General features: G+C 68.7%; 99 protein-coding genes, 1 tRNA gene and 1 pseudogene (2 of these 101 running past the window's edge). 39 read left to right on the top strand and 62 right to left on the bottom strand.

All coding sequences use genetic code 11. The features are described 5' to 3' along the window. The 3 genes from JSQ98_RS01830 to glpK form a co-directional block, all read left to right on the top strand. Positions 1-467, top strand: the end of a protein-coding gene (locus tag JSQ98_RS01830; protein WP_211648112.1) for a glycerol-3-phosphate dehydrogenase/oxidase. 1,255 nt of this gene lie to the left of the window's left edge; the window shows 467 of its 1,722 coding nt (coding positions 1,256-1,722); the start codon falls outside the window, past its left edge; its stop codon occupies positions 465-467. A 98-nt stretch (positions 468-565) separates the two neighbouring features. After that, positions 566-1,330: an MIP/aquaporin family protein gene (locus JSQ98_RS01825; RefSeq protein WP_090148294.1), complete on the top strand. Its 765-nt coding sequence runs from the start codon at positions 566-568 to the stop codon at positions 1,328-1,330. Positions 1,331-1,375: 45 nt separating this feature from the next. Then, positions 1,376-2,890: a glycerol kinase GlpK gene (gene glpK / locus JSQ98_RS01820; protein WP_211648111.1), complete on the top strand. Its 1,515-nt coding sequence runs from the start codon at positions 1,376-1,378 to the stop codon at positions 2,888-2,890. Between the two features lie 68 nt (positions 2,891-2,958). Here the strand turns inward: glpK and gatB are convergent, their stop codons facing one another. The 9 genes from gatB to JSQ98_RS01775 form a co-directional block, all read right to left on the bottom strand. After that, positions 2,959-4,479, bottom strand: a complete 1,521-nt coding sequence (gatB, locus tag JSQ98_RS01815) for an Asp-tRNA(Asn)/Glu-tRNA(Gln) amidotransferase subunit GatB (RefSeq protein ID WP_211648110.1) — start codon at positions 4,477-4,479, stop codon at positions 2,959-2,961. Continuing rightward, positions 4,479-6,029: an Asp-tRNA(Asn)/Glu-tRNA(Gln) amidotransferase subunit GatA gene (gatA, locus tag JSQ98_RS01810; protein ID WP_211648109.1), complete on the bottom strand. Its 1,551-nt coding sequence runs from the start codon at positions 6,027-6,029 to the stop codon at positions 4,479-4,481. The genes gatB and gatA overlap by 1 nt, the downstream gene beginning before the upstream one ends. An 8-nt stretch (positions 6,030-6,037) precedes the next feature. After that, entirely contained in the window at positions 6,038-6,358 is a 321-nt protein-coding gene (gatC, locus tag JSQ98_RS01805; protein ID WP_211648108.1) for an Asp-tRNA(Asn)/Glu-tRNA(Gln) amidotransferase subunit GatC, read from the bottom strand. Between the two features lie 76 nt (positions 6,359-6,434). Then, the gene (locus tag JSQ98_RS01800) at positions 6,435-7,091 is read right to left on the bottom strand and encodes a DNA-3-methyladenine glycosylase I (protein WP_211648106.1); all 657 of its coding nucleotides are present in this window, start codon (positions 7,089-7,091) and stop codon (positions 6,435-6,437) included. 121 nt (positions 7,092-7,212) lie between these two features. Then, positions 7,213-9,582: an NAD-dependent DNA ligase LigA gene (gene ligA, locus JSQ98_RS01795; protein ID WP_211648104.1), complete on the bottom strand. Its 2,370-nt coding sequence runs from the start codon at positions 9,580-9,582 to the stop codon at positions 7,213-7,215. 29 nt (positions 9,583-9,611) lie between these two features. Beyond that, complete coding sequence (mnmA, locus tag JSQ98_RS01790) at positions 9,612-10,778, bottom strand: tRNA 2-thiouridine(34) synthase MnmA (RefSeq protein ID WP_346728701.1); 1,167 nt, start codon at positions 10,776-10,778, stop codon at positions 9,612-9,614. 85 nt (positions 10,779-10,863) lie between these two features. Further along, entirely contained in the window at positions 10,864-12,057 is a 1,194-nt protein-coding gene (locus tag JSQ98_RS01785; RefSeq protein ID WP_211648102.1) for a cysteine desulfurase family protein, read from the bottom strand. Positions 12,058-12,067: 10 nt separating this feature from the next. Further along, positions 12,068-13,033 carry a tetratricopeptide repeat protein gene (locus JSQ98_RS01780; protein WP_200329279.1) on the bottom strand — a complete coding sequence of 322 codons (966 nt, stop codon included), beginning with the start codon at positions 13,031-13,033 and terminating at the stop codon, positions 12,068-12,070. A 77-nt stretch (positions 13,034-13,110) separates the two neighbouring features. Beyond that, complete coding sequence (locus JSQ98_RS01775; protein WP_211648100.1) at positions 13,111-15,132, bottom strand: DUF8094 domain-containing protein; 2,022 nt, start codon at positions 15,130-15,132, stop codon at positions 13,111-13,113. Positions 15,133-15,391: 259 nt separating this feature from the next. Here JSQ98_RS01775 and JSQ98_RS01770 point away from each other — a divergent pair, with 259 nt between their 5' ends. Continuing rightward, on the top strand, positions 15,392-18,541 hold the full coding sequence (locus JSQ98_RS01770) for a coiled-coil domain-containing protein (RefSeq protein WP_211648098.1): 3,150 nt from the start codon (positions 15,392-15,394) through the stop codon (positions 18,539-18,541). A gap of 4 nt (positions 18,542-18,545) precedes the next feature. Here the strand turns inward: JSQ98_RS01770 and JSQ98_RS01765 are convergent, their stop codons facing one another. After that, positions 18,546-19,274 (bottom strand): alpha/beta hydrolase, encoded by a 729-nt coding sequence (locus JSQ98_RS01765; protein WP_211648096.1) that lies wholly within the window; start codon positions 19,272-19,274, stop codon positions 18,546-18,548. A 76-nt stretch (positions 19,275-19,350) separates the two neighbouring features. On the opposite strand from JSQ98_RS01765, the gene JSQ98_RS01760 reads away from it, so the two are divergent. Continuing rightward, on the top strand, positions 19,351-19,878 hold the full coding sequence (locus tag JSQ98_RS01760) for a ribonuclease H family protein (RefSeq protein WP_211648094.1): 528 nt from the start codon (positions 19,351-19,353) through the stop codon (positions 19,876-19,878). A gap of 42 nt (positions 19,879-19,920) precedes the next feature. On the opposite strand, the gene JSQ98_RS15555 is transcribed toward JSQ98_RS01760, so the two are convergent. From JSQ98_RS15555 to rpsB, 8 genes are all read right to left on the bottom strand, one after another. Beyond that, positions 19,921-20,217: an ATP/GTP-binding protein gene (locus tag JSQ98_RS15555; RefSeq protein WP_488153836.1), complete on the bottom strand. Its 297-nt coding sequence runs from the start codon at positions 20,215-20,217 to the stop codon at positions 19,921-19,923. Positions 20,218-20,226: 9 nt separating this feature from the next. Further along, entirely contained in the window at positions 20,227-20,895 is a 669-nt protein-coding gene (locus JSQ98_RS01755; protein ID WP_090148261.1) for an aggregation-promoting factor C-terminal-like domain-containing protein, read from the bottom strand. A gap of 78 nt (positions 20,896-20,973) precedes the next feature. Further along, positions 20,974-21,525 (bottom strand): DivIVA domain-containing protein, encoded by a 552-nt coding sequence (locus tag JSQ98_RS01750; protein ID WP_346728700.1) that lies wholly within the window; start codon positions 21,523-21,525, stop codon positions 20,974-20,976. Positions 21,526-21,575: 50 nt separating this feature from the next. Beyond that, positions 21,576-22,493, bottom strand: coding sequence for a phosphatidate cytidylyltransferase (locus tag JSQ98_RS01745; protein ID WP_211648090.1), 918 nt, complete (start codon positions 22,491-22,493; stop codon positions 21,576-21,578). Between the two features lie 5 nt (positions 22,494-22,498). After that, positions 22,499-23,053: a ribosome recycling factor gene (frr, locus tag JSQ98_RS01740; protein ID WP_090148253.1), complete on the bottom strand. Its 555-nt coding sequence runs from the start codon at positions 23,051-23,053 to the stop codon at positions 22,499-22,501. 63 nt (positions 23,054-23,116) lie between these two features. Then, the gene (gene pyrH, locus JSQ98_RS01735; protein WP_090148250.1) at positions 23,117-23,836 is read right to left on the bottom strand and encodes a UMP kinase; all 720 of its coding nucleotides are present in this window, start codon (positions 23,834-23,836) and stop codon (positions 23,117-23,119) included. 129 nt (positions 23,837-23,965) lie between these two features. After that, positions 23,966-24,796 carry a translation elongation factor Ts gene (tsf, locus tag JSQ98_RS01730; RefSeq protein WP_090148248.1) on the bottom strand — a complete coding sequence of 277 codons (831 nt, stop codon included), beginning with the start codon at positions 24,794-24,796 and terminating at the stop codon, positions 23,966-23,968. Positions 24,797-24,836: 40 nt separating this feature from the next. Continuing rightward, a complete protein-coding gene (gene rpsB, locus JSQ98_RS01725; protein ID WP_200329293.1) occupies positions 24,837-25,742 on the bottom strand; it encodes a 30S ribosomal protein S2 in 906 nt (301 codons plus the stop codon). 304 nt (positions 25,743-26,046) lie between these two features. Here rpsB and JSQ98_RS01720 point away from each other — a divergent pair, with 304 nt between their 5' ends. Further along, the gene (locus JSQ98_RS01720) at positions 26,047-26,556 is read left to right on the top strand and encodes a murein hydrolase activator EnvC family protein (RefSeq protein WP_200329295.1); all 510 of its coding nucleotides are present in this window, start codon (positions 26,047-26,049) and stop codon (positions 26,554-26,556) included. Positions 26,557-26,574: 18 nt separating this feature from the next. Here JSQ98_RS01720 and JSQ98_RS01715 read toward each other — a convergent pair whose 3' ends face one another. Further along, on the bottom strand, positions 26,575-27,513 hold the full coding sequence (locus JSQ98_RS01715) for a tyrosine recombinase XerC (RefSeq protein ID WP_211648087.1): 939 nt from the start codon (positions 27,511-27,513) through the stop codon (positions 26,575-26,577). Between the two features lie 68 nt (positions 27,514-27,581). Beyond that, positions 27,582-29,354 carry a putative bifunctional diguanylate cyclase/phosphodiesterase gene (locus JSQ98_RS01710; RefSeq protein WP_249290888.1) on the bottom strand — a complete coding sequence of 591 codons (1,773 nt, stop codon included), beginning with the start codon at positions 29,352-29,354 and terminating at the stop codon, positions 27,582-27,584. A 201-nt stretch (positions 29,355-29,555) separates the two neighbouring features. Here JSQ98_RS01710 and JSQ98_RS01705 point away from each other — a divergent pair, with 201 nt between their 5' ends. Beyond that, entirely contained in the window at positions 29,556-29,888 is a 333-nt protein-coding gene (locus JSQ98_RS01705) for a DUF7882 family protein (protein WP_090148237.1), read from the top strand. 67 nt (positions 29,889-29,955) lie between these two features. On the opposite strand, the gene dprA is transcribed toward JSQ98_RS01705, so the two are convergent. From dprA to JSQ98_RS01685, 4 genes are all read right to left on the bottom strand, one after another. Further along, positions 29,956-31,233 carry a DNA-processing protein DprA gene (gene dprA / locus JSQ98_RS01700; RefSeq protein WP_211648084.1) on the bottom strand — a complete coding sequence of 426 codons (1,278 nt, stop codon included), beginning with the start codon at positions 31,231-31,233 and terminating at the stop codon, positions 29,956-29,958. Next, complete coding sequence (locus JSQ98_RS01695; RefSeq protein WP_211648083.1) at positions 31,230-32,786, bottom strand: YifB family Mg chelatase-like AAA ATPase; 1,557 nt, start codon at positions 32,784-32,786, stop codon at positions 31,230-31,232. The genes dprA and JSQ98_RS01695 overlap by 4 nt, the downstream gene beginning before the upstream one ends. Beyond that, positions 32,783-33,199: a YraN family protein gene (locus tag JSQ98_RS01690; RefSeq protein ID WP_200329305.1), complete on the bottom strand. Its 417-nt coding sequence runs from the start codon at positions 33,197-33,199 to the stop codon at positions 32,783-32,785. Before JSQ98_RS01690 ends, JSQ98_RS01695 begins: the two co-directional genes overlap by 4 nt. Before the next feature lie 130 nt (positions 33,200-33,329). Next, positions 33,330-33,653, bottom strand: coding sequence for a DUF2469 domain-containing protein (locus JSQ98_RS01685; RefSeq protein WP_090148195.1), 324 nt, complete (start codon positions 33,651-33,653; stop codon positions 33,330-33,332). 109 nt (positions 33,654-33,762) lie between these two features. Between JSQ98_RS01685 and JSQ98_RS01680 the strand changes: the two genes are divergently transcribed. From JSQ98_RS01680 to JSQ98_RS01665, 4 genes are read left to right on the top strand one after another with little or no spacing between them, the layout of a single operon-like run. Next, positions 33,763-34,413 carry a hypothetical protein gene (locus tag JSQ98_RS01680; protein WP_090149651.1) on the top strand — a complete coding sequence of 217 codons (651 nt, stop codon included), beginning with the start codon at positions 33,763-33,765 and terminating at the stop codon, positions 34,411-34,413. Next, entirely contained in the window at positions 34,410-36,002 is a 1,593-nt protein-coding gene (locus JSQ98_RS01675; protein WP_200329307.1) for a DNA polymerase Y family protein, read from the top strand. The genes JSQ98_RS01680 and JSQ98_RS01675 overlap by 4 nt, the downstream gene beginning before the upstream one ends. Positions 36,003-36,061: 59 nt before the next feature. Then, positions 36,062-39,526, top strand: coding sequence for an error-prone DNA polymerase (locus JSQ98_RS01670; RefSeq protein WP_211648082.1), 3,465 nt, complete (start codon positions 36,062-36,064; stop codon positions 39,524-39,526). A 47-nt stretch (positions 39,527-39,573) separates the two neighbouring features. Further along, positions 39,574-40,890: a nicotinate phosphoribosyltransferase gene (locus tag JSQ98_RS01665; protein ID WP_211648081.1), complete on the top strand. Its 1,317-nt coding sequence runs from the start codon at positions 39,574-39,576 to the stop codon at positions 40,888-40,890. 11 nt (positions 40,891-40,901) lie between these two features. Here the strand turns inward: JSQ98_RS01665 and JSQ98_RS01660 are convergent, their stop codons facing one another. The 3 genes from JSQ98_RS01660 to JSQ98_RS01650 are packed head-to-tail and all read right to left on the bottom strand — an operon-like array spanning position 40,902 to position 43,809. Then, positions 40,902-41,174, bottom strand: coding sequence for a DUF3039 domain-containing protein (locus JSQ98_RS01660; protein ID WP_090148186.1), 273 nt, complete (start codon positions 41,172-41,174; stop codon positions 40,902-40,904). A 29-nt stretch (positions 41,175-41,203) separates the two neighbouring features. Continuing rightward, positions 41,204-42,775: a hypothetical protein gene (locus tag JSQ98_RS01655; RefSeq protein WP_211648080.1), complete on the bottom strand. Its 1,572-nt coding sequence runs from the start codon at positions 42,773-42,775 to the stop codon at positions 41,204-41,206. After that, positions 42,745-43,809 carry an ABC transporter ATP-binding protein gene (locus tag JSQ98_RS01650; protein ID WP_090148180.1) on the bottom strand — a complete coding sequence of 355 codons (1,065 nt, stop codon included), beginning with the start codon at positions 43,807-43,809 and terminating at the stop codon, positions 42,745-42,747. Before JSQ98_RS01650 ends, JSQ98_RS01655 begins: the two co-directional genes overlap by 31 nt. A 129-nt stretch (positions 43,810-43,938) precedes the next feature. Here JSQ98_RS01650 and JSQ98_RS01645 point away from each other — a divergent pair, with 129 nt between their 5' ends. Both JSQ98_RS01645 and JSQ98_RS01640 read left to right on the top strand, forming a co-directional pair. After that, positions 43,939-44,727, top strand: coding sequence for an ABC transporter permease (locus tag JSQ98_RS01645; protein ID WP_090148177.1), 789 nt, complete (start codon positions 43,939-43,941; stop codon positions 44,725-44,727). Position 44,728: 1 nt separating this feature from the next. Next, complete coding sequence (locus JSQ98_RS01640; protein WP_336661567.1) at positions 44,729-45,505, top strand: ABC transporter ATP-binding protein; 777 nt, start codon at positions 44,729-44,731, stop codon at positions 45,503-45,505. 61 nt (positions 45,506-45,566) lie between these two features. Here JSQ98_RS01640 and JSQ98_RS01635 read toward each other — a convergent pair whose 3' ends face one another. Next, on the bottom strand, positions 45,567-46,799 hold the full coding sequence (locus JSQ98_RS01635; protein ID WP_211648078.1) for a CDP-glycerol glycerophosphotransferase family protein: 1,233 nt from the start codon (positions 46,797-46,799) through the stop codon (positions 45,567-45,569). 77 nt (positions 46,800-46,876) lie between these two features. Between JSQ98_RS01635 and JSQ98_RS01630 the strand changes: the two genes are divergently transcribed. Next, positions 46,877-47,935, top strand: a complete 1,059-nt coding sequence (locus tag JSQ98_RS01630; RefSeq protein WP_090148171.1) for a glycosyltransferase — start codon at positions 46,877-46,879, stop codon at positions 47,933-47,935. On the opposite strand, the gene JSQ98_RS01625 is transcribed toward JSQ98_RS01630, so the two are convergent. The 3 genes from JSQ98_RS01625 to JSQ98_RS01615 all read right to left on the bottom strand — a co-directional run bounded on the left by JSQ98_RS01625 (position 47,932) and on the right by JSQ98_RS01615 (position 55,649). Next, entirely contained in the window at positions 47,932-50,295 is a 2,364-nt protein-coding gene (locus JSQ98_RS01625; RefSeq protein WP_211648076.1) for a CDP-glycerol glycerophosphotransferase family protein, read from the bottom strand. The genes JSQ98_RS01630 and JSQ98_RS01625 overlap by 4 nt on opposite strands. A 135-nt stretch (positions 50,296-50,430) precedes the next feature. Beyond that, a complete protein-coding gene (locus JSQ98_RS01620; RefSeq protein ID WP_211648074.1) occupies positions 50,431-52,032 on the bottom strand; it encodes a S1C family serine protease in 1,602 nt (533 codons plus the stop codon). A 197-nt stretch (positions 52,033-52,229) separates the two neighbouring features. Beyond that, positions 52,230-55,649 (bottom strand): hypothetical protein, encoded by a 3,420-nt coding sequence (locus JSQ98_RS01615; protein WP_211648072.1) that lies wholly within the window; start codon positions 55,647-55,649, stop codon positions 52,230-52,232. 166 nt (positions 55,650-55,815) lie between these two features. Between JSQ98_RS01615 and JSQ98_RS01610 the strand changes: the two genes are divergently transcribed. Then, positions 55,816-55,889, top strand: a tRNA-Met gene (locus JSQ98_RS01610). Between the two features lie 286 nt (positions 55,890-56,175). Here the strand turns inward: JSQ98_RS01610 and JSQ98_RS01605 are convergent. Both JSQ98_RS01605 and JSQ98_RS01600 read right to left on the bottom strand, forming a co-directional pair. Continuing rightward, positions 56,176-59,199: a UPF0182 family membrane protein gene (locus JSQ98_RS01605; protein WP_346728699.1), complete on the bottom strand. Its 3,024-nt coding sequence runs from the start codon at positions 59,197-59,199 to the stop codon at positions 56,176-56,178. A 94-nt stretch (positions 59,200-59,293) separates the two neighbouring features. Beyond that, complete coding sequence (locus tag JSQ98_RS01600; RefSeq protein WP_249290678.1) at positions 59,294-60,436, bottom strand: YlbL family protein; 1,143 nt, start codon at positions 60,434-60,436, stop codon at positions 59,294-59,296. Positions 60,437-60,567: 131 nt separating this feature from the next. On the opposite strand from JSQ98_RS01600, the pseudogene JSQ98_RS15325 reads away from it, so the two are divergent. After that, positions 60,568-61,146 (top strand): annotated as a pseudogene (locus JSQ98_RS15325) (zinc-dependent metalloprotease); the annotation flags it as partial. Next, on the top strand, positions 61,109-61,966 hold the full coding sequence (locus JSQ98_RS15200) for a zinc-dependent metalloprotease (protein ID WP_346728698.1): 858 nt from the start codon (positions 61,109-61,111) through the stop codon (positions 61,964-61,966). The pseudogene JSQ98_RS15325 and the gene JSQ98_RS15200, both read left to right, overlap by 38 nt. Positions 61,967-62,765: 799 nt before the next feature. Here the strand turns inward: JSQ98_RS15200 and JSQ98_RS01585 are convergent. Both JSQ98_RS01585 and nudC read right to left on the bottom strand, forming a co-directional pair. Beyond that, entirely contained in the window at positions 62,766-64,619 is a 1,854-nt protein-coding gene (locus tag JSQ98_RS01585) for an ATP-dependent helicase (RefSeq protein WP_346728697.1), read from the bottom strand. Then, complete coding sequence (nudC, locus tag JSQ98_RS01580; RefSeq protein WP_211648068.1) at positions 64,616-65,677, bottom strand: NAD(+) diphosphatase; 1,062 nt, start codon at positions 65,675-65,677, stop codon at positions 64,616-64,618. The genes JSQ98_RS01585 and nudC overlap by 4 nt, the downstream gene beginning before the upstream one ends. Before the next feature lie 126 nt (positions 65,678-65,803). Here nudC and JSQ98_RS01575 point away from each other — a divergent pair, with 126 nt between their 5' ends. Beyond that, complete coding sequence (locus JSQ98_RS01575) at positions 65,804-67,096, top strand: phosphotransferase (RefSeq protein ID WP_249290677.1); 1,293 nt, start codon at positions 65,804-65,806, stop codon at positions 67,094-67,096. On the opposite strand, the gene JSQ98_RS01570 is transcribed toward JSQ98_RS01575, so the two are convergent. After that, a complete protein-coding gene (locus tag JSQ98_RS01570) occupies positions 67,047-70,568 on the bottom strand; it encodes an ATP-dependent helicase (RefSeq protein ID WP_211648067.1) in 3,522 nt (1,173 codons plus the stop codon). The genes JSQ98_RS01575 and JSQ98_RS01570 overlap by 50 nt on opposite strands. Beyond that, entirely contained in the window at positions 70,565-73,846 is a 3,282-nt protein-coding gene (locus JSQ98_RS01565; RefSeq protein ID WP_211648066.1) for a PD-(D/E)XK nuclease family protein, read from the bottom strand. The genes JSQ98_RS01570 and JSQ98_RS01565 overlap by 4 nt, the downstream gene beginning before the upstream one ends. Before the next feature lie 171 nt (positions 73,847-74,017). On the opposite strand from JSQ98_RS01565, the gene JSQ98_RS01560 reads away from it, so the two are divergent. Beyond that, on the top strand, positions 74,018-74,242 hold the full coding sequence (locus JSQ98_RS01560) for a DUF3107 family protein (protein ID WP_090148145.1): 225 nt from the start codon (positions 74,018-74,020) through the stop codon (positions 74,240-74,242). A gap of 84 nt (positions 74,243-74,326) precedes the next feature. On the opposite strand, the gene JSQ98_RS01555 is transcribed toward JSQ98_RS01560, so the two are convergent. Genes JSQ98_RS01555 through JSQ98_RS01545 form a run of 3 tightly spaced genes read right to left on the bottom strand, consistent with a single transcriptional unit; the run spans position 74,327 to position 77,645 of the window. Further along, positions 74,327-75,703, bottom strand: coding sequence for a bifunctional phosphopantothenoylcysteine decarboxylase/phosphopantothenate synthase (locus tag JSQ98_RS01555; protein WP_211648065.1), 1,377 nt, complete (start codon positions 75,701-75,703; stop codon positions 74,327-74,329). A gap of 53 nt (positions 75,704-75,756) precedes the next feature. Continuing rightward, positions 75,757-76,917, bottom strand: coding sequence for a methyltransferase domain-containing protein (locus JSQ98_RS01550; RefSeq protein WP_211648064.1), 1,161 nt, complete (start codon positions 76,915-76,917; stop codon positions 75,757-75,759). Positions 76,918-76,925: 8 nt separating this feature from the next. Further along, positions 76,926-77,645: a ferritin-like fold-containing protein gene (locus tag JSQ98_RS01545; protein WP_090148137.1), complete on the bottom strand. Its 720-nt coding sequence runs from the start codon at positions 77,643-77,645 to the stop codon at positions 76,926-76,928. Between the two features lie 143 nt (positions 77,646-77,788). Between JSQ98_RS01545 and JSQ98_RS01540 the strand changes: the two genes are divergently transcribed. Next, positions 77,789-79,411 (top strand): DEAD/DEAH box helicase, encoded by a 1,623-nt coding sequence (locus tag JSQ98_RS01540; RefSeq protein WP_211648063.1) that lies wholly within the window; start codon positions 77,789-77,791, stop codon positions 79,409-79,411. A 107-nt stretch (positions 79,412-79,518) separates the two neighbouring features. On the opposite strand, the gene JSQ98_RS01535 is transcribed toward JSQ98_RS01540, so the two are convergent. Next, positions 79,519-80,373 carry a PHP domain-containing protein gene (locus tag JSQ98_RS01535; RefSeq protein WP_211648062.1) on the bottom strand — a complete coding sequence of 285 codons (855 nt, stop codon included), beginning with the start codon at positions 80,371-80,373 and terminating at the stop codon, positions 79,519-79,521. Positions 80,374-80,416: 43 nt separating this feature from the next. On the opposite strand from JSQ98_RS01535, the gene JSQ98_RS01530 reads away from it, so the two are divergent. Further along, entirely contained in the window at positions 80,417-81,805 is a 1,389-nt protein-coding gene (locus JSQ98_RS01530) for an aminopeptidase P family protein (RefSeq protein WP_211648061.1), read from the top strand. 11 nt (positions 81,806-81,816) lie between these two features. Next, entirely contained in the window at positions 81,817-82,386 is a 570-nt protein-coding gene (locus tag JSQ98_RS01525) for a hypothetical protein (RefSeq protein WP_211648059.1), read from the top strand. Between the two features lie 46 nt (positions 82,387-82,432). Here JSQ98_RS01525 and JSQ98_RS01520 read toward each other — a convergent pair whose 3' ends face one another. Together JSQ98_RS01520 and JSQ98_RS01515 are read right to left on the bottom strand one after the other, a co-directional pair. Next, complete coding sequence (locus JSQ98_RS01520) at positions 82,433-82,819, bottom strand: YchJ family protein (protein WP_211648057.1); 387 nt, start codon at positions 82,817-82,819, stop codon at positions 82,433-82,435. Continuing rightward, positions 82,816-84,504, bottom strand: a complete 1,689-nt coding sequence (locus tag JSQ98_RS01515; RefSeq protein ID WP_211648055.1) for a DUF885 domain-containing protein — start codon at positions 84,502-84,504, stop codon at positions 82,816-82,818. The genes JSQ98_RS01520 and JSQ98_RS01515 overlap by 4 nt, the downstream gene beginning before the upstream one ends. Positions 84,505-84,636: 132 nt before the next feature. Between JSQ98_RS01515 and JSQ98_RS01510 the strand changes: the two genes are divergently transcribed. Further along, on the top strand, positions 84,637-84,861 hold the full coding sequence (locus JSQ98_RS01510) for a hypothetical protein (protein ID WP_090148117.1): 225 nt from the start codon (positions 84,637-84,639) through the stop codon (positions 84,859-84,861). An 88-nt stretch (positions 84,862-84,949) separates the two neighbouring features. On the opposite strand, the gene JSQ98_RS01505 is transcribed toward JSQ98_RS01510, so the two are convergent. After that, a complete protein-coding gene (locus JSQ98_RS01505) occupies positions 84,950-86,557 on the bottom strand; it encodes an aminotransferase class I/II-fold pyridoxal phosphate-dependent enzyme (protein ID WP_211648053.1) in 1,608 nt (535 codons plus the stop codon). A gap of 123 nt (positions 86,558-86,680) precedes the next feature. Here JSQ98_RS01505 and JSQ98_RS01500 point away from each other — a divergent pair, with 123 nt between their 5' ends. Beyond that, positions 86,681-87,595 (top strand): LysR substrate-binding domain-containing protein, encoded by a 915-nt coding sequence (locus JSQ98_RS01500; RefSeq protein WP_090148111.1) that lies wholly within the window; start codon positions 86,681-86,683, stop codon positions 87,593-87,595. Between the two features lie 83 nt (positions 87,596-87,678). On the opposite strand, the gene JSQ98_RS01495 is transcribed toward JSQ98_RS01500, so the two are convergent. The 8 genes from JSQ98_RS01495 to JSQ98_RS01465 all read right to left on the bottom strand — a co-directional run bounded on the left by JSQ98_RS01495 (position 87,679) and on the right by JSQ98_RS01465 (position 95,499). Beyond that, positions 87,679-89,148: an MDR family MFS transporter gene (locus JSQ98_RS01495; protein ID WP_211648051.1), complete on the bottom strand. Its 1,470-nt coding sequence runs from the start codon at positions 89,146-89,148 to the stop codon at positions 87,679-87,681. Between the two features lie 172 nt (positions 89,149-89,320). Next, complete coding sequence (locus JSQ98_RS01490; protein ID WP_211648049.1) at positions 89,321-90,088, bottom strand: amino acid ABC transporter ATP-binding protein; 768 nt, start codon at positions 90,086-90,088, stop codon at positions 89,321-89,323. After that, entirely contained in the window at positions 90,085-90,972 is an 888-nt protein-coding gene (locus JSQ98_RS01485) for an amino acid ABC transporter permease (protein WP_211648047.1), read from the bottom strand. Before JSQ98_RS01485 ends, JSQ98_RS01490 begins: the two co-directional genes overlap by 4 nt. Before the next feature lie 7 nt (positions 90,973-90,979). Then, positions 90,980-91,816 (bottom strand): ABC transporter substrate-binding protein, encoded by an 837-nt coding sequence (locus JSQ98_RS01480; RefSeq protein ID WP_211648045.1) that lies wholly within the window; start codon positions 91,814-91,816, stop codon positions 90,980-90,982. 135 nt (positions 91,817-91,951) lie between these two features. Next, positions 91,952-93,262 carry an amidohydrolase family protein gene (locus JSQ98_RS01475; protein ID WP_090148101.1) on the bottom strand — a complete coding sequence of 437 codons (1,311 nt, stop codon included), beginning with the start codon at positions 93,260-93,262 and terminating at the stop codon, positions 91,952-91,954. 10 nt (positions 93,263-93,272) lie between these two features. Continuing rightward, a complete protein-coding gene (locus tag JSQ98_RS14900) occupies positions 93,273-93,530 on the bottom strand; it encodes a hypothetical protein (RefSeq protein ID WP_249290675.1) in 258 nt (85 codons plus the stop codon). Continuing rightward, positions 93,530-94,933 carry an adenosylhomocysteinase gene (locus tag JSQ98_RS01470; RefSeq protein WP_249290673.1) on the bottom strand — a complete coding sequence of 468 codons (1,404 nt, stop codon included), beginning with the start codon at positions 94,931-94,933 and terminating at the stop codon, positions 93,530-93,532. The genes JSQ98_RS14900 and JSQ98_RS01470 overlap by 1 nt, the downstream gene beginning before the upstream one ends. Further along, positions 94,930-95,499 carry a hypothetical protein gene (locus JSQ98_RS01465; RefSeq protein ID WP_211648044.1) on the bottom strand — a complete coding sequence of 190 codons (570 nt, stop codon included), beginning with the start codon at positions 95,497-95,499 and terminating at the stop codon, positions 94,930-94,932. Before JSQ98_RS01465 ends, JSQ98_RS01470 begins: the two co-directional genes overlap by 4 nt. Positions 95,500-95,557: 58 nt before the next feature. Between JSQ98_RS01465 and JSQ98_RS01460 the strand changes: the two genes are divergently transcribed. After that, positions 95,558-95,902, top strand: a complete 345-nt coding sequence (locus tag JSQ98_RS01460; protein WP_211648043.1) for a GNAT family N-acetyltransferase — start codon at positions 95,558-95,560, stop codon at positions 95,900-95,902. 48 nt (positions 95,903-95,950) lie between these two features. Here the strand turns inward: JSQ98_RS01460 and JSQ98_RS01455 are convergent, their stop codons facing one another. Beyond that, a complete protein-coding gene (locus JSQ98_RS01455) occupies positions 95,951-96,616 on the bottom strand; it encodes an asparagine synthase (protein ID WP_200329365.1) in 666 nt (221 codons plus the stop codon). Positions 96,617-96,854: 238 nt separating this feature from the next. Between JSQ98_RS01455 and JSQ98_RS01450 the strand changes: the two genes are divergently transcribed. Together JSQ98_RS01450 and JSQ98_RS01445 are read left to right on the top strand one after the other, a co-directional pair. Continuing rightward, a complete protein-coding gene (locus tag JSQ98_RS01450; RefSeq protein WP_090148089.1) occupies positions 96,855-97,175 on the top strand; it encodes a DMT family transporter in 321 nt (106 codons plus the stop codon). Position 97,176: 1 nt separating this feature from the next. Then, on the top strand, positions 97,177-97,569 hold the full coding sequence (locus JSQ98_RS01445) for a DMT family transporter (RefSeq protein ID WP_090148087.1): 393 nt from the start codon (positions 97,177-97,179) through the stop codon (positions 97,567-97,569). Here JSQ98_RS01445 and JSQ98_RS01440 read toward each other — a convergent pair. The 3 genes from JSQ98_RS01440 to JSQ98_RS01430 are packed head-to-tail and all read right to left on the bottom strand — an operon-like array spanning position 97,544 to position 100,661. Next, positions 97,544-98,254, bottom strand: coding sequence for a metal-dependent transcriptional regulator (locus JSQ98_RS01440; RefSeq protein WP_211648042.1), 711 nt, complete (start codon positions 98,252-98,254; stop codon positions 97,544-97,546). The genes JSQ98_RS01445 and JSQ98_RS01440 overlap by 26 nt on opposite strands. Positions 98,255-98,292: 38 nt before the next feature. Continuing rightward, the gene (gene pdxR, locus JSQ98_RS01435; RefSeq protein ID WP_346728696.1) at positions 98,293-99,834 is read right to left on the bottom strand and encodes a MocR-like pyridoxine biosynthesis transcription factor PdxR; all 1,542 of its coding nucleotides are present in this window, start codon (positions 99,832-99,834) and stop codon (positions 98,293-98,295) included. After that, positions 99,831-100,661, bottom strand: coding sequence for a DNA-methyltransferase (locus JSQ98_RS01430; RefSeq protein ID WP_211650353.1), 831 nt, complete (start codon positions 100,659-100,661; stop codon positions 99,831-99,833). Before JSQ98_RS01430 ends, pdxR begins: the two co-directional genes overlap by 4 nt. 111 nt (positions 100,662-100,772) lie before the next feature. Between JSQ98_RS01430 and JSQ98_RS01425 the strand changes: the two genes are divergently transcribed. Next, positions 100,773-101,129 (top strand): VOC family protein, encoded by a 357-nt coding sequence (locus JSQ98_RS01425; RefSeq protein WP_090148082.1) that lies wholly within the window; start codon positions 100,773-100,775, stop codon positions 101,127-101,129. A 29-nt stretch (positions 101,130-101,158) separates the two neighbouring features. Here the strand turns inward: JSQ98_RS01425 and JSQ98_RS01420 are convergent, their stop codons facing one another. After that, positions 101,159-101,857, bottom strand: coding sequence for a WYL domain-containing protein (locus JSQ98_RS01420; protein WP_090148080.1), 699 nt, complete (start codon positions 101,855-101,857; stop codon positions 101,159-101,161). A gap of 73 nt (positions 101,858-101,930) precedes the next feature. Here JSQ98_RS01420 and JSQ98_RS01415 point away from each other — a divergent pair, with 73 nt between their 5' ends. Further along, on the top strand, positions 101,931-102,671 hold the full coding sequence (locus tag JSQ98_RS01415; RefSeq protein WP_200329377.1) for an alpha/beta fold hydrolase: 741 nt from the start codon (positions 101,931-101,933) through the stop codon (positions 102,669-102,671). On the opposite strand, the gene JSQ98_RS01410 is transcribed toward JSQ98_RS01415, so the two are convergent. After that, positions 102,648-103,793, bottom strand: a complete 1,146-nt coding sequence (locus tag JSQ98_RS01410) for an enoyl-CoA hydratase/isomerase family protein (RefSeq protein ID WP_211648041.1) — start codon at positions 103,791-103,793, stop codon at positions 102,648-102,650. The two genes, JSQ98_RS01415 and JSQ98_RS01410, sit on opposite strands and share 24 nt — an antisense overlap. A 38-nt stretch (positions 103,794-103,831) precedes the next feature. Then, positions 103,832-105,154: an MFS transporter gene (locus JSQ98_RS01405; RefSeq protein WP_211648040.1), complete on the bottom strand. Its 1,323-nt coding sequence runs from the start codon at positions 105,152-105,154 to the stop codon at positions 103,832-103,834. Between the two features lie 260 nt (positions 105,155-105,414). On the opposite strand from JSQ98_RS01405, the gene JSQ98_RS01400 reads away from it, so the two are divergent. The 6 genes from JSQ98_RS01400 to JSQ98_RS01375 all read left to right on the top strand — a co-directional run bounded on the left by JSQ98_RS01400 (position 105,415) and on the right by JSQ98_RS01375 (position 110,512). After that, the gene (locus JSQ98_RS01400; protein ID WP_211648039.1) at positions 105,415-106,281 is read left to right on the top strand and encodes an LPXTG cell wall anchor domain-containing protein; all 867 of its coding nucleotides are present in this window, start codon (positions 105,415-105,417) and stop codon (positions 106,279-106,281) included. Between the two features lie 111 nt (positions 106,282-106,392). Beyond that, complete coding sequence (locus tag JSQ98_RS01395) at positions 106,393-107,277, top strand: LCP family protein (protein WP_211648037.1); 885 nt, start codon at positions 106,393-106,395, stop codon at positions 107,275-107,277. 79 nt (positions 107,278-107,356) lie between these two features. Continuing rightward, a complete protein-coding gene (locus JSQ98_RS01390) occupies positions 107,357-108,193 on the top strand; it encodes a DUF3097 family protein (RefSeq protein WP_211648035.1) in 837 nt (278 codons plus the stop codon). A 115-nt stretch (positions 108,194-108,308) separates the two neighbouring features. Continuing rightward, positions 108,309-109,190: an arginase family protein gene (locus JSQ98_RS01385; RefSeq protein ID WP_346728695.1), complete on the top strand. Its 882-nt coding sequence runs from the start codon at positions 108,309-108,311 to the stop codon at positions 109,188-109,190. Continuing rightward, positions 109,190-109,552, top strand: a complete 363-nt coding sequence (locus JSQ98_RS01380) for a Fe-S oxidoreductase (protein WP_211648033.1) — start codon at positions 109,190-109,192, stop codon at positions 109,550-109,552. The genes JSQ98_RS01385 and JSQ98_RS01380 overlap by 1 nt, the downstream gene beginning before the upstream one ends. Positions 109,553-109,561: 9 nt before the next feature. Beyond that, positions 109,562-110,512 carry an alpha/beta fold hydrolase gene (locus JSQ98_RS01375; RefSeq protein WP_211648031.1) on the top strand — a complete coding sequence of 317 codons (951 nt, stop codon included), beginning with the start codon at positions 109,562-109,564 and terminating at the stop codon, positions 110,510-110,512. Positions 110,513-110,515: 3 nt separating this feature from the next. Here JSQ98_RS01375 and JSQ98_RS01370 read toward each other — a convergent pair whose 3' ends face one another. Together JSQ98_RS01370 and JSQ98_RS01365 are read right to left on the bottom strand one after the other, a co-directional pair. Continuing rightward, positions 110,516-110,773, bottom strand: a complete 258-nt coding sequence (locus JSQ98_RS01370; protein ID WP_090148037.1) for a zf-HC2 domain-containing protein — start codon at positions 110,771-110,773, stop codon at positions 110,516-110,518. Next, positions 110,770-111,384: a sigma-70 family RNA polymerase sigma factor gene (locus JSQ98_RS01365; RefSeq protein WP_090148034.1), complete on the bottom strand. Its 615-nt coding sequence runs from the start codon at positions 111,382-111,384 to the stop codon at positions 110,770-110,772. Before JSQ98_RS01365 ends, JSQ98_RS01370 begins: the two co-directional genes overlap by 4 nt. A gap of 44 nt (positions 111,385-111,428) precedes the next feature. On the opposite strand from JSQ98_RS01365, the gene aroA reads away from it, so the two are divergent. The 3 genes from aroA (at position 111,429) to bcp (ending at position 114,542) form a co-directional block, all read left to right on the top strand. After that, on the top strand, positions 111,429-112,943 hold the full coding sequence (gene aroA / locus JSQ98_RS01360) for a 3-phosphoshikimate 1-carboxyvinyltransferase (protein ID WP_211648029.1): 1,515 nt from the start codon (positions 111,429-111,431) through the stop codon (positions 112,941-112,943). A gap of 4 nt (positions 112,944-112,947) precedes the next feature. Further along, complete coding sequence (gene rsgA, locus JSQ98_RS01355) at positions 112,948-114,006, top strand: ribosome small subunit-dependent GTPase A (RefSeq protein ID WP_090148029.1); 1,059 nt, start codon at positions 112,948-112,950, stop codon at positions 114,004-114,006. 62 nt (positions 114,007-114,068) lie between these two features. Further along, the gene (gene bcp, locus JSQ98_RS01350) at positions 114,069-114,542 is read left to right on the top strand and encodes a thioredoxin-dependent thiol peroxidase (RefSeq protein ID WP_211648027.1); all 474 of its coding nucleotides are present in this window, start codon (positions 114,069-114,071) and stop codon (positions 114,540-114,542) included. A 17-nt stretch (positions 114,543-114,559) separates the two neighbouring features. On the opposite strand, the gene JSQ98_RS01345 is transcribed toward bcp, so the two are convergent. Beyond that, a complete protein-coding gene (locus JSQ98_RS01345) occupies positions 114,560-114,982 on the bottom strand; it encodes a hypothetical protein (protein ID WP_249290671.1) in 423 nt (140 codons plus the stop codon). Between the two features lie 190 nt (positions 114,983-115,172). Here JSQ98_RS01345 and JSQ98_RS01340 point away from each other — a divergent pair, with 190 nt between their 5' ends. Next, positions 115,173-115,343: the 5' portion of a WhiB family transcriptional regulator gene (locus JSQ98_RS01340; protein ID WP_010156721.1), read on the top strand. Its footprint extends 78 nt past the window's final position; 171 of the gene's 249 nt are visible here — the first part of the coding sequence; it begins with the start codon at positions 115,173-115,175; its stop codon lies beyond the right edge, outside the window.

Here is a 115,343-nt window from a genome sequence, read left to right as displayed (position 1 = left end):
CCCGCAGCGTCGGCACGGAGACACTCGCGATCGGCGGCGGGAAAGACTTCCCGAAAGGCCGCGCCGCGCGCACGCGCTGGGTGGCGGAGCGCGCGGACGGCAACGACCGAGGTCGCGTCGAGGTGCTGCTCGACCGGTACGGCACCCGAGCCGACGAAGTACTGGCCGCGACGCCCGAGCACGACGAGACGATCGCTCTGCTCCCGGGATACACGGCAGCCGAGCTCGCGCATCTCGCAGCCTCCGAGCAGGTCGTCCACCTCGACGACCTCCTGCTCCGCCGCACCTCCATCGCATTCTTGGGGGGACTGACCCTTGAGCGCGTGCGCGCAGCCGCGGAGGCGATCGCGCCCGTCCTGAACTGGGACGGTGCTCGCGTCGATGACGAGATCCGCCGCATGGCGCAACTGCTTCGCACCGCTCACCGTATCGATGTCGAACGCGGAGGCGCGGTCGTCGATATCTGAGCGGGGCGACCCGTCGGGTGCGGCGACAATCCTTCGCGCCCGAACTCACCACCCATCGCGAGGCTCAGCCCTCGCTTGTTTGAAAGGTCAATGACGACATGCCAGATGTCAATCTCGGGTACTACTTCCTCTCCGAGTTCGTCGGTACCGCTCTCCTCGTACTCCTGGGCTGCGGCGTCGTCGCCAACGTCGCCCTGGCGAAGACGAAGGGGAACGCCGGCGGGTTCCTGCTGGTCAACTGGGGATGGGGCCTCGCCGTCTTCGTCGGCGTGCTCGGTTCCGCCTACTCCGGCGCCATCCTGAACCCCGCTGTCGGCATCGGGCTCGCGATCGCCGGCAAGATCAGCGTGGTGCAGTTCCTCGTCGCCGCAGCCGCCGAGCTCCTCGGAGCCATCGTCGGTGCTGTGCTCTGCTGGGTTGCGTACCGTTCGCACTTCGATGCAGAACCCGATCCCGCCGCGAAGCTCGGCGTCTTCTCGACCGGCCCGGCGATCCGCACCCCGTTCGGCAACTTCCTCACCGAGGTCATCGGCACCTTCGTACTCGTCTTCGCAGTGTTCGCCTTCGCGGATTACGGCGACATCCAGGTCGGCGTGCCCGGGGGCCTCGGGCCGCTGACCGCGCTTCCCGTCGCGCTCGTCGTCGTCGGCATCGGCGCCTCCCTCGGCGGACCGACCGGCTACGCGATCAACCCCGCCCGAGACCTGGGCCCGCGCATCGCGCATGCGATCCTGCCGATCAAAGGCAAGGGCGGCAGCGACTGGGGCTACGCCTGGGTGCCCGTCGCCGGACCGCTCGTCGGCGGAGCGATCGCCGCACTCGTCTCCCCGCTGGTCCTGGGCCTCGCCGCGGCCGCGGCCTGACCCGCGTACCCGCACGAGCAACGAAGCTGATACGAAAGGAACACCATGTCTGAATACATCATCGCGATCGACCAGGGAACCACCTCCAGTCGGGCGATCATCTTCGACAAGAGCGGCACCATCATCTCGGTCGGTCAGAAGGAGCATGAGCAGATCATGCCGCAGGCCGGCTGGGTCGAGCACGACGCGCTCGAGATCTGGCGCAACGTACAGGAGGTCATCGGGATCGCGCTGGGACGAGCCGATCTCACTCGGCACGACATCTCGGCGATCGGCATCACCAATCAGCGCGAGACCGCGGTCGTCTGGAACCGGAAGACGGGCAGGCCCGTCTACAACGCGATCGTCTGGCAGGATACGCGGACGCAGGACATCGTCGACCGGCTCGCGGCGGACGGCGGGATCGAACGTTTCAAGGACATCGTCGGCCTCCCCCTTGCGACCTACTTCTCCGGGACGAAGGTCGCCTGGATCCTCGAGAATGTCGAGGGGGCGCGCGAAGCCGCCGATGCGGGCGATCTGCTGTTCGGCACCACCGACAGCTGGGTGATCTGGAACCTCACCGGCGGCTCGGAGCACGGCGTGCACGTCACCGACGTGACCAACGCATCGCGCACGCTGTTCATGGATCTGAAGACTCTCGAATGGCGAGACGACATCCTCGAAGCGTTCGGCGTCCCCAGGTCGATGCTTCCCGAGATCAAGTCATCCTCCGAGGTGTACGGAACCGCCGAGGATTCCTCGTTGCTGCGCGAGACGCCGATCGCCGGCATCCTGGGCGACCAGCAGGCAGCCACCTTCGGCCAGGCGGCGTTCACCGCCGGTGAGTCGAAGAACACGTACGGAACGGGCTGCTTCCTGATCTTCAACACGGGCGAGGAGATCATCCACTCGAAGAACGGCCTCCTCACCACCGTCGGCTACAAGCTCGGCGACGGACCCACGCACTACGCACTCGAAGGCTCCATCGCCGTCACCGGATCGCTCATCCAGTGGCTGCGGGACCAGCTCGGCATCATCTCGGACGCGCCGGAGGTCGAGCAGCTCGCCGACAGCGTGCCGGACAACGGCGGCGTGTACATCGTGCCCGCCTTCTCCGGCCTGTACGCGCCCTACTGGCGCCCCGATGCGCGCGGCGCCATCCTCGGGCTCACGCGCTACGCCAACAAGGGACACCTGTCTCGGGCTGCGCTCGAGGCCGTCGCGTACCAGACGCGGGACGTGCTCGATGCGGTGAACGCAGATGCCGGCGTCGATCTCACCGAGCTGAAAGTCGACGGCGGCATGGTCGCCAACGACATGCTCATGCAGTTCCAGGCCGACATCCTCGGCGTACCGGTCGTGCGGCCCGTCGTCTCGGAGACGACCGCGCTCGGTGCGGCGTATGCGGCGGGGCTCGCGGTCGGTTTCTGGTCGGGGCTCGATGATCTGTCCGCCAACTGGCAGGAGGATCGCCGATGGGAGCCGGAGCTCGACTCCGCCGAGCAGGAGCGGCTGCTGCGTCAGTGGCGCAAGGCTGTGACGAAGTCCATGGACTGGGTCGACGAAGACGTGCGCTGACACAGCGCGCGTGCGCACAGAGGCCGGCAGCTCATCGAGCTGCCGGCCTCTGTGCGTCTCCCCCGAAGCTATTCGGCGGCTGATGCCCGTTCGAGCACGAGTTCTCGCACGCGCGCCGCGTCGGCCGAACCTCGCATCGCCTTCATGACGGCTCCGATGATCGCGCCGGCTGCCTGCACCTTTCCGTCGCGAATCTTCGCGAGGACGTCGGGCTGCTGGGCGAGCGCCGCATCCACGGCCTCGATGAGCGCGCCGTCGTCCGAGACGATCGCCAGACCTCTGGACTCGACGATCTCGGCGGCGGTCCCCTCGCCGTCGATGATTCCGGCGATCACCTGGCGCGCAAGCTTATCGTTGAGCGTTCCCGCATCGATGAGCTCGACGACCGAGGCGACCTGGGCGGGCGTGATGAGGTCTGCCGAGGGCGTCGACCGCTCATTCGCGATGCGCGCGATCTCGCCGGTCCACCACTTACGAGCCGTCTGCGGGGGCACCCCGATGGCGACCGTCTGCTCGATGGTGGTGAGCAGGCCCGCGTTGACGAGGTCCTGGAACTCGAGCGCCGAGAACTGCCATTCCCCGCGGAGGCGTCGACGACGCAACGTCGGATGCTCGGGGAGCTGCGCGCGCAGTTCCTCGATGAGTTCGCGCTCGGGAGTGAGCGGGGCGAGATCCGGTTCGGGGAAGTAGCGGTAGTCGTCTGCATCGCTCTTGGGGCGGCCGGGCGAGGTCTCCCCCGTATCCTCGTGCCAGTGCCGTGTCTCCTGCGTGATCGTCCCGCCACCATCGAGAATCTGCGCCTGGCGCTGAATCTCGAACCGCACGGCGCGCTCGATGGAGCGCAGGGAGTTGACGTTCTTCGTCTCGGTCCGCGTGCCGAGCACCGACATTCCGGCGCCCTCATTGCCTCGCGGTCGCAGCGACACGTTCGCGTCGCATCGGATGTTCCCGCGCTCCATGCGCGCGTCTGAGATGCCGAGCGACACGACCAGGTCCCGAATGGTCGAGACGTACGCCGCCGCGATCTCCGGGGTATCCGCCTCTCCGCCGAAGATCGGACGGGTGACGATCTCGACGAGCGGCACGCCCGCCCGGTTGTAGTCGACCAGGGAGTACTCGGCGCCCTGAATGCGGCCCGTCGATCCCCCGACGTGGTTCAGCTTGCCCGCGTCCTCTTCCATGTGAGCACGCTCGATCGGCACATGGATGATGCGGCCGGACGCGAGTTCGATCTCGACCGACCCGTCGTGAGCGATCGGATCGTCGTACTGCGAGATCTGGTAGTTCTTGCCCATGTCCGGGTAGAAGTAGTTCTTGCGCGCGAAGCCGGAAACCTCGGCGATCTCGCATCCGAGCGCCAGACCCAGGCTGATGGAGTAGCGCACCGCCTCATGGTTGAGCACGGGGAGTGAGCCGGGCAACCCGAGGCACACCGGCGCGAGATTCGTGTTCGGCTCCGAGCCGAAGATGTTCGGCGCGGTCGAGAACATCTTGGTCTTCGTGTTGAGCTCGACGTGCACCTCGAGGCCGATCACCGGTTCGAAGAGCTCGAGGGCGCGGTCGAAATCCATCAGCTTCGTCTTGGCCATCAGTTCGTCGCCTTTCCGGTCTGGGCCGTCGCAAGGAAGGCTGCATCGAGCTCCGGTGCCTGCGTCCAGAACGGCGCGTCGTCGCGGTCGGCGACGAGCTGTTCGATGGCGCTTCCGGCGCGGTAGAGCCGCGCGTCTTCGAAGGCGGGGGCCATGAGCTGCAGACCGACCGGGAGGCCGTCTTCGCTCGCCGTGCCGATGGGCAGGCTGATGCCGGGGATTCCCGCGAGGTTCGCGGGAATCGTCGTCGCGTCATTGAGGTAATCGCGCATGGGGTCTCCGGAGTGAGCGCCGAGCGCCCAAGCGGTGGTGGGCGCGGTCGGCGAGGCGATCACGTCGACCTGGTCGAAAGCGGCGGCAAAATCACGCTGAATCAGCGTGCGCACCTGCTGGGCGCTGCCGTAGTAGGCGTCGTAGTAGCCCGCTGACAGCGCGTAGGTGCCGAGGATGATGCGTCGTTTCACCTCGGCACCGAATCCTGCCGCACGAGTCTCGCTCATCACGCCCTCCACGGTCGCCCCGCCCTGCGGCGTCACGCGGAGACCGAATCGCACGGAGTCGTACTTCGCGAGATTGCTCGAGGCCTCTGCGGGAAGGATGAGGTAGTAGGCCGCCACCGCGTACTCGAAATGCGGCGCATCGATCTCGACGATCTCCGCACCCTGAGCGGTGAGCAGATCAAGCGCCTGCTCGAACCGGGCCTGCACCCCTGATTGCACGCCGTCGATCATCAGCTGCTTCACGACGCCGACGCGCAGGCCGGCGAGGGTGGCGGGGTCTGCACCGCTTCGCGCAGCTCCAGCCATCGACGGCCACGCGAAGTCGAGCGATGTCGAGTCGTGCCGATCGTGCCCGGAGATGGCGTCGTGCAGCAGCGCCGTGTCGAGCACCGTGCGCGCGCACGGCCCGATCTGATCGAGCGACGAGGCGAGCGCGATCGCGCCATAGCGGCTCACGCCGCCGTAGGTCGGCTTCATGCCGACGGTGCCGGTCAGGGCGGCGGGCTGTCGGATCGATCCGCCGGTATCAGAGCCGAGTGCGAGCGGGGCTTCGAAAGCGCTCACCGCCACGGCGGAGCCGCCTCCTGAACCACCGGGAACACGGTCGAGCTTCCACGGATTCAGCGTGGGTCCGTAGGCCGAGTTCTCGGTCGAAGAACCCATCGCGAATTCATCCATGTTCGTCTTGCCGATGGGAATCAGACCGGCTGCACGCGCCCGCGCGACGGCCGTCGCGTCGAAGGGCGAACGGTATCCTTCGAGGATCTTCGATCCCGAGGTCGCCGGCATGTCAGTCGTGACGAGCACGTCCTTGATGGCGAGGGGCACTCCGGCGAGCTCTCCAAGCGACTCTCCGGATGCGCGACGGGCGTCGATGTCGCGCGCCGCTGCGAGTGAGATCTCGGCGTCGGTCGCGAGAAACGCGTTGAGTGTTCCGTCGACGGCGGCGATGCGATCGAGATGAGCCTGCGTCGCTTCTGCGGAGGACACCTCACCCGCGGTGAGCCGGGCGGCGAGATCGGCCGCAGTCAGCTGGATCACGTCGTTCATCGCGGCGCTCACTGCTCTTCACCGAGGATCGAGGACACGCGGAACATGCCGTCGGTGGTCTCCGGTGCGTTCGCGAGCGCTTCCTCCTGCGTCAGCACGTCGGAGACGACGTCTGGCCGCGTGACGTTGCTCAGTGGAATGGGGTGACTGGTCGCGGGGACATCAGGGGTCGTCACCTCGCCGACCTTCGCGATGTGGGTCAGGATCGAGTCGAGGTCGCTGGTGAGCGCCCCGATCTCGTCGTTGGTGAGGGCGATTCGTGCGAGGCCCGCGAGATGTGCGACGGTGTCCGCCGTGATCTCGGTGCTCGCCGCGCTGGCTTCAGGCATGCTGCTCCATCGGGAGGGGTCATCTGGGAACGCCCACCATCCTATCGGCGGCTCGAGCGCGAGATCTCAGCGGCGCTCAGCCGGGGATTCGCGGGGCCGTCACCGGAGCCTGAAACGGCAGATCGGCTCCCGCCCAGGTCCCATCGGGCGACCAGAGCTCCGAGCATCCGCGTCGATGACTCGTCACCACATGCGCGTCGACGATCCCGATCGCCGTCATCAGGGCGTAGACGGTCGTCGGACCGACGAACGCGAACCCTCGGCGTTTGAGCGCACGCGCCAACGCTGTGGATTCCGAGGAGAGCGTCGGTACGTCGGCGTCGCGCGCGGGCACGGGCGATCGCTCCGGGCGGAACGACCAGACGAACTCTGCGAGGCCTATCCCATCCTCCTCGCGGAGCCGAAGGGCCGCCCGCGCGTTCGCGATCGTGGCGATGATCTTCCGCTCGTTGCGAATGATGCGCGCATCGGCGAGCAACCGCGTGACGTCGCCATCGCTGTAACGCGACACCTGCTCGATCGAGAAACCGTCGAACGCCTCGCGGAATGCGACGCGCTTGCGCAGCACCGTCAGCCACGACAGTCCTGATTGGAACGCCTCGAGGGAGAGACGTTCGAAGACGCCGTCGTCGTCGAACACCGGCATCCCCCACTCCGCGTCGTAGTAGGCCGTCAGCAGCGGATCCTGCAGTGCCCATGCTGCGCGAACCGGTGTGTCGGTGTTCTCTGTCATCGGCGCTCCTTCACGAAGATCGGCGCGGCCTGCAGCCGCTATCGGTCATCTCACCGTATCTTCCGCGAGATGCGCAGACATGTTCGAGCGGACGGGTGTGCATAAGTCGACAAATTTCGTCTCACTCAGCGTCTGTGGGCGGAGAATCAGGCTGTCCGATCGCATCCGGCCCCTCCGTCACGAGCAGCGCGAATTGAGCTGCGTCGAGCACCGGGATGCCCAGTTCTTCGGCTTTCGCGAGCTTCGAGCCCGCCCCTGGCCCGGCAGCGACGAAATCGGTCTTCTTCGAGACACTCGAAGCGGCCTTCCCGCCGGCGGCGATGATCGCTTCGGTCGCGCCCTCACGGGTGAATCCGTCGAGCGATCCCGTTGCCACGATCGTGAGCCCTGACAGCACCCCGTCCGCACCAGCGGCACCCGGCCCGGCATGCCCGGGAGTGGCCCATTGCACGCCAGCGGCGCTCCACCGTTCCACGATCTCTCGGTGCCAATCGACGTCGAACCAGGCGATCAACGATTCCGCGATGATGCCGCCGACCCCGTCGACCTCGGCGAGCGCCTCCTGCGACGCGCTGCGGATGGCGTCGAGCGAACCGAACCAGTCGGCGAGCGCCCGAGCCGCTACGGGCCCGACGTGCCGGATATTGAGCGCGACCAGCAGACGCCAGAGCGGTTTGGTCTTTGCTCTCTCGAGCTCGGAGAGGAACGTCTCGGCGTCGCGAGAAGGCCGGACGACGCGATGGTCTTTGCGAAGCCCCGCTCGACGCCGCTCGGCTGCGCTCAACCCTTCGGCGGCAGGTGGGTATTCGTAAGTCACGCGCTGGAACGGCGCGCGCCGCACGAACTCACCCGTTGCCTCGTCGACGCGCTGCTCGCCCGTCTCGGCGTCCCGGACGATCACCTCGATCGGCACGATCTGCTCCAACGTCAGCTCGAAGAGCCCCGCCTCGGTTTCGAGGGGCGGCGCTGCAGGCACCTCGGGCTGCGTGAGCGCCGCCGCGGTGATCTCCCCGAGTACCTCGATGTCGAGCGCTCCGCGCGAGCCGATGTGCTCCACTCGGCCGCGCACCTGTGCGGGGCATGCTCGGGCGTTCGGGCAGCGGAGGTCGATGTCGCCCTCCTTCATCGGCCGGAGCGGCGTACCGCACTCGGGGCAGACATCGGGCATCTGCCATTCTCGCTCCGTGCCATCCCGCAGCTCGAGCACGGCACCGAGCACCTCCGGGATCACGTCGCCCGCCTTGCGCAGCACGACGGTGTCGCCGATCCGCACGCCCTTGGCCTGGACGACCTGCTGATTGTGCAGCGTCGCCTGGCGCACCGTCGAACCGGCGACCTTCACCGGCTCCATGACGGCGTACGGCGTCGCGCGCCCAGTGCGTCCGACGCCGACGCGGATGTCGATGAGGCGCGTGTGCACTTCCTCGGGCGGGTACTTGTACGCGATCGCCCAACGCGGGGCCCGGCTCGTCTCTCCGAGTTCTCCGTGCAGCGAGAGCTCGTCGACCTTCACAACGATGCCGTCGATGTCGTGCTCGACATCATGGCGGTGCTCCCCCCGATCCTCGATGAACGCGGCGACCTCGTCGACCGAGTCGAACACTCGCGAGTGCGGCGAAACGGGCAGACCCCACTCCGCCAGAAGCTCGTACACGTCCGACTGATTCTCAATGGCCGGATCCGGCCATGCGCCGATGCCGTGCACGTACAGCGAGAGCCTCGCGAGGCGCTCTCGCATGAGGGTGAGCTCGGTCTCGGTCTTCTTCTCCGCTCGCTGGCGCAGGCTCCCGGCCGCGGTGTTGCGGGCGTTCGCGAATTCGGCATACCGCACGGGAATCTGCTCGATGTCGCGCCCCTTGGCCGACTGCTCGTCGATGTAGGCCTGCTGCAGTTCGTGCTGGCGCTCATTCAGGGCGGCGAAGTCCTCGGAGGTCAAGAACACCTCGCCGCGAGCTTCGAAGAACGATGGGAACCCGCTTCCGTGCAATCTGCGCGGAATCACCGGGATGAGAGCCACATTCTCGGTGATGTCTTCTCCGACGCGCCCATCGCCGCGAGTGGTCGCCGTCTCCAGTACGCCGTCTCGGTACGCGAGGCTGATCGCCAATCCGTCGATCTTGAGCTCGGAGAGCCAGCGCACGGGGCGACCGGCTGCGGTGCGGACCTTCGCCGCCCACTCGCGGAACTCCTCGATGGAGAAGACGTTGTCCAGACTGAGCATGCGCTCAGCGTGCTGGTGCTCGGGAAACCCTGCCGACACCACAGCAGCCCCGACTTCGCGAGTCGGGCTGTCCTGGCTCGCCAACTCGGGGAATGCCCGCTCGATGGCTTCGAGCCGACGGAACATCTCGTCGTACTCCGCGTCCGATACGAGGCTCGATGCTTCGGAGTAGTAGGCGACGCGCAGTCGCTCGACCTCGTCGGAGAGACGCTTCGCCTCCTCGCGGGCTGCGTCGAAGTCTTCGGGGATCTGCTGCGCGTTCGTGCTCACGCCTCCAGTGTAGAAGCGAGGTGGGACATTCAGGAGCGGGTTGCGGCCGTCTCCAGCGGCACCGCACGATCGATCGTGAACTGCCCGAGTACACGCGTTCCCACGTAGAGCACGGCTGTCTGCCCCGGCGCCACGCCGACGAGCGGCTCCGCGTGCTCGAGGTCGATATCGACGACGACCTCGTGGGTCGCGTCCGCGCGATGCAGCTCCGTTCGCTCCTCCGGCAGGATCGGCTCGAGCCTGGCGAAGGCGGGCACGGGATCGGCGTGCGCCCGGATCTGCACATCGCAGTCGAAGCGCTCCGAGAGCTCGAACCCGGGCTCCCCGGCCCAGCTGAAACGTCCCCCTGCGATCCTGGAGATCTCGAGCTGCTCTTTCGGGCCGACGACGACCTGATTCGAAACGGGGCGGATGGAGAGCACGTATCTCGGCTTCCCGTCCGGAGCCGGGCGCCCGAGCTGCAGCCCGCGGCGCTGGCCCACCGTGTATCCGTGCGCTCCGTCGTGACTGCCGACGACGTCGCCCGACTCATCGAGAATGTCTCCGGGCGTGCGGTCGACGTGATCCGAGAGCCATCCTCGCGTGTCGCCGTCGGGGATGAAGCAGATGTCGTGGCTGTCCGGCTTCTGAGCGACCTGCAATCCGCGCTCTGCGGCCTCAGCCCGGATGAGCTGCTTCGACGGGGTATCGCCGAGCGGGAAATAGCAATGAGCGAGCTGGCGCTCCGTCAGCACGCCGAGCACGTACGACTGATCCTTCGCCCAAGCGCTCGCACGATGCAGCTCCGGGCCGTGAGCGCCCTCCGCGAGTGTCGCGTAGTGTCCCGTCGCGACCGCGTCGAAACCGAGGGCCATCGCCTTGTCGAGCAGGGCGGCGAACTTGATCTTCTCATTGCAGCGCATGCACGGGTTCGGTGTGCGGCCCGCGGCGTACTCAGCGATGAAGTCGTCGACCACGTCTTCTTTGAACCGCTCGCTCAGGTCCCAGACGTAGAACGGGATGCCGAGCAGATTCGCGGCGCGGCGCGCGTCCATCGCATCCTCGATGGTGCAGCATCCCCGCGAGCCGGTGCGGATAGTGCCGGGCATCCGGCTGAGTGCCAGATGCACGCCGACCACTTCGTGGCCGGCCTCTACAGCGCGGGCGGCGGCTACGGCAGAGTCCACGCCCCCGCTCATCGCTGCCAAAATCTTCACCAGAGCATTCTAGTCGCCCGAAACCCGGGAGTCGACTCCGCGAAATCGTCGGCTGCCCGTCGCGGAGCGAACCGCGAGGCTCGAGTCAGCTGAGCCCTGCCGCACGGGCCGAACGCAGCGCTGCAGGGAGCGCCGCGAGGAGCGCCTCCACCTCCGACTCCGTGCTCTCCTGGCCCAGCGTGAAACGCAGCGCTCCTGCCGCGTCTTCGGGTGCGACACCCATGGCGAGCAGCACATGCGAGAGCTCGGCCACCCCGGCCTGGCACGCGGAGCCGACGGAGACCGAGACGCCGGCACCGTCGAGGAGGAAGACGAGCGAATCCCCTTGACAGCCGGGGAAGGTGAAGTGGGCATTGCCCGGCAGTCGTCCCGCACCGGCTGGGGCTCCGCGGAGCACCGCGGTCGGATCCGCCTCGCGCACGCCGGAGATGAGTCGGTCGCGCAGGCGCTCCAGGTGGGCGAGGCCATTGCGTCGGGGACGCCCCTCCTCATCGAGGAGCATCTCGAGCGCCGCAGCGAAGGCTACGGCACCGGCGACGTCCTGCGTACCGGAACGGGATCGCTGCTGGCTCCCGCCGTGCAGCAGCGGCTCGACGGTGATCCGGCGGCCGAGAATCACGGCGCCGACGCCGACCGGTCCACCCACCTTATGCGCCGAAAGGCTGAGCGCCGAGGCTCCCGATGCTGCGAAATCGATCGGAACCTGCCCGAGCGCCGAGACGGCGTCGACGTGGGCCGGCACCCCGTGGGCCGCGGCTATCGCGCACAGTTCCCGCACGGGTTGCAGCGTGCCGACCTCGTTGTTCGCCCAGAGAAACGAGATGACCGCGACTCGATCGGCGCCCGCTGCGGTGATCGCGGCTTCGAGCGCCCCCGGCGTCAGCAGGCCGTTCTCATCGATCGGCACGCCGACCAGCTCCGCGCCCTGAACATCACGCAGCCACTCCGCGGTCTCCATGGTCGCGTGATGCTCGCCCTCGGCGATCAGCACGACCGGCCCTGAACCGGAGCGACGACGCGACCAGTAGAGTCCCTTGAGCGCGAGATTGATCGACTCTGTCCCGCCCGCCGTGAGGATGAGCTCGGCGTGGTCGCACCCGACCATCCGGGCGATGCTGTCGCGGGCGGCCTCCAGCAGCTGACTCGCACGCTGGCCGTGTCCGTGCGTCGACGCCGGGTTCCCCACCGTGCGCAGCGCATCGGTGTAGACCTCCAGCACCGCTTCGGGCATCGGCGATGTCGCAGCATGGTCGAGATACGCTCGCCCGCCCACCATCATGGCGTCGCGCTCAGTAGAGGAGGTTGGCGAGACGGCTGCGGGCCGCTGCGACTCGCGGATCGGCGACGCCCACGACCTCGAACAGTTCGAGCAGCCGTTCACGGATCGTTGCTCGCCCCTCGGCATCCTGCTCGACGAACAGGTCGAGCAGCCGCAGGAAGGCGTCTTCCACATGGCCCCCGGAGACGTCCAGATCTGCGACGCGGAGTTGCGCCTCGACGTCGCCGGGCGCGGCTGCCGCACCGCTGCGAATCTCGTCGGCGCTGAGCCCCTGCAGGCGATGCAGCAGTTTCACCTGCACAAGCGCAGCTCGCGCTTCGGCGTCCGCCGGGGAGCGCGTGAGCACGGCCTCCCACTCGGTGATGGCCTGCTCGTAGTCACCGCGCTCGGCGGCTTCGATGGCCGCGAGGTGCGCCGCTGGAATCTCCGGTTCTGCCGGAGCGGCCTGCTCGTCAGCGTCCTCGATATCGGGAGCGTTCACGCGGCCGGTGACGCCGTGCTGCTCCGCGAGCTGCAGGAGCTGCCCGAAGTACTCGCGAACCTGCTCCTCGGGAACCGGGCCTTGGAAGAGGGGAACCGGCCGCCCCGCGACCAGTGCGATGACCGTTGGAACCGCCTGCGCCTGGAACGCCTGCGCGAGACCGGGGCTGGCATCGACGTCGATCCTGGCCAGGAGCAGTCGTCCGCCGAGTTCGCGAGTGACCTGCTCGAGCACCGATCCGAGCGACACGGAGGGCTCGCTCCGAGCAGACCACAGCAGTGCCACGACGGGGACGACGCTGGAGAGCTGAGCGGCCTGCTCGAATGTGGCATCGGTGACGTCGATGACGAGCGACGGGACATCGACGACGGAGCCGCCAGCAGCGCTCCCGGGCGCCGCAGATGGGGCACCCCCCTGGGGAGCAGCCGCGCGCGCTGCGAGGTGGCTGAGATCCACCCCTCCACCTGGCAGTCGCTCTGGAATCTGCTGTGTCATCGTGATCGATCCTTCCTCATGTTCGGTCCTCATCGACGGGGCGGCATGAGCCGTCTGGCCGCGGCGCCCCGTCGACGCTAGTTCGTGACGCCGACGAGCTCGCTCGTGACGCCGAGCAGCTCGATCTTCGCATCCTCCGACTTGCTGGGCACGAAGAACAGCATCTGGTGCGCGACTTGCTGCACGAGACGCTCCTGCTCGCCCTCCAGGCCGGAGAGCGCTGTGATCGCACCCTGCGCCTGCGGTTTGAATCGGCCGCCGGCAGCGTCGACGATCTGCTCATCGATGACGGTCGTGGCGACCAGCGCGCCGCCCGCACCCGTCGAGAGCGCGACGACCGGCGCGTCACCCTGTCGGGCAGTCGCGCTGTACTTCATCGTCTGCCCCTTCTCGTCGGATTGCTGCTGCGCCGCAGCGGCACGAGCCTTGCCGTAGTTCTCGAGGAGCGTGTCGCTCTCGAGGTCGAAGAGCTCGGCCTCCGGAGCTTCAGTGCCGTTCTCGAGCAGCGAAGCGTAGGCTGCCCCGACCTCGCCGGGCGGCAGCATCAGCGTCTCGATGTCGTTGGAAAGCAGTGCCGTGCCGTCCTCGGCCGGAGCCGCCTGAGGCATTGAAATGCCTCCGCGCAGCGCGATCACGCGCGACACCTCGAAGTTCTCCTGCGGCGACTGCTGCGTCATGATCAGGGCGAGAGACGGAGAGGTCTGCTCATCGGTCGCGCCGTCGCCCGCTTCCGCATCGGCGTCAGCCGCTTCGGAAGCGGCATCCGCCGAACCGTCGGCGGTCCCGTCGGCCGCAGCATCGGCATCAGTCTTGCCGGACGACGACGCCACGGTGACGAACGCGGTTCTCGGCCAGGACTCCGTGCTCTGCACCAGCGCGTAGTCGAGTTCTTCATCGGTGATCCTGGGCGGAACCACCGCATAATCGGGCACCGAAGCGCGAATCGTGTAGTTCGCCGTGCGCTGTGCGAGGGCGTCGTCGACGAACCGCTCGTCGAGCGCGGCCGCGTCGAGGTTATCGTCGCCCTCGTTCGCCGCCGCGGAGACCTGCTCGACGATGCGATGCAGTTGCGCTTCCGTGACGGGCACCGGCGCGATGGACGACGGCTGCGCCGTCGGAGTTTCTTCCACCGGCTTCGGGCCCATCTGCGGCCAGTACTCGGCGGAGCAACCCGACAGCCCGAGCACCGCGGCGATTCCCAGCACGGGGAGCAGGCGGCGCCCGTATCGTCGGTTCTGCCTCGTTCGGGCGATCATGCCGTCCCGACCCGCTCGGTTCCGAATGTTCAGCGTCATGCGCTCTCCTCTCGGCGGAGCGTCTGCACGGGCATCGGCTCGCGGTGCAGCACTCCGACCACGGCGCTCCGGTCGTGCGAACGCATTCCTCAGCCCTTGCAGCGGTCCTCGGCGTCCACGGCGAGGACCGAGGCCCCGACGATCATGGTCGACGGCGAGCAGGTACAGCACCGCGCCGACGATCGCGAGCACGCCTCCCGCTGCCAGCAACGGCCCGGCCCACGGCGTGCTGCGATCCTGCGCCCACACGAGGGACACCTCGCTCGGGATCGGGTCCGTCCCGTTGGTCGCGATCAGCACCGACTGGTCGACGGCGATGGACACCGGAACGCGGAGCGTCTCGGTCTCGGTCGATCCTCCGTTGCCGTCGATGAATCGGGAGTCGAGCCACAGGTCGCTCCCCCGAGGGTCGAGCCCGTCGCCCGCTTCGTCGGCCTCCGTCGTCGCGGCTCCGGAACCGGTCTCCGGCGCTTCCGCAGGGGCCCCGGGGATCAACGCCGTGAGGAGTCGCTGCTTCCGCTGGTCCACGGTGAGTTCGGCGTGCGGGAACGGGGCCAGCCAGGCATCGACGTCGCGTGTCATCGCGGTGGCGACGAACGCGTCGGCGCCCTGCACCACGACGTTCGCCTGGCCGGGGAGCTTCGCGAACTCCGTGCCGTCGACCACGGCGAAGGCCGCTTCCGACTGGGTGTCGACGGGCAAACTGATCTCTGCCGGACCGGCGAGGAATGTGCGCTGCCCGAGCCCGAGCAGCAGAAGCACTCCAGACAGCACGAGCACTGCGATCGCAAGCGCATGTCGCACGGGATCTCCTCTACTTTCGCGTCGGTCCGGGAGCGAGCGATGGAAGCCGCGGGACCCGAACACGGATCTTCAGCCTCCAACGCTACCGGAGCTTCCCGGGTGTGACATGAGGACTTCGTTTCTGAGGCCTTCGCCGCGACCGCTCGGAGGGGCTCTGCTCCCCTGCCGTCCGCCGTCGGTTACGCTATCGTTGGGGGGCAATTGTGTTCTCGTCGCGACCCGGTCGGGCACGCGACGACATTCAGATTCCGGAGGGCCCGTGTCCGAACCAGCCCAGCAGTTCTCCCCCGCGTTCCGCGGTTACAACCGTGATGAGGTCGACGAACGCGTCGGCGCGCTGACCGGTCACATCGCGACCCTGCAATCGCACCTCGAATCCCTGCAGCAGGCGCACCGGCAGGCATCGCATGCCGGGGACGAGCAGCGGCAGCTGATCGCCGATCTGCAGGAGCAGGTAGCCGAACTCGGCGCCTCCGGGTACTCCGGGCTCGGGCTTCGAGTGGAGAAGAGCCTGCAGGTTGCCGAGGATCACGCCCAGCGACTGATGGCGCAGGCGGACCTCGACGCTGAGAAGCTGCGTCGCTCCTCCGAAGAGGAGAGCCGCCGGGTGCTCACCCAGGCGCAGCGACGCGCCGACGAACTGCTGACGTCGGCTTCGGAGCAGGCGGAGATCATTCTGACGGGCGCGCGCAACGACGTTGCGACGCAGAGCGCCGCTGCGAATTCCGAGCGCGAGCGGCTCCTCGATGAAGCGCGCAGGGAAGCCGAGCTGACCCGGAGCAGCGCCGAGCGAGAGGCGCTCTCGGAGCGCGAGACCGCGCATCGAGAGGCCCAAGCCGCGATCGCCGCGGCCGAAGCGCAGGCCGAGCGGATCACGACGGAATCCCGTGCCGCGGCCAACGAGCTCCGCGCCCAGACCGAGATACAGGCCGAGGCGTTCGAGCGCCAGAAGGCGGAGAACGAGCGCGAGGCGGAACTCGAGCGTGCACGCCTCGTGCAGGAGGGCGAGCGGGCCCGCGCGGAGTTCGAAGCGAGACGACAGCGCGAAGAAGCTGAGCTGGAGGAGCGCTACACCGAGCAGCAGCGCACCCTCGAGGCGGACATCGAAGATCAGCGACGCGCGCTCACCACCGAGGTCGAAACGCTCCGCGGACGCATCGCGCAAGAGCGGGCCGAGCACGATGCAGCACTCAGCCAGGAGCGCGAGGTGCACGACCGTCGCCTGCGCGCCGAGGCTCAGACGCACGTCGACCGCATCGCTCAGGAGCGAGCGGAGCACGAGGCCGGCATCGTCCGAGAGCGCGAAGCGCTCGAGCAGGAGTTGACGAGCCGGGCCGCGCAGTCAGAACGCGAACGAGAGCGAGCCGACGTCTCGGCGGCCGAGGATCGCGCCGCGGCCGCTGCGAGTCTGGAGACGCGACTCGCAGCGCAGCGCGAAGATCACGACCGGCTCCTCGAGCGTGAAGCTGCAGCGCATCGAGCGGAGCTGACGAACGAGCGCGATGCTCACGACGCAGCACTGGCGGCCGAACTCGCCGAGCATCGCGAACTGATCTCGCGCGAGCGATACGAGCACGAGACCAGCATCAGCGCCGAGCGCTCGGAGCACGATGCCGCCCTTCGCGAGGAGCGCGCCGCGCACGATGCCGCCCTCAGCGACGAGCGAACGGCGCACGAGGCCCGCATCGCCGACGAGCAGCAGCGGCAGGAAGTGCGACTCTCGGATGAACTCGCCGCTCACGTATCGCGTCTCGCACAGGAGCGGGACGCCCACGAGGCCGCCATCGCTGAGGAGCGGACCGCTCACGACCGTGCGATCACGGAGGAGCGCTCCCAGCACGACGCGGATCTTCGATCCGAACGGGAGTCGCACGATACGGCGATCGCTTCGGAGCGAGCTGCCCACGAGCGGCGCATCGCTGAGGAATGGGATGCGCATCGCGCGACGATCGCGCATGAACGAGAGGACCACGACGCATCTCTCGCGGCAGAACTGAGTGAGCACGAGACGCGGATCCAGGCGGAGCGCGCCGAGCACGAGGCTGCGCTGGCTGCCGATCGTGCCGAGCTCGCGAGCGAGCAGGAGGCTGCGCGGACAGCGCTCGAACGGGAACTCACCGCGAAGCAGGAAGAACACGATGTCCGCCTGACAGCCGAGGTCGCGGCGCACGAAGACCGACTCGGCGCCGAGCTCGCAGCCCATCAGGATCGCGTGATCTCCGAATGGGACGAGCATCGCCAGCGCATTGCCGCGGAGCTCACCGCTCACGAGCGCGAAATGCTGGAGACGCGAGAAACCATCGCACGTCAGCAGGAGCGGGATCAGCAGGAGCACGCAGCGAGGATCGCCGACGAGACGACCATGCACGAAGAGCGCCTGGCATCGCAGTCCCGAGAGCACGAGCAGCGACTTGCCGATGAGCGCGCCGCCGAGGCGGAGCGGCTCCGGATCCAGCGTGACGAGGCGGCCGAGGCGCTCGGCCTCGAGCGGGAGAGCCTCGAACTCCAGATCGAGCGCGAGCGAGCACGCCTCGCCGATGATGTGTCGCGGGAGCGCGAGGAGCACGAGCGCACGATCGCGGCAGCGGTCGCGCAGCACGAGGCGGACCTCGCGCGCGAGCGCGAGGAGCAGGCAGCCGCTATCGAACGCGAGGTCGCCGCGAAACGCGCAGCGGTCATCGAAGAGACCGATCTGCTGCGCGCAGACACTGTGGCAGAACTGGCCGAGCATCGCGCCGAAGAAGAAGCGCGCCTGGCGCGTGCGCGCGAAGAGACCGAGGACGCGGTGCGCCAGATGACGGAACGCATCGAGCGGGAGAGCGCGACCTTCAGCACCGGCATCGCGCAGCAGCGAGAGAACTTCGAGCGCGATCTCGCGGAGCGTCAGCGTCTCGCATCTGAGACGTCGCAACGGGAACTCGAAGCCACGCGAGCCGAACTCGCCGAGCTCAAGTCCCAGTTGGAAGCCGCGCGCGAAGAATACGAGCGCCTGAGCACGGAAGCGACTCAGGATGCACGAAACGTGCGTGCAGCAGCGGAGCGCCATGCCGCCGAGATCGTCATGGAGGCGGAGCAGCGCGCCCAGACGACGTTCGCCGCCGCTGAAGAGCGCGCGACCAAGGTGCTCGCGGCCGCTGAAGATCGGATGACGCAGTTGAAGGTCGAACGCGGTGCCGTAGCGCGCTACTTCGAGAGTCTCGGCGAGGTCATCACCAATGCGCAGAAGATGAGCACGGTCGCGGGCCGACTTGTGGCGCAGCCCATCGCTGAGGCGCTGCCAGCCGACGAGGCCGAGTCGACCGCAGCGGCTCGCTCCACCCCGGAAGACGCCCGTTCCGCCTCGGCAGGCTCGTCGGAGCCGGGCGCCTCCGAACCGCAAGGGACCGACACGTCTTCGACGACGCAGTGACGCGTTAGCGCTGCAGCCGCTCCTTTTCGACGACGGTCGCAAGCGGAGCGGCTGCAGTGCCGACTGCTGAGACCACCTCGTCGAGCACTCGGCGCGTCTGCTTCTCCCCCACCCACAGGTGCCGACCGCCCTCGACCGGTATGAGCGTCATCCGCGGCACGCTCGCGAAGCGCTGCTCGGCCTCCGCCGGGCGCAGGTAGTCGTCGAACTCCGGGATCAGCGCGACGAGTTCTGGTGCGGCCTGCTGCCATGCCGCGACGTCATCCGCTGTCGCACGGTGGAGCGGCGGAGACAGTAGGATCGCCCCCGCTATCGGATGCGCAAGGCCGTACTTCAAGGCGAGCTCCGTTCCGAACGACCACCCGAGCAGCCAGGGATTCGGCAGCCCTCGTTCCGCGACGAAGGCCATCGCCGCCGCTACGTCGTGCTCCTCGGACACCCCGTCGCCGAATTCTCCCTCGCTGGTGCCGCGGGGGGATGAGGTGCCGCGCGTATTGAATCGCAGGACCGCGAGGTCGGCCAGCTCGGGAAGCCGATTCGCGGCCTTCCGAATGATGTGGGATTCCATGAACCCGCCGGCCGTCGGGAGCGGGTGCAGGGTGACGAGTGTGGCTCGAGGCTCGCGGTCCGCAGGAAGCGCGAGCTCTCCGTAGAGTGTGAGCCCGTCGGCAGTATGCAGCTCCACATTCTCGCGACGCGCTCGCAAGACGGTATTGCTCGAAATCTCCACCATGCCGTTCACCCTTCACTCCAAGCTGATGCCACCAGCCTATCCAGGTCGGCGCCTGCGCTCTGGCAGGATAGAAGCCATGGCACTTACGGCAGCGGCAGACGGCTCGGCACTCGGAAACCCAGGCCCCGCCGGTTGGGCCTGGTACGTCGACGACGAGCAGTGGCGGGCAGGCGGCTGGCCGCGCGCCACGAACAACCAGGGCGAACTGATGGCGGTGCTCGACCTCCTCACTGCGACATCGGACCGCGCAGAAGAGCCCCTGCGCATCCTGTGCGACAGCCAGTACGTGATCAATTCCGTGACGCAGTGGATGGCCGGATGGAAGCGACGGGGCTGGCGGAAGGCAGACGGAAAACCCGTCCTCAATCGCGAGTTGCTGGAACGCCTCGACGCTGCGATGTCAGGACGTGACGTCTCGTTCGAGTGGGTCAAGGGTCATGCCGGGCACCCGCTCAACGAGGCCGCGGATCTCCGCGCCCGCGCTGCCGCGACGGCGTTCCAGACGGGCCGCCAGCCGGATCAGGGCCCGGGCCTTGCCTCGCGGACTCCCCCATCACCCGTGGTCGATGCGCCGCAGATCGTCGCACCACCGACCTTGTTCTAGTTCAGTGAGATCGGCGAAGGCCGATGCTCGGTGTGCTCGGTCTCAAGTAAGTCGCCAACAGTGCGCGTGGTAATGACGGCGATCCCGGACCGCCGCCTCGTCGCCGAAGAAATCGTCGGCCCGCCAGGCTACGACGTGGGATTGCCCCGGAGGGATCTCGATGCGGCATGACGGGCACAGGTAGGCCTTCTCAGCGCGCTGTGACGGGATGTCGCGAACGAACCACTCGGTTCCGGCTCGGGATTCGGTCCTGGCACCCCCATGAGCGAGACGCGTCACGTCAACCTGCGGGGCGAGCGCCGCTCGCTGATACTTGTTCGGGCCCCGGCGCTTCGCCATGACGCCCGATCACCACCAGTGGTTGGCGGTCCAGAACGCGTACGCCTGAGCCCATCCCCCGTAGCGATCAGCAGCGTAGCCCGAAGCCCACCGGAGATTGTCGACCGGATCGTATCCGTTGCCGGGAACCTTGCTGCACGGAAGGGCCTGAATCAGCCCGCATGCTCCGGAGCTCGCGTTCGTGGCATTCGGATTCCACGTGCTCTCACGTGAGGCGATGTAATCGACGTAGCCCCAGTCCGACTCCGGAATTCCCGCAGCCGCCATCCACTCCGCCGGTGAGCCGCCGCCCGTGTACTTCGGCGGAGCCCCGGGGGCATCCGAAGCTGGGGCGCCCCCCGCCTCGGCTTCGTCTTTCGCGGCTTCCTCCGCTTCCTTCGCGGCCTTCGCCGCGTCGGCCGCCCGCTTCGCCTCTTGCTTCTTCCGAACCTCCTCGGGATCCGGCAGCTCTACGACGCCGACCTCGGTGTAGACGAGATCCGCTTCAGCCGTGGTCGCCGGAATGAACTCCTGATGGATGCGCTCCTGGAACGCCAGCGTCTCCGCGTCGGCCGGCTCGCTCGGCATCGCGAACGGAGCGACGATCGCTGCACCCAGGAACCCGGATACCGCGAGCACCGCGACCGGAGCTCGAAGCTTCGACCAACGGGAGACGGGAGCAAACTTCACGATAGCCACAATGTAACGATTCTATCTCGGCAGCGTCGAATCAACAACCGGGAGGAGCGGATCGTCCCGAAACCCGATGCACCAGCGCTAGCGGGTGGCAAGGATCAACTCGACGACGGCGTCGAGCAGCGCGTCCACCTGTTCTTCGTCGTACCCGCGCCACTGCGAATGGAATACGACGTCGCGCACCTCTGCGGGCTGCAGGGCGAGCTCACGGCGCTCGAACATCTCCGACACGCGATCGAGGAACGCATCGACCTGAGACCGGCGGTACCCCGTCGCGAACATCCCACGACGCCGAAACCGCTTGCCTCGCGGACGATTGATGCGTCCGCGCACTTCCGAGAGCAGTTGGCGGGTCTCATCCCACCAGGCGTCCTCGCCCGCTGCGCGTACCCGCGCACGCCGCTCCCGCTCGTAGAACACCTCTTCCAGGCGATCCATCGCCGCATCAACGTATCGCGCCGAATACCCGCCGCGCTTCACCGCGAAGGCGCGGCTCCGCACCGCGGCGGAGGTCATCGCCTCGCCTTCCGTCACACCTTCGTACGCAGAGCGGGCATCGTTCAGGAAGCGGTCGACCTGCTCCGGCTGATAGCCGAGCTGCGAGCCCGTCGCGAGCGGGAATGAGGTGTGCACCCGACCATTCTGCACGGAAGCCGTGTCCGCCGGCTGAGAGCGCCGCGCCATCACACGACTCCCAGCGCGAGCGCGACGCCGTAGACGCCCACCGCGGACGGCAGCAGAGAATCGAGGCGATCGAGAAAACCGCCGTGACCAGGAATCCAGGAACTCATGTCTTTCACACCCAAATTGCGTTTGATGAGGGACTCGGTGAGGTCGCCGCCCGTCGCGGTGAAGAGCACCACGACGCCGATGATGATGCCGACCCACCAGGGCTGTCCGAGGGCGAGCACCGATACCAGGACGCCCGCTCCTGCCGCAACGATCGCAGCTCCTGCGAAGCCCTCCCAGGTCTTGTTCGGACTGATCCGGGGGGTCATCTTGTGCTTGCCGAACGTCACGCCCGCTGCATAGGCGCCCACGTCGACCGAGACGACGACCAGAACGAGCGCGAACACCCACCACTCGCCATGCTCCGCGAGCACCAGCAGCACGGTGAACGATGCCAGGAATGCGACGTACACGAGCGTGAACCAGCCGGAGAAGACGTCACGCACGAGTGTCCGCGCCGGCGCCTCCCAACGCGGCACGAGCCCTTCGACCAGCCTCCAGAGAATGAGCAGCAGCGATCCGGCGAAGAGGCCCATGAGCATGCCCTCGGCGCCCCAGAACGCCGCACCGGCGACCACGACGAGGCCTGCGAGAACGACGCCGACCCGCGGCACGCGCCGGCCGGCCACCCGGAAAGCCGAAGCGAGTTCCACGAGCGCGATCCCGACCAGGATCGCCACGAGCACGATGAAGATCTGCTTCACCAGCAGCAGGCTCGCGAGGAACACCCCGCCGAGAATGACTCCCGAGGCGATGGCGAAGGCGAGATTGCGGCCGGCTCGAGCCTCGATGCGAGCATTCGTCGCTTCGAGCTGCGCGCGAGTCGATTCGAGCGCGCTTCGAATCTCGTCGCGTTTCTCCGAGCCGGCCATCCGGATCAGACCTCCAGCAGCTCGGCTTCTTTGCGCTTGGACGCCTCATCGATCTGCTCGATGAACTGCTTGGTGACCGCCTCGAGCTCCTTCTCAGCGCGAGCGATCTCGTCCTCGCCGACCTCGCCCTTGAGGGCGTCCAGGTCGTCCTTGCCGGAGCGACGCACGTTGCGCACCGCCACGCGAGCATCCTCGGCCTTGCCCTTGACGATCTTGACGAACTCCTTGCGGCGCTCAGTCGTCAGCTCGGGAAGCGACAAGCGGATGACCGTGCCGTCGTTGGACGGGTTCGCACCGAGGTTCGGCATATCGCGAATCGCCTGCTCGATGCCCTTCATCGCGCCCTTGTCGTAGGGGGTCACGAGCAGACTCCGAGCATCCTGGTTCTGCACCGAAGCGAGCTGCGACAGGGGCGTCGGGGTTCCGTAATAGTCGACCTGCACGTTCTGCAGCAGCGACGGGTTCGCACGCCCCGTGCGAACCGTGGCGAAGCTCTCCTTCGCGGATTCGACCACACGGCTCATGCGGTCCTTGACGTCGGCGAAGACTTCTTCGATCACGGTGTACTCCTTAGTGAAAACGCTCGGATTTCCAGCTTAGCGGGCACCGCCCGCAAGGCGGTGTCAGGCGTGGACGAGTGTGCCGAGTTCTGCGCCTCGCAGCGCAGCTGTCACGTTTCCGGCCGGCTCCATGCCGAAGACGCGCATCGGCATGCCGTTGTCCATGCAGAGACTGAAGGATGTCGAGTCCACGACCTTGAGGCCGCGCACGAGAGCGTCGTTGTAGGTGATCTTCTCGATGAGGGTCGCATTCGGGTCCTGCCGCGGGTCGGCCGTGTAGACGCCGTCGACGCCGTTCTTGGCGACCAGCACCTCATCGGCCTGGATCTCGAGCGCGCGCTGCGCGGCAACGGTGTCGGTCGAGAAGTACGGAAGGCCGGCTCCCGCCCCGAAGATCACCACGCGTCCCTTCTCGAGATGTCGGATTGCGCGCAGCGGGATGTACGTCTCAGCGACCTGCGTCATCGTGATCGCCGACTGCACCCGCGTCTCGATCCCTGCTTGTTCGAGGAAGTCCTGCAGGGCGAGCGCGTTCATGACGGTTCCCAGCATGCCCATGTAATCGGCGCGCGCGCGATCCATGCCGCGCTGCGAGAGCTCGGCGCCGCGGAAGAAGTTCCCTCCCCCGACGACGACGGCGACCTCGGCCTCTTCCATCGCCGCGGCGATCTCGCGCGCGATCTGGCTCACCACGTCTGGGTTCACTCCCAGCGTTCCCCCTCCGAAGGCCTCCCCCGAGAGCTTCAGCAGTACGCGACGCTTACGATCGGCGGTCTTCGTCATGTGGGGTGTCTCCTTGTTTCGAACGTGGACGCTGGAAGCGTCGTCGGGCCCGGATCGCATCCGGAGCCCATATTAGTGCGGACACAGCACGGGACCCGAGCCGTCTGGCCCGGGTCCCGGTGTGTGTGGTTAGGCGCCGACCTTGCAGCGCGCGAAGCCGGTGACGGTGATGCCTGCGGCTTCAGCGACCTTCTTCACCTCGCGCTTGTCTGCGTCGAGCGCGTGAACCTGCTCGTTGAGTGCGACCTGCTTGAAGAACGCGGTCAGACGACCTTCCACGATCTTCGGCAGTGCGGCCTCGGGCTTGCCCTCGTTCTTGGAGATCTCCGTGACGAGTGCGCGCTCCTTCTCCACATCGGCCTCGGGCACATCCTCGCGGCTCAGGTAGAGCGGATCCGCGAATGAGATGTGACGCGCGATGCTGAGCGCAGCCTCGGCGTCGTCGCCCTCGTACCCCACGACCACGCCGATCTGCGGCGGCAGATCCTTCGAGGTCTGGTGCAGGTACACCGAGGTAGCTGGTGCTTCGACGCGCGACAGCTTGCGCACCTCGATGCGCTCGCCGATGATGGCGGCTTCCTCGGTGATGACGTCGGCGACGGTCTTGCCCTCGGCGGGGGCCGCGAGGGCCTCCTCGACGGTCGAGGCCTGCGCCGCGACGATCGCGTCGAGCACGCGCTCCGCCAGAGCGATGAACTTCTCGTTCTTCGCGACGAAGTCGGTCTCGCAGACGAGCTCGATCATCGTTGCGGCGCCCTCGGTCTGCCGAACGGCGACGAGGCCTTCGCTCGCCTCGCGGTCGCCGCGCTTGGCGACGCCCTTGAGGCCTTTGAGACGCAGGATCTCGATGGCCTTCTCGACGTCTCCGTCAGCCTCGATGAGCGCGTTCTTGCTGTCGAGCATGCCGGCGCCGAGGCGATCGCGCAGCTCTTTCACAGCGGCCATGCTTACTGCAGCCATGTGTGACTCCTTCAGTGGTCGTTCGGTGAACGGTCAGAGATTATTCTGCGGCCGGGGTCTCGGCAGCGGCCTCGGCCGGTGCCTCTTCCGCTGCGGGTGCCTCTGCAGCGGCAGGTGCCTCCTCGGCAGCAGGTGCCTCCTCGGCAGCGGCAGCGTCAGCGGCCGGCGCCTCTGCGGCGGGAGCGTCGGTGCCGAGCAGCTCGACCTCCCACTCGGCGAGCGGCTCAGCGGCCTGCTCGGAACCCTCCGACGGCTTCTGGTGGCGCTCCATGAGGCCCTCAGCAGCGGCATCGGCGATGACGCGGGTGAGCAGCGCGACCGAGCGGATCGCGTCGTCGTTGCCCGGAATCGGGTAGGTGACCTCGTCGGGATCGCAGTTGGTGTCGAGGATCGCGATCACGGGGATCCCGAGCTTCTTCGCCTCGTCGATCGCGAGGTGCTCCTTCTTGGTGTCGACCACCCAGAGAGCCGAGGGGGTCTTGCCCATGTGACGGATTCCGCCGAGCGACTTCTGCAGCTTCTCGAGTTCGCGCTTCTTGAGGAGGAGCTCCTTCTTCGTGAAGCCGCTCGTCGTGCCCTCGAAGTCGAGCTGCTCGAGCTCCTTCATGCGCTCCAGTCGACCGGTGACCGTCTGGAAGTTGGTGAGGAGTCCGCCCAGCCAACGCTGGTTCACGTAGGGCTGGTTGACACGGGTCGCCTGCTCGGCGATGGCCTCCTGCGCCTGCTTCTTGGTGCCGACGAAGAGGATGTTGCCGCCACGGGCAACGGTCTGCTTCACGAACTCGTACGCAGCATCGATGTATCCGAGCGACTGCTGCAGATCGATGATGTAGATGCCCGAGCGCTCGGTGAAGATGAAGCGCTTCATCTTCGGGTTCCAACGGCGGGTCTGGTGTCCGAAGTGAACGCCGCTGTCGAGCAGCTGGCGCATGGTAACGACGGCCATTGCCGTCCTCCTGTTCTGCGCACCCTCGCGGGCGCGCCTATTACGGTTGACATCGGTCGCGATTGCGACCAGATCCTGGTGCCCTCGGGATCAGCCGCCGCGCTCGATACGAGCACGGACCGTTGGCGTCACTCCGATGCGTGGGCACGCGAAGTCACCTCTTGCAAGGTGCTGGTCCAGTGTACACCAGCGCAGTCACCGTTTGATTCGCTCACACCACTCAATTCTCGGACGACCCGCGCGACTTCCTCACAGCCGCGCTGGTACCGACCATCCGAAGCACGTGTTGGTCCACGATGTCTGCATGAACGCACGAATCGCACTGATGCCGCGGGGGCGCTGGCTCATGGTCGGTGCATCTCTCTGGCTCGCTCTGACCCACTCCACGGCAATGACGGGTGCTTCTGGCGAAGCGCGCTGGCTGCCACCACTGGAACTGCCCGGCTTCGTGATCCTCGAGACATTCCGCGCGCCGCCGCACGAGTACGGGCCCGGCCACCGGGGCATCGACATCGCTGCACCGACGGGCGCGGTGGTGCGGGCGCCCGCGGGCGGGACGGTCAGCTTCGCTGGCTCCGTCGTGGACCGACCCGTGATCTCTGTGCGCGTCGACGACCAGACGGTGTACTCGATGGAACCCGTGTCCAGCGATGTGCGGCAGGGAGACACCGTGGGCATCGGCTCCCCCATCGGCACCGTCGGCGAGGGCGGGCATTGCGGAGCGCGGTGCGTGCATCTCGGAGTGCGTATCGACGGATCGTATGTGCATCCGATGCGGTACTTCGTCAGCCGACCCGTACTGCTGCCGTGGTGAGCGCTGGCGGTGCGGTTCTCACGCGCGGGGGTGCGCCTGCCGATAGCTCTGCGCCAGCCTCTCCGTCGAAACGTGCGTGTACACCTGCGTGCTCGCCAGACTCGAATGCCCCAGCATCTCCTGCACCACCCGCAAGTCAGCCCCACCGTTCAGCAGATGGGTCGCCGCCGTGTGGCGGAAGGTGTGCGGCCCCCTCGGGCCTCCTCCCGTCTCCTCCCCGAGCTCCCGTGCCACCATGCGGTACACCGCGTTCGGAGTCAATCGCCCCCCTCGGCTCCCCACGAACAGGGCTCCGTGATCGCTCGGGGGCGGAGCAGCGCGCTGCGACTGCGCGGCGCGGGCGAGCAGCGCGGGGCGAGCGAGCGTCGCGTACGAATCCACAGCGCGTGCGGCGGGGCCGCCGTACGGCACGACTCGCTCCTTCCCTCCTTTTCCCAGCACCCGGACGGTGCGGGCTTCCGCGTCGACGCCGCTCAGCGGCAGCGTGCACAGCTCGGAAACGCGCAGCGCGGCGGCGTACAGCAGCTCGAACACGGCATGGTCGCGGAGCGATTCGGGATGCTCGACGGTCGCACGTGCCTCGACGCGCGCGAGCAGTCGGCGCATCTGCTCATCGGCGAGGACTCGAGGAAGATCCCGCCCTGCTTTCGGCGCGCGCAGTCGGGATGCGGGGTTCCCAGGCACGAGTCGGGAACGCTCGAGCCAGACTCCGAACGACTTCAGTGTGGCGACGTTACGGGCGATGGTCGTCGCCGCGAGCCCTTGCTGCTGCCGCTGCCACAGCCACTCGCGCATGAGCTCGATGTCGCAGGAGGCGAGATCGTCGCGATCGGAAGCCGCAGCGAATGAGACGAACCAGGCGAGGTCCCGCTGGTAGGCGCGCACGGTGTGCTCCGAGTAGCCGTACTCCAGTTGCACCGCCGCGAGGAACCGCTCGACGGCTGTAGACAATCGCATGGTCTCATTCTCGTCGTTCGCGTACTCCGGGCCCCCCGCATCGGCGGAGTGTCCCGTCGCCTGCGGCGTCATGGGCGCGGGAGCAGGATCTGTCCCGTTTCGAGTCCCGTGTCACGGCCGGCTCCATGAGCACCGGGCGCATCCGCGTCTTCGCTCTGCGAGGGGTCCGACGGCCCGGCACCTGGTCGGCCGGTGAGGAATCCCTGGATCTCGTCGAAGCCTTCGAGCTTGAGGATCTCGCGCTGCTGTTCGGTTTCCACGCCTTCCACCAGCACTGTGGCCGTCAGGGCGTGGCCGAGGGCAAGAATCGCCCGAAGCACATCGCGGGTGCGAGACGGCTGCAGACTCTCGTACAGCACGGAGCGGTCGATCTTCACCCGGTCGAAACCGAACGAGAGCAGCGTGTCCAACGATGAGAAGCCGGTCCCGAAGTCGTCGAGCGCGATGAGCACGCCGAGCCTCTGCAATTCCTCGAAGGTCGAGACGACCTCTTTCCGGTGCGAGATCAGCGTTGATTCGGTGATCTCCAGTTCGAGCCTGCCGGGTTCGAGCCCGCTCTCCTCGAGGGCGCGCGTCACCGACCCCAGAAACTGGTCGTCCGTGAGTTGCGCCGCTGAAACGTTGACCGCCACGCGGGAGCTGTTGCCCCAGCCCGCTGCATCTCGGCACGCGCGTCGCAGCACCCACTCTCCCAGCTGCACGATGGTGCCGTTGGCCTCGGCGATGGAGATGAACTCCCCCGGATGCAGCAGGCCGAGAATGGGGTGCCTCCACCGGACGAGGGCCTCCCATCCCACGACGGCTGCATCCTTCAGCGACGACTGCGGCTGATAGAGCACGGTGAACTCATCGCGTGCGATGGCGCCCACAATCTGCCGTCCGAGGAATCGACGTGAGGCTGAATGCTCGAGCAGGCCCTCGCGGTAGCGCATCGCGTCGTCGGCTCCGCGCTCCTTCGCGTCGTACATGGCGGCGTCAGCGCGCACGAGCAGCTCGGAGATGTCGCTCGCATCGGCCGGGAACCGAGCGATCCCGATACTGGCCGGCACTGTTCTCGTCTTCTCGTGGAAGCGCACCGGTGCGCGCATGGCATCGGTGACGCCGTCGACGAAGTCCTCGACCGATTGCGGGTCGGGCGTCAACGCGGCTGCGGCGAATTCGTCCCCGCCCAGTCTGGCGGTCACGATGCCGAGTTCTTCCCTGCGATGCAGGTTCTCGGCGGTGGCGCGCAGCAGCTCGTCGCCCGCCGCATGCCCGAGCGTGTCGTTGATTCGTTTGAAATCGTTGAGGTCGATGATCGCGACCGCGAACGGAGCCGCATCGGCGGACCACTGGGCGAGTTCCGAGAGGAACGCAGATCGATTCCACATCCCGGTGAGCGGGTCCGTGGAGGCTGCGCGGCGCAGCGCATTCGAAGCCTCGCGGGCAACGGTGACGTCTCGCGTGATCTTCGCGAAACCGATCACGACGTCGCGATCGTTCCGCACTGCATTCACCGTGACGTGGGCCCAGAACTGCGACCCGTCCTTGCGCACCCGCCAGCCCTCCGTCTCCATCCGGCCGTCACGGTTCGCAGATGCGAGGATGCGGGCGGGTAAGCCATCGGCCCGGTCTTCCCCGGTGAAGAACGTCTCGAAGGATTTTCCAACGATCTCGTCTCTCCGGTACCCCTTGATGCGCTCTGCGCCGGAATTCCAGGTCGTCACGAGCCCGCCAGGCGAGAGGAGATAGATCGAGTAGTCCTGCACCGCGTCCACGAGGTAGCGGAACATCTCGGCTTCGCCATCCATTGCGGCCTCTCCATCGATCATGCGGTCGCTCTCACGACCGTTCAACTTCATTTCGACCACGCGCGACGGCGACCGATGAATCTCCAGCGATTGTATGGCCTCTCCATATGCGGATCCTCGCCGATGATGCTTCGCGGTCGGAACCGGGTTGCGGCGCCAGTTCCCGACGGGTTGTACGCGCCCAACCTCACTCATTCTGAATCGCTCAAATAGTTACTTTCTCAGTTGCTTAAATTATGTCATACTTCTTGTATGGGATACATACTGCACGGTGGCCGGGAATACGAGTTCGAAGACCGCACGCTCGCCCACCTAAAAACGGTGATCGGGATGAAGCTCGCGAAACGGGAGGGATTCTTCCTCAGCTGGGCGGTTGATGCGAGCCGGGGAAGCGGGCGACACGAGGTGTGGATCTCGGAGCACTCCCCGATCGCCTTCCGCTTCAGCGGGGGCAAGACGCCCCAGCTGAATCCCGCTTGGATCAAGGCACTCATGGCGATCTCGTACACCCCGCGCGGCCTCGTCGCCCTTCAGGAGAACGATGCCACCAAGTGGGCGCAGCGCAACCCGCTCCTCGCCGCCTGAGCCCGCTGCGAACGCACGGCGCGGGCTCCACTACCGTCGCGGGTGGCCAGGTGAGATCCCCTCGACGTCATTCACGACGCAGCAGGCGCCAGCGCTGCCCGCCTGGAGCATCCTCAGCGCGAGCAACGCATTCGAGCATCTCGAGCTCGGCGATGACTCCGCGGACTTCCTCGACGGTCAGCCCGGCGGCGAGCGCCACGTCTTCCGCGCTCCGGCTTCCGCGTAGCGGCAGCGCGTCGAGCACTCGGCGATGCGCTGCCGATTGACGACCGGCGAGGGCGCTGAGAAGTTCACTCGCCGCGTCACCGAGACCGAGGAACTCTCGGAGCTCACGCGCGTTCGACACGAGTGTCGCGCCGTATTCGCGAATGAGCCGGTGACAGCCGGCTGACGTCGCACTGGTGACCGGCCCGGGCACCGCCCCGAGGCTCCGACCGAGTTCGGCCGCGTGCCCGGCCGTGTTGAGCGACCCTGAGCGCGTGCCCGCCTCCGTCACGAGCGTGGCCCCGGCGAGTGCGGCGATCGATCGGTTGCGCTGGAGAAAGCGCCATCGCGTGGGGGCGGCGCCCGGCACCATCTCGGAGCACACCGCTCCGCCATCCGCGATGCGGTCGAGCAGCGACGCGTGCGCCGCGGGGTAGGCTCGATCGGCACCGCCCGCGAGGATCGCGATGGTGGCAGAGCCCGTTGCGAGCGCGGCGCGATGAGCGACGGCATCGATCCCGTACGCCGCACCGGACACGATCGCCAGGCCGGCCGTTCCTGCCGCATCAGCGAGCTCGGCGGTCACGCTCGTCCCGTACCCGGTGCATGCGCGTGCTCCGACGACGGCGAGCGAGGGGTGGGCGAGCACTGTCGCGTCGCCGCGCATCCAGAGCAGCTGCGGGGCGTGCGCTCCCAGATCGTTCAGAGCGGAGGGCCACAGCGGCGACTCGGGGGCGACGAGACGCAATCCCGCGGCCAGCGCCCGGTCGAGGTCGGTGAGCGTCGCGCCGCGGTCGAGTCGCGGACGCCAGCGCGCGACAGCCGCCGAGAGCGTTCGGGGAGGCAGGACGACCCCTGACTCGCGCATCGCCCGTCCGAGCTGTTGCTGCGCATCCGTCGCAGCGAGCATGTCCAGGGCCGACGGCGCTCCCAGCGCCCCGATGAGTGCGCCGGCTACCGCGTCACCGGGTTCGATGAGCCTGGACCACACGACCCGTGCGAACAGCACATCGGAGATCGCGACCGTTCCTCCGTCGGTCTCGGACGGTCGGTCACCGTTCAGGTCCTGATCCGGAGCGAGCCCGGCGAGCGCCGAGCGCTCCTCCACCCCGGCACGTACGCACGACTTCGACGCGTTCACGCGAGATCACCTCCGCGCAGCACGAGCGCCTGAGCGACTTCCGTTCGACGCGGCCGATCAGCACCGGCAAGATCACTCACGGTCCATGCGACGCGCAGCACTCGGTCGTAGCCTCGCAGCGTCAACGCTCCGCGCGCCAGCGCGTGATCCAGCACCGCGGTGTCAGCCCGAGGGAGTCGCAGCCGCTGGCTCCGCAGCCAGCTTCCCGGCACCTCGGCGTTCACCGTCCACCCGGTACCCGACCAGCGCTCCGCGGCGATCGCCCGAGCGCTGACGACGCGCTCCCGCAGCTGCGAACTCGTCACCCGCTGCTCATGCGGGTCGTCGAGGAGCACCTTCGACACGCGGTGCAGCGTCAGGCGCAGGTCGATCCGATCTGCCAACGGCCCTGAAATGCGCTGCCGGTAGCTCATACGAGTCCGTGGCGTGCATGCACAGCTCACCGCGGTGTCCGGCGATCCGGCATTGCCGCAGGGACACGGGTTCGCGGCCAGCACGAGTTGCACGCGTGCGGGGAGCACCGTCCGGATGCGGGAGCGGTGGATCTCGATCCGCCCGGTCTCGAGGGGCTGCCGCAATGCGTCGAGCACCGTGCGCGGAAACTCGGGAGCCTCGTCGAGGAACAGGACGCCATGGCATGCGCGAGTGATCGCCCCGGGGCGTATCTCGATGCCCTGCCCGCCTCCGATGATCGATGCAGCCGACGCCGTATGGTGCGGGCTCTCGAACGGCGGTCGGCGCACGAGTTGGAGCAACGGCGAGCCTCCGAGTGACGCGATGCTGCTGGCTTCGAGCGCCGCTTCATCGCCGAGTTCGGGGAGCAGCGTCGGCAGACGGGTGGCGAGCAGCGTCTTCCCCGCTCCCGGCGGCCCGAGCAGTGACACGTGATGCCGTCCGGCCGCGGCGATCACCATCGCTTCGACCGCTTCCGGCTGCCCAACGACGTCGGCGATATCCGCGCGGGCGTCATGAGTCTCGGCCTCCGCTGATGCCGTCGTCGGCGTTTCCGGGCTCACTGCGCGCCCGCGGCCTTGCTCCCCGCGATACCACGCGACGGCACTGGCGAGGTCGGGCACCGCAATGACTTCGATGCCGGGAACGAGCGCGGCCTCAGCGGCGCACGACTCGGGCACCATGGCTCGGAGGAATCCGAGATTCCGCGCAGCGGCCACCGAGGAGAGCAGCCCGGCCGGCCTGCGGAGTGCACCGTCGAGCGCCAGTTCGCCCAGATGGGCGACGTCGGCGAGACCGGTCGCCGGGAGGTGGCGTGATGCGGCGAGCGCGGCGAGCGCGATTGCGAGGTCGAATCCGGAGCCGTGCTTGGGGAGCGATGCCGGGGCGAGATTCACCGTGATGAACCGATTGGAAAGCGGCATACCCGCCTGCGAGGTCGCGGTGCGCACGCGCAGTTTCGCTTCCGCCAGCGATGCGTCGGGGAGCCCGATGATGGCGATCCCAGGGAGCTGCTGCGAGATGGCGGATTCGACCATCACGGTGGTGCCCTGGAGCCCAGTGAGTGCGATGGACGCTGCTCGGCACACGATCCCGCTCATGAGATCCCGCGCAGATGGTCGATGTGGGGTGCGGTGCCGGCGCGCAGAATGATGCCGACCGCGTCGATGCGGAGTCCGGAGGCGGGTTGCTGATGCACCCGAACCCAATCCAGGAGCAACCGGCGCAACCGCGCCGCCTTGCGCGCGGTGATGGCCTCCAGCGGGGTGCCGTAGCCGTCGCCGCTGCGGGTCTTCACCTCCACCGCGACGACGACGCCGTGATCAGTGACGACGAGGTCGAGCTCCCCGTGGCGGTTTCGCCAGTTGCGGTCGACGATCCGGCAGCCGAGCCCTTCGAGGTACTCGCCGGCGATCGCCTCGCCGCGAGCACCGAGCGTGCGGTTTCGGAGAGGCGTCTCCCCTCCGGGAACACCTCTCTGCGTGCCGTGCGTGCGTGCTGTTGTGCGCTCCATGATGCACCTCCTGGCACCTCAGCATGGGCGCGATGAGGAGGGCGAGGAGCGAGTGCGCCACGGCTTGTGGAGAAGTGAGAGGTTCGCACGCAATCAGTGCGATGTGAGCGGAGACCGCCGGCAGACGAGGCTATTCGTCGAGCGCGAGCTCCTGCGGCAAGGAGAACTCGCGAGCAGACAGCTCTTCGACATTGACGTCTTTGAACGTGAGCACGCGCACCGACTTCACGAAACGATCGGCGCGGTACACATCCCACACCCAGACATCGGTCATGGAGAGCTCGAAGTAGAAGTCGCTTCCCGCATCCTGTCGCTTCAGGTCGACATCGTTCGCAAGATAGAACCGCCGTTCGGTCTCGACGACGTAGCGAAACTGGCTCGCGATGTCGCGGTACTCGCGAAACAGCGACAGTTCGGCTTCGCGCTCGTAATCGTCTAGCTCGTCCTCGTTCATCCCGTCCATCCTACGCCGTCCGCAACGCAGGATTCGAGCCGTGGTTTCAGCGCGACGCGCCAGCGGCCACGAGATTGACTTATTCGAACATATGTTCGAATATACCTCCATGAACTCCCCCGCGACCGTCCGCTCGTTGCAGCAGCGCATCTCCGAGATGCAGCCGGTGCGACTCGACGCGCGCGTACTCCCCACACTGGAGGGCTTGCGTCCGCTGCTTCCAGGTGGATCATTGCGGATGGGGGCGAGCTACGCCGTGCGGGGGTCACGGCAACTGGCGCTCGCGATGCTCGCAGAGGCGTCGGCTTCTGGGGCATGGTGCGGCGTGATCGGTGACGCATCGTTCGGAGCGGAAGCCGCCGCTGCACTCGGCATCGCACTCGATCGGTGCGTCGTCATCCCGCATCCCGGCGAGGATGCGCTGGGACTCACCGGCGCGCTCGCCGAAGTGCTCACCGTCTTGCTCCTGACCCCGCCCTCCCGGCCGAGTCCCGGCGAAGCCGAGCGCATCTCAGCACGGTTGCGCGAGCACGATGCGGCACTGGTGGTCTCGGGCGAGTGGCCGCGCCCGGAATCCACGCTGCACGTCACCGCTTCGCGGTGGAACGGACTGGGTCACGGTCACGGGATGCTCGCGAATCGCGAGCTGGTGGTGCAATCGCAGGATCGCCTCGGTGCGCGGCGGCACACCGTCCGATTCCAGCACGGGGCCGTCGTTGCTCCCGGCACCGCTCCCGTCAGGCGTCTGGGCGCACCATGATCGCGGATCGCACCCTCGTCTTCTGGGTTCCCGACTGGCCCGTGCACGCTCTCCTCCGCGACGACGGGGCCGATGGGCTGTCCCTGGATGCTCCGCTCGCACTCATCGCCAACCGCCTCGTGGTCGCCTGCTCCGCAGCCGCCCGCAGGGACGGCGTCCGCACCGGTCTCCGAGAACGCGAAGCGCAGACGCGCTGCCCCGAACTCGCCGTGTATCCGCATGACCCCGAGACCGATGAGCGACGGTTCGCCCCCATCGCAGCGGCGCTCGAACAGCTCGTACCGGGCGTCGAGGTGGTGCGGCCCGGTCTCTGCGCCATGCGGTCACGAGGGCCGTCTCGCTATTACGGCGGGGAGACCCCCGCCGGAGTCGCAGTGCTGCGGCTCGCCGAACAGCTGGGGCTTCCCGATGCTCGCGTCGGGATCGCGGACGGTCGATTCACCGCCGAGCAGGTCGCGCGCTCGGCGTCGACCGACCCGGGCATCTCTGCCCCGGCCGCGGGACTCCGCATCGTCGCGCCGGGCGCCTCACCCGCATTCCTCTCCCCGCTCCCGGTCTCCAGAGCTGCGGAGGCCGGTCTTGCCGAGACGCTGCAGGGGCTCGGCATCCGCACGCTCGGCGCGTTGGCCGCACTCCCCGAGGATGCGGTACGCCAGCGCTTCGGGCCGCAGGGTCTGGCTGCGCACCGGCGCGCGTCGGCCTCCGGCGCCGGCCACGGCGCCGAGGTGCGCCCGCGGCAACCGGTTCGCGAGCTCTCGGTGGAGCTGTCGTTCGACACTCCGATCGACGCTGCCGATCAACTGGCATTCGCGTGCAGCGCTCTGGCAGAACGGTTCATCGGCGGGCTGACGGAGGATCGTCTGGTGTGCACTGCGCTGCGCGTCGAGCTCACCGATGATGTCGGGGCGCAGCACGAGCGCGAATGGGCTCACCCCAGGCATTTCACGCCGGCCGATACCATCGGCCGCATCCGTTGGCAGGCTGCGTCAGCGGCCAAGCAGACTGAGCGCGGTGGTGCCGGAGTGACCAGGGTGCGCATCACACCGGTGCACACCGATCACGTCGCCGCCCACGAACCCGGTCTGTGGAGCACGGAGCCCGACGAGCGGGTGCATCACCATCTCAGTCGCGCACAGAGCCGTCTCGGGCACACCGGCGTCGGAACGATCGCGCTCGCGGGCGGGCGCCTCCTGGCGGATCGGCAGCGCTTCGTCCCCTGGAGCACCACGCGCGTCGAACGCCCTCATGCACGAGCCTCGGCATCCGGGCCCTGGCCCGGAGCACTCACCGGCCCCGCGCCCAGCCGCGTGTTTCCCGAATTGGTGCCGGCAGCACTCCTCGATTCGTCAGGCACGGCGGTCGGGATCGATGCGGACGATCTGCTGACGGCGGACCCCGTCCACCTGCGGGTTGCCGCAACCGAGTTCGACGCTCCCGTAGCGGCCTGGTCGCCGCCCTGGGCTGTACGGGAGCGGTGGTGGGAGGGGGCTCCCGCGCGCTTCCGCGTGCAAGTGCAGCTCGCCGATGGCGACGCCTGGTTGCTGGTCTTCAGCACTGGAACGTGGGCGGCCGAGGGCCGCTACGACTGATCCGCCGATGAGTGCGGCATCCCGAAACACTGTCCGATCCATCCGTGTCCGGAGGTCTCATGCGCTGGAGCAATTCCTCGCTCTCATGGAACGAGTTCGAGCGGCGGCTCTCGGGCCGCGCCCCTGACTCGGTCGGAGGCGACGAGGATGCGGGAGCGGACTCCGCCGAACCGACTGCCCCTGCTGCACCGAGCACTGATTCGGTCGTGCCCTACGCCGAACTCCACGCTCACTCCCATTTCAGCTTTCTCGATGGAGCGTCCTCCCCCGAGCAGCTCATCGCCGAGGCAGCGCGCCTGCGGTTATCGGGCATCGCGCTCACCGACCATGACGGCTTCTACGGTGCCGCGTCGTTCGCCGACGCCGCCGACGCCGCCGACGCTCGTGCTCGGCAGTCCGGGGAGACGGCCCCGCTCACGGTCTACGGCGCCGAGCTCTCGCTCGGCCTCGACACCCCCCAGCTCGGGGTCGCCGATCCCATGGGCTCTCATCTGCTCGTGCTCGCCCGCGGCGCGAGCGGCTATCACCGGCTCGCCGCCGCCATCACCGAGGCTCAGCTCGGCGGCGGCGAGAAGGGGCGACCGGTCTACGATCTCGAGGCCCTCGCTGCTGCGGGCGGGAACGAATGGGTGATCCTGACGGGGTGCCGCAAGGGATCGGTGCGCCGCGCGCTCGACGGCGCAGCCACCCGCGCCGCTGGCGATGCCCAAGCGCTCATCGAGCTCGACCGGCTGACCGCGCTCTTCGGGCACGACAATGTGCACGTCGAACTCAGCCACCACGGGCATCCGGATGACGATTCACGAAACGACCGTCTCGCCGAACTCGCAGCCGCTCGCGGCCTTCCCACTCTCGTGACCGGAAACGTGCACTACGCCACCGCTGCCGATGCGCCGCTCGCCGAGTCGATGGCTGCGGTGCGCGCACGGCGGAGCCTCGCAGAACTCGACCCGCACCTCCCCGCCTCCGGTGCCGCCCATCTGCGCAGCGGCGCCGCGATGCTGCGACGCTTCGCCAGGCACCCCGATGCCATCGCGCGCACGGTCCCGCTCGCCGAGGAACTCGCCTTTCCGCTGCGCGCGGCTCGACCGCGCCTCCCGAAGCTCGACGTGCCGGACGGTCACACGCAGATGAGCTGGTTGCGATCCCTCGTCTGGGCCGGCGCCGAACGACGCTACGGCATCGCACTGCCCGAGAGCCATCGGTCTCGCATCGAGCGGGAGCTCGAAGTCATCGAGCAGAAGGACTTTCCCGGCTATTTCCTGATCGTGCACGATCTCGTTCGCGAAGCACGCAGCAGGGAGATTCTGTGCCAGGGGCGCGGATCGGCGGCGAACTCCGCAGTCTGCTTCGTGCTCGGCATCACGTCGGTCGATTCGATCTTCTACGGACTCCCGTTCGAGCGCTTCCTCTCGAGTCTGCGCGACGAGGAACCCGATATCGATGTGGACTTCGATTCAGAACGACGCGAGGAGATCATCCAGTACGTCTACGAGCGCTACGGGCGGCGCAATGCTGCGCAGGTCGCGAACGTGATCACCTATCAGCCGAAGGCGGCGATCCGCGACGCCGCGAAAGCCCTCGGATACAGCGCTGGCCAGCAACGCGCGTGGACGCGCGGTCTCGACCGCCATCGCACCATCGAGGAGGATCCGGAGAGCCCGATCCCGCTCTCCGTGCAACGACTCGCCCAGGCGTTCCAGAAGGCGCCGCGGCATCTCGGCATTCACTCCGGAGGCATGGTCCTCACGGAACGGCCGGTCGGTGAGGTGTGCCCCATCGAGCACGCACGCATGGAGCACCGCACCGTGCTGCAGTGGGACAAAGAGGGGTGCGAAACCATGGGTCTCGTGAAGTTCGACATGCTCGGACTCGGCATCCTCAGCGCACTGCGGCACACCTTCGACATCATCGCGCAGTCGACCGGCGAGCAGTGGACCTTCGACACCGTGCCGAAAGAGGAGGCCGGGGTGTACGACATGCTCTGCCGGGCCGACGCTATCGGCGTCTTCCAAGTCGAGAGCCGTGCGCAGCTGAACACGCTCCCCCGGCTGCTTCCGCGCAAGTTCTACGACCTCGTCATCGAAATCGCTCTGATCAGGCCCGGCCCCATTCAGGGCGGCGCAGTGCATCCGTATCTCCGACGCAAGAACGGCCAGGAGGATGTCGTCTACCCGCACCCGAAACTGGTGCCGGTGCTCGAACGCACGCTCGGCGTGCCGCTCTTCCAGGAGCAGCTCATGCAGATGGCGATGACCGTGGGCGGGTGCAGCGGCGAAGACGCGGATCTGCTGCGCCGATCCATGGGCTCGAAACGCGGCCAGGAACGCATCGACAGCCTCAAAGCCAAGCTCTTCGACGGCATGGCCGACAACGGCATTACGGGCGACGAGGCGACGCGGATGTACGAGCAGATCGAGGCGTTCGCCGGATTCGGATTCGCCGAAAGTCACTCGATCAGCTTCGCACTGATCGTCTACGTCAGCTCCTGGTGCAAGCTGCACTACCCGGCCGCGTTCCTCGCAGGTCTGCTGCGCGCGCAGCCCATGGGTTTCTACAATGCGCGCTCCCTCACCGAGGACGCCCGCAGGCACGGCGTCGAGGTGCGCCCACCTGACGTCCAGCGTTCCGAAGCGCTCTCGAGCCTCGAGCCGCTCGACCCAGGCCGATCACCCGAACCGTCCGCATCGGAGGCCGAGGCCGCACATGATCGTCGCCCACCGACCGGCTCCGACGACTGCCTGGCGCCGCATCACCCGGAACCTGGCCCGTTCGTCCGCGACGCTCCAGACACGAGCGCCCTGCACCGCAGGGACGGCGCGTTCGCGGTACGGCTCGGGCTCACCGAGGTCCGCGGCATCGAGCGCGAGACCGCGGAGCGCATCGCGCGCGCCCGCGCCGAAGCGCCGTTCCAGGACCTCGCCGATCTCGCCCGCCGGGCGGACCTCGATCGCACCCGGCTGGAGGCGCTCGCAGCATCCGGGGCGTGCGAGAGCCTCGGCCTCGACCGCCGCGAGGCGCTGTGGGCCGCAGCTCCCGCCTCAGACAACCGCGAACGATTTCTTCCGGGCATCGCGGTGCACGTGCAACCCCCACTGCTGCCCGTGCTCAACACCGCCGAGCAGACTGCGCTCGACCTGTGGACGACCGGTGTCGCCACCGGAACGCATCCGCTCGCCCTGCTGCGCGACGGGCTCGATGCGCGCGGAATCATCCGGTCGGATCGCACCAGGCACACCCCGCCCGGGTCCGTCATCGAGGTCGCGGGCCTCGTCACGCACCGGCAGCGACCTGGCACCGCGAGCGGCATCACCTTCCTGACGCTCGAAGACGAGTCGGGTACGGTCAACATCGTCACCTGGGCGCAGGTCTGGGCGCGCAATCGGCTCGTCGCCCGCGCGTCACCCGCGCTCATCATCCGCGGGGTGCTCGAACGGTCACCCGAGGGCGTGGTCAATGTGATCGCGCAGACATTCGAACCGCTCGCCGCTCCGATCGGCGTGAACTCCCGCGACTTCCGGTGATCCACGATCGCCCGCGTCGCCGATGGCCGACCGGCTAAGCTGACTGCGTGCATACCTCGACGGCGCTGCTCACCGATCACTACGAGCTGACCATGGTCGATGCGGCGCTGCAAGCCGGCACCGCTCACCGGCGCAGCGTGTTCGAACTCTTCGCGAGACGGCTCTCCGGAGCGCGACGCTACGGAGTCGTCGCCGGCACCGGGCGCCTCCTCGAAGCCATCGAGCGCTTCCGATTCACCGACCAGGAGCTCTCGTTCCTGAACGAGCAGCAGGTCGTCAGCGCACGAACGCTCGACTGGCTCGCCGATTTCCGGTTCACCGGCAACATCTGGGGGTATCCCGAGGGGGAGGTCTTCTTCCCCGGATCCCCGCTGCTCACCGTCGAGTCCAGCTTCGCCGAGGGCGTGCTCCTCGAGACGCTCTCGCTGAGCATCCTGAACGCCGACTCCGCCGTGGCGACCGCCGCCTCTCGCATGGTGCACGCCGCTGCCGGAAAACCGCTTGCCGAGATGGGGTCGCGACGAACCGGCGAGTACAGCGCCATCGCCGCTGCGCGCGCCGCCTACATCGCCGGGTTCACGGCGACGTCGAATCTCGAAGCCGGACGCAGCTACGGCATTCCCACGATGGGCACCGCGGCTCACAGCTTCACTCTGCTGCACGAGACCGAGCGCGACGCATTCGCCGCCCAGATCGCGGCGCTCGGCACCGGGACGACACTGCTGGTCGATACGTACGACATCGAACAGGGCGTCCGCACGGCGATCGAGGTCGCGGGTATCGAGCTCGGCGCCGTGCGCATCGATTCCGGAGACCTTCCCGTCGTCGTCCGGCGCGTGCGACACCTCCTCGACGAACTCGGCGCCACTCGCACGCGCATCACCGTGACGAACGACCTCGACGAGCACACCGTCGCAGCCCTCGCTGCCGCCCCGGTCGACAGCTTCGGCGTCGGCACCTCGGTCGTCGTGGGCTCCGGCACCCCGACGATGGGCATGGTCTACAAGCTGGTCGCCCACGAGGATGCATCGGGTGCGTGGGTGTCGGTTGCGAAGAAATCGGCGGAGAAGGCGTCAGTCGGCGGCCGCAAGAGCGTGCGCCGTGCACGTACGGCTGCAGGCGTTGCCACGAAGGAGCTCATTCTGCTCGGCGACGGCCCCGGAGGTACGAGCGAGGGGCAGGACTCGGACGGGCGAACCGTGCTCGAACCACTCATCGTCGGCGGAACCGTCCAGCCGGGATTCACGGGGCGAGACGGCATCGCTGCGGCGCGCGAACGGCATCGCACCAGCGTGGCGGAGCTCCCCCCGGTCGCGATGAGCCTGACGCGGGGCGACCCCGCGATCCCCACCGAGTACCGCTGAGCGGAGACGCGCTACTTGCGCATCCGCTCGTAGACCCGCTTGCAGTCGGGGCAGACCGGAAACTTCTCCGGATCACGCGACGGCGTCCACTTCTTACCGCAGAGCGCGCGGACCGGCTTCCCGGTCACCGCCGACTCCATGATCTTCTCTTTCGGGACGTAGTGCGAGAAGCGCTCGTGGTCTCCGTCCTCGATCTGCGAATCCTCGAGCAGCTTCTCGAGTTCGCGGTCGAGCACATCTGTGCCACCGCCGGTGTCGGAATCGTCGCGTGTGAAGATACCCATGCGCTCAGTCTACTCCGCCGTGGGCGAGCTCAATCGAAGATCTGGGTGACGGCGATCAGCTCGGGTCCGCTGCGATCGAACAGCCATCCGCCGATCAGAACGCCGAGCACCAGCACCACGAGGCCGTACCCGATTCCGAAGGCGAGTGCCCACATGTTCTCCGTGAACTCGACGTCGACCAGCGCGTTGACGGCGAACCAGACCGGAGGCACCGCGAGTACCAGCGCGAGGATCATCGCGATCGTCTGAGCCAGGCCCGAACCGGTACCCGCCCCTTGCGGCTGCACGAAGGGGCTATCGCCGGGACGCGTCGCCGGGTAGGGCGTCAGCACGGAGAACACGCACGAGACGGCGCACGCGACGAGCAGCACCCCGATGTTCATTCCGACGACGGCCGGAAGGATGCGCCAATCGCCGACGATCGTCACGGTGATGCTCGAGCCGATGACCGCGAGCGGTAGGCCGATCATCAGCACGGGTGCGAGGCGGCCGGCACGATCCGCTCGTCCGCGCGTGCCGCTTGCGACGTGCTCCCAGATCGCCGTCGAGTCCATGGCGATGTCATTGTGCTGCGACCACCCGAGCAGAAGCAGCATGACCGGAAGCGGCACGAGCGCGAGCGTCGTGAGCGGGGCTCCCGCCACCCAGAACGCGAGCATCATGAACACAGGCGCCAGAGGGATCGCGAACAGTGCGACTCGATAGCGCGGATCACGCGCCCAGTAGGTCAGCTGACGGGCAGCGATCACCTGTGCCGGCCGTGCCGAGAACCGTTCGAACCAGCCGAGACCACTGCGGGCGACACCGGGTGAGAGCGGGCGTTCAACGCGCCGGTTCGAGGCGGCGACGAGCGCGAACCAGAGGGCAAGCAGCACGACGATCGCTGCAGCGACGATCGCCAGATACATGCCTGCAGCGTCGAGATCGCCGGCACCAGCCGCTTCGACGGCAGCGAAGGGCGCGCCGAACGGGGTCCAGGCGAGCTTCTCCACGACCTGGTCGACGGCGTCGAACCCGCCGGGAGCGAACACGGTCGCACCCGCGAAGACCGCGAGCGGCAGGAGTGCCACGATGAGCACGACGCCTGTCGTGCGCAGCGCCCCGGCGAACCGCTGCCCGGCGATCAGACGGGACAGGAGCGACATGACCCGTGCGCTCGCCACCGCGAAGAGCGCGGCAAGAATGAAGGCCACGGGAGCCGCCCATGCTGGCTCCTGCCAGGCGGGACGCGTGGCAGTGAGCGCCACGAGCCAGACGATCAGCAGGAAGAACGGCCAGGTGATCACCGACGAGAGGAGCAGTCCGCCAGCGATCGCGCCTGGTCCGGCCGGATACTGGACGAACTGTCTCGGTTCCAGCATTCTGCGGTTCTCGAAGAACGGCACGAGGAACACGCCGAGCAGCACCGCGCCGCCGATGAGAAGATCGACCGCGGATCGTTGCTGCGGGTCGTCGATGAGCACCGTCGGTGCGATCGCCAGGAGTACCGCGGCTGCGGCGAGAATCGCGTAGAGCAGCGTGGTGCGCAGTGCCTTTCCGAACGAACCGCGGAAGCCGCCGCCGAGCAGCGCTACTCGGAGTCGGAAGAGCCGGAAAGCCACTCGAGCCCCTTCCTCGCGTCGCTCGCTCCGGTGAGCTGCACGAAGCGTTCTTCGAGGCTCAGTCCATCGCGTACGGCGTCGACGGTTCCCTGAGCGATGACGCTGCCGTCGACGATGATCGAGACATGATCGCAGACGCGCTGAATGAGATCGAGGCTGTGGCTCGACATCACCACGCTGCCGCCGCCCGCGACGTACTTCTCGAGGATGTCCGTCACATTCGCCGCTGACACGGGATCGATGGCCTCGAAGGGCTCGTCGAGCACCAGCACCTCCGGCGCGTGAATCATGGAGCAGGCCAGAGCGATCTTCTTCTGCATCCCGGCGGAGTAGTCCGAGACCAGGCGACCGAGCGCCGACTCGAGCCCGAACGCCTCGGCGAGCTCCGCCGAGCGCGTTGCAACGGCCGCCTCCGGAACGCCGTGCAGCACCCCGCTGTAGTAAAGCAGCTGCGCGCCGGTCAACCGGTCGAACAACCGCAAGCGGTCGGGCAGGGTGCCGATAAGGCGTTTCGCTGCGGGCCCGTCCGTCCAGACGTCGACTCCGCTCACGGTGACGCGACCCGAGGTGGGACGGAGCAGACCGCTGATCATCGACAACGTGGTCGTCTTGCCGGCGCCGTTCGGCCCGACGAACCCGGTGAAGGATCCGGCGTGCACATCGATCGATACGTCGCCAGCTGCGACCAGCGACCCATAGGTCTTCGTCAGCATTTCGGTGCGCAGAACGACGGGATTCTGCTCGGCGATGCGGCCGCGCTCCCGTGCGCGCACGACCGAGGGAACCGGCACCTCGATGCGGCCGGTCCGGGGAGCCCTGGCCGAGGAACGCGGCGCCGTCTCAGCGGCGGGCTCGTTCTCCGGCGCGTGCGCATCGGCGGAGGACGGTTCCGGAGTCGGTTCGGGTGCGGATTCGCCGGCCCCCTCCATCGGTGCGGACGCCGGTGCGCCACCGGCCGTTCGACTGGGGCGCAATCGCGATCCCCCGCTCGTCCCACTCGACATCTCGCCGATCACCGTCTCTTCACTTGGCATCGACCCCCTCTGGGGTTCGGGCTCGGGCAGGGCAGACGGGGTTACGGGCGGCACGGGTTCTAATTTAGCAAAGGTTCGGGGTCGGTTCGTGTGGCCTCGCCGACCGCCGGAAGACGGCAGAATAGCAATGTGACTCTTTCACCTCGTTCTCGGACCCGGCGCACCAGCGCGTGGTCGTCGCTGTGGCTGCTGACGCGGCGCGATCTCAAGGTCCGCTACGCGACGTCACTGCTCGGGTATCTCTGGTCCATCCTCGATCCGCTGCTGATGAGCCTCATCTACTGGTTCGTCTTCACCCAGGTCTTCCAGCGAACGGTCGGTGAGCAGCCGTACATCGTCTTCCTTCTCACCGCGCTGCTGCCGTGGGTCTGGGTCAACGGCGCGATCTCAGACTCCACCCGGGCATTCCTGCGCGATGTGAAGCTCGTGCGCTCAGTCGCATTGCCGCATTGGATCTGGGTCGGCCGAATCGTCTGCTCGAAGGGCATCGAGTTCCTGTTGAGCCTGCCGGTGCTCATCGCGTTCGCGATCCTCAGCGGAGCGCCGGTCGGCTGGGGCATCCTGCTGATGCCGGTGGCCGTGCTCCTGCTCGCAGCGCTCACGCTCGGCGTCGGTTTGATCGTGGCGCCCCTCGTCGTCTTCTTCCGCGACCTGGAGCGTGCCACGAAACTCATCCTCCGAGTCCTGTTCTACGCTTCGCCCATCATCTACGGTGCCGCTGATCTGCCCGAGTTCGCCCGGCCGCTGGCATGGCTCAACCCGCTCTCCGGCATCTTCGCGCTGTTCCGTGCCGGATTCTTCCCCGATCAGCTCGACTGGCCGCTCATCGCCGCATCCACCGCCATGACGGTTCTCTTCCTGGGAATCGGGATCCTCGTTTTCCGCCGCGCCATCGGCGGCGTGTTGAAGGAGCTGTAACGTGACCGCATCGCATCTGGGCGCCCCGGCAGCCGCTCCGGCGGCCGATCGAATCATCGCCGTCGACGATCTGGGAGTGCGGTTCCGCCGCAATCGCGGCTCGCGACGAAGCTTCAAAGATCTGTTCTCCGGTCGTGCGCGGCGCGGGCGGCCGGGTGACTTCTGGGCGCTGCGCAATGTCTCGTTCGACGTGCGCGCGGGCGAAGCCATCGGCGTGGTCGGGCGCAACGGTCAAGGTAAGTCGACGCTTCTGAAGCTGGTCGCCGGCGTGCTCTTCCCGGATGAGGGCCGCGTCGACGTGAGTGCCGGCGTCGCGCCGCTCATCGAGATCACCGGCGGCTTCGTCGGCGATCTGACCGTGCGCGACAACGTCTGGCTCACGGCCGGTCTGCACGGCCTGAGCAAGCGCACCATCTCCGAGCGCTTCGACTCCATCATCGAGTTCGCCGGTGCGGAGGATGTGATCGACACGCCCTTCAAGCACCTGTCGAGCGGCATGAAGGTGCGCGTGGCGTTCTCGGTCATCTCGCAGCTCGATGAACCAGTGCTCCTCGTCGACGAGGTGCTCGCCGTCGGCGATAAGTCATTCCGGGCGAAGTGCTATGCCCGCATCGAGCAGATCCTCGCCGAGGGGAAGACGCTCTTCCTCGTCTCGCACAATGAGCGCGACCTCAGGCGCTTCTGCTCGCGCGGGTTGTACCTCGATCGCGGTCGGCTCGTGCTCGACGGCGACATCGAAGCCGTGCTCGACCGCTACAACGCCGACCACCCGGTCTGATCCCGCTCCGCGCCCCGTGGTCCCCTCCGCGCCCCGTGCCGAGCACGGGCGGGGAACCCGCTCAGCCGAGTCCGCGCTGCGCCCGTTCGGCATCGGCGCGCGTGAGCAGCTCGGCGATCGCGGCGTGGAACCTCTGCGTGGGGGCGCCCGGCGTCGTATCGCCGAAGTAGTGCGCTGACCAGGTTCCCAGCCGCTCACGCGCGGCCTCGTCGTCGATCACCCGATCGAGCACCGCAGCGATATCGGGCGTATCAGCGGCCGAGAGCCACTCGCACACGCTCAGATACCCGGTTGCGTCGACTGCCGCCTCCGGAGAGGCCGGCCGCGTCACCATGAGCGGCCGCCCGGTCGCGAGGCGGTCGTAGACCATGGCCGAAATGTCGCAGATCGCGACATCGGGCAGGCTGAGCTGCCATCCGAGACGCGAGCTCGTGTCATAGACGTGGTGAGCGGTGGGGTCTGCGCGGTTCGCAGCATCGATCATGGCGATGATCCGCGCATTCGCGGCGCCGAATTCGCTGTCGACGACCCCGCTCCTCGGATGAGGGCGGTACACGACGCGGTGCCGTCCGGTCGCGATCAAGGCCCGGACGAGTGCTTCGCCGTGCGAGGCCACCGATCCGTAGCTCGCAGCCGGCCTGTCACCCTCCCACGTCGGCGCGTACAGCACGACGGTTCGCTCGTCTGGAGTGAAGGGCGGGGCCCCCTCCAGGTGATCCGTCTGCGGCCGCCCGATCGACATCGTTCGCGCCTCGACATCGTAATTCCAGAGCGCCCGGCTGAGTCGTTCCCGCGCGGCGTCTCCGGCTACGAACGCGAAATCGTAGGTCTGGTACTGGTTGCTCGTCATGTACATCTTGTCGCTCTCACCGTGATTGACGAAGACATGCCAGCGCTGCCCGTACCGCATCATCTGGAAATTGCGCGTGTTCTGGTTGACGTACAGGATCACGTCGAGGCGCTGCTCCTCAAGCACTCGCTCGATCTCGGTCACGCGCTGCACGAACTCGACCGCGAGTCCGCTCTCGCGCATCAGTTGACGCGCGCCCGACGCGTTCCGCGCGAGCACGAGCACCGGCCAACGCTCCGACAGTTTCTGGAGCGGCGCGTACCACTGCCGCATCTGGTAGATGTTCACATCGCTATCGGCGAAGTACACGCCGATGGTGAAGTGCTGCTCGGGTATGGGCCCTCGCTCCTCGATCAGCTGACGCAACTGAAAGTACGCCTGACGCCCTTTGAGCACGCGCTTGCCGAGCCGAAGCGCGCGCTTCACATCTTTCGCCAACTGCATCCTGCAAGCCTAACCGGGTGCGGCGTCGAAGCGCCTGAACCAGCGGGCGCAGGCGTGGAATATGGGAGGATCGACGGGTGCATCTCCCCGCCCTCCCCCCTCTCCCGGCCGTGAGCTACGTCATGCCCGTGCTGAACGAGGAGGGATTCCTGGAACGGGCGGTCCGCACGATCCTCGATCAGGACTACGCGGGCGAGAAGGAGATCGTGCTCGCGCTGGGCCCGTCGACCGACCGGAGCAACGCGATCGCGCTGTCGCTCGCGGCGGAGGACGGGCGAGTCCGCCTGGTGGAGAATCCGGAGCGCGACATTCCAGCGGGGCTCAATCGTGCGATCGCGGCAAGCCGGTACCCGATCATCGTCCGCGTCGACGCCCACTCGGAACTCACCCCCGATTACACGCGCCTCGGGGTCGAGATACTCGGAAGCCGGCACGCCGCGAATGTGGGCGGCATCATGCGTGCGGCCGGCGCGAGCGACGTGCAGCGCGCCATTGCTCGCGGCTACAACAGCCCCTACGGGCTCGGAGGCGGCGCGTACCACGGCGATGGGGCGGCCGGGGAGGCGGAGTCGGCGTATCTCGGAATCTTCCGCCGCGAGGCCATCGATGCAGTGGGCGGGTATGACCGCGAGATACTGAGAGGAGAGGACTGGGAGCTGAACCTCAGGATCCGCAGGGCCGGTGGTCTGGTCTGGTTCTCCCCCGCGCTCGGCGTGACCTACTGGCCGCGCGCGAGCTTCGCCGACCTGGCGAGGCAGTTCTTCGCCACTGGAACCTGGCGCGCGGTGCTCGTGCGCAAGTACGGTCGCGCGAACCCGTGGCGATTCTTCGCCCCGGGCGCTCTCGTGCTCGGACTGACTGCAAGTACGGGCGCCCTCGTCCTGCTGACCATCGGCGTCCTGCCGTGGGCATCCGCCTGGACGGTGCTGCTGGTGCCCATGGCCGCCTACCTGGCGGGGATCGGCGTCGCCGTCTTCCGCATCCCCGATCAGCGCGGCATCCGCGATCGGCTGCTCACCGCGACGACGCTCGTCACGATGCATCTCAGCTGGGGCGCGGGCTTCCTGCGCGGCATCGTCTTCGGCGGCGGACGCATCTTCGGTCGTGGCCGCGTCGTGGACCGGTCGCGCGTCTAGAGCGAGGATCGCGCGACGAGAGCGTCCACCACTCGAGATGCGGCTCGGCCGTCGTCGTACGGAGTGAAGCGCTCCCGCCATGCTGCGGCAGCCGGCTCGTACTGCCGCAGCCATTCGGCGTCCGGTCCGTCTTCCGCGAGGGCGCGCGCATGCGAGACGATCTCTTCGCGGGCGGCGAGGAGCGGCCCCGGAGCATCGCGCTCGAAGTCGAAGGTGAAGCCTCGCTCGCGGTCGCGGTACGCGGCGAGATCGGGCACGAAGAAGAGCATCGGCGTTCGCGACACGGCGGCATCGAACATGATGGACGAGTAATCGGTGACGAGCACGTCGGCCGCGAGGATGACGGTGGCGGCGTCGGGATGCCGGGAGGCATCGATCACGCGCGCGTCCGCTCCCCCGTACCTCCCGAAGTCGTGGGTTCGCGTGTGCCCTCTGGCAACGACCACCCACTCATCGCCGAGTTCTTCGGCGAGGCTTCGTACGTCGAGTTCATCGACGAGGGTGACGCCTCGGTCGCGCCAGGTGGGCGCGTACACGAGCACGCGAGCGTCGGGCGGTACGCCGAGCTCGGCGCGGGCGAGACGAACCGCCACCGGATTCGCCGTGTGACCAGCGAGCGCCTGCGCGAGACTGTCGTCCCGCGGGTACCCGGTCTCGAGAATGTCGCCCCGGAAGGCGTAGCTCGTGCGGAACTGCTCGGTGGAGTGCGGGTTCTGGGAGAGCATCAGACTCCATCTGCGGCTCTCACGGAGCACGGCGATGCGTGTGCGCAGTCCCACGTCCGGACGCCCGAGCGCCAGATGCTTGAGCATGGTGCCGTGCCAGGTCTGCAGCACGGTCTGCCCGCGCCGGCGGCGGAAGCCGTAGCGCAACCAATCGTTGACGATCAGGAGCCGCGCGTACCGGCGAGCCGCGAACCATTCCCTGCCGCCGACCAGCACGGGCACCGCACCCTCCGGCACATGCTGACGCTCGCTGACCACGCTCCAGTACCGAGGCCGCTCCGGGAACCGTCGAGCGATCTCGCGATCGAGCGCGAGCGGGTTGCAACCGATCTGGCGTCCGTAGAAGCTCTCGAAGAACACGCCCTCGGGATCGATGAGTTCCGCCGCCGGAGCGCGAAGTCGGGTGATCTCGCCGAGCACCCGCTGTGCCGAGCATCCATCGCGGTACGTGTGGAAGCGTTCGGCGAGCGCACGCGCTTCGCCGATGAGCGCTCGGCGCTCTGCTGGGACCGCGAGGGCGTCCCAGGTGCGCAGCACCTCCGCCCAATCCTGCGCGACGCGTCCCGACGCGGTCACCTCGAGCGGCTCATACAGGCCACGGGTGCTGCCGTAGCGCTCAAGATCCGGAGCGAACCAGATGATGGGGCGCTCGAGCAGGGCGAAATCCAGCGCGAGCGACGAGTAGTCGGTGATCACGGCATCGAACGCTCCGAGCATCGGCGTGATGTCGCGCAGCAGTTCCGCACCGAGGGCGTGCACGCGGTCGCCGAGGAGAGCGTCGTACGCTCCTCCGCCGAGCGGGTGCGAGCGCACGACGAGATGCGCCCCGGTGCGCTCGCACGCCTCGCGGATGGCCCGCGCCTCCGCGTCATTCGGAATACCGGGGTCAGGATCGCCGTCCCGCCAGGTCGGCGCGTAGAGCACCAGCGCATCCGACTCGGCGATGCGAGCGCCCGCCTGCTCAAGAATCGACCGCACGGCTGCGCGAGCCTGGGCTTCGCCATCGGTCTCCGAGGCTTGCCGTGCGAGCGCGTCGTCGCGCGGGTCCCCCAGCACGCGCACCTTGCCGGGAGCCACTCGAAAGGCCGAGCGAAGGCGTTCGGCCGCGAGGGGCGATCCCGCGACGTAGAGGTCCACCTGCCGGGATCCGGCGCGGTACATCCGTCGCAGCAGCGCGCGGATCAGCGGCGGACCGGCCACCTTCGTGGTGACGGGCGAATCGAAGTGGAGGCGCTTGAGCGGGGCGCCGTGCCACAGCTGCACGATGAAGCCTCCGGCGACACCGAAGCGGTTCAAATCGCCCAACCCATGGGTGACGACGATGTGACCGGCCCGCAGCGTCGTCCAGAAGCCTGCCCGGCCGCGCCGCTCCACCGCCGTGAACCCCTCGGCGCGCGCACGGTCCGCTTCATCCGCGTCGGCGACGAGCCAGGCGATCTCGGCGTCCGGCTGCTCGATGCGCAGCCGACGCGCGACGGCGAGCGCACCCTCCCCGACTCCGGCCCCGCTGCCGAATGCCCAGCGGGAACGGACGCGAGGGACGAACCACGAGAGGACCAACGACAGCAGGTACTTCGGGAGGGCGAGGAGCTTCGAGAGGTTGCCGCTCGCGAAGTCGAATCCGGCGGTACTCATCGGTATTACTGTAGGGCATTCCCGCTGGGCGAACCGGAATCTGCAGCGGCTCCGCATGCACGTCGAAGTGCCGCGAACGTTCTGCGGGGAACGTTCGCGGCACTCATCGTGCGACGCAGGTCGGGTGTCGGACGCTCACCATTCGAGGGTGCCGAGCGTCACCTCGCTCTCGGCTGCCTTGCCGTTGCGCATGTACTCGATCCGCACCGAGCTGTCGCCGGCGTGCATCCGGATCAGCGCGGAGACCGAGGTGCCGTCGACCGCTGAGACGCCGTCGACTGCGGTGATCACATCGCCGGGCTTGAGACCCGCTTTCGCTGCCGCCCCGTCCGGAACGACCTCGACGAGCAGTCCGCCCGCGAAGTCCGCGTCCGCATCGGTGTCCTGCGATGAATCGGCGACCGACGCTCCGAGGAGTCCGTGCGACGGCTGCTCCCCCGCGATGATCGAGTCGGCGACGCGGGAGGCGAGATTCGACGGGATCGCGAATCCGAGACCCACGCTTCCTGCGGTGCCTCCGGTCGTCGACGTCGACGCGATCGCGACGTTGATGCCGATGAGCTCGCCCTTGCCGTTCAGCAGCGCGCCGCCTGAGTTCCCCGGGTTGATCGACGCATCGGTCTGAATCACGGGGAGCGTCACGCTTCCCGAAGACGTCGACGGCTGCTGCTCCTGTTGTTGGCCCTCCTCGTCGGGGAGGCCGAAGCGGAAGTCCCAGGGCAGTCCTCCGCCGCCGGAGCCATCGTCGCCGCTGCCGTCATCCGGCGTCGGCTGCTCCTCGATCAAGGGGCTTCCGACTGAGATCCCGCGATTCAGGGCGCTCACGACGCCGCTCGTGACCGTGTTCGCCAGATTCAAGGGTGCGCCGATCGCGACGGTGAGATCCCCCACATCGAGCTTGTCGGAGTCTGCGACTGCTACGGCGGGAAGATCGGTGGCATCGACCTTGACCACTGCGAGATCCGCATACGGGTCCACGCCGACGAGGCTTCCATCGAAGATGCGCCCATCGCTCAGCTTCACGCGAATCGCGGCGTCGCTCATGGCCGCCCCGTCGAGCGTCACCACATGCGCGTTGGTGATGATGTAGCCGTCATCGGAGTAGATCACACCGGAGCCCGAACCGCTCGAGTTGCCTCCCGCGACCTCGAGTGTGACGACGCTGGGAGTGGCGACCGCTGCGACTCCGGAGATCGCGGTCGCGTTCTCCGCGTTGTTCAACGTGATCGCGCTGCTCCCCGACGCACCGGTCGTAGCCGACTGCGGCGCGTTCGCCGACACGACCGCAGCGACGCCGCCCCCCACGACGCCGCCGAGGAGTGCGCCGACCGCGAGTCCGGCGAGGAGCATGCCCGAGCGGTTCTTCGCGTCTTTCGACTTTCCCGAATCGTCAGCACCGCGGTGGTCGTTCGGCCCGCCGGGTGCGCCTCCGCCGAGGTCGCCCGGAGCGTGGGATCCGACCGGCATCGCCCCGTATCCGAACGCGCTCGCGTGCTGATCTGCCGGAGCCGTCGGATGCGTCGGTGCGTGCGCGGTCGGTGCGCCGAGGTTCGGCGATCCGTGCGGAGCGTGCGGCTGCGAAGCGGCGCTCTCGGGCAGGACCCGGTCGCCCGGGAGCTGCTGCGTCGGGGCATCCGACTGGGGCACTGGAGTCGACGATGGCTCGCCAGTGCTCGCGTTCTGCGCGGAGGAGGAGATGAGGCGACCGTCTGGGCCGTACTCGGGTGTGGTGCTCATGGGGGCTCCCTTCGTGTAGGTCTAGCTTGACCTCCCTTCCTATGAATTTCGCTTGGAGTACCTGCAGAGCATCTGCACGCCGCGGTCCCGCGTGCACTTCGTGCGCTCCGGTTGGCACGAGTCGTGCCGACGCCCGGCCCTTCCGAGCATGCACCTCGCTGGAAGGGCCGACCGCCGGCACGATTGCCGGCCTTCCCTCACTCTCCCGAGGACGCCATATCGCGGCACTCCCGGAAGACGATCGGGCCGCGCCGGTGTCGGCGTACGCCCCAGGCCAGCGCGGCCCCGCCGAGGAGCAGGAGCGCGCCTCCCCCGGCGATCCACGCGACCGCGGCTCCCTCTCCCGTCGTAGCGAGTGCGGGCGCCGCGCCCACCGGGCGGACCTCGAAGTCCTCGCTCGGAGCACCGCAGGCGCCCTTCGCCACCACGTGCTCCTGTCCGGCCTCGATCATGACGAGGGTCTCGACGTAGCCGCCGAGTCCGACATGCTCGGGACGGGTGAGCACACTCCTCGATCGGTACGTTCCCGGGCCGTCGACCACGACGCCCGCAGCGTCGCCGAGTTCGGCGAGTTCGTGCTCCGGCGAGCACACGAGCGCACCGTGTGCATCTCGCCCGTACGCGCTGAAACGCACCCGGAATTCGATGCCATCGCGCTGCACGATGGGGCCGCCGACGAACGCCCGGTCGAACATCGGCTGCCCGACCTCCACCGAGCCGGCCGAAACCGTGCGCACGGTCGGCGCCTGCACCGTGGTCGTCTCCTCTGGCATCCCGCATGCTCCGCGGTGCAGCTCTCGCTCCGCCCCGTTCTCCCACTGCGACAGCGTCTCCACCCACCAGATGGTGTCGCCATATTCGGGGAGCGCCGTGATCTCCGGCGAACGAACCGTGCCGGGCTCGGTGACGCTGACTGGATCGAGCGTGAAGAGGAGGTTGTCGTCCGTGCAGTGCGCCGCGTCCGTTCCCGTGGCCGACGCCTCGCCCCGATACCCGCGGAAGACGACGCGGTGCTCCAAGCCTGCACGCTCTGCGAGGACGCCGGTGATCGTCGCCTCATCGCTGATGAGGTCGCCGATCGCGGAGAACGCCGCCGCGTTCGTGGTCACCTCCGGTGTCGTGATGTTCGTCGTCTCGCTGGCGATGCCGCACTCGCCCGTGTGCATTGCCACTCGAGCGTCGCCCTGGATGAGCCACAGCGTTTCGACCCACCAGACCGCGCCGACCCAGTCCGACTGTGCGACGACGCTCGGGGAGACGATCTCGCCCGGGCCCGTCACCGGCACGGCCGATGTCTCGAACAGGAGATTCTCTCGTGTGCACACGGCTCGCCCGCCCCCTCCGTCCGGAGCCGGCTCCTTCGCTACCCCGTCACCCGCGTCTCGCGGTGCGGTCCCCGCGCCGTATCCGGCGAACGTCAGTTCCCACCGAGCGCCGGCGTTCTCCGCGAGCGCCCCCGATACCACCGCGGTGTCGGAGATCTCGGCGCCGACGGGAGCGGTTTCCGTCGCCAGGGTCTCGACCGACGGGCGCCCGATCGTCGTGGTCTCATTGGCAAGACCGCATTCGCCGCGGTGCAGCGTGCGGGGCCCATCCGGTGTCTCGAGGTACAGCGTCTCGATCCACCAGACCGTCGTGCCATGCTCAGGTCGCGCGGTGAAGCCGGGCGAACGCAGGTCGCCGGTCCCGGTGACGGGAATCTTCTCGGAACGAAAGATGATGTTCTCGGCGCTGCAGCTCGGTTCGACTGCCGTGCGCACCTCCGGGGTGTCCTCGATCGCGCCTTCCGGAGCGCGGTAGGCCTCGAAGCGCATCGAGTACGTCGCGCGTTCCGCAAGAGCGCCGGACACCGTGGCCACGTCATAGAGCTCGTCGCCGAGCGCCGCTTCCGAGAGCGCCTGCGTGACGACGGCCGGCTGATCGACCCTGGTCGTCTCGTTGCTCAGCCCGCACTCGCCCTCGTGCACGGTCTTGCCGTGCGACACGACGCGCTCGACCCAGTGGATCGTGCCTCCGGATCGCACCTGCGTCTCGGGCGACGCGTACGCTCCCTGCCCGGGAACGGCAATGCCGGATGCGCGGTGGACGGGTTGCGCGAGACAGCGTTCCTCCGCGGAGAGCGATTCGAGTTCGGCTTCGCTCCAGGTCTGCGGATCGCGCCGTTGCTCCAGCACGGGGTCGCGACCGCGCAGCGGCACGGGCGCCCCCGAGCTGTCGCGCACCGGAGTGCCGTCCTCCGCCAGCTCGAGCACGGGGTATGGAGTGCCGTCTGCGGCAACACCCGCCGTCGGCGCACCATTCTCGTCGGCCACGGGAATGCGGTTCCCCGCTCCATCGAGCAGCGGTTCTCCTGCGGCATCCGCCCACCACTCCTCCCAGAGCAGCGCGCCGGTTGCAGGGTCTTCCGCTTGCGCCTCATACGGATTGCCCAGTACCGGCTCCCAGTGCTCGTCGAACTTCTGTGCCCCGGCGCTCGGCTCCAGGTACGCCGTGAAGTCGGCGACCGCGTCCGGCCACATCGCCAGGGTGCTGTCCGGCGTCTCTCGAACGATCAGTCGATCCAGCATGGTGCCCCCTACCGTGGCGTCCGGCTGCGCCTGAGAGGACGCGATCGGTGGGGCCGGGGGCGCAGGAACGTCGTGATGCACGCTGGGAAAGCGACCTCCCAGGTCCGCCGATTTCGAACTGCCCGTGGCGACTGCGATTCGCTGCCCACTGGCTCCCGATGCGGTCGCGGTGTCGTGGACGTCGAGCACCGCATCCCACCCGGCCGTGCCTCTGGCCTCCCAGGAGCCCCCGAGCGTGATGCGACGCGCACCGGGGTCTGCCTGGACGTAGCGAGCCGAAGCCTCGGTACTCGGAACTTGGAGCGTCGCAGCATCATTGCGCACGAACGTGCCGCCAGTGACGCTGAGCGTCGTGGTGCCCTTCGGGTACGCGACCCGGTAGCGGCCCTGCTTTCCGCCGGGGTCAGGAGTCACCTGCAACTCCCCCGTGACGGGCTTCGCAGCCACCGGCGGTTTCGCATTCGCCTTCGCGTCGGCATAGAGCCGGTCGGATTCCGCGACGAGGTCCCGGCCACGGGCTGAGCTCAGCAGCACACCGATCTTCTGGTCGAGGGCCAAATTGCCCGCGGCGAAGTTCTCGCGCATGCGCCAGATCGTCAGCTGCACCGCAGCAGCGGTCCACGCATCCCCAGTCTGACCGTGACGGTCCATGAGGTAGTTCATCTGCCTCATGCCGTGTTCGTCATCCCACGCCGGGAACATCCCGGCGATACCCGGCAGATACGGGAGTCGCCCGAGTGCGGCGATGTACCCCGACGGTTCGTGGCGACCGACCTCGATGCAGTACGCACGAGTACCGTTCGGCATGACGAAGTTCGAGATCGTCAATCCACCGGCGAACGAGACTTCCTCTCCTCGTGATAGCGCCTGAGCGGGAGTCGGCGGCGCGAAAAGGGCGGAGCTGAGCGCGAGGGCGGCGACGACGAGACCTGCGAGCGCCATCCCGGGCACCGATCGCACCACTCGTACCGTCTGCATCTTTCGCACGGTGTGCGAATCCCGAGCGCGTCTCCCTCGCCACCCTCCGTTCAGCCAGTTCACCTTGGTCATGCCCAACTCCTTTCGACACCGCGATCACATGCGGACGACTCGTGAAACGGAGCGTCCTGCAGCGATCGTGGCCTGGAGAGCAGGTACGGCTCGTGAGCTCTCCACACCCACTGGGCTCGCGAGAATTGCGCCTGATTCCGCGACGTGCTAGAGTTGGGTCTCGTGCCGCGGGGTGGAGCAGTTCGGTAGCTCGCCGGGCTCATAACCCGGAGGTCGTGGGTTCAAATCCCGCCCCCGCAACGAAGAAAAGCCCTTGATCTGGAGTTCTCTCCCGACCAAGGGCTTTTTGCTGTGCTTCAGGAGTGCACTGATGGAGTGCGCACCGCCCCACTTCCGCGCATGTGAGCGAACGCTGCGCCCGAAATCGACGGTTCGGCCGCGCGCGCCTCAGCCATGTGAGCGACGACAACGAAACGCGCACGCGTTGCGGGCGGTCGAGGTACGCGCCGCAGCCCGCACGCTGAAACGCAGACCGGACCGGATCGACTCGCGTCGTCCCGGTCCGGTCTGCTCCTGAGGCTGAGCGCTACTCCGCTTCGAGCGCCGCCTCGATCGCCTGCTGCAGACGCTCGTCGGCTTCGCCGTAGGCGGCCCAATCGCCCTTCTGCATGGCAGCATCGCGTGCCTCGAGAGCGTCCTGCATTTCCGTCAGGGTCTCTCGGAGGGTGCCGGTCGCACCCGAACCCGCGTCACCGGCACCGGTGTCACCCGAGTCGGGATCCTCCGCTGCCGGGTCCCCCGTCGTGGGGGTCGTGCCCGTATCACCGGCATCGGCGCCGGAGTTGCCTCCGAAGAGTGCATCCAGTGCCTCGTCCAGCGTGTCCTCGAAGGCGATCTGGTCGCCGAAGGCGACGAGCACCTTCTGCAGGATCGGGAAGCTCGTGCCGGACTTCGCTTGCACGTAGACCGGCTGCACGTAGAGCAATCCGCCGCCGACCGGCAGCGTCAGCAGGTTGCCGCTGATGACCTGGCTCTCGCCCTGGCGGAGGATGTTGAGCAGGTTGGAGACGTTCGAGTCGGTGGTGAAGCTGTTCTGCACCTGCCCCGGCCCGGGAATCGGGTCGCCCTTCGGCAGCGTCAGCAACTTCAGCTTTCCGTAGTCCTCCGAGACCGTTCCGTCTTCAGAGCCGGCGTTCGAGTTTGCTGCGAGATACCCGGTGAGGATGTCTCGGGAGCCCTCACCCGATTGATCCGGAATGTACGTCGAATAGATCGAGTAGTTCGGATCCGCATCGGCTCCGGCCGCGAGCGTCAGATAATACGGAGGCTGAGCGAGCTTCGCCGCACCCGCGGTCGCGGTCGACACCGGATCATCGGGCGTGCGCCACTTGTCCTCTGCCGAGTAGAAGGCGTCCGCGTTCGTGACGTGGTACTCGCCGAGCATCGCGCGCTGCACCTTGAACAGGTCGCTGGGGTAGCGAACGTGGCTGAGCAGGTCGCCGCTCATCTCCGAGACGTCTTTCAGCGTGCCGGGGAATATCTTGCCCCACGACTTCAGCAGCGGATCCTCGGTATCCCACGCGTAGAGGGACACGGAGCCGTCATACGCATCCACGGTCGCCTTCACGGAGTTGCGGATGTAGTTGATCGGCTTGCCGAGCGGATCGCGCTCGGAGGCGTCAGCGTCCACCGTGAGCTCGTTCATGTCCGAGGATTCGGAGTACGGGTAATCGTCGGAGGTGGTGTAGCCGTCGACGATCCAGACGACGCGCCCGTCGACCACCGAGGCGTAGGGCGCCTTGTCGACGGTCAGGTACGGGGCCACCTTCTGCACGCGGTCGACCGGGTTGCGATCGTACAGGATCTGCGAGCCGTCGACGACCGCGCCGGAGAGGAGCACCTCCATGTCCTGGAACTTGAGGGCGTAGATGAGCTTCGTGAAGATGTTGTCGAGCACGGGGCCGCCGTCGCCCGAGAAGGTCGTCATGTTCTGACGTCCACCGTCTTCACCGGCCTCCTCCGCTTCGACGCTCTGCTCGGTCGCAGGATCTTCAGCACCCGGCTCGGCCGGCTCGGCGTCTGCGGCCTCCTCGGCGGAGGCTTCGGCGTTGCTCTCGGCATCGGCGGGGAAGTCGAGCTCGATCGCCTTGGAGCGCTCTCCACCCACGATGGAGTACTCCGGGGAATCCATGCCGAAGTAGATGCGCGGTTCGAAGGTGCCCAGCTTGCCGCTCGTCGGAATACCGTTCTCCAGGAAGACCGGCTCGCCCCCGGGCGATCGCTGGTTGCCGAATGCCGCCACGAGCCCGTACCCGTGGGTGTAGACGAGCGTCCGGTTGTACCAACCGGTCTGCTCTTCGATGTTGATGTCGCGTACCGCCGACACGGTGTCCTCCACCTGGCCGTCGATCTCGTAGCGATCGACGTTCAGCGATCCGGGGAACTGGTAGTACTGACGGATCTGCTCGAGCTGAGCGAAGGTGGGAGAGACGATCTCGGGGTCGATGATGCGAATGTTCGCGGTGGTCGTCGCGTCGTTGCGCAGCGCGCCAGGCTCGGCGTCGGTGACCGCGTCGTACCGTTCCTTCTCGACGTCCTCGATGCCGTACGCGGCACGGGTGGCCGCGATATTGCGCTCGATGTACTCGGACTCGAGGCTCTTCTCGTCGGGCCCGACCTGGAACTGCTGCACGGCCCAGGGGTAGCCGACGCCCAGCACGAGGCTGGACGCGATCAGCAGCGCCGTACCGATGACCGGCAGACGCCACTTGCCGGTGAAGGCCGTCACGATGAACAGGATCGCGACGATGATGGCGATTCCCGCGAGGATCTGCTTCCCCGGGATCACCGCGTTGACGTCCGAGAACATCGCACCGGTGCGGATGCCGGAGCTCCCCGTCAGCGTGCGGTACTGATCGAGCCAGAGGCTCGCGGCCTGCAGCACGAGGTACAGCGTCGCGAGCACCGCGGCCTGAATGCGCGTCGACTTGGAGACGCGAACGTCACGACCGGAGAACGCGATGCCGCCGTAGAGGTAGCTGGTCGCGACGCCGGCGATCAGCGCCAGCAGCGTTGCGGCCGAGGCGAACGCCACGATCCCCTGCAGCATGGGCAGATCGAAGAGGAAGAACGAGATGTCGAGACCGAACTGAGCATCGGTCTCCCCCGTGTTCTCGCCGTTGAACCAGAGCAGCACGCTCTGCCACTGCGCGGCGGTGCTGAATCCCCCGAACAGGCCGACGACGGCGGGCAGACCCCACTTGACGAGGCGACGGAGCGGTTCGAAGAGCTCCTGGTACCGGTCGAGCTGGGCAGTCAGTCGCGCGTAGACGGGGCGCTTGCGGTACGCGATGTCGATCGCGAAGAACACGGGCACCGCGATGCCGAGGAACCCGATCAGGAACATCGCTCCGGCGGCGAGCCATTGCGTGGTGAGCACCGGCAGGTAGCCGGTCTGTCGATACCACATCACTTCAGCGAGCACCGCGGCCACCGCGAGGAAGCCGAGAATCAGGATCACCACCAGCACGACGGTGATCGCAAGCGGCGAGAGCCGGCGCTGACGGGTGGCCTGAGCCGGGGGGTTCGGGTCGGTCACGTCTTCGTTCACTTTCCTGTCCAGTGCGCACGCGATGGTGCTGGGCGGGGTGGGTCACTTCACCCTACCGGGCTGCGCTGGTAAAACCCGGGGGCGGTATCGGCATCTACGACGATTGAGACCGAGCTGAAATCTCGGCTCCGCAGCGCTCCAACCCGGCGGGGGTGTCGCCTGAAGCGGCGGTTTCGATCGCGTCGATCGCCTCGGTGAGGGTCGCGACCGGCGCGACCCGCAATCCGTCGGGTATCCGCTCGGGAACATCGGCGCAGTTGCCGAGGGGCATGAGAAAGAGGTCGCTCTCCGCTCGAGCCGCCGCCCACATCTTCTGCTCGAGCCCGCCGATGGGCCCGACCTCTCCGGTATCGGCCATTGTCCCTGTGCCGCTGACGGTCATCCCGTCGAGCATCTCCCCCGGGGTCAGCCGATCGTACATGGCGAGCGAGAAGGCCATGCCGGCGCTCGGGCCGCCGATGTCCTCGAGTTTGATCTCCACCTCGCTCGGGAGCTCGAAATCCGTCGCGACGGTGGCCCCGATCAGCGGTTCCGTCGCCCCGTCCGGGATGGTCGGGGTGAGCTCGACATCGACCGGTTCCCCGTCGCGCTCGATGCCGACCCGCAGCGGCTCGTCGCCTCCGGTTGCGATGGTTCGTTCGCGAAGCATCGCGAAACTCTCGATGGGCTCGCCGTCGAGCGCGACGAGACGGTCTCCCGGCTCGAGCACGCCGTCCGCCGCGCTGCCGCCCGCGACCTCTGCGACGCTGAGCACGACGTCGACGTCGACGCCGACCTCGCGGAAAGCCGCCGCGGCGGCGAGCGTCTGCGAGCTCGCCATGAGCGCCGTGTTCTGCGCATCGCGATCATCGGAGGTCTCTCCGTCGCGGAAGAAGTCGCTGAGCGGCGCGATGCGCTGCGACGGGTCGACGACCGCGGGCAGGAGCGAGAGCCAGCTGCGTCGCCGGTCAGGGTCTCCGAGGATCTGCACGGTGAGCAGGTTCAGCGTGCCGCTCGTCGGATACGTCTGAGCGTCGGGGAACGAGACGACGGGCTCCGTGGCATCGTCCACGGTGACATCGCCGAGCGTGTCGACCACGGGGCCGGGTCGCTCGATGACGTACGGCGAGGGGATCGCTCCTGCAAGCAGCACCGGGATCGCGAGTGCGCCGACGATCCAGAGGCCGCGACGCCGCCCTCGGCCCGCGTCCGCCTCGTACTCGACGTCCGAACGTGTCCTGCCGATGTGCTGACCCAATGCTCTCCTCGTGCACCCCGCGCCTGTTCGCAGTCGGCGCAATGGGAATCGCCGAGCGTCGGTCAATCTAGCAGGCGCATCTGAGCACCGTGCCGTAGCGTTATTCGTGAAGCAACGACGAAGGAGCGGCAATGAGCGCGAACGACCACGACGGCGCTGAGCGCCCCGATTCCGGTGGCGATTTCGAAGAGCTGCAACGCATTCTGCGCGACATGCTGTCGGGCACCGGCGGTGCGCCGGCGAACGGATTCGATCCCGAGCAGTTCGCGAAGGCGGCGGGCATCAACGTCGACCCCCAGGCCCTCCAGGGCCTGTTCGGCACGCTTCAGGGCGCCATGCAGAATCCCTCGGCCGAGATCGACTGGTCGGTCGCGCGGAAGACCGCGATCGAGGTCGCCTCTGGCGACAGCGGTTCGGCTGATCCTGCAGCTGCCCTCAGGGCGTTTCCCGTCGCGGCACTCTGGCTGGACGAGGCGACCGAGCTGGGGCCGACTCCCGACGCACCGAAGACGTTGTCTCGCATCGAGTGGGTGCAGCAGTCGATCGACACCTGGGTCGGGCTGGCCGAGCCGGTGGCCGAGTCGATCACGCGCGCCCTGATGAGCGCGCTCGAGAGCCAGATGCCGGAGGAGCTCGGGACGGCACTGCAGGGAGCCACCCCGATGCTGCGCAGTGTGGGCGGCGCGCTCTTCGCCGTGCAGCTCGGAACGATCGTCGGTCGTCTCTCCGGCGAGGTCGTGTCGGCTGGAGACATCGGGATCCCGCTGCTGTCGGTGCGGGGCGCGAGGGCGGGCGCTGCTCCCGGCAGGGGTTGCTGCGTTCGCCGAGGGCCTCGATCAGGATCCCGAGACGGTGACGCTCTACCTCGCGATCAGGGAGCTCGCCCACGCCCGGCTCTTCCGCCACTCGAAGTGGCTGAGGCTGCATCTCCTCACCGCGATCGGCGATTACGCTCGCGGCATCAGCATCGATACCGGACGCATCGAGGAGCTCGCCCGGGATATCGACCCGCAGCACCCCGAGCAGATCCAGGAGATCATCTCGAACGGCGCGCTGATACCGCCGAAGACGGAGGCGCAGGAGGCCGCGCACGCACGGCTCGAGACGATGCTCGCGCTGATCGAGGGCTGGGTGGACGTGGTGACGGCGGACGCCGCCAAGCGGATCCCGGGGGCCGACGCGGTGGCGGAGATGGTGCGCCGCCGCCGCGCCACGGGCGGACCGGCGGAGCACGCGTTCGCTGCGCTCGCCGGGCTCGAGCTCCGCCCGCGTCGGTTGCGCGAGGCAGCGGCGCTGTGGCGGCTCGTCGGCGAGCGGAGCGATGTCGCGACCCGCGACGGGCTCTGGGCGCATCCCGATCTGCTGCCCTCGTCAGAAGAACTGGACCATCCCGCTCGGCTGCTCGAACGCCTCGGCCTGGCGGGTGCGACGCCCGACGCCGAAGCCGACGAATTCGACGCAGCGCTCGCTCAGTTGCTCGACGGCGAGTTGCCCCCGCACGAGGGCGACGCGGGAGATCGTCAGGACTGAACGGGCAACCACGATGCAACGCCGCTCACAGGTGTGAGTGAAACGGCATCGGCGCGCTCGCGCAGATGAGCCTGTGGATATCGCACGAACGGGGATTCGAGCGCGCACACTGCTCCCATGGATCCCCTGCTGACACGACTCGACCCCTCGCTCCCGATCTGCTGGGAGGACCCGGACACCCTCAGGGTGGGTTTCGAGCACGCCATCGCACGCGTGCGACGCCCGACGGCTGGAGTGCAGCGCTTCATCGGCGTACTGCGTCGTGGAGTGGATGCGGACCGCCTGCCAGACGAGGCGCGCCGAGCCGGAGTGACACTCGGTGAGGCGCGAGCCGCCGTCGCACAGCTCGGGCCCGCATTGCTCGCGCAGCGCGCCGCGAATGCGACTGAGGCCGCGGCGCCGTTGACCGCGCAGATGTGCGACGGCGGACGCCCGGTGGCGGCGCTGCGCGAAGCCCTCCTCGAGAGCGGGGTGTGTCGGTTCCCAGCACGCGATGAGTCGTCTGCATCCGGAGACATCGATCTCGTCGTGTTCGTGGAGCGCTACTGGGAGCCGCTCGAGCGCGCGCAGCGCTGGCTGATGGAGGGGGTTCCGCACCTGCTCATCAGGTTCACCGATGGGGCGGTGCACGTGGGGCCGATCATCGATGCCGACGGCCGGCCCTGCCACACCTGCATATCGCTCGCGCGAGTCGAACGCGATGCCGCGACCGCGGCCCTGGCGGCACAGCTCGCCGGAGCAGCAGTCGCAAGCGAACGACGCGATGCCGCCGTGCTCGCCGGAGCGTACGCCGCCGGCCTCATCCGCGCCTGGAGCGCCGGCGACTCGGCCGCGCATCGCACCCGCATCGTCCTGCCGGTTTCACGAGCGCTCTCGATCCCCGCGCCGCGAGTGGAGCAGGTCGAACCGCACCTCGACTGCGCCTGCGGGCCGCCATCACTCGATGACGACGGCTCACGTGCCGGCGGCGATCATCCGCCTCGCTGATGAAGCGTGAGGGCTGCCGCGCGGTACGCCCCCCGCCCGCGACCCCGGAGAGCCGGAGCGTGTCTCTCGCGCGGGTGAACGCCACGTAGCAGAGTCGGCGCTCCTCGTCGATCGCAGCCTCGTCGGTGGCGTGCGTGATCGGCAGCAGCCCCTCGCTGAGCCCGACGACGTGCACCATCGACCATTCGAGCCCCTTCGCAGCGTGGATCGCGCTGAGGGTCACCGCGTCGAGGGTCGGCTCGTGCTGCGTGCGCTGCCGCGCGAGCAACTCCTCGCTGAACTCACGGATGCCGGTTCCGGGCGGCATCTCGTCGATGAGGCCGAGGAGCGCGCCGAGCGCTTCCCACTTCTCGCGCTGCGCCGCGCCCTCCGGCGCCTTCGCCGACCATCCCCCGGCACGCAGCACGTCGCTGACGATCTGAAACAGGGGGCGCGTGTCCGCGACCTTCGCCTCGCCGCGGATGAGCATCACGGCTTGCCGCACATCGGCGCGCTCGAAGAATCGCTGCGCGCCGTGCACGCGAACGCTCAGCCCGCGCTGCCTGAGCGCCTCCTCGAAGCGCGCCGACTGCGCGTTGGTGCGGTACAGGATCGCGACCTCGGACGCCGGGGTTCCCGCGCGCACCGCCGCCGCGATGGAGTCCGCAACGGCCGCGGCTTCGTCGTGATCCGAGGCGAACCACTCGAACGTGGGCGCTGCCGCCGAGGCGGCAGTCGCGTCCGCGCGTGCTGCCCGGAGCGTGAGGGCGCCGGGCCGATCCCGCATCAACCTGTTGGAGATGCGGACGACGGCTTCGGTGGAACGGTAGTTGCGCTCGAGTCGGATCTCGCGCGCCCGCGGATACTCCGCACCGAATCGCAGCAGGTACGAGCTCGAGGCCCCCGCGAAGGAGTAGATGGTCTGGCTCGCATCACCGACGACGCAGAGATCGTCGCGATCCCCGAGCCACATGCGCAACAGCGAGTGCTGCAGCGGCGAGACATCCTGGTACTCGTCGACGGTGAAGAACCGATAGCGTTCCCGCACTTGGAGGGCCGCGAGGGGCTCGGTCTCGAGCATGCCGGTCATCAGCACGAGGACGTCTTCGAAGTCGATCTGCCTCCGCTCCTCGAGCAGCGCGGTGTACGCCCGCTGCAAGTCCACGAGGCGCTCCGGCGTGAGCCCCTGCGGGATGGGTCGACGCTCGACCTGATCCGCGTAGGCGTCGATGCTCAGCATGCGGGTCTTGCGCCATTCGATCTCCGCTGCGGCGTCGCGCAGCGCCTCGCCTCCGAGCCTGAGCCCGAGCGACTCGACCGCCTGCGAGATCGCCGCCACCTTGCCAGGGAGCATCTTCGGCGCGGCACCGCCGACGAGCTGCGGCCAGAAGTGGTTCAACTGCGCGAGCGCGGCCCCGTGGAACGTCTGCGCGCGCACGCCGTCAGCACCCAGCGCCCGAAGGCGACCCTGCAGTTCTCCCGCGGCCTTCCGCGTGAACGTCACGGCGAGTACCCGTTCCGGGTCGTACACCCCGGTGCGCACCCCGTACGCGATGCGGTGGGTGATGGCGCGCGTCTTCCCCGTTCCCGCACCGGCGAGCACGGCCACGGGACCGCGCAGGCTCTCCGCGATCTCGCGCTGCTCGGGATCGAGAGCCGACAGAATCGCCTCGGCGTCTGAGCTCACGATGCCGTGGCTGAATCGACCGGTTCGACCGCGCCCTCGGCGTCGTCCTCGGCGACCCATCGGTCGATCATCCACCGCGCGATCGAAAGCGGCATCGGCAGCGTGAGATCCTCGGCGGGCTCGCGGAGCTCGTCGCGCGTGAACCACCGCAGTTCCGATATCTCCGTCGGATCGGGAACCAGCGCTTCCGGATCGACCCCCGCCGCCAGCCGCGCCCGGAACCCGAGCATCAGCGAACGCGGGAACGGCCACGGCTGAGACGTCACGTACGCGATGTCGCCCAGCCGCACGCCGGACTCCTCGAAGACCTCGCGTTGGACGGCCTGCTCGAGCGATTCACCGGCTTCGACGAACCCCGCGAGCAGCGAGAAGCGACCCGGTTCCCAGAGCGCATTCGAACCGAGGAGCACGCGGTTCTCGTGCTCGATCAGCACGATCACCGCCGGGTCGGTTCGAGGGAAGTGCTCTCCGCCGCGCGCGTCGAGACGGGCCCACCCGCCCTGAGTCGCTGCAGTGCGATCGCCGTCTCGCGGCGAGTAGCTTGCGCTCTCGTGCCACCTCAGCAGTGCCGAGGCGACGCCGACCGCTTCTCGTTCGGCCTCGGTGAGGCGAGCACCGACTTGGAAGGGGTGGACCCAGCGCTCATCACCCGGCTCGGCCTCTGCGCCGGCTCCCTCGTTCTCCACGGTGCGCGCATCGGTGCCGGGATCCTCGCCCGCGACTGGTATCGCCCTCGCGAACACGGGGGCGCCGTCGATGCGCCCCAGGAACACGTCCGTCACCCCGCGCGCATCGAGGCTCGACTGCGACTGATCTGCGGCGCTCGCGCCTTCCGGATCTTCGACCACCGCCGCACGCGGCTCGCCGGTCGTCGGCTGCCACGCGAGCCGGGTCGCACCGCCCGCGACGCGCACCGGGATCTCCACGCCACGGATGCGGAGCATCTTGGCCGAGGGGTCTCGCCACGCTTCGCCCAGGAGTTCCTGGCTCATGCGGGTCGCCGCGTCGCGATCGAGCGCGCCGCCCGCGAGTGGTGGCCTGGCCGGGTTCGAGGTCATGTGTTCCCCTGTTCAATCGCGCCGAGGCTGACGCCCGGACGCGTCGCTGCTTGGAGTTGCCGGCGGGCTGTCGCTCAGTGCGCGTGGCGAATCGACCGAGTCGACGCGCATGCATACCCTGAGTACATGGCCAGCATCCCTTTCACCTTAGCCGCGCTCTCGACCTCCGCGGTGCCGGGCCTCGTCGTGTTCGGAGTGCGCGAACACGAGAGCGACGATGCATTCGTCTCCGCGATCATCGCCACAGAGGATGACGAACTGCTCGTGCGCGTGCCGCGCACCCATCAGGCCGAGGTGCAGCAATCAGCGGAACTGCTGGGGCTCGCCGCGCTCACGGAGGGTCCGAGGAGCCGTCTCCCCTTCGCCGTGCCGACGGCTCTCGGGATGACTCGCGCCGGCGAGACTCGCGCGGTCGTGACTTCGTTCCTGGACGGGGCGCGTTTCGAGGCGGACGATCTGACGCACGACGCGATCCTGCTCAAGCCGCTGGCCGAGGCGATCGCCGCCATCCACGAACTCCCGCTCACCGTCGCACAGCACGGCGGCCTCCCGGTTCGTTCTGCGCAGGATCTGCGCGTGCTGGCGACTCGTCTCGTCGACCGGGCAGATGCGACCCGCCTCCTCCCCGAGACGGTGCGGCGGCGGTGGACGCACGTGCTCGAGACGTCGGACCTGTGGGATTTCTCCCCCACGATGGTGCACGGCTCGCTCGACGCCGAGCTGATCAGAGTCGACGAGGGCGCGATCACCGCCATTCTGGGGTGGTCGGAATGCTCGGTCGGCGACCCGGCAGCAGATCTCGCCTGGCTCCTCGCCGCTGGCCCTGACGTGCTGGACGGGATGATCGCTCGTTACGCTCGGGCGCGCAACAGCGAGTCGCTCTCGCATCTGCGGGCTCGTGCCGCTCTCTATCACGAGCTGGAGGTGGCTCGGTGGCTGCTCCACGGCACCGAGACGCACGATCAGACCATCATCGACGACGCGGTCACGATGCTCGATCGCATGGTCGGCAGCGGCGGCGCGCTCGGCGCAGCCTTCACGGCCGCAGTCGCTGCGGCCCCGCTCAGCTCGGAGGAAGTGATCGCGCTGCTCGATCAGACTCCGGAGATCATCGACGCCCAGTCGGACACCGCCGCGTTCGAGGGGCTCGACGAGGATCGCATGTTCGGCGTCGACACCGATTTCATCGAGCCGCTCGACGCTGATTCGGATGGAGCCCAGGACGGTTCGTCGGAGGCGGACGCGTCGGAGACCCCCGATGCGGAGGAAACCGATGTGATCGATCCGCTCGATGTCTCAGGCGATGCTCCTCGGCCGGATTCCGCAGACCGGCCGAGTGCGCGACCGGCGTCGGACGGAGGAGACCAGCTCACGGAGCCCCTCTCGGACGACGATCTGCCTCGCGGCTCCGCCCGCTGAGTCTCCCTGCCGCCTCCTGCCAGATCTCCTCGAGTGCACGCAGGCTTCGCGGCTCGCGTCCGGTGAGTTCCACTCCCTCCGCCACGTAGAACAGCGATACGTCGACGCGATCGGCATCGATGCCCGCCCACTGCGCGTACGCATGCCGGTACAGGTCGAGCTGGAAGAAGCGCGATTCGCGTTCCGCATCGTTCTTCGGCGCTCGCCCCGATTTCCAGTCGACGATCTCGAATCGGTCGTCATCGAGTCGGTATACGGCGTCGAGTTTGCACACCAGCGTTCGTCCGGCGAACGGGAGCGTCACCTCCTGCTCGACGGCGATCGGCTGCAGATGCGCCCACCGCGACCGCTCGAAGCGCTCGATCAGCGGCGCCAATTCGGCCGCCTCCGCGGTCGGCTCGGCTTCGTACCCGGCTTCAGCCGGTGCTGGATCTCCCACCCAGTCGATGTCGGCAAGCCCTGCGAGCGGCAGCTCGGTACCGCGAGCGGTGGTCGCGCGCCGTTCCACCCATTCGTGGAACCGGTTGCCGACGCGCGTGCGGCGGTACGGGCGCTGCGGCACGGGCCGGAGCCGAGACCGTTCGGCAGCGACGGGATCTTCGACGAACTCGTGAAACGTCGACGCGGTGAGCCGTTCGGGCAGGTCAGCGTCTGACGCGCTCACCGCTTCCGTTCCCGCCGTGCCGTTCGCGAGCACGCTGCGCTCTGCGAGCAGCAGGCGCACGGCTTCGTCCAGCGGCTCCTCAGCGTCTCCCTCGGCCACGCCGCGATCGGCCGCATCGGTGATCGCCCTCCGCACGACCTCTGCCGCGTGCAGCACGGTGCTCGATCGCGCCCCCAGCGGGTCGAGGGGCCAGTCGAGCGTCAGTTCGTCCCGCTCCGATGGGTCGGCGTCGAAGGCGCTCGCTTCGGGGAGCCCCCCGATGACGCCCGCATCCTGCAGCTCCACGAGATAGGCCGAAGGTGAGCGGGGACGACGCTGACCGCCCCAGAACGAGCCACTCAGCAGTACGCGACCGGCCGCTCGCGTGACGGCCACGTACGCCAGGCGCCGTTCCTCCTCCTGATGGCGGGCTTGCAGTGCTGAGCGATACTCGGCGATGCGGTCGCGGAGCTCCTGCTGCGTGGCCGCGATCCGCCAGTTCAGGGCTGGACGCGACGCCGCATCGCCGCGGAGCTCGTCCGGCAGCTGGCCCGTGCGCAACCATCCGGCTCCCGCCCGCGCCTGCCCCGGGAATTCTCCTGCCACGAGACGTGGGACGACCACCAGGTCCCACTCGAGACCCTTCGAACCATGGGCCGTGATCAGCTGCACGGTCCCCGGCGCGGGCTCGGCGACGTGCTCCGCGGCTTCATCGGCCTCGAGAGCACGCTCGATCCATTCGAGGAGCGATGGCAGCGACCCCTCCGTATCCACGGCGAGATAGCCTTCGACGAGATCGGTGAATGCGTCGAGATTCGCGTGGGCGGCTGAGCTTCCGGCGAGGTCCCTCGCCTCGTTGGCGTCGAGTTCGATATCGATGCGCAGCGACTGCACGACGGCGCCGATGAGCTCGGGAATGCTCCCGCCCACCCCTTGTCGCAGGCCGGCCAGCATGCGCCCGGCCTCGCGAAGTCGTTCCCGGCCGACATCTGAGATGTTCGCCAGTGCACGATGCTGGAGGTCGCGCATTCCGGCGATCTGATCGAGCGCATCGATCAACGTGTACTGCCGGTCTGGATCAGGCAGCACCCGGTCGGGCGCCCGATCCTCCGGCGAGAGCGGGCGCTGGGCGATGTCGCGCTCGCCGAACCATCGCGCGGCATCTCGCAGACCTGAGACATCGGCGACGCCGATGCGAAACCGCGGTCCGGTGAGGAGCCGGATCAGGTCTCCACCGGCATCCGCGTACCAGAGGCACCGGAGCGCGCTGACGACGTCGGTCACCTCCGGTGTCGTCAGGAGCCCGCCCAGACCGATGATGCGGGCCGGAACCCCAGCGTCGGCGAGGGCGGCCCCGAACGCGGCCATCTGGCTTCGCGTGCGGAAGATCACCGCTCCTGTCGGCAGCTCGCCGTGCTCCTCGAGGTGCTGCTCTCGGGCGGATCGCACCCACTCTGCGACAGCGAGGCGTTCTTCATGCACGGTCTCCGGGTAACACCACTCGACGCTTCCGGTGCGGGCGCCTGGCCGGGGGGCGAGCCGCGGTACATCGACGGCCGACTCGGCGGCGAGGGGTGCGGCGATGGCATTCGCCGCGCCCAGCACGCTGACCGGATTGCGCCAGCTCGTCGAGAGCGTCAGTGTGGCTGGCTGCGTCCAGGCTGCGCCTGCATCGGCGGCGGTCGGGTCTGGCGCCGCGGACCCGTCCGAGGGTTCGCGCCGACCCGAGAAATCCGAGTGGAACGACTGCAGGCCCTCGGCCGAAGCACCTCTCCAGCCGTAGATCGATTGATGCGGGTCGCCCACGGCCATCACCGAACCGCCCGCGAAGATGCGGGAGAGGAATCGGGTTTGCCCCACCGAGGTGTCTTGGACCTCGTCGAGCAGCACGACTCGGTGGCGTTGGCGGAGCACCCGGCGCGCTGCGGGCGACGCGTCGAGCGCGGCTGTTGCGAGCGCGAGCTGGTCGGGGAACTCGATCACCCCGCGCCGCTGCTTCTCCTGCGCGTATTCGCGCGCGAGTCGGGTGATGAGCGGCGTCTCGGCGAGACTCGCCACGGCGTCGCGCACCGGCGCGTACTGCTTGCCGCTCGGCGCTCGGCCGATCTCCTTCTCGTTGTAGGGCAGATGCTGGACCCGAGAGAATTCCTCGACGATGCGATCGACGCGGTCGAGTGAGGTCAGGTTGTCGGAAACGGCGTGGTCGAGTGCGAGCATATGCCGGATCAGCTCGGGAACGCGCAGTTCGCTCTCGACCAGACCGGGGTCGCTGCTCGACAGGAGGACCTCTCGGGCGATGCGCCAGGCGGTCGCCGTGTCGATCACGGCGGCTCCGGGAACGACCCCGGCGGCGATGCCGAATTCCTGCAGCACGCCGGCGGCGAACGCGTTGTAGGTGCTGACGTCGGGGATCTCGAGACCGTCGGCGAGCATCTCGTGGAGCTCTCGTGAGCGCTCGCGCTCCTCTGCAGTGAGCACGTCGCGCTCTGCGGCGTCGCCGAGCCGCTCGGCGAAAGTGAACAGGCGCCCGGAGATGCGCTCGCGCAGCTCACCGGCCGCTTTCCGGGTGAATGTGAGTCCCAGCACCTCATCGGGCGCCGCGAGTCCGTTGGCGACGAGCCACACCACTCGGTTCGCCATCGTCTCGGTCTTCCCGCTTCCGGCGCCGGCGACGACGAGCGTCGTGCCCCCGAGCGGGTGCTCGATCACCGAACGCTGCTCCGGCGTGGGAGTGAGCGGCACCGCCGGTGGGACGGCGAGAATCTCCGCGATGCGAGCGGCTGAGAAGAGCGCGCGCGTCTTCTGCGCATCGCGGTTCGACTCGCTCATGCGCGGCTCACCGCAGGAATCACGTGCAACCGGCAATTGCCCGGCTGATGCGGGTCGGAGCAGTGGTGCTCCACCCGAGCGGTAAATGCTCCGGCCGCCATGACGCGGGCCACGTCCGAGACTCGTTGGGCGAATGCTTCGCGCGCTTCGTCTGACAGGGGCTGCTGCACTCGTTCGATGAACCCCGCTCCCTTCACGGCGTCGGGATGCACGTAGAGCAGGCGCGCACCTCCGCTGATCTGCCCGGGCGCGGACGGCTCCGACTCCTGATCGCTCGAAGCCGGCGCGTCAGCGTTGAGGGCCGGACCCTCGAATGCGCCGAGCGCGACGCCCACCTGATACGCCTGCAGCTGCGCGTGCTCTTCGGCGGCGGCCTGGCTCGGGGGAACGCGCCCTGTCTTCAAATCGAGCACGGTGATCTCTCGGTCGCCGTCGCGATTCGTTCGCTGTTCGAGCCGATCGGCGACGCCTCGGAGAACAGCGCGGTCGATCGTCGCTGTGAACATCGCTTCCCGGCCGATGAGCGTCCGGTCAGAACCTTCGAACTCTCGCAGGTACTCGGCGAGGCCTGCGCTCATCGCGCGCGCGAGCTTCCGGGTGCGCTCCGCTTCCCACTCCGCGGCGAAGGGCAACTTGCTCCATTCTTCGCTCACGATCGCGAAGAGATGCTCGGGATCGGAGTCGGTCGCCGTTTCGAATGCGTGGTGCAGCAGGGTCCCGAGACTCGCCTGGACGCTGCCCGAGCCGCCTCCGAGGCTCGACACCACCCAGTCGAGCGGGCAGTTCTCAGCGCGTTCGAGTTGCGATGGGCTCACGCTGACCCGGGCCTCTGGGTCAGCGTCGAGATCGACGAGCGGATCCGACGTGCTCGGCGGCAAGACCCCGTACCAGTCGTCGGGGTCGGCCCCGGGCACCTGCGCGCCAGCGAGTGCGACGAGTGCCCGCACTGCCTCGTCGTCATCGGGGTCGCGAACCGCCCGGCGGCGCATCGCGGCGACTTGACCGCGCAGCGTCAGTCTCGCACTCGGCAGCGAGTCGACGGCGTATTCTCGGCCGAGGCCGAAGAAGGCGCTGGGGTGCTGATGCTCATCGGCGACCGCGACGACCAGCAGCTCCCGACGAACGCGCGCGCAGCTGTGGGCGAAGAGCCGCAGTTCGTCGTGCATCGTGTCGCGCCGCGCCGGCGGCTCCGGCGCACCGCCGCGCAGCCAGCGTTCGAGCGCCGTCGCACCGACCAGCGAGCCGCGCGAACGCAGATTGGGCCATGCACCGTCTTGCACGCCGATCACAGCGACCAGGTCAAACTCCCGGCCGATCGCGCCCTGCGGCGTCGTCACCGTCACCGTTGATCGTTGGCTCCTGCGGGCCAGCGAGTCCTCGGGCACGGCGCTTTCGAGGAGATCTTCGAGCAGCTCCGCGATCGGCTGCGCGCTGTCCTGCTCTTCATGGCGCTGCAGCGCGAAGAACAGTCCCATCACCGCGTCGAGCGAGCGACTCGCCTCGTCGGCCCGCGCGCCGCGCCCCGACAGTGCCTCGTCCTGCCAGCTCGAGGCGAGCCGCGCGCCGTCCCAGATCGCCCAGAGCGTCTCGCGCGGCGTACCGCCTCCCTCGCGCACCCGCTGCGCCGCCTGCAGCATCAGGCCGATCTTGCGGAGCACCCGGCCACCTGCGCTGTCGATCATCGGAGAGGTTCCCGGGAACGCGACCGCCTCGACCACGAGCTCGTCGATGCTCACCGGGTCGCGCCCGGCAGCTGCGGCTTCTCGCCGCTCGTGCAGGACGAGGGCTCCGCGCAGTCGGCGAACGGCCACCGGGTCGAGGCCGCCGACAGCGCCGCCGACGAGGTGCAGAAACTCTTGCGCGGATAGGGGCTCGATACCGAGGGCATGCTGGAGCAGCCGCACCAGTTCCCGCACGATCCGGTGCTCGCGCAGCACGATTCCCCCGGCTGCGACACCCGTCGGAACCTGATGGACGGCGAGTGCGCGGGCCACGCGCGTGGCTTCACCGCGACTGCGGCAGATCACGGCCATCTGACTCCAGGCCGCCGGCTCGCGGCCGCCGAGGCCCAGATGCCGCGCGCGGAAGCGATGCGCGATGACGCCGAGCTGCTCCGCCGCTGACTCGACGCGGGCGAACTGCACGGCGTCGTCGTCTGCACCGCCCCCTCGCGTTCCCGGCGCTGACGCTGACGCTGCCTCCCGTTGCGCACCCGCCGCCGACGCACCGACGCGCCGCGTCAGCCCCTGCACGAGCTGACGCACCCGAGCGCCGTGCCGGTGCACGGTCTCCAGAGTCACGAGCGTCTCACGTGCTCCGCCGAATCGACCGGCGCCGCCGACGGCAGCGGAGGGCTCGCGGCGGGCCAGTTCTCGGACGATCCCGGCGAGTATGCCCGTGCGTTCGCCGTGAAAGGCCCCCGTCGCGATGTCGGGATCGCCGAACGCGCGGATGCGGCTGCCTCGTGCGGCGCACGCCGCGAGCAGCGCGAGAGCCCCCTCGCCGAGCTCTTGCGCGTCGTCCACCAGGATGAGTCGCGGCACGGAGAACCCGTCGCCTGGCTCCGCGTCCGACCGCACCCCGTGATCGCGCACCGCTGCACTTGCCGCGCGAAGGATCGCACTCGGGCTGAGCTCCCCCGGCCGCTCTGCCGCTGCTCGCCGCATGGCCGCGCCGAGCAGCGCGAGCGCCGCCCGCCAAAGCCCGGCGAGATCGTCGCCCGGCCCCTCGGACACGGCGCGCGACGCCGCAGCTGCACGAGCCGCGTCGACCTCGGCGGCGAGCGCGGTCGGCGAGCGGTCGAAGTCGTCCAGCACGCGCCACAGGTCACGCAGCTCGGCGCGGAAGGCCGGTGTCCCGAGCACGTCAGCGCTGATGCCGACCGAACGCGCGAGAGCCGCGGCACTCCCCTCGGAGATGACATCTGCGAGGAGCTCGTCTTGCACCGTACCTGTGAGCAGACGCGGGGCGTCGGCACCCGCGAGCGCGTGTTCCCGCGAGAGCACCGCGAAGCCGAGCGACGCCGCCGTGCGCACGGGAGTTCCGCCGATCGCGCGTCCGACGGCGCGCTCGATGTGCCCGCGGAGGTCGGTGGCGGCGAGGCGATTGGGTGCGAGTGCGACCACATCCTGCTCCCCCCAGCCGGGCAGGTCGAGTGCGCGCCGATACGTCTCGACCAGCACCAGCGTTTTCCCACTGCCCGGAGCACCGATCACCCGAGCGTGCGCGTCGACGTCGAGCGCGAGCGCACGCAGCTGCGACGAGTCGAATGAGGTCATATCGTCAGCCTACTGACGGCCGCAGACACTGCGGGCCTCGCGCGCCCCCTCCCCGCCCCGCGTGCGCTGCTGGCGAACGCGACGGCTCCGCACGACCCCGGGCCCCGCGGCGGCCGTAGACTCGACAGCGATTCGACCCGTGGCCGTGCGCCACTGAACTCAGGAGGCCCCGTGGAAATCCGCATCGGTATCAAGCATTCGCCCCGCGAACTCGCGTTCGACACGGACTCGAGCGCGGCAGACGTGCGCGGCGTGATCGAGGAAGCGATCGCGAACGACGCCGCCCTCGTCACCCTCTCCGACGTGAAGGGTCATCAGTACCTCGTCAACACCGAGTCCATCACGTACATCGAACTCGGCGGCGAAGGCGGTCGGAAGGTCGGCTTCATCAGCTGATCCACCGCTCCTCCACGCAGCCCCGCGATCCGATCAGGATCTCGGGGCTGCGTCGTTCTCGGGCAGCACGAACCTGAGAACGGCTCAGGAGTCCAAGGTCTCGCGCACCACGTCGAGCAGCTCATCCGCGACGACCCGCTTCGTGCCGCTCGCCACCGTCGCCGGGCGACCGTCGCTCGAGAGCACGTGCAACGTGTTCTCCCCCGCTTCGAAGCCCTCCGACCAGCTCACCGCGTTCACCGCGAGCAGGTCCGCGCCCTTGCGCGCGAGCTTTCGCCGCCCGCGTTCGACCAGCTCGTCCTCGTGCTCCACCGTCTCGGCCGCGAATCCGACGATCACCTGGCCCGGCCGTCGCTGATGCACCAGCCCGACCAGGATGTCGGGATTCTCGACGAGTTGCAGTACCGGCGCCGCTCCGGCCGAGTCCTCCTTGCGAATCTTCTGCTCCGCAACGTCCTCCACGCGGTAGTCGGCGACGGCTGCAGCCATGATGATGACCTCGGCTCCGGCGGCGGCAGCTCGCGCGGCGCGTTCGAGTTCGGCCGCCGTGCCGACGGGTACCACGCGCACGGCGGCGCGATCCTGCACCTCGGAGAGCACCGCAGAGTCGATGTTCGCCGCGAAGAGCACCACTTTCGCCCCGCGGTCGGCCGCCGCAGCTGCGATCGCCACCCCCTGTCGCCCGCTCGATCGATTGCCGAGATAGCGCACCGGATCGATCGGTTCGCGTGTGCCGCCTGCCGTCACGAGGATGCGGAGCCCGGCGAGATCGGGCTCTCGCGCTGCGCCTCCCGTGTCCGCGCGAACGGAGTCGAGAGCCTCAGCAGCAGCGGTCTCCAACGGCACGTCGCCGGCGGCAGCGTCCTCGGCCTGCCGTGTCTCGTCGACAGGCCGCACCTCCTGGCCCGGGTGGCCTTGCGCGGTCTCCGGTTCCTCGCTCTCGAGCAGCGCGCGCACCCGTTCGGCAATGGTCTCAGGCTCGCTCATGCGCCCCGGACCGGTGTCGGCGCCGGTGAGCCGCCCCGATTCGGGGCCGACGAAATGCACGCCGCGCGATCGCAAGATCGCCACGTTGTCCTGGGTCGCTGGGTGCTGCCACATCTCGGTGTGCATCGCCGGGGCGACCAGCACCGGCGCACGGGTGGCGAGCAGGGTGGTGCCCAGCAGGTCGTCGGCGAGGCCGGCACTCATTCGCGCGAGAGTATTGGCCGTCGCCGGAGCCACGACGATCAGGTCGGCTCGCTGACCGAGCCCGACGTGGCGCACCTCCGGCACGTCGTCGTGCACCGACGTGGTGACGGGGTTCCGGCTGATCGCCTCCCAAGTCGGCTTGCCGACGAAGCGCAGCGCCTCTGCAGTCGGAACGACATGCACGTCGTGCCCGTCCTCGACCAGGGTGCGGGCGAGCTGCACGACTTTGTATGCGGCGATGCCGCCGGTCACTCCGAGCACGATGTTCATGGGGACATCTTCCCATCACCGCGGCGAATGCGCGCGCCGCTCCGCGACCTCGATCAGACTCGGCGCTCCAGCAGCACCATGACCTCCAGATGGCGGGTGTGCGGGAACATGTCGAACACCCGAGCGCCGCGCACGCGCCAGGACGGCATCGCCGCGAGGTCGGCGGCGAGACTCTCCGGGTTGCAGCTCGAGTAGATGACGCGGTGCGCCGGGGCGCGCTCGATCCAGGCAGCCAGGTCGGCACCGATGCCGCGTCGCGGCGGGTTGACGATGACGGTGTGCGGCGTCTCCTCCGCGGGAGCCCCGAGCGCGTAGGCCGTCGCGTCGGCGGCGACAAACTCCGCCGCGATCCCGGCGTCTGCCGCGCTGCGCCTGGCCGATTCGACCGCGCTTTCGCTGATCTCCACCCCGAGCACGCGCGGCATCGCGGCCGCTCCTGTGCGCGCGGCGGCGGCGCAGTGCAGTGCGAACCCCCCGACTCCGCAGTACAGGTCCCAGATCGAATCGGGGCCTTCCGCGGCGACCCAGTCGGCGGCCTGCGCGTACAGCGCCCGCGCGACGGCGGTGTTCGTCTGGAAGAAGCTCTGCGGTCGCAGGTGCAGCGAGACGTCTCCCAGCTCCATCTCGAGAGATGACCCGAGCAGCAGCTCCTCTCGTTCCCCTTCCAGCACCGCCTTGTGCTCTGGCAGGAGGTTCACCGATACGACGGCGGCGCGCGGCACGCGTTCCAGCAGGTCGGGGAGCGCCTTCCGCAGCACGTGCAGCGCTTGCTCGGTGCGCGTCACGAACCGCAGCATCAGGTCGCCCGAGGGCGCGAGGGTCAGGTGCACGAATTTCAGCTCGCCCCGACGGCGCGGCACATCGTACGGCGCGAGCCCCGTCGCCTCGATGAACGCGGCGAGCTGCGGGATGGCGTGTCGAATGCCCGGCTCCTGTATCAGGCAGTCGCGCAGGTCGATCCCCTCGCCGTCCCGTCCGAGGATGCCGAGCGTCACCGAACCGGGTCGCCCGCCGACCACGAGCTTCGCCTTGTTCCGGAAGTCGGCGGTGCCGCCGCGCACACTCGGCAACCACAGCGCCTCCGGCACCTGGGGCAGCAGCTGCCGGCAGCGCCGCTCCTTGTCGGTGAGCTGCGCGGGATACGGGGTCTCGATGAGCACGCACGACCGGCAGCGCCCCGCCTCGAAGTACGCGCAGTGCGGAAGAGTCGACATCGGCGGCCTCAGGCGGTCAGCCCCAACCCGTCCATGCGGCGGATGTGGTCGGCGATCAGCTCGGTGAACACCGGTTCGACCTCGCTCGCGTCGAACTCGCGATGCTCGCTCAGCGAGAGGACGGCGCGGGAGACGAGCAGGGTGTCTCCGACCAGGCGTCTGCCCCAGACGGCGAGCCAGCTCGAGAGGAGTTCGTCGGCTGCGAGCGCATCCTCGAGCAGCGTCTTGAGCTCGGGTCGGCCCGTATCGTTGCGCAGGATCGCCGTCGCCTCACTGCGGTAGCCGTCCTTCAGCCCGCCGGCGAGGCTGGCGAAGAAGTCGTCGAAGAGCCCGCCCACCAGGTACAGGGAGAGCACGTGCTGATGCCAGTCGCCCGTGTCGATGCGTTCGACGTAGGAATCGATGACGGGCGAGAAGGGTTCCATGACGATGTGCGGCTCGTGCCCGCGTGATCGGATCTCGCCGGTGAGCTGCTGGTGCTTCGCGAGCGTCTGCCCGGCCACGCGAGCCAGCACGTCTTTCGCCTCGAGCGACGGCGCTCCCGAGACCGCGCGCGTTGCGGCTTCGTACAGCTCGAGCTGCAGGTAGGCGGTCAAGCCGAGGAACGGCATGATCCCCGGAGCGAATTCGGCGAGCTCGACCCGCTCGGCCTCAGCGGCGTCTCCGCGCGAGCGCATCTTGCGCGCGGGCGCGTTCTTCCGGCGCAGGCCCTTGATCCACTCGAACACCCTGCCAGCTTACCGTCGTCGCGCGTCCGCCTTGGAATAGACTGGCGCCGAACGTACATCACCGCCGGAGCCATCGGAGCGCCGGCCGCTGCGCCTACTTCGATACGCGCGCGCAGCACCGCACCCATCGAATAGGACGCACCATGACCACATTCCTCGAACTCGGCGTCGACCAGGACATGGTCGACTCTCTGACGGATCAGGGCATCATCGACGCCTTCCCGATCCAGGAGCAGACGATCCCACTCGCCTTGTCGGGTCAGGACATCATCGGCCAGGCGAAGACCGGCACCGGGAAGACCTTCGGCTTCGGATTGCCGCTCCTGCAGCGCGTCGGGGCCGACCCCGTCGACGGGGTGCAGGCGCTCGTCGTCGTACCGACTCGTGAGCTCGCCGTCCAGGTGTACGAGGATCTGGAGCTCGCCGCCAAGAACCGGGCCGCGACCGTGGTTCCGATCTACGGCGGCAAGGCGTACGAGGGCCAGATCGAGCAGCTCAAGGCGGGTGCTCAGGTCGTCGTCGGTACCCCCGGCCGTCTCCTCGACCTCGCGAACCAGCGGCTGCTCGATCTGAGCAAGGTCCGCGAGATGGTGCTCGACGAGGCCGACAAGATGCTCGACCTCGGCTTCCTCGCCGATATCGAGAAGCTGTTCTCCCTCACGCCACCAGTGCGCCACACGATGCTCTTCTCCGCGACGATGCCGGGAACGATCGTGACGCTCGCGCGTCGCTTCATGTCGAACCCGATCCACATCCGAGCGACCGACCCCGACGAGGGCGCGGCGCAGGCGAACATCGAGCACATCGTCTATCGCGCGCACTCCCTCGACAAGGACGAGGTGATCGGGCGCATCCTGCAGGCCGAGGGCCGTGGAAAGACCGTCGTCTTCATGCGCACGAAGCGCGCTGCGGCGAAGCTGCAGGAAGAGCTCGTCGATCGCGGTTTCTCCGCCGTGTCGGTGCACGGCGATCTGAACCAGGAGCAGCGCGAACGAGCCATGGCGACGTTCAAGGCCGGCAAGAAGGACATCCTCATCGCGACCGACGTCGCCGCCCGCGGCATCGACGTCGACGACGTCACCCACGTGATCAACCACACGGTTCCCGATGACGAGAAGACCTACCTGCACCGCGTGGGGCGAACGGGCCGCGCGGGCCGCACGGGCATCGCCGTGACGTTCGTCGACTGGGACGACATGCACAAGTGGGCGCTGATCAACAAGGCGCTCGAATTCGGGATTCCCGAACCCCTCGAGACGTACTCCTCGTCGCCGCACCTGTTCGCCGACCTCAAGATCGCGGAGGGCACCAAGGGCCGACTCAAGGCGACCCCGGTGAAGGATCGCGCCCCTCGCGAGCGCTCCGAGTCGCGCGGCGGCCGTACGGGTGGCGCCGATCGCGCAAGCAGTTCGGGAGCGAGCGGTTCGGGAGCGAGCGGTGAAGGCGCCGGAGACGGTGCCCGCAAGCGCACTCGTCGACGCACGCGCAGCGCGAATCCCCTCGGGCAGGGCCGCCACGAAGCGCACGGACACGAGCAGCACGGCCACGACGCCGAGGGCGGCGGCGAGCCCGGCGCCCCGCTGACCCCGGCCGATGCGCTGGCAGCATCGGGCGAGACCGCGCCGCCGAAGCGCCGCCGTCGTCGCCGTCGTGGCGGCTCGGGCTCTGGTGAGAGCACAGCTTCGGTGACGACTGCGGACGCGACCGCCGCCGAGGCGAAGCCCGGCGACGACGCCCCCGTGCAGGCGGGCGTCTCGGCCGAGTAACCCCGCCGGGCTGCGGGAGGGCTTTCGAGCTTCGCCCGCTGCCCGCGCGAGCGACCTCGATGCGGTCGGTGACCACCGGTCGCCGCCCGCATCGCGCCCGCGAAGCGCTACCGCGGTGCGGCGAGCCCCTCGCGCAGACGGGCCACCGTGTCGAGCTCCGTCACCTGCTGTCCGAGGAGGTTCGGTTTCCCGGCTCCGTGGTAATCGCTCGAACCCGTCGCGGCGAGGCCGAGCTTCGATGCAGCTGCGATGATGGGCGGGAGCCAGTCCTCGCGGTGCTCGGGGTGCCGCAGCTCGACTCCGAACAGACCGGCGTTCGCCAGCTCCGCGAGCTCGCGCGGCGCGACCGGAGTGCGCTGCCGGAACGCTGCGGGATGCGCGAGCACCGCCGCACCGCCCGCCGCCCGCACCATGCGTATCGCATCGATGGTCTCGATGGCGTCCGTGCCGAGGTAGTAGGGCGAACGCGGGTGCAGCAGCTCGGAGAACACGGTGCTGCGATCCGGGAAGTAGCCAGCGGCGACGAGGGCGTCTGCGATGTGGGGGCGTCCCACCGTGCGTGCGTCCTCCTCCCCCATCACGGCTTCCCAGGTGATGGCGTAGTCGGCTGAGACGAGGCGCACCATCTCCCGCGCCCGAGTCAACCGGGAGCGGCGCACCTGCGCGAGCGCGTCGAACAGTTCGCCGGCGAGCGGAGCGATGCCGTAGCCGAGGAGGTGCCGTGACTTGCCGTTGTGCTTGGTCGTGATCTCGATGCCGGGGAGAAAGTCGATTCCGGCCGCCTCCGCGGCATCGCGCGCCTCGTCCCAGCCGTCGATCGTGTCGTGGTCCGTGAGGGCGAACCCCGCGAGCCCGAGGTCGGCGGCTTCCCGGGCGATCTCGCCCGGCCTGGTCGTGCCGTCGGAGAAGACCGAGTGCGTGTGCAGATCGAAGCCGGCCTGCGCCACCACGGATTCCGTCATCCTGTCATCTTACGGCTCGGCCGGAGGATGAGAGGATGGACGCATGACCGACAGCGCGCAGTCCACTCACGAGGTGGAGATCGACAACAGCAACCGGAGCACCACGCCGCAGAGCGACGCGTTCGTGGAGTACCTCTCGACGCAGTGGGCGGATCGCCCGGAGACCCTCCCGGAGGCTTGGCCGGTCGCCGTCCACGCTGCGGCGCGGCGGCGGGCGTTCTCAGCGCACTTCCCCGGTGAGCGCGTCGTCGTCGCCGCCGGCGCCATGAAGCAGCGCTCGAACGACACCTTCTACCAGTACCGTGCGCACAGTGCGTTCGCGCACCTCACCGGCTGGGGCTCGGCGAGCGAGCCGGGCGCCGTGCTCGTGTTCGAACCGCGCGACGGCGGGCACGACGCCACGGTGTACTTCCGTGAGCGAGCGGGACGCGACAGCGACGAGTTCTTCGCGAATCCCGAGATCGGCGAGTTCTGGATCGGCCCGCGACCGTCATTGGAACAGGTTGCAGCCGCTCTCGGCGTGACCACCGCACCGCTCGACGCCTTCCTGGCGGGGCTCGACGACCGCACGCTGGACGACCACGAGGTGGCCCGTGTCGCCTCCGAGCTGCGCCTGGTCAAAGACGCGTACGAACTGGTGCAGATGCAGTCCGCCGTCGACGCGACCGCGCAGGGATTCGACGATGTGCTCGCCGCACTTCCGAGGGCGAGCGCGCATCCGCGGGGCGAGCGCGTCGTCGAAGGCGTATTCAACCAGCGAGCCCGCCTCGAGGGCAACACGGTCGGATACGAGACGATCGCGGCCTCCGGCCCTCACGCGTGCACGCTCCACTGGATTCAGAACGACGGCGCCGTGCGCGAGGGCGACCTGCTGCTGCTCGATGCCGGCGTCGAGCTCGACAGTCTGTACACCGCCGACATCACGCGCACGGTTCCGATCTCGGGAGCCTTCACCGACGTGCAGCGCCGCGTGTACGATGCGGTGCTCGAGGCTGCCGATGCTGCGCGCGCCATCGTACGGCCCGGTATCCGATTCCGCGATGTGCACGCCGCCGCGATGGAGGTCATCGAGCGCCGCACCCGCGAGTGGGGATTCCTTCCCGAGGAGGACGGCACCGCCTACTACCGCCGATACATGGTGCACGGAACGAGCCATCACCTCGGCATGGATGTGCACGACTGCGCGCAGGCCCGCCGCGACATGTACATGGACGGCATTCTGGAGCCCGGCATGGTCTTCACGATCGAGCCGGGGCTCTACTTCCAGCCCGACGATCTCACCGTGCCCGAGGAGTACCGCGGTATCGGTGTGCGCATCGAGGACGACATCGTCGTCACCGAGAGCGGCTGCATCAACCTCTCCGCTGGGATTCCCCGCACGGCGCGGGAGGTCGAAGCCTGGGTGCAGGGACACCGCGGATCGGGCAGCTAGACTCTGTGCCCATGGCTTCCGGTTCGGCGCACTCGGGCGATGCGCGGCGCACCCTCACTCGCTCCGCAGGCGCGACGATGACCGCGGCGCTTCTGCTGGGCACGACCGCCCTCGCCCCGTTCTCGATGACGGCGGCGTTCGCCGACGCCGGGGCGTCCGGCTCGGCCGCCCCGGAGCACGGGCAGACGCTCGATTCGACCGTCGGGGTGAGCGAGACCCCGGCCGTCGGCGTGGACGTACCGGTGTCGGAGACCGCGCCGGCAGCTCAGGAGAAGCGCGGAACGGCCGAGAAGGCCGAGCGATCGGCACTGTTCACCCTGGAGCAGTTCCTCTTCAGCGGAGTGATCAACTGGGGCGGGTACCGCTTCACCTTCTACAGCCAGAAGGTGCTCCCGGGGTCGGGTCTCGCGATTCCCGGTCGTCACGTCAACGAGGGCGGATACGTGAGCGACGCCGACGGCTACATCGTGCTCGCCGGCGACGCCCCCAAGGGGACCGTGTTCGAAACGCCGTTCGGGTACCAGGGCAAGATCTACGACCGCGGTACGGTCGGCAACCATCTGGACGTCTACATCGAGTGATGCCGCACCCCCCGACACGGCGCACGAACCACGGCGTCCTGGTGCGTTACAGCATGTCGCCATCCACGTAGACCCAGCGGTGATCCGGACCGGATCGGCGGAACCGGCTGCGTTCCCGCAGTTCGATCCGCCCCTCCGGCCCGCGCGCGACCGCCGTGTACGTCACCAGACCGGTGTCGTCGAAGGGTCCGCCGCCCGTCGTGTGCTCGACGAACAGCCGTTGCCAGACCGTACCGTCATCGAGATCCAGCGACGCCGGTCGGGTCGACGGGTCCCACGTCGTGAGCAGGTACTGCGCGTCTCCGACCGCGAACGCGCTGTATCGCGAACGCATCAGCCGTTCCGCGGTCGGCGCGCGGTCGCCCGCGTGCAGCAGTGCGCAGCATTCGGCGAAGTCGACCCCTCGGCCGCACGGGCAGGGCTGCGCCGTCACCCGCCGAGCCCGCCCCGCAGCGCCCGCTCGAGCGTGTCCAGCCGTACGCCGCCGAGCGCGAGGGCGTCGCGGTGGAAGGCGCGGATGTCGAAGGTCTCACCAGCGGTCGACGCGCGAGCGGCGGCTTCGTCGCGCAGGCGCTCCCAGATCCGTTGCCCCACCTTGTACGACGGTGCCTGACCGGCCCATCCGAGGTAGCGCAGCACTTCGAAGCGCACGAAACCGTCGTTCATGTTCACGTTGTCGGCGAGGAACCCGAAGGCGTACTTGCCATCCCATGTGCCCCCATCCGGGCGCCGCTTGCCGAGATGCACCCCGATGTCGAGCACGACACGCGCCGCACGCAGGCGCTGACCGTCCAGCATGCCGAGGCGATCCGCGGGGTCATCGAGGTAGCCCAGCTGCTCCATGAGCCGCTCGGCGTACAGCGCCCATCCCTCGGCGTGCCCGGAGGTACCGGCGAGTTGGCGGCGCCACTCGTTGAGGGAGCCGCGATTGACGACCGCCTGGCCGATCTGCAGATGATGGCCGGGGACGCCCTCGTGGTACACCGTCGTCAGTTCTCGCCAGGTGTCGAATTCGGTGACCCCCGCCGGCACGGACCACCACATGCGGCCCGGGCGCGAGAAATCGTCGCTCGGCCCCGTGTAGTAGATGCCGCCCTCCTGCGTGGGCGCGATGCGGCATTCGAGGGTGCGGATCTCGTCGGGAACCTCGAATTGCGTACCGGCGAGTTCGGCAACGGCGCGGTCGCTGGTCTCCTGCATCCACCGCTGCAGAGCGGCCGTTCCGTGGAGCTTGCGAGACGCGTCTCGATCCAGTTTCGCAATGGCTTCGGCAACGATGCCAGGCCTCGGCACCCCGCCGACGATCTCGGCCGCGGCTCGCTCCTGCTCGGAGACCATTCGAGCGAGTTCATCGAGACCCCACGCATACGTCTCATCGAGGTCGATCTTCGCCCCGAGGAACGCCTCCGAGGCGAGCTCGTACCGGTCACGACCGAATGCGTCGTTCTCGGGTGCGTGCGGCGCGACCTCCCGCTCGAGGAAGTCTGCGAGTTCCGCATACGCGCTCGCTGCGCCCGCCGCCGCTGCTGCGAGTTCGATCGCCGATTCCGCGGGTGTGGCCGACGACCCTGCGAGTCGGCCGAAGAAGCCGAGGTCCTCCGGAGTCCCCGCCGTGCGTCGTGCCTGCGCAGCGACCTCCTCGATCTGGCGAACCGCCGGCACGAGACCCTGACGCACGCCGTCCGCGAGCGTTTCGCGGTATCCCGCGAGCGCCGCTGGCACCTCGCGCAGGCGGCTGGCGACGTGCGACCAGTCGGCCTCGGACTCGGTCGGCATGAGATCGAAGACGTCTCGAATGTTCTGCGTCGGCGACGCGATGACGTTGAGGTCGCGGAGGTGCTCGCCGGTGTCGTGCTGCGTCAGCGCCAACCGAAGCTCGGCCTCCAGGTCGGCGCGGGTCACGGCGTCGACGGCATCGGCAGGGGCGACGGCGACGAGTTCTGCCAGTGTGCGGCGCTGGTCGGCTGCCAGGGCATCGTGCCCGGACGGGGAGAGATCGGGCAGACCATCGCCCGGCCGGCCGATGTACGTGCCGACCGTCGGGTCGTGCTCGACGAGGGTGTCGACCCACCCCTCGGCGATGCGGTCGATCGCGGTCTGCTCGCGTTGTTCAGTCATGCTTCTACGCTAGAGCGTCACCCTCCGCTTATTCCGTACGACGCGGCGGCCGGGCGCGAACCCGTCCGGCCCTCACGCTAGACTGGTTGCATTCGCCGCGCAGCCGCGCGCCCGCACGCTTGAGGAGTATTCGTGAAGATCCGCACCCGCATCGCCACCGCCGTGACTGTCGCGCTCGCTTCGGTCTTCTTCGCTGCTCCCGCGTTCGCGAGCGGCGGCGGCGACAGCACCGACTCGATGCTGTCGAGTGCCGGAGATCCCGTGAACATCGCGGGGATCGCAGCCGTTGGCATCGTCCTGCTGCTCATCGTGCTGGTCAGCTCGAAGCTCGTGGGCGATCTCTTCGAGAAGAAGTAAGCGGCGACCCAGCCGTAGTCGCCGAAGGGCGGCGGTCCTCAGTGGGATCGCCGCCCTTCGGCGTCTCAGCTTGCGCGACGCGCGACGTTCACGACCGCACGACGCGGATGCCGGACACCTCCGCGTCGACGGCTCCGCGCACGTACCCCGTCGGGGACGCGGCGACGGCGCGCAGGAACGCGACGGTCTCCGCCGTGACCTCCTCCCCCGGCAGCAGGTTCGGAATGCCGGGAGGGTAGGCGGCGAGTGTGTCCGCGGAAATGCGTCCGACTGCTGCAGCTGCAGCGACGACTTCGCTGTCGCCGAAATAGGCGTCTCTCGGCAGCGCGCGGAGCGCACCCGGGGCGGGAAGCTCGGGGAACGGCTCGGCGACCCCCATCGGGTCGGGATCCGCGAGCGCCGCGCCGGCGACCTCATCGAGAGCGATGAGCACGCGATCGACGTCAGGAGTGGTCAGCGCTCCGATCACCGCGACGATGCTCGTCGCGGTCGACATCTCGACGAAGATCCCATGCTGCTCGCTCAGGCGCGCCCGAACCCAGTGCCCGCTCCGGCCGAGCGCGGAGACATCGATCGGCACGCGCAGTCGGTCCGTCGCGATGATGTCCGGGTAGGCTCCGAACCCGTCGCTGATGATGCCGAACCGGTGGTCGCCGCGCAGACGCTCGCGCATCTCGTCCGCGGCCGCGAGGGCGTCGCCGATTCGGGCTTCCCCGAGCACGAGCGCTCGTCTCGCCTCGTCGAGAGACCCCATGAGGATGCTGCTCATCGACGTGGATGCGGTCATGGAGTACGCCCGCTCGACGAGCGATTCGAGCCGATCCGCGAACGGACCATGGCCGAGATGGAGCATCGCCGACTGCGTGAGCGAACCCGCGAGCTTGTGGGTGCTCGAGACCACGAGATCGGCACCGAGACGGGCCGGCGACTCGGGAAGGCCGGGGTGGAACCCGAAGTGCGCGCCCCAGGCACCATCGACGATGAGTGCTGCGTCGTGGGCGTGGGCGACGTCCGCGAGCCCGGCCACATCGGCGGTGGAGCCGAAGTAGCTGGGTGACACCACGTAGACGCTCGAAACCCTGCGACCAGCCTCCGCTTCGCGTGTGAGGGCAGCGTCGAGTGCGGACGGAGTCAAGCCGTGCGCAATACCGTGGTGCGCGTCGATCCCGGGTTGCACGAACGCCGGGACGAGGCCGGAGAGCAGCACGCCATCGGTGAAACTCGAGTGCATGCTGCGCTGCACGAGCACACGATCTCCGAGCCCCCGTACGGCGATCGCCGCTGTACGGTTCGCCTGCGATGCCCCGTTCGTCAGGAACCAGGTGCGACGCGCGCCCCACGCGCCCGCGGCCAGCTGCTGCGCCTGAGCGAGCGGGGAGTTCTCTCCGAGGTCGATCCCGTCCAGCATGAGCGGGATGTCGACGGCCGCTGCGCGTTCGCCCAGGAGTGCAGAGAGGTGTTCCGATCCCCGCTCCGCGCCGGTGCCGTGTCCCGGCACCATGAGCGACATCGGCCGCTCATCCGCGAACCGGCGCAACGCGTCCGCGTAGGGTGCGGTCCGCTGCGCGTCGGGAATATCCCGCCCGCGATTCGTGGCGCCGAGCACCGCAGCGGCGCCGCCCGACACGATCGCGCTCGGCGACTCGTTGCCCAGCGGAGAATGACGGGGGTCGACTCGCGAATCCTGATCCAGCATTCCTCCAGACTGGCCGCTCGCGTCCGCGGCGAGAAACCCGCATTCGACTCCCGGGAGTCATAGACTGTATGGATCGAGGCCGGGCACGACACCCGGTGCGTTCCAGAGGATTCGAGGTGCCGGGTGATTGATTTCCGTCAACTGCAAGCGCTCAGCGCGGTCGCATCGGAGGGCTCGGTTGCGCGTGCCGCCAAACGGCTCGGGTGGAGTCAGCCCACCGTCGACTATCACCTGCGCAACCTCGACCGGCTCGTCGGCACCGACCTCACCACGCGGAGCACGCGGGGCAGCAAGCTCACGACGGCTGGCCACCTCATGCTCGAGCGCGGGGACGAGATGCTGAGCCTGGCAGACCGCGCACTCACCGACGTGCGCGACCTCGCCCAGCTCGGGAAGATCCGCCTGCGCTTCGGCACGTTTCCCACTGCCGCGTCTCGGCTGCTGCCCGGCATCGCATCTCGCGTCGCCGAGCTCGGCATCGAGCTCGACGCAACGCTCGAGGAGCTGGCACCGCTCATCACACGGGTGAACCAGCACACACTCGATGCGGCGCTCGTCTATGCGGCGGGCGGCTACCGGCTGCCGTTCAGGGCGGAAGTGCACACTACGCACCTGTTCACCGACCCGATGCTGCTCGCACTGCCGGCGTCGCATCCCGCGTCCGACCGATCATCGTTCGACCGCCGCAGCCTGCTCGCGCTCTCGGGCGACAGCTGGGTCATGGGCTCCACGCCGGGCGACACGCTCGACGACCTGGTGCGCGAGGTGTTCGAGTCAGAGGGGATCCAGATGAACGTCGCCATCCGCACCGATGACTACTCGGTGGTGCTCGGCCTCATCGCTGCTGGCATGGCGGTCGCACTCGTTCCCAGCCTCGTGAGCTTCAACCCGCCGGAGGGCGTCGTACTGCGGCCGATCGACGACCCGATGTTCGCGCGCGAGCTCCTGCTCGCCGCGCCGGCCGGGCCCGGCGGCCCCTCAGCGGCCGTGCGTCAACTCGCGGAGGCGGTTCGCCGATCGATCAGCGCGCTCGGGTGAACCGACGTGCGGCGGCCGCTGGAGCTCTCGCTCCGCACGACCGCCGCACGCTCCTCCCCGGAGACGGGTGGCTTGCCGCCGGCTCAGTGCCCGACGTGCGCCGGAGCGTCGTCTTCGACCGGTTTGTTGATGAAGAACGACAGCGCGACTGGCACGAGTGCGATGCACGCTGCCGTGAAGAACGCCACGTTCGCCCCCGGCGCTCCTGCATCTGCGACTGAGAGGCCCTGGGCTTCGCCCGTGTGCAGCGCGCTCGAGTAGATCGAGATCAGTACGGCGGTGCCCGCGGCGCCACCGACCTGCTGGAGCGTGTTCAGCACCGCAGAGCCGTGGGAGTAGAGCGACCGGTCCAGGGAGCCGAGCGACGCTGAGAACAGCGGCGTGAACGACCCGGCGAGGCCGAGCGACATCGCGATCTGCACGAGCATGAGGAACCACATCGGGGTGTGGGTGCCGACGGTCGAGTACACGAACATCGCTCCCGCAATCAGGATGGTGCCGGGAATCAGCAGGGTACGCGGGCCGCGGGCGTCGTAGACCCGGCCCATGATCGGGCCGAGCACTCCCATGAGCACGGATCCCGGCAGCAGCACGAGGCCGGCGGCGGTCGGGTCGAGCCCTGCGACGTTCTGCAGATACAGCGGCAGCAGCGAGAAGGTGCCGAACATCGCCAGCGAGATGATCGCCATGATGACGACCGCGATGACGTAGTTGCGCGACGCGAACACGCGCAGGTCGAGCAGCGCGTCGTTCTTCTTCTGCAGCATCAGCTGACGCCACACGAAGATCGCCAGGAAGAGCACGCCGAGCCCGATGACCAGCGCAGGCGGCAGCCCGCCCGTCGCGCCATGGCCGCCGATTTGACTGAGGCCGAACACGATCCCGCCGAATGCCAGCGCGGAGAGCACGATGGAGAGCACGTCGATCGGCGCGTGCATCGTTTCGCCGAGGTTCGTCATCCACTTCGCTCCCAGCAGCAGCGCGACGACCGCGATCGGCAGGATGATGCCGAAGAGCCACCGCCAGCCGAGGGTGTCGAGCACGACGCCCGACAGGGTCGGGCCGAGCGCAGGCGCGAGGCTGATGACGAGGCCGACGCGCCCCATCATGCGTCCGCGCGAGCGTGCCGGAACGACGTTCATGACCGTGGTCATGAGGAGCGGCATCATGATGCCCGTACCGGCTGCCTGCACCACTCGACCGGCGAGCAACGCGGGGAATCCGGGCGCTACGAGGCAGATCGCCGTGCCGAGCACGAACGTTCCGATGGCCGCGAGGAAGACCTGACGGGTGGTGAAGCGCTGGAGCAAGAACCCGGTCGTGGGAATCACGACAGCCATCGTGAGCATGAAGGCGCTGGTCAGCCACTGGCCGAGCTCGGGCGGAATGCCCAGCGTCTGATTGAGTTCGGGAATGGCGATCGCCATCGTCGTCTCGTTGAGAATGGCGACGAATGCGGCGACGAGCAGCAGCCAGATCACCCGCATGCCTGCGGGATCAATCGGCTCATCGGCGGATTTCGGCAGCCGAATGGATGCGGTATCGGATGTCAAGAGTGAAGACTCCTCGAGAAGACGGACGCTGCCCCGGGCCAGGAGCTCGCGCAGCTCCTCGTAGGCAGACCTCACAGTCTAACGAAGATCTCCCCCGATCCATTCCCGGTTCGAGCAGTGTTTTCTCGTTCCGCTGAGCACGCCTGACCCGTGGCGAGCGCGGCCGGCAGGTCTACGCCGTGAACGGATCACTCAGGCGCGCGAGGAATTCACGCGTCTCCGGCCGCTGCGGGTGCTCGAAGATCTGCTCGGGCGTGCCCGATTCGATGATCACGCCGTCCTTGAGGTACACGACCCGGTCGGCCACTCGACGCGCGAACGACATCTCGTGCGTCGCCATCACAATGGTGGAGCCGGCGGCCTTCAACTCGCTGACGAGGTCGAGCACCTCCCCCACGAGCTGCGGATCGAGCGCGCTCGTGATCTCGTCGAGCAGCAGCAGCTCGGGGTTCGTCGCGATCGCGCGCACGATCGCGACGCGCTGCTGCTGGCCGCCGGAGAGCCGGTCCGGGTACTCCCCTGCCTTGTCTCCGAGCCCGATGCGCGCGAGCAGCTCGAGGCCTCGCCGCTCGGCTTCGGCTCGCGGCGTGCCGAAGACCTTGCGCATGGCGAGGACGACGTTCGCGAGCACCGTCATGTGCGGGAAGAGGTTGTAGTGCTGGAAGACGACGCCGATTCTGGCGCGCACCGCGTCGACGTCCGCCCGTGGGTCCGTGATGTCGTCGCCGGCGAGCACGATGCGTCCGTCGTCGACCTGCTCCAGCAGGTTGACGGTCTTCAGCAGGGTCGATTTCCCGGAACCGGAGGCTCCGATCAGCACCACCGCCTCGTGCTGATGCACGGTGAGGTCGATGCCCCGCAGCACATGCTGATCACCGAAGCGCTTGTGCACGCCCTGCACCTCGAGCACGGCACGGTGCCCGCGATCCTGCGCGCTCATACGACTCCCCCGATCTGCTCGCGCCGCTGCGCCCGAGCAGTCAGCCAGTCGGTCAACCGGATGAAGGGCAGCGAGAGCAGCACGAAGAGCAGGCCTGCGAGCACGTAGGGCGTGAAGTTGTAACTCGACGCGACCTCGATCTGAGCGGCGCGGATCGCATCGACTGCGCCGAGCACCGAGATCAGGCCGACATCCTTCTGCATCGACACGAAGTCATTCATGAGCGCGGGGGTCACCTTGCGCACCGCCTGCGGCATCACGACGAGCCGGAGCGTCTTCGCGTGGCTGAGCCCGAGCGAACGCGCTGCGAGCCGCTGCGACGGGTGCACGGCGTCGATCCCGGCGCGCAGCACTTCCGAGACGTAGGCCGAGTAGCAGAGGATCAGCGCGACCGTGCCCCAGAACTGCGCAGGGAGGCGCCCCGTGAGTTCGAGACCCGGGATGCCGAACCCGACGAGGTAGAGCACGAGCAGTACCGGGATGCCTCGGAACAGGTCCGTGTACCCGGCCGCGACCAGGCGCAGCGGCGTGAAGACCGGCCCCTTGAGCGTCCGTGCGATGGCGAGCAGGGTGCCGAGAATCGCGACCCCGATCGCGGCGACGAAGAGCACCTGGATGTTGAGCCAGAGGCCCTTGATGACGCGAGGAAACGCCTCGACCGCGATAGCCGGGTCGAAGAACGTCTCCCGCACCGCGTCCCAGCCCGGGCTGCTGACGAGCACCAGAGCGAAGACGCCCGCGAACACCAGGGTGCTCGCGATGCTGACCAGGACCGACCGGCGCTTCCGGGCGTGCCGGTACCCGCGCCGCTCGAGCTCGATGGCGCTGGGGGCGAATTCCGGTTCGGAGCGTTGCGTCTTCGCGGGAAGCGGGGCGTGGGTCACGTCGGGGCTACTTCAGGACCGGTGCGCCCTGATCGGCGATCCACTCGGCGGCGAGATCGTCGAGTGTGCCGTTCTCACGAAGAGTGTCGACCGCGGCGGAGACGTCTTCGGTCATCGACGAGTCCTTCGGCAGCACGAACGCGAATTCGTCGTCTCCCTCGGCCGAGTCGAGCTGACCCACGATCACTCCGTCGTCGAGCTGGGCGTCGCGCACGTAGAAGGCGCCGGGCAGATCTGTGACGAGGGCGTCGATGGTGCCGTTCTGCAACGCGGCGACCGCGTCGTCGACACTGTTGAAGACCTGCAGATCTTCATTCGGCGCGATCACGTCTTCGGCGACGGTGAGCGAGGTCGTACCCGACGCGACGCCCAACCGGGCATCCTTCAGGTCGGCTACGCTCGTGGCCTTCGCCGCGTCGGTGCCGCCGGCGGCGACGACCGCCTGCGTCGTCTCGTAGTACGGAGTCGAGAAGTCGACCGCGCGCTCGCGCTCCTCGCTCACCGAGAACTGCTGGATGTTGAGGTCGAAGTCCTTCGGCCCCGGGGCGATCGCGGCGTCGAAGCTGGTGCGCACCCATTCCACGTCGTCCTTCGCGAAGCCCAGCTCCTCAGCGACGGCGTAGGCGACTGCAGCCTCGAAACCGTCACCGCTCTCCGGTGCGTCGTCGATGACCCACGGGGCGTAAGCCGGTTCGCCGGTCGCAATGGTGAGCTTGCCCTCGGAGACCGGGGCGGCTCCGGCGTCGTCGCCAGCGCCGCTCCCGCCGCTCGTGCACGCCGAGAGCGCGAAGACCGCTGCGGCACCAATGGCGACCGCCGCGGCAAGACGAGATGAACGGGACATGAGACTCCTTGGCTTCGAGGCGAGGGCGCAGGGTCGTGCACCGTCGAACGACGTTCATTATATGAGACATTGCGAGTGCCGATTCGCCGCACGTCATCGGGCGACATCCGCGTGCTGCGAGCGGATGGCTCGATGTCAGCGCCGGAACTTCTCGACGCCGCCGACCACCGTGCGCCGGGCACGACCGGCTCCCGCCTCGACGAGCTCGGCCAGAGACGCATCCGGATCGTGCACCGGCAGATCGAAGAACGCGAGATCGGCCATCGCGCCGACTCCGAGTTGACCGATCCGCCGCTTGCCGACGTGCAATCCCAGCGCTGTCGCTCCGCCGAGCGTCGCGGCCCCCAGGAGACGCTGGTGCAGGTCGTCGCCGCGGTATCCCTGGTCTCGCGCGACGCGATAGAGCTTGGCCACATCTGCGAGCAGGTCGAGCGAGGGAGACGATGACAGCGAGTCCGTGCCCACCGCGATCGCGTTGCCCTCCCGGAGGTAGGCGGCGACGGGAGGCATGTCGAGCCCGATGACCTCATTCGATCGAGGGCAGAGCGCGACGCTTGTGCCGCGGGCGCGGAGCAGGGCGCGATCCTCAGCGCTCACGTAGACGCCGTGAGCGATATGGCAATCCGGTCCGAGCACCCCCAGGTGATCGACGAACTGCGTCGACGAGACGCCGATTCCGTGCGAGCGGAGCGCGCGGAAACTGTCGGCGCCGAGCTCCGGCCAGGCTCCGTGGCCCCCCGGGCCGGCTCCGACGTAGCCGTCGATGCCGTCGAACTCGCGCTCCATGTGCGCTTCCGCAAGGTGGATGTGCAGGCGCAGCCCCTCTTCCCGCACGATGTCGGGGAGCTCCAGCAGCGGCTGGACCTCGAGGGAGTAGGGAGCATGCGGAGATACGCCGGCGCCGGGCGGCGTCGGGATCTGCCGGATCTGCTCGCGCACCGCCGCCTTCGCCTCCGGGGTCCAGTCGGTATTGCTGGCGCCGTACACCTCCCAGTAGGCGATGCCGTGCATCCCGGCATCGTGCAGCGCGCTGAGCGCCTCCCGATCGGTCACCACGTCCGCCGCCGCGGTGACGCCGGCCTCCAGCGACAGCTGCGTGCCCTCGGCGGCGGCGGCCTTCCAGTCGTGGGACTCGCGCGCGTAGACCGCGTCGAACGCGTCGCCCCAGTGGTCGAACCCGGTGTAGTTGCGCGCTGCGACCTCGCGCATGCCGGTGTACTGCAAGTGCGTGTGCGCGTTGACGAGGCCGGGCACGAGCACCCCGTCCCAGTGCTCCTCGCGGAACTCCGCGCCGCGTTCGCCCAGCACGTCGAGCACCCACCGGCGGTCGCCGACGTGCAGAATGTGCTCGCCCTGCACCGCGACCGCGCCGTCGACGATGCGCGGGCTGGTGACGGGGAACACGAGTGCGGCGCTGTAGACGACGACGGGGGCTTCGGGGTTCACTCGCAAGAGTCTAGGGCTTCGGCGCCTCAGCGCTCGCCGCGCCCGGCTCCGGGCCCCGTGCGCGGTACCGGTGCACGGTCCAGGGCTGGGCGGCTCCCCCTGCACGCGTCGTTCCGGGCGACGGGTCGACCTCGCCGTGCAGCGCCGCGAGAGCTGCCGCGGCGACACGACGCTCGTCGGTCTCGGAGAGCCGGTGCACTCCCGGCTCCTGGGGGGTCTCGATCAGCCTGGCCAGCGCTGCGAGCTGCGTGGCGAATGAGAGATCCATCACTTCGATGGGGTTGCCCTCCCCCGCCGTGTAGTTGATGCCGCCGCCGCCGGCGAGCACGAGCACCGTCGGGGCGCCGGGGGCTGCCGGAGCGGTCCATGCCGTTGCGCTCGGCGCGATGAGTCGCTCACGCCAGCCGGCGTCGCGCATCTCGTCGAGCGCGATCTCGTCGTCGATACCGCCGGCGACTGCGACCACCGCGCCGTCGCGCAGCGTCGAGATCGCTGCCGCATCAAGGTGTGCCAGACGCCCGTCGCACTCACCACGACGTCGGCCTCGGGAAGCGCGGTCGCGCGCGTCGCCGCTTCGTAGCCGTCGTGCAGCGCGGCGAGCGCGCGCACCGGATCTCGCTCCACGACGACGACGTCGGCTCCCAGCGCAGCGGCGAATCGGGCGACCCCTTGGCCTACGGGGCCATAGCCCAGCACGGCCCAGCGGGTTCCGGCGATTCCCCCGTACGGACGCCGATCGCGGGCGTCGTCGAGCACGTCCGCGATCGCGAACACGCACGATTGCCCGGTGCCCACCAGATTGTCGAAACCTGTCTTCGTGCGGGCGTCGTTGACGGCGATCACCGGAATGCGCAAGTCTCCGAGCGCCCCCATCTCACGCACGGGACGCACGCCGCTCGTGGTCTCTTCCGCCGCGCCTCGCAGCCGCGCCAGAGCCGCCGTGCGCTCGCTGTGCGCGAGACGGATGAGATGGGCACCGTCGTCGATCAGGAACTCCGGGCCCCAGTCGAGGATCCCGGCCGCGTGCTCGGCGTCCAGCGACTTCGCGGATTGCTCCCGGTCGGCGGTGCGGGGTGCGAACACCGAGATGCGCTCGTCGCGGGCGAGCTCCTCCGCGATGCTCGGATCCGTCTCTGAGACCGCGCTGAACACCGCCACGGCGCAGCCGGCGTCGGCCAGCACTCTGGCGAAGGCCGCGGTTTTCGGTTCGAGCACGAGGCTCACAGCGACGCGCACGCCCGCGTGCGATCCACCGGCGACGAGGTGCTCCGCAAGCCGGGCGGTGGTCGGCATTCCCGCCGCGGCCCAGGCGATGCGAGACGCCGCGCTTCCGCCCCTCGGTGATCGCACCGAACCGTCCAAGCCCACGACGAGTGTCGGCAACCCGGCTCCCGGCTGGGGCACCGTGCCGAGAGCACTGCGGAGAGCACTGTCGAGGTCGCCCGTGACGCTCTCGACGAAGCTGAACTCCACGTCGTCACCGATGGGCCGCAGCCGGGCTCCCATCGCGCGCAGCGCCGTCACTAGGGCGGTCCGAACCGGACCTGGCTCCAGGTCTACGGACGCCGTCGACGCCGCGATGAGGCGGTTTCCGGATCGCGCGGCCAGCCGGATCGCGCGTTCGACCGCCAGATTCACCTCGGATACGTTCGGCAGATCGTCGGGTGTCATCGGGTTGCTCCTCCGTCTTCCGCGGTGCCGGCATCGTCGTCGTTCTCCCGCCATGCCGCACACGCGGCATCGGCGTCGGCCGGCAGCTCGAGCGCCGCGCGGGCCTCCGACGCGGCGGCCCCGATGTCGTCCACGCCCTCCCAGCGGTAGTCGACCGCCTGCGCGGCCGGGAGCGCGGCGACGCGTTTCGCCTGCGCCTGATCCGCTGCAAGCGTTTCCGCGACTGCGGCCACCGGATCGCGCGCCGCGTCGGGCCAGGTCCGCTCCTCTGAGGTGAGCGACGTCGCCGCGGTGCCGCTCCGCTTCGCCACTTCCGTCATCGATGCGGCGAAGGCGGAGGTGCTGGCCGATTCTCCTCGCGCTTCGGCGAGCCTGAGCCGGTCGAGCTCGACGTCGGCCTCGTCCCAGGCCTCGTTCACCGGGCATACGGCCTCGAGGTAGACGGTGGCGGCGCGCGTCGGGGTGAGGGTTTCCGGCTCTGGCGGCGGCTCCGGAGCGCACCCGCTCACTCCGAGCACGAGCGCGGCGAGGCCGAGCAGGGTCAGGGAACGGCGGGCGGTACGCATCCTCTGAGAATACCGGCGCCCCCTCCAGGTTCCGCCCGTTGCGGGATAGGGTGGCGGCATGGCCAGATATCTGAATGAAGCGCAGGCGGCTGCCGACGGATTCACCATCACGCACGAGCCCGACCGCAGTCGCTACGCGATCACAGCGAGCGGACCAGACGGCGGGCGCGTCGTCGGCGAAGCCCACTACACCCTGCGGGGCGACGACGCCATCGATTTCGACCACACCGTTGTGGTCCCTGAGCTCCGCGGGACGGGCCTCTCCGGTCTCCTGGCGAACCGCGCCGTCACGGGTGAGGCGGTCGGCCAGCGCCGGGTGGAGGCGTCCTGCTCGTTCATCGACGGCTACCTGCAGCGCCACCCCGAGGTGCTCGGCGGTTCGGCGGGCTCGCCGGCCGAGTAGTCCCCGCGCTCAGCTCAGCAGCCTGCCTCGGACGCCGCGCAGTCGGAGTCAGGACTCCGGCGCGTCCCGGCCCTTGTCCTTGCGCTTGAACTTGCGCACCTTGGCCGGCGCCTCGGTGCGCTGCTGCACCAGAGCGGTCAGGTCCTTCTCGATGAGCTGCTGGATCCGCGCCTCGCGCTCCTCGCGGTACTCGTCGTTGTTGCCGCCGCTGTAGTACGGGTGCTCGGCCCGATCGGCGAGCGAGGTGCCGATCTCGTCCCAGGCCATCTCGCGTGCGCGCTCCGCAGCAGCGGTCAGGTACGCGTCGTCTGCGGCGCGATTGCGCAGCTCTTCGGCGACCTTCTCGTAGACTTCCTGACGGTGGCGCAGCGTACGGTTGTCATCGTTGCCGTAATCGGATTCGCTCCACGAGCTTCGCCCCGTGTCGCGGATCTCTCCGCGCATCCGAGAGATGTGCTTCGCGTCGCGCTCCCGCTCCTCGGCGAGATCGATCGTCGTCTCGCGGACCATGTCGATGATCTGATCAGCGTCGTAGTCGACATGCCGTTTCAGCGCGTTCATGATGATCGCGTTCTTCACCGTCATGCGCACCGCGACGTCGGCGACGAGCAGTCCCTGCTCCGTGATCTCCTCGACCGGCGCGAGCACGCGTCGAGGCAGTCGCCGTGGTGGGCGCGCTGATCCCCGCTTGCGCTTCTTCAGCCAGCCGAACACCGCACTCCTCTCGGGCCCTGACGGGCACCCCACCATTATCGCCTATGACGGGGCTTCGCACCGATCGGGCTTCTCCGCAACGCGCGGTGAACCGCTCCCGCTGGCCCATCGGGCGACCTGAGCAGCGCCTGGGCACCTCCGCGCTCGGATCGTGCGACACTGAAGACGACCCCGAGAGCAGGGGTGCGGACGAGGGAGCAGTACCCGCATATCGACGACTGCCAGAAGGACCGAACTCATGTCACTGGCATGGATACTGCTGATTCTGAGTGGAATGCTCGAAGCCGTGTGGGCGACCGCACTCGACGCTTCGAGAGGATTCCGCCGCTTCTGGCCGACCGCGCTGTTCGTGGTGAGCTACGTCGCCAGTATGGCGGGCCTGGCCTACGGCATGCTCGAGATCCCGGTCGGCACCGCGTACGCGGTGTGGGTGGGAATCGGCGCGGTACTCACCGCGGCCTGGGCGATGCTCACCGGCGCCGACCGGGCGAGCCTCATCCGTGTCGTGCTGCTCGCCGGGCTCATCGCCTGCGTCGTCGGCCTGAAGGCGGTGAGCTGAGATGGTACGCGCGATCCGCACCGCTTCACGTCGCGAGGCCCCTGCGCGCGCCCCGAAGGTCGCTCGACGAGCGCACTGGATCGTGCTGCTGGCGAGCGCGATCCTCGAATCCGTCTGGGCGCTCGCACTGCACGATTCCCGCGGGTTCACCGAGGTCGTACCGACGATCGTGTTCTTCGTCGCCAACCCGCTGAGCATGGTCGGCTTGGGCTACGCGATGCGCGGCATCCCCGTGAGTACCGCCTACGCCATCTGGACGGGGCTCGGGGCGGCGCTCACCGTCGGCGCGTCCCTGCTGCTCGGCACCGAGGCGCCCTCCGTGCTCAAGCTGGTGTTCCTCGCCGGGATCATCGGGTGCGTCATCGGGCTCAAGTTCGTGAAGGATCCGGCGTAGCCTCGAGCGACACCCAGACCGCTGCCGCCGCGGATGGTCCCAGACTCACGGAACCACCCGCGGCCGTGGCGTCGTCGCCGACGCGCACCGTGACCGTCTCGGAGTAGGGCTCGCCCGGCAGCACGTGCAGCACCGCATCGACGACGACGCCGCGAGCTGCGAAGAACTGCAGCATGCCGTTGTCGGCGTCGGAGATGCGCTCGACGCGCGCACGACTCGGCGCGGGGGCCGTAAGCAACTGCATCGCGTCGGGACGATGCACGGCACCGGTCGCGCTCGGTATCGGATCGCCGTGGGGGTCGCGCGTCGGATACCCGAGCACGCGATCCATGCGATCGATGAACTCGTCAGAAACGGCGTGCTCGAGGCGGTCGGCTTCGTCGTGCACCTCGTCCCACTCGTATTCGAGGTGACGCACGAGAAACGTCTCGAGGAGGCGATGCCGCCGAATCATCGCGACGGCATGGCCTCGACCGAGATCGGTGAGCGTGACGGTGCCGTAGCGGACGTGGCCGATGAGTTCGAGGTCTGAGAGCTTGCGAAGGGCATCGGAGACGGTGGAGAGCCGCACTCCAGCGGACTCGGCGATCGCGGAGTTCGACACGGGGGCGTCGGACCACTCCTGCAGCCCCCAGATCACCTTGAGGTAATTCTGCACGCTCGGAGACAGATCGTCGACACTCACCAGCCCAGGATAACCGCCCGCACCTCGTTCGCGGCGCGTCACACCTCGTCGAGGATCGCCCGGAGCTGCACGAGTGCCGCATCGAATGCGGCATCATCGTCACCGCCGACACCGATCACGAGGCCCGCCGTGCCGGTGCCGGAACCTGCCCGCTGCCAGTACCGCCCGAGGGCCTGAACACCGAGTGCGTCCACCGCGGGGTGCGCGACCACGGCGGCCTCCCGGCGGCGAGCGCGCTCGGGCTCGCCCGCGAACTCGATCACCGCATGCAGTCCCCCGTCCATGGGCCGTACGCGCGCGGCGCGTGCTCCTGCAAGCCGCTCGGAGACGAGATCGCGGCGAGCAGCGTACCGACGCAGCATCCGAGCGGTATGGCGTCGAAGCTCACCGCTCGCGAGATAGGCGGTGAGCGCCGACTGCACGACGGTCGACACCGTTCCGCCGAGGTCGCGTCGCACCGGCTCGATGAGCGCCCGCAACCCCGCCGGGGCGAGAAGGTATCCGGCGGAGAGCGCGGGCGTGATCGTGCGCGAGAAGGTTCCGAGCAGCACGACGACGCCGTTCTCCGGGTCGTCGAGGGCCGCGAGCGTGGGCAGCGGTGTGCCGGTGTATCGCAGCTCCGAATCGAAGTCATCCTCGATGATCACGACCCCGTTGCGCCTGGCCCAGGCGAGAAGGCCGCGTCGGCGGGCGAGCGGCAGCGAACCTCCCAGAGGGTATTGATGGCTCGGCGTCACGATGACCGCGTCGAGCATCCCGTCGGGAAGCCGACCCGTATCGAGCCCGAGACCGTCGGCGGGGAGTGCGACGATGGTCGCGCCCGCCCGGGAAGCGGCCCCGCGCAGAGACGGCAGCCCCGGATCCTCGACGCCCACGACGAGGGTTCGCCCCCGCGTCGCGCCGAGGGCCGCGAGCAGCAGCCAGAGCCCGTCGCGCGTTCCGGCGGTGACGAGCACGTCCGCCGCCGAGCGGGAGGTACCGCGCATGCGTCGCAGGTGCTCCGCGATCTCGCCGCGCAGAGCCGGGTCCCCGAGCGGCGGTGCGAGGACTTCACCCCCCGCCACGTCGGCTGCGGCGGTGCGCCATGCGGCCCGCCACGCCGAGCCGACGACGCCGTCGGTGATCGGGGCGCCCGGGGCGAGGGGGGCTGGGCGTTCAGCGCCGACGGGCGCATCCGCCGGCATCATCCGCGTGCCGGCGGATGCCTGCCGTGCCGCGTCGCGGTCGCCGCGACTCGCGCGATCCTCGGTCTCGGTCTGGGTACGCGCCAGGTCCGGATGCACGAGCGTGCCCCGCCCCTGGGACGGCGACAGGTAACCCTCCGCGATGAGCTGCTCGTACGCCGCGACGACCACGCCTCGCGCGACGCCGAGACGCCGGCTCAGTTCTCGCGTCGCCGGCACGGCCTCCCCCGGGCGCACCAGTGCGGCATCGATCGCCTCGCGGAGTGCGCTGGCGATCTGCACCGGCAGTGGGAGGTTGGAGGCGCGGTCGATCTGCACCGGCAGACCGCTCGCGGCCCGGTTCCGAGCGAAGCCGTTCGGCTCCCCAGGGGCGCTGGCGGGTGTCTTCGCGCTCACGCGAACAGCGCCCCCGTGGCGCTGAGTCGCCCGCGCATGACGTCGAGGGCCTCCGGGTTCTCGTCGATGAGGAGGAACTTGCGCTCGAGTCGCGCCGCCGCATCCCCGGTGGTGCCGCTGCCCGCGAAGGGGTCGAGCACCCAGTCGCCTGGCCGCGTGGACGCCTGGATGATGCGGCGCAGGATCCCGACGGGCTTCTGGGTCGGGTATCCCGTGCGCTCTCCCCCGGTCGGCGACACGATGGTGTGCCACCAGGTGTCGGTCGGCAGCTTGCCGAGAGCGGCCTTCTCCGCTGTCACGAGGCCAGGAGCCATGTACGGTTCGCGATCCACCGCCTCGGCGTCGAAGTAGTACCAGTCCGGATGCTTCGCGTAGACGAGGATGTTGTCGTGCTTGGCCGGCCACCGCCGTTTCGACCGCGCTCCGTAATCGTAGGCCCAGATGATCTCGTTGATGAAGCACTCCGGCCCGAAGAGCGCGTCGAGCAGCACCTTCGCATAGTGCACTTCTCGGTAGTCGAGATGCAGATAGAGCAGGCCGTCGGGCGAGAGCAGGCGCCAGGCCTCCTCGAGACGCGGTTCGAGGAAGTCCCAGTAGTCGGCGAATCGATCGTCGTAGCTGAGCGTCGTCTCGCGCGTCACGCGGTACCCCTGTCCGCGGAACCCCAGCCGGTCGCCCGCAGCGGCCTCGAGCGGACCCGCGACACGGGTGCCCCGGACGCGCTCGGCCTGTCGGGATCGCCCCGTGTTGAACGGCGGATCGAGGTAGGCGACGGCGAAGGCCGCGGTCGGCAGTGAGCGCAGGATCGGCAGATTGTCGCCCTGCATCACTCGACTCGGCCCGGTCGCGTTCCAGGGGTCACTCACCGTCTCAGGCTACCGGCCTTCGGCGGAACGCCGTAGCGTGGGAGGCGGCGTACGACGACGAACGGGGCGGGCATGATCGGTTTGAGCATGATCACGATGGATACGACGGATCCGCGCACGCTCGCGGGCTGGTGGGCGGAGCGCCTCGGCGGCGAGATCGTGCACGAGGCCGACGGGTGGTTCTGCATCGTGCGGGCGCCGCAGCTGCCCGCCGCACTCGGCTTCCAGAAGGTCGACGACCCGGGCGCGGGGAAGAACCGCTTGCACCTGGATTTCGACATCGACTCTTCGGTCGACCGTGCTTCCCTCGTCGATGAGTGGGTGGAGGCGGGAGCGACGCACCTCGGGCGCCGCGGCGAGGCCGGGCTCGCATGGGATACGTTCTCGGATCCCGACGGCAACGAGTTCTGCATCGGCGACCCCCACTAGCCCTGCCGAGGCGGGGAGGCGTGCGGGGTTCATCCGCGAGGTCGGTGCACCGGCCTCGCGGTCGCCGGAGGGGCGCCGACCTCCGCTACCGAGTGCCCGGTGCAGTTCTCTCCGGTCACGCTGGCGCGCTCGATGCGCGTCACGGCGAACCAGCGCACGGCGTCGCGCAGACGACACCATCCCACCAGGTACCAGCGTCCGTTCGTCGACGCGAAGAGCACTGGTTCGACGTCGCGGGTCGTGGTGACGCCGTCGCCTGACACGTACGTCATCCTGAGCACGCGCTGATCGGTCATCGCCGCCTCGAGTGCTGAGGTGACGGCACGGGACCCCGTCGTCGGCGTGTCGACCCACACCCGGTGTGCGAGTTCGTCGACCCTCACCCGGGTCCGCGGATCGAGGACGTCGAGGATCTTCTGCATCCCGGCGGCGGCGAGATCGGCGTAGGGCGCGTCGGGTGCCGCCGACACCGCGGCGTGGAGCGCCACGGCCTGCGCCGGGGAGAGCATGACCGGCGGAAGGGAGGTCGCCGCAGCCCACCCGTAGCCTCCGCCCGGGCCTGGCCGGGACCAGATCGGGGCGCCGCTGCGCTCGAGTGCTGCGAGATCTCGCTTCACGGTGCGCACGGAGATCTGGAACTCCCGCGCCAGCCGCTCGGCCGTGCACCCTCGGGATCCGCCGCGCCGCAATGATTCGGAGAGGGCGTGCAGTCGCTCTGCTCGCTTCACGATTGCGCTCGCTTCAGATTCATGACACAAATAGTGACACACTGCTGCCCAGCGCGGGGTCGAGACTGATCGCATGACATCTCATGCAAGCACCCCGACCATCATTCTCATCGCCGGCCACTGGCTCGGCGCCTGGGCCTGGGACGACGTCCGCGCGCACCTCGGCACCGACGATTCGCTCGTCGCCGCGATCACGCTCCCAGGCCTCGAAGCCGGTGACCCCGCACGGACAGAGGCGACGCTCGACGATCAGGCCGAGGCGATCCGAAGGGTGATCGCAGAGCTCGGAGGTTCCCGAGAACATCCGGTGGTGATCGTCGCGCACAGCGGCGCGAATGCTCCCGTGAGTCTCGTTCTCGACCACGATCCCGAGTTGATTCGCCGAGTCGTCTGGGTCGATTCGGGGCCGGTGGCACCGGGAAGCATCTTCGCTCCCGGACTCCCCGCGGAGGTGCAGGAGCTTCCGCTCCCGCCCTTCGACGTTCTTGCAGAGCAGGCGAGTATCGCTGGCTTGAGCGCTGACGTGCTCGCGCGGTTCCGCGACCGTGCTGTCCCCCAACCCGGCCCCGTGCTCCGCCAACCCGTCGCGCTCGTGAACGACGACCGTCGCAAGATCCCGACGACACTGATCTGCTGCTCGATCTCGGGCGCGCAGGTGCTCGAACTTGCCCGCGGGGGCAACGCCATGTTCGCGGAGGTCGCGGCCCTGGAGCACTGCGACGTCGTCGACCTTCCGACCGGGCACTGGCCGATGTGGAGCCGGCCGCGGGATCTTGCCGTTGCGATCCGGTCAGCCGCGTCCCGCGTCAGCTGAACGAGGCCGGCGCACCTCCAGGTCGAGCGGTTGTTCGTCTGCGTGCGCCTCCGGGTCGAGGATCCGAGCGAGCACAGCGTCGTCGAGATCCTCGATCCGTGCCGGCGACCACCGCGGGTTGCGATCCTTGTCGATGACCTGCGCCCGCACGCCCTCCGCGAAATCGGGCAGCGCGGCGAGCCTCCCGAGGGTTCGCAGGTCATCGGCCAGCACGTCAGCGAGCGCGAGCGCGCGCCGCCTGGTCCGGTCGAGCTGAGCGAGCGTGACCGCGACCGATGTGGGACTCATCGCGCGAACGACAGCGGCGAGGCGTCCCGCATCGGCGTCGTCGCTCGCTTCGAGTGCCCGGATCAGGCGGAGCGCGGCTCCTGTCGGATCCTCGGACGCCGGCGGTTCTTGGGCTCCGAACACTGACGCCGCGATGGGTGACCACCAGTCGCGGGCGTCGAGGATCGCCGAGGCCGATGCTGGCTCCGCCACGCCGTCCACGGCGGCCTGCGGATCGGCCCCTGCGGCGAGCGCCGCCTGCAGCTGCGGCAGCCGCTCCGCAGGTACGAAGACGTCCGCGAACCCGAGGGCGATCGCGTCGCCCGCCGCCATGTCTCCCGCCGAGACGGCGAGCATCTCGCCGAGCCGCTCCGGGGCCGCGGCGAGCAGGAGGTGGCCTCCGACATCCGGCACGATGCCGATCCGCGCCTCCGGCATCGCCAGGCGGCTGCGCTCGGTCACGACGCGGATCGCAGCGTGCCCGGTCAGTCCGATCCCGCCGCCCATGGTGATGCCGTCCATGATTCCCACGACCGGGGTTGCTGAGGTGCTGATCGCGTAGTCGAGCCGGTACTCGTTCGCGAGGATCGTCCGAGCCGAGCCCTGCGACAGTTCCTTGACGTCCCCTCCGCCGCAGAACCCGCGATCACCGGCCCCGTCGAGCAGGATCGCCTGCGAGCCGTCGTGCTGCGCCGCTGAGACCGCCGCCGCGAGCCGCGCGAACATGTCGCTGTTCAGGGCGTTGATCGCTCGCGGCCGATTCAGCGTGAGATGCGTGATCGCGCCCTCACGACGCACGAGCACGAGCGGTGTTTCATCGGAATCGAACGGATGCGACTGCGGTGCGGCACTCATCTCAGCACCGTATCATCGCCCCTTCCCCGGCCGCCGGCTCAGGGGGTGGGATGGCGCGCGTCGTATCGCTGGAATCCGGACGCCGTGCGGAGCAGCACCAGCATGACGCTGAGGATCACGATGCCTCCGAGGAGGGCGGGCGCCCAGAGTGCGACGAGCGTTGCGACGGCGCCCGCGAGCAGATCGCCGACTCTCGGGCCGCCGGCGACCACGACGTAGAAGATGCCCTGCATGCGCCCGCGAACGTCATCGGGGGCTGCCGTCTGGAGGATGGTGGTGCGGAACACGGCGCTGACGTTGTCGGCGGCACCGGTGCCCGCGAGGGCCACGCCGGCGAGCACGATGGCAGGGATGATCGGGTCATCGCTGCGCTCGGAGATGCCCGAGGTCGACGCCGTGATGAGCAGCACGAGACCGAAGCACGCGGTGCACGCCCCGAAGGCGGCAATGGCGAGCGTCACCGCGCGTCCCTGTCGCCTCACGGCGCCGAGCGGCCCGGAGAGGAGACCGCTCAGGAGCGCTCCCGCGGCGAACGACGCGGTGAGCGCCCCCACGGTCACCGGACCGCCGCCGAGCACGAGGGCCCCGGCTGCGGGGAAGACGACGCGCGGGGTGCCGAAGATCATCGCGACGAGATCCCAGATGAAGGTCGCACGCACATTGGGCGCTCGCCTCAGGAACTTCAGGCTCTCGAGGACGGAGCCGAGGCCCGGAGCGCTGCGACCGCCGTCCGGCGCCATGCGGGGCAGGCTGAGAATACCGACGAAGGCGCCGGTGAACAGCACGGCGTCGAGCAGATACGTCCACGGCACCCCGATGCTCGCGACGAGCACGCCGGCGACTGCCGGGCCGACGGTGATGGCCAGGCCCATCGTGATTCCGCTCAACGCGGCGGCGGCAGGCAGGAGCTGCGGAGGCAGCAGGCGGGGCAGGATCGCACCGCGCGTCGCCCCCATGATGGTGGCAGAAGCCGCGTTGACCGCGGCGAGTGCGTAGTAGGGCCACGTGGCCTGCACGTCGAGGAACGCGATCACGGTCATCGCGCAGATACTGACCCAAGCCGCGATGGCGGTGACCAGGGCGACGAGCCGTCGATCGAACGCATCGGCGAGCGCACCGCCCACGAATCCGGCCACGATCATGGGCCCGAGGGCCCACAGCGCGACGAGGGATACGGCGAGCGTGGACTGCGTGAGCTCGAAGATGTGCAGCCCCACCGCGACGATCGTCACCTGCGCACCGATCTGCGCGATCGACGTGCCCGTCCAGAGCTTCGCGAACGCGGGGCTCGCGCGGAGCGGCGTGGTATCGACGAGCAGCGAGCGCAGTCGGGTGCGTCGTTCGCCGGCCTCGGGTGTCACCGCCCTAATCTATCGCGCGGGATCGGCGGCGGCGAACCCCTCCGGTACGGGGGCCGGAGAAAGTGAGCCTGAATGCTTGCTCAATACCTAGCCACCGTCTACCGTTGACCTAGGCTGACGCTCCAGTGCACCTGCTGTGGCGAACAACTGCGCATCAACGGTGACGTGTTTGCCGGATATGCACGGGAGCGGTGCCGGGAGCAACACCCTCGTATTGCCGTAGTCGCGAAACATCATCACCCCATTACCTCGGAGGCAACATGAAGTTCTCGAAGAAGCTCGCCGGCGCAGCGGCGATCGGCGCAATCGCCGCGCTGACGTTCGGCGGAAGCGCTGCAAGCGCTGCCGAAGGCGACCCCATCACCTTGACGCCGCAGATCACGCTCGGTGCAGAGTCGTTCACCGTCACCGGCGCCGACTGCATCAACCCCGGCGGCACCCCGGGCGAGTTCGCGGCAGTGCTCGCGACCGACGATGTCGAGAACCCCGTCGTGCAGACCGGGATCGCGAACGCCGACGGCACCTGGAGCGCGACGATCGCCTCACCCGCCGAGAGCGGCGTCTACGAAGTCGCGGCGTACTGCAACCTCTACGTCGACCAGTTCGCCTACGCCTCCTCCGATCTGCTCGTCAGCGCCGAAGCCGGCGTGACGCTCGACGTCGCAGAGGCTCAGCACTTCGAGTCGTTCGGGTTCAGCGGCGCCGGTTTCGCGCCCTCTGAGAACGTGCGCGTCGAGTTCCGCCAGAACGGCGCGGTCATCGAGTCGCTCGGCACCGTCGCGGCGAACGAGGTCGGCGAGATCGTCGGAGACATCACCCTCGGAAACACGCTCGCATACGGCGCGTACGACGTCGTCTTCGTCGGCGAGACCAGCGGCACCGAGTTCGCGGCCCCGCTGGCCGTGACCGACGGCACCGTGGCTCCCGGCGCGCCCGCCGATCCGGGGAACGTCGGCGGCGGCGTGACGCCTCCCGCCCAGCCGGTCGGCTACACCCCGGGCGCGAAGCTCGCGAACACCGGTGGCGAGAACTTCGCACCGTTCGCGATCGCCGGTGGCGTCGCAGCCCTCGCACTCGGCGCCGGCGCTGTCGCACTGGGCCGCCGCAAGGCACGCGCTGCGGAGTAACAGCTGAAGAGCACTGCAACGCGAAACGCCCCCGATCCGGACGGACATCCCCGTCCGCGATCGGGGGCGTTTCGCCGCGCCGCGCGCATCGCCGCAGTCATCGCGCTCGTCGTGGTGCTGGCGCTGGGCGCTGCAGCCGCGGTGATCGCGACGCGCATCGATGCGGTCACCATGCCGCAACTCGACAGCGAGCACCAGGCGCAACGGAAGAGTTCGGGCGACACGGTGTATCTCTTCGTCGGCGCCGACTCGGGCATCGAGCGGGCTGCGACCGACATCCAGCGCGATACGCCGGACGGCCAGGCGCGCGCCGACGCTCTCGTTCTCGTGCGACTCGGCGACGACGGCACCGCATCAGCGGTATCGCTTCCGAGAGATCTGCTCTCGAGGGACGGGTACTTCGGCTCCATCGCACTCGCGCTCCTCGACGGGCCGGATGTGCTGATGGAGAGCGTGTGCAGCACGACCGGTGTCGCAGTCGACCGGTACGTCTCGATCGACGGGTCGGGTTTCGTCGAGGCGATCGACGCGCTCGGCGGCATCGAGGTGGACATCGAGTACCCGCTGCGCGATCCCGCAGCCGAACTCAGCATCGACACCGCCGGCACCCAGCGGGTCGACGGGGCGACCGCGCTCGGGCTCGTGCGTTCGCGTCACGGCGAGCAGTTCGTCGACGGAGCGTGGGTGAGCGTCTCCGAGAGCGAGGGGGCGCGGCAGCGCGCGCTCTGGTCGGCCCGTGTGCTCGACGGCGTGCGCTCTGCCCTCAGCGACGCCGACGTCGCCTCGTTGACGCGCGCCGTGTGGTCGGGCAGCGCATCCCTGAGCCTCGGCGGCGGCCTGCATCCCTTCGAGCTCGGACGTCTGGCGCGCGCTGAACTCGACATCCGCGAATTGCCGGCGGAGAAGATCGGTGACGGTCGAGCGCTGCAGATGAATGAGCAGAGCGCGTCCGTCCTCACGGACGCGGGCTTCCGCACGGACTGCTCGCTCGACTGACGGGGCAGGGTGCAGAGCGCTGCGATTCGACGGTCTTCTCACACGCGTGGCCTCGGTCGACAGCGATAAGCTCGATCGCATGTTTGACGACCGATACGATCTCGACCCCGTGGCGCGCATGAAGCCGCGGCGCGGTCCCGTTGAGCGGCGCGACGTGCCGCTCGCGAAAGGACTCGTGCTCGAGCACACCGAGTCCGAGTGGTGCGGAGCCGTCGTCGGTGCGCGCGAAGGGCTCGTGCAGCTCGAAGACTTCCGGGGCAAGGTTCGAGCCTTCCCCCTCGCCGACGGGTTCCTGGTCGACGGCAAGCCGGTGCGCCTGGTGCGGCCGACGGCACCGGCCGGCGCGCGCAAGCGCACAGCGTCGGGCTCCTTCGCGGCGCCTCAGCAGCGAGCGCGGGTGGCGATGCCCAGTCGCATCTTCGTCGAAGGCAAGCACGATGCCGAGCTCGTCGAGCAGGTGTGGGGCGACGACTTGCGCGTCGAAGGCGTCGTCGTCGAACTGCTGCAGGGCGCTGACAATCTCGAGCAGGTGCTCGCGGACTTCGCTCCCGGCCCCGATCGCCGCGCCGGGGTGCTCCTCGACCATCTCGTTCGCGGCAGCAAAGAAACCAGAATCGCCGACACCATCGCACGCGGGCCCCACGGCGACCATGTCCTCATCGTTGGGCACCCCTTCGTAGATATCTGGCAGGCCGTGAAGCCCGCCCGGGTCGGCCTGCAGGAATGGCCGACGATTCCACGCAGTATCGAGTGGAAAACCGGCATCTGCTGCGCTCTCGGCTGGCCGAGCGAGGAGCAGGCGGACATCGCTGACGCCTGGTCGCGCATCAGATCGCGCGTGCGCGATTTCCGCGACCTCGAACCCGAGCTCGTCGGGCGCGTCGAGCACCTGATCGACTTCGTGACGGTCGACTGATCGCCTCTCGGTCACCGCTGCACGATGTTCTCGCACCGCGGAACTCGGGCACCCCTCCGAGCCGCGGGCGTATCCTGAGCAGCAGTCGAAGCAGTGAATCTGCGAGGAGGGCGCCGTGGCACACCCAATGTTCTTTCTGATGCCTCAGTGGCAGGGATCGCCCTCTGCTCGGGCGATGCAGCTCGCGGAGGGCGCCGATCTCCTCCGTGAGGATCTGCCGGCTTCCGCGCTGCGCGAGGTGCCCGTGCCTCTCGAAGCCGGTGATGCGATGGGCACGCCCGTGGCCAGGCTCAGCAGCCTCGTGCGAGCCCGCGAGGCGGCTCGCACGGCCATCGAGCCGGCACTCGCCGATGGGCGAGCTCCGATCATTGTGGGCGGCGACTGCGCGACCTCTCTGCCGGGGCTCGAAGCGACGGCGCGCTCCGTCGACCGGCTCGCAGTGCTGTGGTTCGACGCTCACGCCGATCTGCAGCATCCCAGTACGTCGCCGTCGGGAAGCGCATCGGGAATGACCCTGCGGCACGCGCTCGGCGACGGCTCCCCCGACCTGGTCGCAGCGCCTACGATCGCTGCCGACGACGTCACCCTCATCGGAGCGCGGGCGCTCGACCCGGAGGAGGCGGACGAGCTGGAGCGTCTCGGGATCGCGGTGCTGCACGCAGACGCCGCTGAGACGGGTGCCGACTCGCTGCGCTCCGCGATCCTCGAGCGCATCGCGGGAGCCGACGGAGTGTACATCCACGTGGATCTCGACGTGCTCGACCCTGCCGAGTTCGGTTCAGTGCACTCCCCGGTCCCATTCGGGCTCTCCGTCGCGCAACTCACGGACGCCATTCGCGCGGCCGTCGCCGAGGTGCCGCTCGCCGGCGCCGCGATCTGCGAATTCGCGCCGGCGGACAGTCATCGAGCGGCCGAGGACCTGCCGACGGTGCTGCGCACGCTCGCCGCGCTCACCTCTGGCACCGGATCACGACCGGCACAGGCGGGCGCGGCGTGATGCCGGCGGGTCACCCGTGGCCGTTCGCTCGCCTGGGATACGCATATGCGACCTGTGTCGGATTCGTGTGGGGCGCGATCTGGAGTCGCGGCCGCATCGAGCGCCACGACGGCCTGTGGGTGTTTCGCGGCATGCCCCGCTGGACCTTCGGACGCGGTGGGAGCTGCGTCGGAGCGTGCTATCTGACGAACCAGAACGTCTCGGCGCGCGTGCTGCGCCATGAGCGCGTGCACCGCGCGCAGTGGCGGCACTACGGGATGGCGCTGCCAGTGCTGTACGCGCTCGCCGGCCGTGATCCTCTGCGCAATCGGTTCGAGATCGAGGCGGGTCTGCGCGACGGAGGGTACGTTCGCACTCCGTAGACTGGCCGGATGACTGCAGCGGCAGCGCCTCTGGCGTCCGACGACGAGTTCCGCTTCCTTGCCTTCGACGCTCGGCGGGTCGGACGCGCAGGGCCGCTTCCCGCGGTCGCGCGGATCGCGGTCGACGTCGCGGACCACCGCGCCGTCAGCGGCTTGGCCTTCGACGGTGGGCTTCCGCCGGAGATCGTCGCACTGCACGGCGCGGGCCTGAACGCGCACAGCTTCGATCCGACGCTCCTCGCCCTCGGGCGACCGGCGCTCGCCCTCGACCTTCCCGGGCACGGGCGAAGCGATTGGCGCAGCGACGGCGACTATCGGCCCGATGCGCTGGCCGCAGACGTCGTCGAGGTGCTCGAGCGCGTCGCCCGGCGGCCCGTCACCCTGCTCGGCCACTCCCTCGGCGGGTTGACCGCCGCGCTCGTCGCTGCGATGCGGCCCGACCTCGTGCGACGCGTCATTCTCGTCGACATCACCCCTGGCGTCTCACCCGCGCGAGACACCGGTTCGGTGCGCGAGTTCATTCAGGGTCAGCGCGATTTCAGCAGCATCGACGAGATTGTGCAGCGCGCCCAGCGATTCGGCATCGGCCACGAGCGCGCTGCGCTTGAGCGCGGCATCGCGCTCAACACCCGGCTCCGCCCCGACGGACGTCTCGAGTGGGCGCACCACCTGGCGCACCTGGAGCCGGCGCCGCGCACGGACGACGGCGAGGAAGCGCAGCCGTATGCGCCCATCTGGGGCGCCCTCGAACGACTCCGGTCGCTCGATGTTCCGGTGGCGCTCATCGCGGCGGACGCGGGCATCCTGTCGCGGCAGCACATCACGGAGTGGGAGGATCGACTCCCGAGCAGCGCGGTCGTCACCATCCACGGATCGCACAACCTGCACGAGGCCGCACCGCTGCGACTCGCCGAGGTGCTCGACGGCCTGCATGCGAAGCGGAGCGATGCAGCGACCTGACGGTCAGCCGACGAGTCCGCGATCCTCTGCGCGCAGACTGCGGAGAATGGCCTCTCGCAGGTCGACCGGCGGGCAGTTGCTGTCCCGCTCCTCCTCGCACGCCCGCTTCACGACATTCGTGAGCTTCTCGCACGCGTTCCGCTCGTCCTGGCACGACGGGCACGCCGCGATGTGCGCCCGGATCGGCGCTGATTCCTCGGCGCAGAGCTCGCCTCGGAGCAGCTCGTAGACATTCGCCTTGGCCTGCTCGCACTCATTCATCGCGCTGCTCCCTTCTTGGTCGGTTTCTTTCCCGCATTGAGTCCAACGCCCTGCTCGTTCGCGTATTCCCCGAGCGCCTTGCGCAATCGGGCCCGGCCGCGATGCAGGCGGCTCATCACCGTTCCGATCGGCACCTCGGCGATATCGGCGATCTCCTGATAGCTGAACCCTTCGACGTCCGCCAGGTACACCGCGATGCGGAAGTCCTCGGGAAGCGCATTCAGCGCCGAGGTGACCACCGAATCGGGCGTGCGGTCGATCGCCTCGGCCTCGGCCGATTGCGACGACATCGCCGTCGTCGATTCGGCGCCTCCGAGCTGCCAGTCCTCGAGCTCGTCCACGGCGCCGAGGAAGGGCTCGCGCTGCCGCTTCCGGTACGTGTTGATGTAGCTGTTGGTCATGATCCGGTACAACCACGCCTTGAGGTTCGTGCCCTCCTGGAACGAGGCGAATGCCGAGAACGCTTTGAGGAACGTCTCCTGCACCAGATCCTGCGCGTCCTGCGGATTCCGGGTCATCTTCATCGCTGCGCCGTACAGCTGATCGAGCATCGGAAGCGCCTCCGACGTGAAGCGCTGTTCCAGCTTCGCCTGTGCTGCGGTATCACTCACGCCCTCGATCCTACTGTCGAGTGCTGCGGGTAGACTCGATCCCGATGCTGATCGCGAAGATGAACCAGGGCAAAGACGGCGACGAGACCGGCACCGGCGAGGGCGTCGGCGAGGCTGCGGCGCTGTGGCCTGCGCCGCAAGCGGAGCGCGCGATCGACGCGACCGTTCCCCTGCCCGGCTCGAAATCACTCACCGGGCGCGAGCTCGTACTCGCCGCGCTCGCCGACGGACCGAGCACGCTCCACGCTCCGCTCCAGTCGCGAGACGCGGCGCTCATGATCGACGCGCTGCGCGCGCTCGGCACGGAGATCGAGGCGCTCCCGCGCGGCGAGTCGGCGGATCCCGACCTTCGCGTCACCCCGGCGCCCGAGCTGACCGGGTCGACGACCGTCGAATGCGGTCTCGCGGGTACCGTGATGCGGTTCGTGCCGGCGGTCGCCGCGCTCGCGCTCGGACCGGTCGCATTCGACGGCGACCCGTATGCGCGCAAGCGCCCCATGCGCCCCGTGCTCGACGCCCTGCGCGCGCTCGGGGCCGACATCGCTGACGAGGGCCGCGGCGCCCTGCCGTTCACGGTGCACGGCACGGGGTCGCTGCAGGGCGGGCGGGTCGAGCTCGACGCCTCGCTGTCGAGCCAGTTCGTCTCCGCCCTGCTCCTGGCGGGAGCGCGCTTCGAGAACGGCGTGCACGTGGTGCACACGGGCGAACGCCTGCCGAGCCTCCCGCACATCGAGATGACGATCGCCACCCTCCGTGCGCGCGGCGTGCGGGTCGACTCCCCCGCCGACGGCGAGTGGATCGTCGCTCCGGGCGCGATTCGCGCCATCGACGTGACCATCGAGCCGGACCTCTCGAACGCCGCCCCCTTCCTCGCCGCAGCGCTCGTCACCGGTGGTCGCATCACGGTGCCGAACTGGCCGAGCTCCACCACGCAGGTGGGAGATTCGCTCCGCACATTGCTCCCCGAGTTCGGCGCTGCGACGCACCTCGATGACGCGGGAGATCTCACCATCACTGCGACCGGGGCGATCTCGGGCGTCTCGCTGCACGTGCCAGAGGCCGGCGAGCTCGCGCCGACCCTCGTCGGGCTCGCCGCGCTCGCCGCTCACGGCACCGACGGCACCGACGGTGCCGCGAGCACCATCACGGGCATCGGGCACATCCGCCATCACGAGACCGATCGCATCGCGGCGCTCGTCGCCGAGATCAATGCGCTCGGCGGTGACGCGGTCGAGCTCGATGACGGCATCGAGGTACGACCCGCCCCGTTGCACGGCGGCGTGTGGCACAGTTACGCCGACCATCGCATGGCGACGACCGGAGCGCTCATCGGATTGCGCGTCCCAGGAGTCGAGATCGAAGACATCGCGTCCACATCGAAGACGCTGCCCCGGTTCACCGAGCTCTGGGGGCGCGCCGTCGCACCCCGCGAGGCGCTCGCCGAATCCTCGCGCGACGGTGTGGACGTCGCGTTCGAGCTCGGCGCCTCGGGCGGCGACGCCACGGCGCACGGCACGTCACTCGGCCAGGCCGCTCGCGGCTTCATCGCGGGGCTGTGAACGCGTGAGCTGGCTCACCCCCGACGAGGACGCCGACGACCCGTACGCCGAGTACGCCGACCTCCAGGTGCGTCAGCGCCCCAATCCGAAGGCGAACCGGCCGCGCACGAAGCGGCGCCCGGAGCACGCGGACGCGGTGACGGGCATGATCACGGCCGTCGACCGGGGGCGCTACACCGCGCTCGTGGAGACCGGCGCCGATCCGCAGGATCCGCGCGAGCGAACGGTTCTCGCCTCGCGCGCCCGGGAACTGCGCCGCACGCCGATCGTCATCGGAGACCGCGTGCACCTCGTCGGCGACACGAGCGGCGATACGGGCACGCTGTCGCGCATCGTCGCCGTGGAGGATCGCCGCACGCTGCTGCGACGCAGCGCAGACGACAGCGACCGGATCGAACGGGTGATGGTCGCGAACGCCGACCAGATGCTCATCGTCGTCGCCGCAGCGAACCCCGAGCCGAGGGTGCGCCTCGTCGATCGCTACCTGGTGGCCGCATACGACGCCGGCATCTCGCCTCTCATCTGCATCACCAAGGTCGATCTCGCAGACCCGGAGCCGTTCCTCTCGCACTTCGCGGCGCTCGAAGTGCCGGTGTTCCGCTCAGAACCGGATGCCTGGCCGCTCGCGGAGATCCGCGAATCCCTCGCCGGTCGCACGACGGTCTTCGTCGGGCACTCCGGCGTCGGCAAATCGACCCTCATCAACGCGCTCGTACCCGAGGCCGAGCGCGCCATCGGGCATGTCAACGAGGTCACCGGCCGCGGCCGCCACACGTCCTCATCCTCCGTCGCGCTGCGCGCTGCGACCCCCGGTGCCGCGAACGGCGCCGCCGGGTGGGTGATCGACACCCCGGGAGTTCGCTCCTTCGGTCTCGGCCACGTCACGACCGAAGGGATGCTGCGCGGGTTCACGGACCTGGCGGAGATCATCGAGGGCTGCCCGAGAGGGTGCACGCACCAAGACGATGCACCCGACTGCGAACTGGACGCCGCGATTGCGGACGGCCGCCTCGACGCCGCCGGAGCGGCACGCGTCGAATCGCTCCGCCGACTGCTCAAGTAGCCGGCGTGCGCTACTGCGCACCCTCCGGGCACGCCGAGGGAGCGCAGCGATAGGCTGGCCGTATGACTGATCGCGTAGTGCTCGAGCCCGACCAAGAGGCCCCCGACTTCACCCTCCTCGACCAGGATGGCAACACCCGTGCGCTGGCGCAGTACCAGGGCAAGCGGGTCATCCTCTTCTTCTACCCAGAGGCCATGACCCCCGGGTGCACCACTGAGGCCTGCGACTTCCGCGACTCGACGCTGCCGCTCGAGGCCGCCGGCTATCACGTGCTCGGCGTGTCGCGCGACTCGGTGGAGAAACTGCGCCGATTCGCCGACCGCGACGCACTCGAATACCCGCTCCTCAGCGACCCGGACGCCGCAGTGCACCGCGCATACGGCGCGTTCGGCGAGAAGAACAACTACGGGCGCATCGTCGAGGGCGTCATCCGGTCCACCTTCGTGATCGATGAGCAGGGCAGGATCGCCCACGCGCTCACCAACGTGAAGGCCACCGGGCACGTCGCGCGTCTGCGCAAGCTGCTCGACGTCTGACCCGCACGCGGCTCCTGTTACGCCCCGGAGGCGCCCTCGTCGATGACGGGGCGCTCGTCAGGGCGCGCGAGCACCGCCGCGATGAACCCCAGGAGAGCGCACGCGACGAGGGCGAAGCCGAACTGCCAGGTGCCGATGCCGAGCTGCAAGCAGCCGGTGCCCCCTGCGAAGAGCAGGACGTGGATGGTGAGGGCCGACCCGCGCACCCAGCTCGGACGCCCGCGCAGGGCCGCTACAGCCGTGATCGCCACCCAGGCCAGGGCGAGGACTGCCATGGCGACGATGCTGACGTTCTGCGCCACGGGTCCGACCGAGCCGAATGCCGCTGCGACGGAGAAGATCAGCACCCCGATGAGCAGCGCGCTCTCGAGCACCAGGAGCACGCGGAGCACCGCCCACCCCGCACGTGAACGAGGGTGATCGGGAGATGTCGGGGGCATTGCGGCTCGCTTTCCAGTCAATTGCGGGTTACCTATTGATTTGCATCTATTTCCGTGGAACTATATAACCCGTCGAGTTTCGCGCACGCCGACGTGAGCATTCTCAGCCACGTATTAGGTAGTTACGGCGCGAATTCTAGGCTATCCGGTCTCCGGATTGTTCGCGCGCGTGCGTTACAGAGGAGGACACATGGATTGGCGTGAACAGGCAGCTTGCCTCACCGTAGACCCGGAGCTTTTCTTCCCGGTCGGCAACACGGGGCCTGCGGTCGAGCAGATCGAACGGGCGAAGTCGGTGTGCGCTCGGTGCACCGTGACGGAGATGTGCCTGCAGTACGCGATGGACACCGGTCAGGATTCG

The sequence above is a fragment of the Leucobacter manosquensis genome (genome assembly GCF_018304845.1).
Taxonomy (GTDB): domain Bacteria; phylum Actinomycetota; class Actinomycetes; order Actinomycetales; family Microbacteriaceae; genus Leucobacter; species Leucobacter alluvii.
Note: the sequence above shows the minus strand (reverse complement) of the source record. Positions and strands in the feature narration are given on the sequence as shown.

What these genes read in the sequence shown, in the direction of transcription:
- JSQ98_RS01525 (WP_211648059.1), top strand. Translation starts at nt 81,817, where the DNA reads ATGGCTTCCGGTTCGGCGCACTCGGGCGATGCGCGGCGCACCCTCACT.
- JSQ98_RS01720 (WP_200329295.1), top strand. Translation starts at nt 26,047, where the DNA reads ATGAACGCACGAATCGCACTGATGCCGCGGGGGCGCTGGCTCATGGTC.
- JSQ98_RS01445 (WP_090148087.1), top strand. Translation starts at nt 97,177, where the DNA reads ATGGTACGCGCGATCCGCACCGCTTCACGTCGCGAGGCCCCTGCGCGC.
- JSQ98_RS01470 (WP_249290673.1), bottom strand. Translation starts at nt 94,933, where the DNA reads ATGACACCCGACGATCTGCCGAACGTATCCGAGGTGAATCTGGCGGTC.
- JSQ98_RS01570 (WP_211648067.1), bottom strand. Translation starts at nt 70,568, where the DNA reads ATGAGCGAGTCGAACCGCGATGCGCAGAAGACGCGCGCGCTCTTCTCA.
- JSQ98_RS01450 (WP_090148089.1), top strand. Translation starts at nt 96,855, where the DNA reads ATGTCACTGGCATGGATACTGCTGATTCTGAGTGGAATGCTCGAAGCC.
- JSQ98_RS01625 (WP_211648076.1), bottom strand. Translation starts at nt 50,295, where the DNA reads ATGAGTACCGCCGGATTCGACTTCGCGAGCGGCAACCTCTCGAAGCTC.
- JSQ98_RS01715 (WP_211648087.1), bottom strand. Translation starts at nt 27,513, where the DNA reads ATGCGATTGTCTACAGCCGTCGAGCGGTTCCTCGCGGCGGTGCAACTG.
- JSQ98_RS01575 (WP_249290677.1), top strand. Translation starts at nt 65,804, where the DNA reads ATGGCCAGCATCCCTTTCACCTTAGCCGCGCTCTCGACCTCCGCGGTG.
- JSQ98_RS01710 (WP_249290888.1), bottom strand. Translation starts at nt 29,354, where the DNA reads ATGAAGTTGAACGGTCGTGAGAGCGACCGCATGATCGATGGAGAGGCC.
- JSQ98_RS01515 (WP_211648055.1), bottom strand. Translation starts at nt 84,504, where the DNA reads ATGACTGAACAACGCGAGCAGACCGCGATCGACCGCATCGCCGAGGGG.
- JSQ98_RS01490 (WP_211648049.1), bottom strand. Translation starts at nt 90,088, where the DNA reads ATGAGCGCGCAGGATCGCGGGCACCGTGCCGTGCTCGAGGTGCAGGGC.
- JSQ98_RS01695 (WP_211648083.1), bottom strand. Translation starts at nt 32,786, where the DNA reads ATGAGCGGGATCGTGTGCCGAGCAGCGTCCATCGCACTCACTGGGCTC.
- JSQ98_RS01425 (WP_090148082.1), top strand. Translation starts at nt 100,773, where the DNA reads ATGATCGGTTTGAGCATGATCACGATGGATACGACGGATCCGCGCACG.
- JSQ98_RS01565 (WP_211648066.1), bottom strand. Translation starts at nt 73,846, where the DNA reads ATGACCTCATTCGACTCGTCGCAGCTGCGTGCGCTCGCGCTCGACGTC.
- JSQ98_RS01415 (WP_200329377.1), top strand. Translation starts at nt 101,931, where the DNA reads ATGACATCTCATGCAAGCACCCCGACCATCATTCTCATCGCCGGCCAC.
- bcp (WP_211648027.1), top strand. Translation starts at nt 114,069, where the DNA reads ATGACTGATCGCGTAGTGCTCGAGCCCGACCAAGAGGCCCCCGACTTC.
- pyrH (WP_090148250.1), bottom strand. Translation starts at nt 23,836, where the DNA reads ATGACGAAGACCGCCGATCGTAAGCGTCGCGTACTGCTGAAGCTCTCG.
- JSQ98_RS14900 (WP_249290675.1), bottom strand. Translation starts at nt 93,530, where the DNA reads ATGGATCTCTCATTCGCCACGCAGCTCGCAGCGCTGGCCAGGCTGATC.
- JSQ98_RS01745 (WP_211648090.1), bottom strand. Translation starts at nt 22,493, where the DNA reads ATGGCCGGCTCGGAGAAACGCGACGAGATTCGAAGCGCGCTCGAATCG.
- JSQ98_RS01460 (WP_211648043.1), top strand. Translation starts at nt 95,558, where the DNA reads ATGGCCAGATATCTGAATGAAGCGCAGGCGGCTGCCGACGGATTCACC.
- JSQ98_RS01370 (WP_090148037.1), bottom strand. Translation starts at nt 110,773, where the DNA reads ATGAATGAGTGCGAGCAGGCCAAGGCGAATGTCTACGAGCTGCTCCGA.
- JSQ98_RS01635 (WP_211648078.1), bottom strand. Translation starts at nt 46,799, where the DNA reads ATGCAGTTGGCGAAAGATGTGAAGCGCGCGCTTCGGCTCGGCAAGCGC.
- JSQ98_RS01480 (WP_211648045.1), bottom strand. Translation starts at nt 91,816, where the DNA reads ATGTCCCGTTCATCTCGTCTTGCCGCGGCGGTCGCCATTGGTGCCGCA.
- JSQ98_RS01530 (WP_211648061.1), top strand. Translation starts at nt 80,417, where the DNA reads ATGACCGACAGCGCGCAGTCCACTCACGAGGTGGAGATCGACAACAGC.
- JSQ98_RS01465 (WP_211648044.1), bottom strand. Translation starts at nt 95,499, where the DNA reads ATGCGTACCGCCCGCCGTTCCCTGACCCTGCTCGGCCTCGCCGCGCTC.
- glpK (WP_211648111.1), top strand. Translation starts at nt 1,376, where the DNA reads ATGTCTGAATACATCATCGCGATCGACCAGGGAACCACCTCCAGTCGG.
- gatA (WP_211648109.1), bottom strand. Translation starts at nt 6,029, where the DNA reads ATGAACGACGTGATCCAGCTGACTGCGGCCGATCTCGCCGCCCGGCTC.
- JSQ98_RS01555 (WP_211648065.1), bottom strand. Translation starts at nt 75,703, where the DNA reads ATGAACATCGTGCTCGGAGTGACCGGCGGCATCGCCGCATACAAAGTC.
- JSQ98_RS01345 (WP_249290671.1), bottom strand. Translation starts at nt 114,982, where the DNA reads ATGCCCCCGACATCTCCCGATCACCCTCGTTCACGTGCGGGGTGGGCG.
- JSQ98_RS01380 (WP_211648033.1), top strand. Translation starts at nt 109,190, where the DNA reads ATGCCGGCGGGTCACCCGTGGCCGTTCGCTCGCCTGGGATACGCATAT.
- JSQ98_RS01660 (WP_090148186.1), bottom strand. Translation starts at nt 41,174, where the DNA reads ATGGGTATCTTCACACGCGACGATTCCGACACCGGCGGTGGCACAGAT.
- JSQ98_RS01765 (WP_211648096.1), bottom strand. Translation starts at nt 19,274, where the DNA reads ATGGTGGAGATTTCGAGCAATACCGTCTTGCGAGCGCGTCGCGAGAAT.
- JSQ98_RS01410 (WP_211648041.1), bottom strand. Translation starts at nt 103,793, where the DNA reads ATGAGTGCCGCACCGCAGTCGCATCCGTTCGATTCCGATGAAACACCG.
- JSQ98_RS01705 (WP_090148237.1), top strand. Translation starts at nt 29,556, where the DNA reads ATGGGATACATACTGCACGGTGGCCGGGAATACGAGTTCGAAGACCGC.
- rpsB (WP_200329293.1), bottom strand. Translation starts at nt 25,742, where the DNA reads ATGGCCGTCGTTACCATGCGCCAGCTGCTCGACAGCGGCGTTCACTTC.
- JSQ98_RS01620 (WP_211648074.1), bottom strand. Translation starts at nt 52,032, where the DNA reads ATGAGCACCACACCCGAGTACGGCCCAGACGGTCGCCTCATCTCCTCC.
- JSQ98_RS01825 (WP_090148294.1), top strand. Translation starts at nt 566, where the DNA reads ATGCCAGATGTCAATCTCGGGTACTACTTCCTCTCCGAGTTCGTCGGT.
- JSQ98_RS01430 (WP_211650353.1), bottom strand. Translation starts at nt 100,661, where the DNA reads ATGCAGGGCGACAATCTGCCGATCCTGCGCTCACTGCCGACCGCGGCC.
- JSQ98_RS01550 (WP_211648064.1), bottom strand. Translation starts at nt 76,917, where the DNA reads ATGTCGACTCTTCCGCACTGCGCGTACTTCGAGGCGGGGCGCTGCCGG.
- JSQ98_RS01400 (WP_211648039.1), top strand. Translation starts at nt 105,415, where the DNA reads ATGAAGTTCTCGAAGAAGCTCGCCGGCGCAGCGGCGATCGGCGCAATC.
- JSQ98_RS01375 (WP_211648031.1), top strand. Translation starts at nt 109,562, where the DNA reads ATGACTGCAGCGGCAGCGCCTCTGGCGTCCGACGACGAGTTCCGCTTC.
- JSQ98_RS01505 (WP_211648053.1), bottom strand. Translation starts at nt 86,557, where the DNA reads ATGCTGGATCAGGATTCGCGAGTCGACCCCCGTCATTCTCCGCTGGGC.
- gatB (WP_211648110.1), bottom strand. Translation starts at nt 4,479, where the DNA reads ATGGCCAAGACGAAGCTGATGGATTTCGACCGCGCCCTCGAGCTCTTC.
- JSQ98_RS01670 (WP_211648082.1), top strand. Translation starts at nt 36,062, where the DNA reads ATGCGCTGGAGCAATTCCTCGCTCTCATGGAACGAGTTCGAGCGGCGG.
- JSQ98_RS01760 (WP_211648094.1), top strand. Translation starts at nt 19,351, where the DNA reads ATGGCACTTACGGCAGCGGCAGACGGCTCGGCACTCGGAAACCCAGGC.
- JSQ98_RS01535 (WP_211648062.1), bottom strand. Translation starts at nt 80,373, where the DNA reads ATGACGGAATCCGTGGTGGCGCAGGCCGGCTTCGATCTGCACACGCAC.
- JSQ98_RS01675 (WP_200329307.1), top strand. Translation starts at nt 34,410, where the DNA reads ATGATCGCGGATCGCACCCTCGTCTTCTGGGTTCCCGACTGGCCCGTG.
- JSQ98_RS01615 (WP_211648072.1), bottom strand. Translation starts at nt 55,649, where the DNA reads ATGACCAAGGTGAACTGGCTGAACGGAGGGTGGCGAGGGAGACGCGCT.
- gatC (WP_211648108.1), bottom strand. Translation starts at nt 6,358, where the DNA reads ATGCCTGAAGCCAGCGCGGCGAGCACCGAGATCACGGCGGACACCGTC.
- JSQ98_RS01785 (WP_211648102.1), bottom strand. Translation starts at nt 12,057, where the DNA reads ATGATGGTGGGCGGGCGAGCGTATCTCGACCATGCTGCGACATCGCCG.
- JSQ98_RS01690 (WP_200329305.1), bottom strand. Translation starts at nt 33,199, where the DNA reads ATGGAGCGCACAACAGCACGCACGCACGGCACGCAGAGAGGTGTTCCC.
- JSQ98_RS01650 (WP_090148180.1), bottom strand. Translation starts at nt 43,809, where the DNA reads ATGCCAAGTGAAGAGACGGTGATCGGCGAGATGTCGAGTGGGACGAGC.
- JSQ98_RS01680 (WP_090149651.1), top strand. Translation starts at nt 33,763, where the DNA reads ATGAACTCCCCCGCGACCGTCCGCTCGTTGCAGCAGCGCATCTCCGAG.
- aroA (WP_211648029.1), top strand. Translation starts at nt 111,429, where the DNA reads ATGCTGATCGCGAAGATGAACCAGGGCAAAGACGGCGACGAGACCGGC.
- JSQ98_RS01540 (WP_211648063.1), top strand. Translation starts at nt 77,789, where the DNA reads ATGACCACATTCCTCGAACTCGGCGTCGACCAGGACATGGTCGACTCT.
- tsf (WP_090148248.1), bottom strand. Translation starts at nt 24,796, where the DNA reads ATGGCTGCAGTAAGCATGGCCGCTGTGAAAGAGCTGCGCGATCGCCTC.
- JSQ98_RS01390 (WP_211648035.1), top strand. Translation starts at nt 107,357, where the DNA reads ATGTTTGACGACCGATACGATCTCGACCCCGTGGCGCGCATGAAGCCG.
- nudC (WP_211648068.1), bottom strand. Translation starts at nt 65,677, where the DNA reads ATGACCTCGAACCCGGCCAGGCCACCACTCGCGGGCGGCGCGCTCGAT.
- JSQ98_RS01685 (WP_090148195.1), bottom strand. Translation starts at nt 33,653, where the DNA reads ATGAACGAGGACGAGCTAGACGATTACGAGCGCGAAGCCGAACTGTCG.
- JSQ98_RS01780 (WP_200329279.1), bottom strand. Translation starts at nt 13,033, where the DNA reads ATGACACAGCAGATTCCAGAGCGACTGCCAGGTGGAGGGGTGGATCTC.
- JSQ98_RS15555 (WP_488153836.1), bottom strand. Translation starts at nt 20,217, where the DNA reads ATGGCGAAGCGCCGGGGCCCGAACAAGTATCAGCGAGCGGCGCTCGCC.
- JSQ98_RS01800 (WP_211648106.1), bottom strand. Translation starts at nt 7,091, where the DNA reads ATGACAGAGAACACCGACACACCGGTTCGCGCAGCATGGGCACTGCAG.